At 71.9% G+C, this 89,574-nt stretch carries 82 protein-coding genes, 1 pseudogene and 2 riboswitches (1 of these 85 running past the window's edge); of the genes and pseudogenes, 49 read left to right on the top strand and 34 right to left on the bottom strand.

Translation table 11 applies throughout. The annotated features are described in order from the left end of the window. Positions 1 to 330: 330 nt before the first annotated feature. On the bottom strand, positions 331 to 1,107 hold the full coding sequence (locus tag ACFC0G_RS01955) for a class I SAM-dependent methyltransferase (RefSeq protein ID WP_376396148.1): 777 nt from the start codon (positions 1,105 to 1,107) through the stop codon (positions 331 to 333). A gap of 95 nt (positions 1,108 to 1,202) precedes the next feature. Further along, entirely contained in the window at positions 1,203 to 1,808 is a 606-nt protein-coding gene (locus ACFC0G_RS01950; RefSeq protein WP_376395612.1) for a DUF3043 domain-containing protein, read from the bottom strand. 279 nt (positions 1,809 to 2,087) lie between these two features. Here ACFC0G_RS01950 and ACFC0G_RS01945 point away from each other — a divergent pair, with 279 nt between their 5' ends. The 5 genes from ACFC0G_RS01945 to ACFC0G_RS01925 all read left to right on the top strand — a co-directional run bounded on the left by ACFC0G_RS01945 (position 2,088) and on the right by ACFC0G_RS01925 (position 8,568). After that, positions 2,088 to 2,888 (top strand): PspA/IM30 family protein, encoded by an 801-nt coding sequence (locus ACFC0G_RS01945; RefSeq protein ID WP_376395609.1) that lies wholly within the window; start codon positions 2,088 to 2,090, stop codon positions 2,886 to 2,888. A gap of 30 nt (positions 2,889 to 2,918) precedes the next feature. Next, a complete protein-coding gene (locus ACFC0G_RS01940; RefSeq protein WP_376395606.1) occupies positions 2,919 to 3,197 on the top strand; it encodes a hypothetical protein in 279 nt (92 codons plus the stop codon). A 130-nt stretch (positions 3,198 to 3,327) separates the two neighbouring features. Continuing rightward, positions 3,328 to 4,566 carry a sensor histidine kinase gene (locus ACFC0G_RS01935; protein WP_376395603.1) on the top strand — a complete coding sequence of 413 codons (1,239 nt, stop codon included), beginning with the start codon at positions 3,328 to 3,330 and terminating at the stop codon, positions 4,564 to 4,566. Beyond that, a complete protein-coding gene (locus tag ACFC0G_RS01930) occupies positions 4,563 to 5,252 on the top strand; it encodes a response regulator (protein WP_376395601.1) in 690 nt (229 codons plus the stop codon). Before ACFC0G_RS01935 ends, ACFC0G_RS01930 begins: the two co-directional genes overlap by 4 nt. Before the next feature lie 187 nt (positions 5,253 to 5,439). Then, entirely contained in the window at positions 5,440 to 8,568 is a 3,129-nt protein-coding gene (locus ACFC0G_RS01925) for an efflux RND transporter permease subunit (protein ID WP_376395598.1), read from the top strand. A gap of 70 nt (positions 8,569 to 8,638) precedes the next feature. On the opposite strand, the gene nadA is transcribed toward ACFC0G_RS01925, so the two are convergent. Next, positions 8,639 to 9,820, bottom strand: a complete 1,182-nt coding sequence (gene nadA / locus ACFC0G_RS01920) for a quinolinate synthase NadA (protein WP_376395595.1) — start codon at positions 9,818 to 9,820, stop codon at positions 8,639 to 8,641. A gap of 228 nt (positions 9,821 to 10,048) precedes the next feature. Between nadA and ACFC0G_RS01915 the strand changes: the two genes are divergently transcribed. Then, positions 10,049 to 10,405 (top strand): iron-sulfur cluster assembly accessory protein, encoded by a 357-nt coding sequence (locus ACFC0G_RS01915; protein ID WP_365777088.1) that lies wholly within the window; start codon positions 10,049 to 10,051, stop codon positions 10,403 to 10,405. Positions 10,406 to 10,544: 139 nt separating this feature from the next. Here the strand turns inward: ACFC0G_RS01915 and ACFC0G_RS01910 are convergent, their stop codons facing one another. After that, positions 10,545 to 12,176, bottom strand: coding sequence for a hypothetical protein (locus tag ACFC0G_RS01910; RefSeq protein ID WP_376395591.1), 1,632 nt, complete (start codon positions 12,174 to 12,176; stop codon positions 10,545 to 10,547). 79 nt (positions 12,177 to 12,255) lie between these two features. Then, positions 12,256 to 12,462: a hypothetical protein gene (locus tag ACFC0G_RS01905; protein WP_376395588.1), complete on the bottom strand. Its 207-nt coding sequence runs from the start codon at positions 12,460 to 12,462 to the stop codon at positions 12,256 to 12,258. Positions 12,463 to 12,592: 130 nt separating this feature from the next. On the opposite strand from ACFC0G_RS01905, the gene ACFC0G_RS01900 reads away from it, so the two are divergent. Next, positions 12,593 to 13,567: a carbohydrate kinase family protein gene (locus tag ACFC0G_RS01900; protein WP_376395585.1), complete on the top strand. Its 975-nt coding sequence runs from the start codon at positions 12,593 to 12,595 to the stop codon at positions 13,565 to 13,567. Between the two features lie 40 nt (positions 13,568 to 13,607). Here the strand turns inward: ACFC0G_RS01900 and ACFC0G_RS01895 are convergent, their stop codons facing one another. After that, complete coding sequence (locus ACFC0G_RS01895; RefSeq protein ID WP_376395582.1) at positions 13,608 to 14,996, bottom strand: cysteine desulfurase/sulfurtransferase TusA family protein; 1,389 nt, start codon at positions 14,994 to 14,996, stop codon at positions 13,608 to 13,610. A gap of 367 nt (positions 14,997 to 15,363) precedes the next feature. Here ACFC0G_RS01895 and coxB point away from each other — a divergent pair, with 367 nt between their 5' ends. The 4 genes from coxB (at position 15,364) to ACFC0G_RS01875 (ending at position 19,854) form a co-directional block, all read left to right on the top strand. Continuing rightward, positions 15,364 to 16,329 (top strand): cytochrome c oxidase subunit II, encoded by a 966-nt coding sequence (gene coxB / locus ACFC0G_RS01890; protein ID WP_376395579.1) that lies wholly within the window; start codon positions 15,364 to 15,366, stop codon positions 16,327 to 16,329. Next, a complete protein-coding gene (gene ctaD / locus ACFC0G_RS01885; protein WP_376395576.1) occupies positions 16,326 to 18,062 on the top strand; it encodes a cytochrome c oxidase subunit I in 1,737 nt (578 codons plus the stop codon). The genes coxB and ctaD overlap by 4 nt, the downstream gene beginning before the upstream one ends. Beyond that, positions 18,059 to 18,457 (top strand): cytochrome c oxidase subunit 4, encoded by a 399-nt coding sequence (locus tag ACFC0G_RS01880; protein WP_361669642.1) that lies wholly within the window; start codon positions 18,059 to 18,061, stop codon positions 18,455 to 18,457. Before ctaD ends, ACFC0G_RS01880 begins: the two co-directional genes overlap by 4 nt. A 137-nt stretch (positions 18,458 to 18,594) precedes the next feature. Beyond that, a complete protein-coding gene (locus tag ACFC0G_RS01875) occupies positions 18,595 to 19,854 on the top strand; it encodes an Ig-like domain-containing protein (RefSeq protein WP_376395572.1) in 1,260 nt (419 codons plus the stop codon). A gap of 133 nt (positions 19,855 to 19,987) precedes the next feature. Here the strand turns inward: ACFC0G_RS01875 and ACFC0G_RS01870 are convergent, their stop codons facing one another. Next, positions 19,988 to 20,389: a hypothetical protein gene (locus tag ACFC0G_RS01870; protein WP_376395569.1), complete on the bottom strand. Its 402-nt coding sequence runs from the start codon at positions 20,387 to 20,389 to the stop codon at positions 19,988 to 19,990. Positions 20,390 to 20,580: 191 nt separating this feature from the next. Here ACFC0G_RS01870 and ACFC0G_RS01865 point away from each other — a divergent pair, with 191 nt between their 5' ends. The 6 genes from ACFC0G_RS01865 (at position 20,581) to ACFC0G_RS01840 (ending at position 27,758) form a co-directional block, all read left to right on the top strand. After that, positions 20,581 to 21,201: a heme-copper oxidase subunit III gene (locus ACFC0G_RS01865; protein ID WP_376395566.1), complete on the top strand. Its 621-nt coding sequence runs from the start codon at positions 20,581 to 20,583 to the stop codon at positions 21,199 to 21,201. 74 nt (positions 21,202 to 21,275) lie between these two features. Next, a complete protein-coding gene (locus ACFC0G_RS01860) occupies positions 21,276 to 22,085 on the top strand; it encodes a c-type cytochrome (RefSeq protein ID WP_376395563.1) in 810 nt (269 codons plus the stop codon). Further along, positions 22,082 to 23,134 carry a Rieske 2Fe-2S domain-containing protein gene (locus ACFC0G_RS01855; protein WP_376395560.1) on the top strand — a complete coding sequence of 351 codons (1,053 nt, stop codon included), beginning with the start codon at positions 22,082 to 22,084 and terminating at the stop codon, positions 23,132 to 23,134. Before ACFC0G_RS01860 ends, ACFC0G_RS01855 begins: the two co-directional genes overlap by 4 nt. After that, complete coding sequence (locus tag ACFC0G_RS01850) at positions 23,131 to 24,756, top strand: cytochrome bc complex cytochrome b subunit (protein WP_376395557.1); 1,626 nt, start codon at positions 23,131 to 23,133, stop codon at positions 24,754 to 24,756. Before ACFC0G_RS01855 ends, ACFC0G_RS01850 begins: the two co-directional genes overlap by 4 nt. Before the next feature lie 130 nt (positions 24,757 to 24,886). Further along, positions 24,887 to 25,951 carry an anthranilate phosphoribosyltransferase gene (trpD, locus tag ACFC0G_RS01845; protein ID WP_376395554.1) on the top strand — a complete coding sequence of 355 codons (1,065 nt, stop codon included), beginning with the start codon at positions 24,887 to 24,889 and terminating at the stop codon, positions 25,949 to 25,951. 76 nt (positions 25,952 to 26,027) lie between these two features. Then, positions 26,028 to 26,144, top strand: a riboswitch (SAM riboswitch). 216 nt (positions 26,145 to 26,360) lie between these two features. Beyond that, a complete protein-coding gene (locus ACFC0G_RS01840; RefSeq protein WP_376395551.1) occupies positions 26,361 to 27,758 on the top strand; it encodes an aminotransferase class V-fold PLP-dependent enzyme in 1,398 nt (465 codons plus the stop codon). Between the two features lie 71 nt (positions 27,759 to 27,829). Here ACFC0G_RS01840 and ACFC0G_RS01835 read toward each other — a convergent pair whose 3' ends face one another. Together ACFC0G_RS01835 and ACFC0G_RS01830 are read right to left on the bottom strand one after the other, a co-directional pair. Continuing rightward, positions 27,830 to 28,111, bottom strand: coding sequence for an Lrp/AsnC family transcriptional regulator (locus ACFC0G_RS01835; protein WP_030205672.1), 282 nt, complete (start codon positions 28,109 to 28,111; stop codon positions 27,830 to 27,832). Then, the gene (locus ACFC0G_RS01830) at positions 28,108 to 28,842 is read right to left on the bottom strand and encodes a rhomboid family intramembrane serine protease (protein WP_376395548.1); all 735 of its coding nucleotides are present in this window, start codon (positions 28,840 to 28,842) and stop codon (positions 28,108 to 28,110) included. The genes ACFC0G_RS01835 and ACFC0G_RS01830 overlap by 4 nt, the downstream gene beginning before the upstream one ends. Before the next feature lie 158 nt (positions 28,843 to 29,000). Here ACFC0G_RS01830 and ACFC0G_RS01825 point away from each other — a divergent pair, with 158 nt between their 5' ends. The 5 genes from ACFC0G_RS01825 (at position 29,001) to ACFC0G_RS01805 (ending at position 34,470) form a co-directional block, all read left to right on the top strand. Next, positions 29,001 to 29,243: a hypothetical protein gene (locus ACFC0G_RS01825; protein ID WP_055644001.1), complete on the top strand. Its 243-nt coding sequence runs from the start codon at positions 29,001 to 29,003 to the stop codon at positions 29,241 to 29,243. A gap of 34 nt (positions 29,244 to 29,277) precedes the next feature. Then, positions 29,278 to 30,642, top strand: coding sequence for an NYN domain-containing protein (locus ACFC0G_RS01820; RefSeq protein ID WP_376395544.1), 1,365 nt, complete (start codon positions 29,278 to 29,280; stop codon positions 30,640 to 30,642). Between the two features lie 257 nt (positions 30,643 to 30,899). Beyond that, positions 30,900 to 31,946: an NlpC/P60 family protein gene (locus tag ACFC0G_RS01815; RefSeq protein ID WP_376395541.1), complete on the top strand. Its 1,047-nt coding sequence runs from the start codon at positions 30,900 to 30,902 to the stop codon at positions 31,944 to 31,946. A 190-nt stretch (positions 31,947 to 32,136) separates the two neighbouring features. Then, on the top strand, positions 32,137 to 33,159 hold the full coding sequence (locus ACFC0G_RS01810; protein ID WP_376395538.1) for an NlpC/P60 family protein: 1,023 nt from the start codon (positions 32,137 to 32,139) through the stop codon (positions 33,157 to 33,159). A 69-nt stretch (positions 33,160 to 33,228) separates the two neighbouring features. Then, complete coding sequence (locus ACFC0G_RS01805) at positions 33,229 to 34,470, top strand: hypothetical protein (protein ID WP_376395535.1); 1,242 nt, start codon at positions 33,229 to 33,231, stop codon at positions 34,468 to 34,470. On the opposite strand, the gene ACFC0G_RS01800 is transcribed toward ACFC0G_RS01805, so the two are convergent. Next, entirely contained in the window at positions 34,427 to 35,005 is a 579-nt protein-coding gene (locus ACFC0G_RS01800) for a PadR family transcriptional regulator (protein WP_376395532.1), read from the bottom strand. The two genes, ACFC0G_RS01805 and ACFC0G_RS01800, sit on opposite strands and share 44 nt — an antisense overlap. A 101-nt stretch (positions 35,006 to 35,106) precedes the next feature. Between ACFC0G_RS01800 and ACFC0G_RS01795 the strand changes: the two genes are divergently transcribed. Further along, positions 35,107 to 36,438, top strand: coding sequence for an MATE family efflux transporter (locus ACFC0G_RS01795; protein ID WP_376395529.1), 1,332 nt, complete (start codon positions 35,107 to 35,109; stop codon positions 36,436 to 36,438). Here ACFC0G_RS01795 and ACFC0G_RS01790 read toward each other — a convergent pair. Next, complete coding sequence (locus ACFC0G_RS01790; protein WP_376395526.1) at positions 36,396 to 37,676, bottom strand: glycosyltransferase 87 family protein; 1,281 nt, start codon at positions 37,674 to 37,676, stop codon at positions 36,396 to 36,398. The genes ACFC0G_RS01795 and ACFC0G_RS01790 overlap by 43 nt on opposite strands. Positions 37,677 to 37,759: 83 nt before the next feature. Here ACFC0G_RS01790 and ACFC0G_RS01785 point away from each other — a divergent pair, with 83 nt between their 5' ends. Then, positions 37,760 to 38,902, top strand: a complete 1,143-nt coding sequence (locus ACFC0G_RS01785) for a glycosyltransferase family 4 protein (RefSeq protein WP_376395523.1) — start codon at positions 37,760 to 37,762, stop codon at positions 38,900 to 38,902. An 81-nt stretch (positions 38,903 to 38,983) separates the two neighbouring features. On the opposite strand, the gene ACFC0G_RS01780 is transcribed toward ACFC0G_RS01785, so the two are convergent. Then, on the bottom strand, positions 38,984 to 40,780 hold the full coding sequence (locus ACFC0G_RS01780) for an AMP-dependent synthetase/ligase (RefSeq protein ID WP_376395520.1): 1,797 nt from the start codon (positions 40,778 to 40,780) through the stop codon (positions 38,984 to 38,986). Positions 40,781 to 41,034: 254 nt separating this feature from the next. Here ACFC0G_RS01780 and ACFC0G_RS01775 point away from each other — a divergent pair, with 254 nt between their 5' ends. The 6 genes from ACFC0G_RS01775 (at position 41,035) to ACFC0G_RS01750 (ending at position 45,965) form a co-directional block, all read left to right on the top strand. After that, a complete protein-coding gene (locus tag ACFC0G_RS01775; RefSeq protein ID WP_376395517.1) occupies positions 41,035 to 41,802 on the top strand; it encodes a metallophosphoesterase in 768 nt (255 codons plus the stop codon). 107 nt (positions 41,803 to 41,909) lie between these two features. Continuing rightward, the gene (locus tag ACFC0G_RS01770; protein WP_376395514.1) at positions 41,910 to 42,353 is read left to right on the top strand and encodes an SRPBCC family protein; all 444 of its coding nucleotides are present in this window, start codon (positions 41,910 to 41,912) and stop codon (positions 42,351 to 42,353) included. A gap of 31 nt (positions 42,354 to 42,384) precedes the next feature. Further along, positions 42,385 to 43,515 carry an ArsA-related P-loop ATPase gene (locus ACFC0G_RS01765; RefSeq protein WP_376395511.1) on the top strand — a complete coding sequence of 377 codons (1,131 nt, stop codon included), beginning with the start codon at positions 42,385 to 42,387 and terminating at the stop codon, positions 43,513 to 43,515. A 41-nt stretch (positions 43,516 to 43,556) separates the two neighbouring features. Then, a complete protein-coding gene (locus ACFC0G_RS01760) occupies positions 43,557 to 44,132 on the top strand; it encodes a DUF5304 domain-containing protein (protein ID WP_376395508.1) in 576 nt (191 codons plus the stop codon). 66 nt (positions 44,133 to 44,198) lie between these two features. Then, complete coding sequence (locus tag ACFC0G_RS01755) at positions 44,199 to 45,140, top strand: ROK family glucokinase (RefSeq protein ID WP_376395505.1); 942 nt, start codon at positions 44,199 to 44,201, stop codon at positions 45,138 to 45,140. A 78-nt stretch (positions 45,141 to 45,218) separates the two neighbouring features. Then, positions 45,219 to 45,965, top strand: coding sequence for an endonuclease/exonuclease/phosphatase family protein (locus tag ACFC0G_RS01750; RefSeq protein WP_376395502.1), 747 nt, complete (start codon positions 45,219 to 45,221; stop codon positions 45,963 to 45,965). A 122-nt stretch (positions 45,966 to 46,087) separates the two neighbouring features. On the opposite strand, the gene ACFC0G_RS01745 is transcribed toward ACFC0G_RS01750, so the two are convergent. Beyond that, positions 46,088 to 46,849, bottom strand: coding sequence for a hypothetical protein (locus ACFC0G_RS01745; protein WP_376395499.1), 762 nt, complete (start codon positions 46,847 to 46,849; stop codon positions 46,088 to 46,090). Next, positions 46,842 to 47,624 carry an alpha/beta hydrolase gene (locus ACFC0G_RS01740; protein WP_376395497.1) on the bottom strand — a complete coding sequence of 261 codons (783 nt, stop codon included), beginning with the start codon at positions 47,622 to 47,624 and terminating at the stop codon, positions 46,842 to 46,844. The genes ACFC0G_RS01745 and ACFC0G_RS01740 overlap by 8 nt, the downstream gene beginning before the upstream one ends. 178 nt (positions 47,625 to 47,802) lie before the next feature. On the opposite strand from ACFC0G_RS01740, the gene ACFC0G_RS01735 reads away from it, so the two are divergent. From ACFC0G_RS01735 to ACFC0G_RS01715, 5 genes are all read left to right on the top strand, one after another. Continuing rightward, positions 47,803 to 48,534: a lysophospholipid acyltransferase family protein gene (locus tag ACFC0G_RS01735; RefSeq protein WP_376395494.1), complete on the top strand. Its 732-nt coding sequence runs from the start codon at positions 47,803 to 47,805 to the stop codon at positions 48,532 to 48,534. A gap of 155 nt (positions 48,535 to 48,689) precedes the next feature. Beyond that, positions 48,690 to 49,910, top strand: coding sequence for a MacS family sensor histidine kinase (gene macS / locus ACFC0G_RS01730; protein ID WP_376395491.1), 1,221 nt, complete (start codon positions 48,690 to 48,692; stop codon positions 49,908 to 49,910). Continuing rightward, positions 49,907 to 50,593, top strand: coding sequence for a response regulator (locus tag ACFC0G_RS01725; RefSeq protein ID WP_376395488.1), 687 nt, complete (start codon positions 49,907 to 49,909; stop codon positions 50,591 to 50,593). Before macS ends, ACFC0G_RS01725 begins: the two co-directional genes overlap by 4 nt. 92 nt (positions 50,594 to 50,685) lie before the next feature. Further along, positions 50,686 to 51,699 (top strand): 2-hydroxyacid dehydrogenase, encoded by a 1,014-nt coding sequence (locus ACFC0G_RS01720; protein ID WP_376395485.1) that lies wholly within the window; start codon positions 50,686 to 50,688, stop codon positions 51,697 to 51,699. A 77-nt stretch (positions 51,700 to 51,776) separates the two neighbouring features. Then, positions 51,777 to 52,283, top strand: a complete 507-nt coding sequence (locus ACFC0G_RS01715; RefSeq protein WP_376395482.1) for a hypothetical protein — start codon at positions 51,777 to 51,779, stop codon at positions 52,281 to 52,283. Between the two features lie 45 nt (positions 52,284 to 52,328). On the opposite strand, the pseudogene ACFC0G_RS01710 reads toward ACFC0G_RS01715, so the two are convergent. From ACFC0G_RS01710 to ACFC0G_RS01695, 4 genes and pseudogenes are all read right to left on the bottom strand, one after another. Further along, a pseudogene (locus ACFC0G_RS01710) lies at positions 52,329 to 53,158 on the bottom strand (IS5 family transposase). Between the two features lie 103 nt (positions 53,159 to 53,261). Further along, complete coding sequence (locus tag ACFC0G_RS01705) at positions 53,262 to 55,136, bottom strand: anthranilate synthase family protein (RefSeq protein ID WP_376395479.1); 1,875 nt, start codon at positions 55,134 to 55,136, stop codon at positions 53,262 to 53,264. A 105-nt stretch (positions 55,137 to 55,241) separates the two neighbouring features. Further along, entirely contained in the window at positions 55,242 to 55,298 is a 57-nt protein-coding gene (locus ACFC0G_RS01700) for a trp operon leader peptide (RefSeq protein ID WP_071892416.1), read from the bottom strand. A gap of 118 nt (positions 55,299 to 55,416) precedes the next feature. After that, positions 55,417 to 58,242, bottom strand: coding sequence for an N-acetylmuramoyl-L-alanine amidase (locus ACFC0G_RS01695; protein WP_376395476.1), 2,826 nt, complete (start codon positions 58,240 to 58,242; stop codon positions 55,417 to 55,419). Between the two features lie 154 nt (positions 58,243 to 58,396). Between ACFC0G_RS01695 and ACFC0G_RS01690 the strand changes: the two genes are divergently transcribed. Both ACFC0G_RS01690 and ACFC0G_RS01685 read left to right on the top strand, forming a co-directional pair. Continuing rightward, positions 58,397 to 59,749, top strand: a complete 1,353-nt coding sequence (locus tag ACFC0G_RS01690; protein ID WP_376395473.1) for a class II 3-deoxy-7-phosphoheptulonate synthase — start codon at positions 58,397 to 58,399, stop codon at positions 59,747 to 59,749. Positions 59,750 to 59,884: 135 nt separating this feature from the next. After that, positions 59,885 to 60,139 carry a bacterioferritin-associated ferredoxin gene (locus ACFC0G_RS01685; protein ID WP_376395470.1) on the top strand — a complete coding sequence of 85 codons (255 nt, stop codon included), beginning with the start codon at positions 59,885 to 59,887 and terminating at the stop codon, positions 60,137 to 60,139. An 11-nt stretch (positions 60,140 to 60,150) separates the two neighbouring features. Here the strand turns inward: ACFC0G_RS01685 and bfr are convergent, their stop codons facing one another. Then, entirely contained in the window at positions 60,151 to 60,627 is a 477-nt protein-coding gene (bfr, locus tag ACFC0G_RS01680; protein ID WP_043223049.1) for a bacterioferritin, read from the bottom strand. 183 nt (positions 60,628 to 60,810) lie between these two features. Between bfr and ACFC0G_RS01675 the strand changes: the two genes are divergently transcribed. Further along, positions 60,811 to 61,461, top strand: coding sequence for a sulfite oxidase-like oxidoreductase (locus ACFC0G_RS01675; protein WP_376395466.1), 651 nt, complete (start codon positions 60,811 to 60,813; stop codon positions 61,459 to 61,461). Positions 61,462 to 61,500: 39 nt separating this feature from the next. On the opposite strand, the gene ACFC0G_RS01670 is transcribed toward ACFC0G_RS01675, so the two are convergent. The 6 genes from ACFC0G_RS01670 to thiO form a co-directional block, all read right to left on the bottom strand. Continuing rightward, complete coding sequence (locus tag ACFC0G_RS01670) at positions 61,501 to 62,058, bottom strand: DUF4396 domain-containing protein (protein WP_376395463.1); 558 nt, start codon at positions 62,056 to 62,058, stop codon at positions 61,501 to 61,503. Between the two features lie 92 nt (positions 62,059 to 62,150). Further along, positions 62,151 to 63,002, bottom strand: a complete 852-nt coding sequence (locus ACFC0G_RS01665; protein ID WP_376395460.1) for a deoxyribonuclease IV — start codon at positions 63,000 to 63,002, stop codon at positions 62,151 to 62,153. Between the two features lie 6 nt (positions 63,003 to 63,008). After that, positions 63,009 to 64,940 carry a Stk1 family PASTA domain-containing Ser/Thr kinase gene (gene pknB / locus ACFC0G_RS01660; protein WP_376395457.1) on the bottom strand — a complete coding sequence of 644 codons (1,932 nt, stop codon included), beginning with the start codon at positions 64,938 to 64,940 and terminating at the stop codon, positions 63,009 to 63,011. A gap of 88 nt (positions 64,941 to 65,028) precedes the next feature. Continuing rightward, on the bottom strand, positions 65,029 to 65,823 hold the full coding sequence (locus ACFC0G_RS01655; RefSeq protein ID WP_376395454.1) for a thiazole synthase: 795 nt from the start codon (positions 65,821 to 65,823) through the stop codon (positions 65,029 to 65,031). Between the two features lie 5 nt (positions 65,824 to 65,828). Next, positions 65,829 to 66,029: a sulfur carrier protein ThiS gene (gene thiS, locus ACFC0G_RS01650; RefSeq protein ID WP_376395451.1), complete on the bottom strand. Its 201-nt coding sequence runs from the start codon at positions 66,027 to 66,029 to the stop codon at positions 65,829 to 65,831. Further along, on the bottom strand, positions 66,026 to 67,180 hold the full coding sequence (thiO, locus tag ACFC0G_RS01645; protein WP_376395447.1) for a glycine oxidase ThiO: 1,155 nt from the start codon (positions 67,178 to 67,180) through the stop codon (positions 66,026 to 66,028). The genes thiS and thiO overlap by 4 nt, the downstream gene beginning before the upstream one ends. Then, a riboswitch (TPP riboswitch) is annotated at positions 67,178 to 67,290 on the bottom strand. It overlaps the preceding gene by 3 nt. 133 nt (positions 67,291 to 67,423) lie before the next feature. Between thiO and ACFC0G_RS01640 the strand changes: the two genes are divergently transcribed. The 5 genes from ACFC0G_RS01640 (at position 67,424) to ACFC0G_RS01620 (ending at position 71,757) form a co-directional block, all read left to right on the top strand. Further along, on the top strand, positions 67,424 to 68,587 hold the full coding sequence (locus ACFC0G_RS01640; protein ID WP_376396145.1) for an NAD(P)/FAD-dependent oxidoreductase: 1,164 nt from the start codon (positions 67,424 to 67,426) through the stop codon (positions 68,585 to 68,587). Between the two features lie 43 nt (positions 68,588 to 68,630). Further along, a complete protein-coding gene (locus ACFC0G_RS01635; RefSeq protein ID WP_376395444.1) occupies positions 68,631 to 68,996 on the top strand; it encodes an Rv2175c family DNA-binding protein in 366 nt (121 codons plus the stop codon). Between the two features lie 102 nt (positions 68,997 to 69,098). Next, complete coding sequence (gene thiE / locus ACFC0G_RS01630; RefSeq protein ID WP_376395441.1) at positions 69,099 to 69,758, top strand: thiamine phosphate synthase; 660 nt, start codon at positions 69,099 to 69,101, stop codon at positions 69,756 to 69,758. Positions 69,759 to 69,879: 121 nt separating this feature from the next. Further along, complete coding sequence (gene metF / locus ACFC0G_RS01625) at positions 69,880 to 70,797, top strand: methylenetetrahydrofolate reductase [NAD(P)H] (protein ID WP_376395438.1); 918 nt, start codon at positions 69,880 to 69,882, stop codon at positions 70,795 to 70,797. Between the two features lie 54 nt (positions 70,798 to 70,851). Continuing rightward, positions 70,852 to 71,757: a hypothetical protein gene (locus tag ACFC0G_RS01620; protein WP_376395435.1), complete on the top strand. Its 906-nt coding sequence runs from the start codon at positions 70,852 to 70,854 to the stop codon at positions 71,755 to 71,757. 32 nt (positions 71,758 to 71,789) lie between these two features. On the opposite strand, the gene ACFC0G_RS01615 is transcribed toward ACFC0G_RS01620, so the two are convergent. From ACFC0G_RS01615 to ACFC0G_RS01595, 5 genes are all read right to left on the bottom strand, one after another. Then, positions 71,790 to 73,268: a phytoene desaturase family protein gene (locus ACFC0G_RS01615; protein WP_376395432.1), complete on the bottom strand. Its 1,479-nt coding sequence runs from the start codon at positions 73,266 to 73,268 to the stop codon at positions 71,790 to 71,792. A gap of 33 nt (positions 73,269 to 73,301) precedes the next feature. Continuing rightward, positions 73,302 to 73,946: a DUF4126 domain-containing protein gene (locus tag ACFC0G_RS01610; protein WP_376395429.1), complete on the bottom strand. Its 645-nt coding sequence runs from the start codon at positions 73,944 to 73,946 to the stop codon at positions 73,302 to 73,304. Positions 73,947 to 74,271: 325 nt separating this feature from the next. Further along, positions 74,272 to 74,880, bottom strand: coding sequence for a TetR/AcrR family transcriptional regulator (locus ACFC0G_RS01605; RefSeq protein ID WP_189506061.1), 609 nt, complete (start codon positions 74,878 to 74,880; stop codon positions 74,272 to 74,274). Between the two features lie 43 nt (positions 74,881 to 74,923). After that, positions 74,924 to 77,011, bottom strand: a complete 2,088-nt coding sequence (locus tag ACFC0G_RS01600; protein ID WP_376395425.1) for a YhgE/Pip family protein — start codon at positions 77,009 to 77,011, stop codon at positions 74,924 to 74,926. Continuing rightward, positions 76,983 to 77,930, bottom strand: coding sequence for an ATP-binding cassette domain-containing protein (locus ACFC0G_RS01595; protein ID WP_376395422.1), 948 nt, complete (start codon positions 77,928 to 77,930; stop codon positions 76,983 to 76,985). The genes ACFC0G_RS01600 and ACFC0G_RS01595 overlap by 29 nt, the downstream gene beginning before the upstream one ends. 163 nt (positions 77,931 to 78,093) lie before the next feature. Between ACFC0G_RS01595 and ACFC0G_RS01590 the strand changes: the two genes are divergently transcribed. The 3 genes from ACFC0G_RS01590 to ACFC0G_RS01580 all read left to right on the top strand — a co-directional run bounded on the left by ACFC0G_RS01590 (position 78,094) and on the right by ACFC0G_RS01580 (position 80,157). Continuing rightward, entirely contained in the window at positions 78,094 to 78,624 is a 531-nt protein-coding gene (locus tag ACFC0G_RS01590) for an SAV_6107 family HEPN domain-containing protein (protein ID WP_376395419.1), read from the top strand. 67 nt (positions 78,625 to 78,691) lie between these two features. Then, positions 78,692 to 79,480, top strand: a complete 789-nt coding sequence (locus ACFC0G_RS01585; protein WP_376395416.1) for a methyltransferase — start codon at positions 78,692 to 78,694, stop codon at positions 79,478 to 79,480. A 272-nt stretch (positions 79,481 to 79,752) separates the two neighbouring features. After that, positions 79,753 to 80,157 (top strand): DUF3040 domain-containing protein, encoded by a 405-nt coding sequence (locus ACFC0G_RS01580; protein ID WP_056645593.1) that lies wholly within the window; start codon positions 79,753 to 79,755, stop codon positions 80,155 to 80,157. Positions 80,158 to 80,325: 168 nt separating this feature from the next. Here ACFC0G_RS01580 and ACFC0G_RS01575 read toward each other — a convergent pair whose 3' ends face one another. From ACFC0G_RS01575 to ACFC0G_RS01560, 4 genes are all read right to left on the bottom strand, one after another. Continuing rightward, positions 80,326 to 82,752: a DUF3488 and DUF4129 domain-containing transglutaminase family protein gene (locus tag ACFC0G_RS01575; RefSeq protein ID WP_376395412.1), complete on the bottom strand. Its 2,427-nt coding sequence runs from the start codon at positions 82,750 to 82,752 to the stop codon at positions 80,326 to 80,328. Further along, positions 82,749 to 84,098 carry a DUF58 domain-containing protein gene (locus ACFC0G_RS01570; protein WP_376395409.1) on the bottom strand — a complete coding sequence of 450 codons (1,350 nt, stop codon included), beginning with the start codon at positions 84,096 to 84,098 and terminating at the stop codon, positions 82,749 to 82,751. The genes ACFC0G_RS01575 and ACFC0G_RS01570 overlap by 4 nt, the downstream gene beginning before the upstream one ends. Next, complete coding sequence (locus ACFC0G_RS01565) at positions 84,098 to 85,117, bottom strand: AAA family ATPase (RefSeq protein ID WP_376395406.1); 1,020 nt, start codon at positions 85,115 to 85,117, stop codon at positions 84,098 to 84,100. Before ACFC0G_RS01565 ends, ACFC0G_RS01570 begins: the two co-directional genes overlap by 1 nt. 202 nt (positions 85,118 to 85,319) lie before the next feature. Beyond that, positions 85,320 to 85,859, bottom strand: coding sequence for a beta-class carbonic anhydrase (locus ACFC0G_RS01560; protein ID WP_376395404.1), 540 nt, complete (start codon positions 85,857 to 85,859; stop codon positions 85,320 to 85,322). Between the two features lie 373 nt (positions 85,860 to 86,232). Between ACFC0G_RS01560 and rsmH the strand changes: the two genes are divergently transcribed. The 3 genes in view from rsmH to ACFC0G_RS01545 are tightly spaced (at most 7 nt apart) and all read left to right on the top strand, a layout consistent with a single transcriptional unit that may run on beyond the window. Then, the gene (rsmH, locus tag ACFC0G_RS01555) at positions 86,233 to 87,189 is read left to right on the top strand and encodes a 16S rRNA (cytosine(1402)-N(4))-methyltransferase RsmH (RefSeq protein ID WP_376395402.1); all 957 of its coding nucleotides are present in this window, start codon (positions 86,233 to 86,235) and stop codon (positions 87,187 to 87,189) included. Continuing rightward, a complete protein-coding gene (locus ACFC0G_RS01550) occupies positions 87,186 to 87,782 on the top strand; it encodes a hypothetical protein (protein ID WP_376395399.1) in 597 nt (198 codons plus the stop codon). The genes rsmH and ACFC0G_RS01550 overlap by 4 nt, the downstream gene beginning before the upstream one ends. Before the next feature lie 7 nt (positions 87,783 to 87,789). Then, positions 87,790 to 89,574 carry the 5' portion of a peptidoglycan D,D-transpeptidase FtsI family protein gene (locus tag ACFC0G_RS01545; protein ID WP_376395397.1) on the top strand. 207 nt of this gene lie beyond the right edge of the window, so only the first 1,785 of its 1,992 coding nucleotides appear in the window; its start codon is at positions 87,790 to 87,792; the stop codon falls past the right edge of the window.

Here is an 89,574-nt window from a genome sequence, read left to right as displayed (position 1 = left end):
GTCTGCGCTGTGGGGCGGGGGGGGGGGGGGGGCGGCCCGCCCCCCCCCCGCACCCCCTCGGCCGTGACCTTGAAGGTCTTCTCCTGGCCGACCACGTGCGCGTTGGTGACGACGTGCCCCTTGCCGTCGTGGACGACCCCGGAGCCGAGGCTGCTCGCCGCGTCGATCCGGACGACCGCAGACCCCGGCGGTCAGCGGGAGGAGGAGCCGTCGGCCACGGGATACGTCCATGTCCGGAGTATCGGCGCGCCCCCGGCACCGGGCCCGGCGAGCGCATCCGATCAGGTACGGGCGCTCACCCGGGAGCCGGGATCCGGGATCCGGCGGGGCTCAGCCCCGTACGCCGCACAGGTGCAGAAGCGCCGCGATCCGCCGGTACGGCTCCGTGCGGCCCGCCCGGTCCTCGGCGGCGAGCAGCCGGTCCAGCTCCTCGGCGGCCGGCAGGCCCGTCTCGGCCGGGATGCCGTCCGTGAAGACCCGCACCCCGTACCAGGCGTGCAGCGGCGCCGCGATCCCCGCGAGCGTCGCCGTCAGCGCGTCCAGCCGGTCGGCCCGCACCTTCACGCCGTTGTCGTCGGTGTAGACATCGCTGTCGAAGCCCGCGAGGGCCCCGGACCAGTCACCGGCGAGCCCCGGGCGCATCGCGAGGGCCTCCCCGTTCCGTACGACCAGGGAGAGCAGGCCACCGGGGGCCAGCATCCGGGCCAGACCCGCGAGCAGGGCGTCCGGCTCGTCCGCGTACATGAGCACGCCGTGGCAGAGGACCACGTCGAAGCTGCCGGGCAGGAAGTGGACGCCGGTCTCGCGGCCGTCGCCCTCGATCATGCGGACCCGCTCGCGGATCCCGGCGGGCTCCGTCGCCAGCGACTCGCGCGCCGACTTCAGCAGCTCGGGGTCGGCCTCCAGGCCGGTCACGGTGTGCCCGGCGCGGGCCAGGCGCAGCGCCTGCGTGCCCTGCCCCATGCCCGCGTCGAGGATCCGCAGCCGCTGCCCCACGGGGTAGCGCGCGGATATCTGCTCGTCGAGCTGGCGCGCGATGACCTCCTGCCGGATGGTGTCGCGCAGCCCGCCGTGCCCGGCGGGCCAGTGCACGACGGCGGGCAGCACGGCGCCGCCCGTCGCCGACGCGTCCACGCCGAAGGCGCGATCATCGAGGGCCCGCTCGTCGAAAGCGTGCCCGCCGAGGCCCGAGCTGTCGGCGCTCAGGGCCGCTCTCCGCGCTTGACCTGCGGCTTCGGCAGCCGCAGTCGGCGCATCTGGAGCGTACGCATGAGGCCGTAGGCCACGGCGCCGCGCTTCGGCTCGTTCGGGAAGCGCTCGTTCAGCTGCTTCCGCAGGCGGAGCCAGATGCCGACCGAGTCGATCACGATCAGGATGATCACGCCGAGCCAGAGCAGCAGCGAGATGTTCTGCAGCGACCGGTTGGCGTTCCCGAAGAGCGACAGCACGAGGATCACCACGGCCATCGGCAGGAAGAACTCGGCGATCGCGAAGCGCGAGTCGACGAAGTCGCGCACGAACTTGCGCACCGGGCCCTTGTCGCGGGCCGGCAGATAACGCTCGTCACCGCTCGCCAGCGCCTCGCGCTGCCGGGCCAGGTCCGAGCGACGCGCCTCGCGCTGGCGCTTGGAAGCCTCCTTGCGGTCGGTCGGCACCGTCGCGGCGCGCCGACGCTGGGTCTGCGCTTCGCTCCGCTTCGGTGTCGGGCGGCCCTTCGGGGCCTCGGGGTCGCGGGGCTGAGTGGTGGAAGGGTCCGCCGTCACCTTGTCGGTGGGGGCCTTCTCGTCCTTCGAACGGCTACGGAACACAAAACCCAAGGGTACGGGGTGGTGGGCATGGACCCCAGCCCGGGCGGGAACGATCCGCTAACGGACTGCGTCTACGGCGGTAAGCACGGAGGACGCGCGGGTTTCCCGGGCCACCCCCTAGATCCATCTACACCCTGGGCGGGAGGAAGGCCGCGCACAGTCGTCCTTGGGGAGGAGCGCATCCCGCTCCGAACAGTGCGGTAATGGATGCAGGGCCCGTACTGTGGACCTGTTGGAGAGCTGGAGCCGTAGTCCGTCAGAAGGGGGCGCGCGAAGCCCATGAGCGGTGTCATGAAGCGTATGGGGATGATCTTCCGCGCGAAGGCGAACAAGGCCCTTGACCGGGCCGAGGATCCGCGCGAGACGCTCGATTACTCCTACCAGAAGCAGCTGGAGCTGCTGCAGAAGGTGCGGCGCGGCGTGGCCGACGTCGCCACCTCCCGCAAGCGGCTCGAACTCCAGCTGAACCAGTTGCAGGGCCAGTCCGCCAAGCTGGAGGACCAGGGCCGCAAGGCCCTCGCCCTCGGCCGCGAGGACCTGGCGCGCGAGGCGCTGTCCCGGCGGGCCGCGCTCCAGCAGCAGGTCAGCGACCTGGAGGTGCAGCACCAGACCTTGCAGGGCGAGGAGGAGAAGCTGACGCTCGCGTCGCAGCGCCTCCAGGCCAAGGTCGACGCCTTCCGTACGAAGAAGGAGACGATCAAGGCGACCTACACGGCCGCCCAGGCCCAGACCCGGATCGCCGAGTCGTTCTCCGGCATCTCGGAGGAGATGAGCGACGTCGGTCTCGCGATCCAGCGGGCCGAGGACAAGACCGCCCAGCTCCAGGCGCGCGCGGGCGCGATCGACGAGCTGCTCGCCTCGGGCGCCCTCGACGACCAGTCCGGGCTCGCCAAGGACGACATCCAGGCGGAGCTGGACCGGCTCTCGGGCGGTACGGACGTCGAGCTGGAGCTCCAGCGGATGAAGGCCGAGCTGGCCGGAGGTCCGTCGGCGCAGCAGCAGGCGCTCGAAGGCGGCGGCGAGGCCGCGCCGCAGGACCGTACCCAGCAGCAGCAGTCCCACCCGCGCTTCGAGAAGTAGGCGTAAGCCAGGCGACAGACAGGACGCGTCATGATCGTACGGATCATGGGGGAGGGCCAGTGGAAGCTGGCCGACAGCCACCTCGTGGAGCTGAACAGGCTCGACGACGAGCTGCTCGACGAGATGGAGTCGGGGGACACCGAGGGCTTCCGCCGCACACTGGGCGCCCTGCTCGACGCCGTCCGCCGGCTCGGCGAGCCACTCCCGGACGACGCCCTGGAGCCCTCCGAGCTGATCCTCCCAGCCCCGGACGCGGGCCTGGACGAGGTCCGCAAGATGCTCGCCGACGACGGCCTCATCCCAGGCTGACACCCACGAAGTACCACCGGTGTCCCCTCGCCCCCACCGGGGCGGGGGGACATCGCGCTTTCCCCCTCGTCCCGGCGGCGGAGCCCCGCGCTTTCCCCTCGTCGCCGCTTTCCCCGTACCGTTCCTCGACGTGACCCCCACCGGCCCCGCCACCGGCACCCTCTACGCCCGCCTCCGCGACTGGTTCCGCGCGCACCCGCTCGCCTTCGACGCGACGATTGCGTGCGGCACGCTGCTGTGCATGGTCGCCGGGTCCTTCACCAGCCCGCACGGCAGTCCCGAGGGGCCGACCTTCGGCGACCACCCGCCCGACGTGTGGAGCGTGCTGATCATGGTCGCGGGGGCCGCCGCGCTGGTGCTGCGCCGCCGCAGGCCCTTCGCCGTGCTCTGCTTCACGGTCACGATCTGCCTGTTCGAGCTGATCAACGACAACCGGCCCGCCCCCATCGCCATGAGCGCCGTCGTCGCGCTCTACACGGTCGCCTCCCGCACCGATCGCCCCACCACCTGGCGCGTCGGACTCGTCACGATGGCGATGCTCACCGCCGCCGCCATGATCTTCGGCCCGACCGACTGGTACGCGCAGGAGAACCTCGGCGTCTTCGCCTGGACCGGCATGGCGGCAGCCGCCGGGGACGCCGTCCGCAGCCGCCGGGCCTTCGTCGACGCCATACGGGAGCGCGCCGAGCGGGCCGAGCGCACCCGCGAGGAGGAGGCCGGCCGCCGGGTCGCCGAGGAGCGGCTGCGGATCGCCCGCGACCTCCACGACGTCGTGGCCCACCACATCGCCCTGGTGAACGTCCAGGCCGGCGTCGCCGCCCACGTCATGGACAAGCGCCCCGACCAGGCCAAGGAGGCCCTCGCGCACGTCCGCGAGGCCAGCCGCTCCGCCCTCGACGAGCTCCGCGCCACCGTCGGGCTCCTGCGCCAGTCCGGCGACCCCGAGGCGCCCACCGAGCCCGCTCCCGGTCTCGCCGTCCTCGACGGACTCCTCGACAGCTTCCGCAAGGCCGGCCTCCCCGTCGCCCTGGCCCGCACCGACGGCGACCGGCCCCTGCCCGGGACCGTCGACCTGGCCGCGTACCGGATCGTGCAGGAGGCCCTCACCAATGTGCGCAAGCACGCGGGACCGGACGCCGAGGCGGAGGTGAGCGTCGTCAGGGTGGGCCGTACGGTCGAGATCACCGTCCTCGACAACGGCGCCCCGCAGCCCGGGACCGCCATCGACTCCGGCGGCCACGGCCTCCTCGGCATGCGCGAGCGGGTCAGCGCCCTCGGCGGCAGCCTGACCGCCGCACCCCGCTACGGCGGCGGCTTCCGGGTGCAGGCGATACTGCCCGTGACGACCCGTACGGGGGAGGACGCATGACGATCCGGGTACTGCTCGCCGACGACCAGGCCCTGCTCCGCAGCGCCTTCAAGGTCCTGGTCGACTCCGAGGCGGACATGGAGGTGGTCGGCGAGGCCGCCGACGGCGCCCAGGCCGTCGAGCTGGCCCGCGCCGAGCGGCCGGACGTCGTCCTCATGGACATCCGGATGCCGGGCACGGACGGCCTCGCGGCGACCCGTGCGATCACCGCCGACCCCGAGCTCGCCGCCGTCCGCATCGTCATGCTCACCACCTTCGAGGTCGACGAGTACGTCGTGCAGTCGCTGCGCGCCGGGGCCTCCGGCTTCCTCGGCAAGGGCGCCGAACCGGAGGAGCTGCTCGGCGCGATCCGGATCGCCCACGGCGGCGAGGCCCTCCTCTCCCCGGCCGCCACCAAGGGCCTGATCGCCACCTTCCTCGCGCAGGGAGGCGGGCTCGAACCCCTGACGGCCGGCGACCGCACCTACTCCGAGCGGCTCGCCGCGCTCACCGCCCGCGAGCGCGAGGTCCTCGTCCTCGTCGGCGGCGGCCTCTCCAACGACGAGATCGCCGAGCGCCTCGACGTCAGCCCGCTCACCGTGAAGACGCATGTCAACCGGACCATGGCCAAGCTCGGCGCCCGCGACCGGGCCCAGCTGGTGGTCACCGCGTACGAATCGGGTCTGGTACGCCCGAGGGTGGAGTGACCGGGGGCTCCGGCGTACTCCAGGCGCGGTATGCGGGGCATAAGGATGTGGACCCGAGGGCCGAGGATTTCCCGGCGCCGATGGCGGATCGTGTAGGCGGGGGGCACCTCCGGCGGATCCAGCGGATCACGGCCGGGGTCTTGGCTGCTCCCGCCTGCCGACGAGTACGCCACAGAAGAGAGACCCCATGTCCTGGCTGTCCAGATTCAGCCTCGCGCAACGGGCCCTGATCGGGCTGATGTCCATCGTCGCGATCGTGTTCGGGGCGATCGCGATACCGCAGCTGAAGCAGCAGTTGTTCCCCTCGATCGAGCTGCCCATGGTCTCGATCCTCGCCCCGTATCAGGGGGCCTCTCCCGATGTGGTCGAGAAGCAGGTCGTCGAACCGCTGGAGAGCAACCTCAAGGCCGTCGACGGCCTGAAGGGCGTCACCTCCACCGCCTCCGAGGGCATGGCCGTCGTCATGGCCTCCTTCGACTACGGCGACGAGTCGACGAAGCAGCTCGTCGCGGACGTCCAGCAGGCCGTGAACCGGGCCCGCGCCCAGCTGCCCGACTCGGTCGACCCGCAGGTCGTGGCCGGCTCGACGGACGACATGCCGACCGTCGTCCTCGCCGCCGCGTCGGACAAGGACCCGCAGGCCCTCGCCGACCTCCTGGAGCGGACCGTCGTGCCCGCCCTCGAAGGCATCGAGGGCGTCGGCCAGGTCTCCGTCAGCGGCGTCCAGGACCTCCAGATCTCCGTCGTCCCGGACGAGCGGAAGCTCGCCGCGGCCGGACTCAGCTCCATGAAGCTCGCCGAGGCGCTCCGCTCCGGCGGCGCCACCATGCCGGCCGGCTCCTTCTCCGAGGCCGGCAAGAGCCGCACGATCCAGGTCGGCGGCGGCTTCACCTCCCTGCGGCAGATCGAGGACCTGCGCATCCCGTCGGCCACTCCCGGCACGGGCAAGGCGGTCCGCCTCGGCGACGTCGCCACCGTCCGCCAGGAGGAGTCGCCGAGCGTCTCCCTCACCCGCACCAACGGCAAGCCCAGCCTCGCCGTCATGGCCACCATGGACAAGGACGGCAGCGCCGTCGCCATCTCCGACGCCGTCGAGGAGAAGCTGCCCGACCTGCGCCGCGACCTCGGCGCGGGCGCCGAGCTGACCGTCGTCTCCGACCAGGGCCCGGCCGTCGCCAAGGCGATCTCCGGTCTGACCACGGAGGGCGCGCTCGGCCTCGTCATGGCCGTCCTGGTGATCCTGGTCTTCCTGACCTCGATCCGCTCGACCCTGGTGACCGCGGTCTCCATCCCGCTCTCGGTCGTCCTGGCCCTGATCGTGCTGTGGACCCGCGACCTCTCGCTCAACATGCTGACCCTGGGCGCGCTCACCATCGCCATCGGCCGGGTCGTCGACGACTCGATCGTGGTCCTGGAGAACATCAAGCGTCACCTGGGCTACGGCGAGGAGCGCCAGAGCGCGATCATCACCGCGGTCCGCGAGGTGGCCGGCGCGGTCACCTCGTCCACCCTCACCACCGTCGCCGTCTTCCTGCCGATCGGTCTGACCGGCGGCATGATCGGCGAGCTGTTCGGCTCGTTCTCGCTGACGGTCACGGCGGCCCTGCTGGCCTCCCTGCTCGTCTCCCTGACCGTGGTCCCGGTCCTCTCGTACTGGTTCCTCCGCGCCCCCAAGGGCACCTCGGAGGACCTGGCGGAGGCCCGTAGGCTGGCCGAGGAGAAGGAGGAGAAGAGCCGTCTCCAGCGCCTGTACGTGCCCGTCCTGCGGTTCGCGACCCGGCGCCGCATCATGAGCCTCGCCATCGCGCTCGTCGTCCTCGTCGTCACCTTCGGCATGGCCCCGCTCCTGAAGACGAACTTCTTCGACCAGGGCGAGCAGGAGGTGCTCAGCATCCAGCAGGAGCTGGCGCCCGGCACCAGCCTGAGCGCCTCCGACGAGGCCGCGAAGAAGATCGAGAAGGTCCTCGCGGAGACCGAGGGCGTCAAGGACTACCAGGTCACCGTCGGCTCCTCCGGCTTCATGGCGGCCTTCGGCGGCGGCACCGGCTCCAACCAGGCCTCGTACAAGATCAGCCTGGAGAACTCCGACGCGTACGAGAAGACCCGCGCCTCCATCGAGAAGGCCCTCGCGGGCCTCGACGGCATCGGCGACACCACCATCGCCGCCGGTGACGGCTTCGGCAGCCAGGACCTGAGCGTGGTCGTCAAGGCCGCCGACCCGAAGGTCCTGAAGGAGGCCGCCGAGGAGGTCCGTACGGCGATCGCCGGGATGGACGACGTCACCGACGTCCAGAGCGACCTGTCCCAGTCCGTCCCGCGCATCTCCGTCAAGGCCAACGCCAAGGCGGCCGACGCGGGCTTCGACACCGGCTCGCTCGGCGCGATCGTCGCCCAGGCCGTCCGGGGCACCCCGGCCGCCAAGGCGATCCTCGACGACAGCGAGCGGGACGTCCTCATCACCTCGGCGAAGCCCGCCACCACCCTCGCCGAGCTGAAGGCCCTGCCGCTCGGCCCGGTGAAGCTGGGCGACATCGCCACCGTCGAGCTCGTCCCCGGCCCGGTCTCCATGACCCGGATCGACGGCGCCCGCGCGGCGACGATCACGGCCAAGCCGACCGGTGACAACACCGGCGCGGTGAGCGCCTCGCTCCAGTCGAAGATCAACGCCCTCGACCTGCCCGCGGGCGCCACCGCCAGCATCGGCGGCGTCTCCGAGGACCAGAGCGAGGCCTTCACCAACCTGTTCCTGGCGATGCTCGCGGCCGTCGCGATCGTCTTCATGCTGCTGGTGGCGACCTTCCGGTCGCTGATCCAGCCGCTGATCCTGCTGGTCTCGATCCCGTTCGCGGCGACCGGCGCGATCGGTCTGCTGGTGGTCACGGACACGGCGATGGGCGTCCCGGCGATGATCGGCATGCTGATGCTCATCGGCATCGTCGTGACCAACGCGATCGTCCTGATCGACCTGATCAACCAGTACCGGGCCCAGGGCCTGGGCGTCGTCGAAGCGGTGATCGAGGGCGGCCGGCACCGGCTCCGCCCGATCCTGATGACCGCCCTGGCGACGATCTTCGCCCTGCTGCCGATGGCCCTCGGCGTCACCGGTGAGGGCGGCTTCATCGCCCAGCCGCTCGCCGTGGTCGTGATCGGCGGTCTGATCACCTCGACGCTGCTGACCCTGCTCCTCGTCCCGACGCTCTACGCGCTGGTGGAGCTCCGCAAGGAGCGCCGCGCGAAGAAGAAGGCGGCGAAGAAGGAGGCGAAGGCCGTCGACGTGACGGTCCCGCCGCAGGCGAAGGAGCCGGCTGCGGTCTGACCCGTACGGCATGACGAAGGGGCGCCCCGCGATCGCGCGGGGCGCCCCTTCTCCCGTATCCGGGGAATCGTTACGGCAGCGCCAGCATCCGCTCCAGGGCGAGCTTGGCGAAGCTCTCCGTCTCCTCGTCGACCTTGATCTGGTTGACGAGGTTGCCCTCGGCCAGGGACTCCAGGGTCCACACCAGGTGCGGCAGGTCGATGCGGTTCATCGTCGAGCAGAAGCAGACCGTCTTGTCGAGGAAGACGATCTCCTTGTCCGGGTGCGCGTTGGCCACGCGCCGGACCAGGTTCAGCTCGGTGCCGATCGCCCACTTCGAGCCGGCCGGGGCCGCGTCCAGGGTGTTGATGATGTACTCGGTCGAGCCCACGTAGTCCGCGGCGGCGACGACCTCGTGCTTGCACTCCGGGTGGACCAGGACGTTCACGCCCGGGATGCGCTCACGGACGTCGTTGACCGAGTCCAGCGAGAAGCGGCCGTGCACCGAGCAGTGACCCCGCCACAGGATCATCTTGGCGGCGCGCAGCTCCTCGACGGTGAGCCCGCCGTTGGGCTTGTGCGGGTTGTAGAGCACGCAGTCGTCGAGGGACAGGCCCATGTCGCGGACGGCGGTGTTGCGGCCCAGGTGCTGGTCCGGCAGGAACAGGACCTTTTCGCCCTGCTCGAAGGCCCAGTCGAGGGCCCGCTTGGCGTTCGACGAGGTGCAGATCGTGCCCCCGTGCTTGCCGGTGAAGGCCTTGATGTCGGCCGAGGAGTTCATGTACGAGACGGGCACGACCTGCTCGGCGACGCCGGCCTCGGTCAGCACGTCCCAGCACTCGGCGACCTGCTCGGCGGTGGCCATGTCGGCCATCGAGCAGCCGGCCGCCAGGTCCGGCAGGACGACCTTCTGGTCGTCGGTGGTGAGGATGTCGGCCGACTCGGCCATGAAGTGCACGCCGCAGAAGACGATGTACTCGGCCTCCGGCTTGGCGGCGGCGTCGCGCGCGAGCTTGAACGAGTCGCCGGTGACGTCGGCGAACTGGATGACCTCGTCGCGCTGGTAGTGGTGGCCGAGCACGAAGACCTTGTCCCCGAGCTTCTCCTTGGCCGCGCGGGCGCGCTCCACGAGGTCCGGGTCGGAGGGCGACGGGAGATCGCCCGGACACTCCACGCCGCGCTCGCTCTTCGGGTCGGCCTCGCGGCCGAGCAGGAGGAGGGCGAGCGGCGTCGGCTGAACATCCAGGGGCTGGGCGGTGGTCACGTCACGCACCCTTTCTTCGGAGAAACCTTTTCGTCGAAATGACGTTATCTATCATAACCGCTTCACGTCACGTTGACGATGTCCATAGTGTCGATGTGACGAATTCGCCGTCCGCGCTCCTGGACAGGGTGTGCGAGCATGAAAGAGGGAAGACCCCACGCGGCCCGGAATGAATCCGGGGCACCGATGGTTACCACCGTCGGCAAGCAGTCTCCGTACACACCGGGAGAGAAGCAGATGTCCGTATCGGACGAGAAGACCACTGTCAGCGACGGCATCCTCCTGTCCGACGCCGCCGCGGCCAAGGTCAAGGGCCTCCTCGACCAGGAAGGCCGCGAGGACCTGGCCCTGCGCGTCGCCGTTCAGCCCGGTGGCTGCTCCGGCCTGCGTTACCAGCTGTTCTTCGACGAGCGTTCGCTCGACGGCGATGTCGTGAAGGACTTCGACGGCGTCAAGGTCGTCACCGACCGCATGAGCGCCCCGTACCTCGGGGGTGCCTCGATCGACTTCGTCGACACCATCGAGAAGCAGGGCTTCACGATCGACAACCCGAACGCCACGGGCTCGTGCGCCTGCGGTGACTCGTTCAGCTAAGCAGCACCAGCACGAACGCGAGGGCGGCGGTCCGGGAACACCCGGGCCGCCGCACTCGCGCATGTGCCGACACCCCCTAGGGCCTGTCCGGCGGATCATGGCCGGGGTCGCGCCTGATCCGCCGGACAGCCCCGGGGGATCAGCGGCGCGGCACGGCCTCCCCGCTCGCCCCGTCCACGACGGGCCGGTCGCCCAGCGGCCGGTCGAGCGTCACCGTCTTCGTCACCTCGACCGCGATGGCGATGCACGCCTTGCCCGGGTCGGTGGGCGTCTCCTTCACCCGCACCGTGACCCGGTCCGCGCTCTCCCGCGCCGTGACCGTGTAGTCGCTGCACACCCCGCCCCAGAAGGTGACGGTCAGCTTCCGGCCGTCCCCCTCGGTCCGGAAGGACTCGACCTGCCGCGCCGGAGCCGTGCCCTCGTCGGGATCCGGCGTCGGCGAGGGCTTCGCCGGCGGCACCAGGAACTCGGGGGCCACCGCCGTCCGCGTCACCGTGTACGGCGCCGCGTCCGCGGGGTCCGCCGTGAACAGCCACGCCGGTACGAGCAGCCGCTCGCCGGCCACGTCCTGCGCGGCCAGACCGAACACCGCGCGCGTCACCGGCACCTGGTCCGGCGGCGCCATGTCCACGATCGTCTGGCAGGGCGCACCCGGAGAGCTCGACCCGGTGCCGGGCTCGCCCAGATCGGGCCTCCCGACGGTCGGCTTCTCCGACTCCGGCACCCCGGCGCCGGGCTTCAGGGCATCCGGCTTCCCCGTCTCCGGCTTGCCCGAGTCCGGCATCCCGGCGTCCGGCTTCCCGGCGTCCGGCTTCCCCGTCTCCGGTGCCCGGGCCGGCGGGTCGGTGGCGCAGCCGCCGATGCCGATCGGGCCGGTGCCCTTCGAGGCCTCGTTCAACTGGGCGAGCGCCTTCTCCGCCCCGATCACAGGGTACGTGTCGCCCTTCGCCGGCTCCTTGAGCATCCCGCTCCCGGCGACCGGCCGGCCGTCCGGCCCGATGTGCAACCCCGTCGACCAGCCGTAGGTCGGCAGCCCGCCCACCACGGGTTCGGCGTTGACCACCCGGACCGAGCCGTTCATCACCTGCGTCGCCGACACCTTGGCGTCGTCCTGGCCGATCGCCTTCAGTACGGGCGCGGCCGCCGCCTTCGCCGCCGCCTCGCTCACCGGCGAACCGCCCGCGGAGGGCTTCGTCTCGCCCGGCGGCGGGCACGCCTTGCCCTTGAGGCAGCTGTCGCCGGCCGGGCCGCCGTCGTACCAGGAGTACGTCCAGTTCCCCGGCGCCTTCCGCGCCACGTCGAGGCGCGCCCCGGAGCCGTCCTTCTCGGGCCGGATCGTCCAGACCTCGCCCACCAGGGCGGGGCTCCCGGCGATGCCGAGCGCTTCGGCCAGCCTGGTCACCTCCGCCGAGGTGACCAGGCCCTCGGGCCGGTGGACCGCGGCCGAGGAGGGCCCTTGGGGGAGTGGGCCCTTGGCTGTGTAGACGGTCCCGTTCGGGCCGCCTCCGGGGTCGGGCTCGCCGGGGGCGATACCGGGACCGTCACCCGTACCACCGCCGCCGTCCGTCCCCGCGCTTCCGCCCTCCAGGCGGAGCGGCGGGGGCGCGGCCGCCTTGTCGGCCCGGCTGCCGGCCCCGGCCGGCGTGGCCTCGCCGGGCGCCGTCGCGGCGACGGCGAGGTAGACCCCGCCGCCTCCGGCGAGCAGGACGCCCGCCGTCACCGAGGCCGCGAGCAGCCTCCGCCGACTCCGACCGTTCTCCGTACCGCTCACGGCATCGCTCCTTCGGACCCTGGCATCCCTGCGGGAAGACACCGGTGGGACGGAGCGGGCGGGCGGACGGTTCCGTCCGTCAGCCGCCGTACTCGGCGGTGGCGTCGATCAGCCGCGCCGAGGCGGCCGGGACGACGACGCCGTGGATCAGCGCGGGGGAGACCGGGGCGGGGGCCGGAGCGGCCGGGGTGACCCAGTGCGGGACCATGCGCGCGCTGTCTCCGCGCAGCTGGGCGAGGCTCAGCTCGGACACGTGACGCTCACGGGGAGCGGGGTGCAGGCTCATGGGCGCACCGTATGCATCCCGGGGCTCCGGGGAAAAGGCCTACTCTGGGGTAGTTTCCCCTGTTCGGCAGCGCGCTCCCCACCCGGTAGCGTGAACTGTCATTACCGCCTTCCCGCAGGAGCGCCCCGCCGTGCGTATCGCAGTCACCGGCTCCATCGCCACCGACCACCTCATGACCTTCCCCGGAAGGTTCGCCGACCAGCTCGTGGCCGACCAGCTCCACACGGTTTCCCTCTCGTTCCTCGTCGACAACCTCGACGTGCGCCGGGGAGGCGTCGCGGCCAACATCTGCTTCGGCATGGGCCAGCTCGGCAGCCGCCCGCTCCTCGTGGGCGCCGCCGGCTTCGACTTCGACGAGTACCGCGCCTGGCTCGACCGCCACGGCGTCGACACGTCCTCGGTGCGGATCTCCGAGGTCCTGCACACCGCCCGCTTCGTCTGCACCACGGACAAGGACCACAACCAGATCGGCTCCTTCTACACGGGCGCCATGAGCGAGGCCCGGCTGATCGAGCTCAAGGCCGTCGCCGACCGCGTGGGCGGCCTCGACCTGGTCCTGATCGGCGCCGACGACCCCGAGGCGATGCTCCGCCACACCGAGGAGTGCCGCTCCCGGTCGATCCCGTTCGCCGCCGACTTCTCGCAGCAGATCGCGCGCATGGACGGCGAGGAGATCCGCACCCTCCTCGACGGGGCCACCTACCTCTTCTCCAACGAGTACGAGAAGGGCCTCATCGAGTCGAAGACCGGCTGGACCGAGGCGGAGATCCTCTCCCGCGTCGGCCACCGGATCACCACCCTCGGCTCGCGCGGCGTCCGCATCGAGCGCGTCGGCGAGACCCCGATCGAGGTCGGCTGCCCCGAGGAGACGGCCAAGGTCGACCCGACCGGCGTCGGCGACGCCTTCCGCGCCGGCTTCCTGACCGGCCTGCACTGGGGCGCCGACCTGGAGCGCGCCGCCCAGATCGGCTGCATGCTCGCCACGCTCGTCATCGAGACCCTGGGCACGCAGGAGTACACCCTGCGCCGCGCCAACTTCATGGACCGCTTCACCAAGGCGTACGGCGAAGAGGCCGCCGCCGAGGTCCGGTCCTACCTGGGCTGACGCCCCTCGCAGCGGGTGCGGCGGGTGCGACGGGTGGCTCTCAGGCCACCCGCCGCACCACGTACGCGACGCCGCCCCGCTCGGACGGCTCCTCGCCCACGTACTCCTGGCCGCGCATCTCGCACCAGGCCGGGATGTCGAGGCGGGCCGCCGCGTCGTCGGCGAGGACGGTCACCGTCCCGCCGACCGGCACGTCGCCGATCACCTTCGCCAGCTCGATCACCGGGATCGGGCAGCGCCGGCCGAGCGCGTCCACCACGAGCGAGCCGGAGCCGGCCGCCGGGACCGCGGCCGCGGCCGCCGGGGCGCCGAGCCGCTCCCGTACCCCCGCGACCACCCCCGGCAGCACGTCGAGGAAGCGGTCCACGTCCTCCGCCGCGGTGCCGGCCGGCAGCGACACCCGGACGTTGCCCTCGCTCAGCACCCCCATCGCCCGCAGCACATGGCTGGGCGTCAGCGTCGAACTCGTGCACGACGAACCGGACGAAACGGAGAAACCCTCCCGGTCCAGCTCGTGCAGCAAGGTCTCTCCGTCGACATAGAGACAGGAGAACGTGACCAGATGGGGGAGCCGGTCCACCGGATCGCCCACCACCTCCACGTCCGGCACCAGCTCCGGCACCCGCGCCCGGATCCGGTCCACCAGCCCCCGCAGCCGCGCCGCCTCGGCCGCCGCCTCCGCCCGGACCGCCCGCAGCGAGGCCGCCGCCGCCACGATCGCCGGCAGGTTCTCGAAACCGGGCGCCCGCCCCGACTCCCGTTCGTCCGACGGGCCTTGAGGCGCGAACCGCACCCCCTTCCGTACGGCGAGGAGCCCCACGCCCGCCGGGCCGCCCCACTTGTGCGCGCTCGCCGCGAGCAGCGACCAGCCGCCCTCCACCGGCCCCCAGCCCAGCGACTGGGCCGCGTCCACGAGCAGCGGCACGCCCGCGGCCCGGCAGGCCTCGGCGACCTCCGCGACCGGCTGCGCCGTCCCCACCTCGTGATTGGCCGACTGGAGACACGCCAGGGCCGTCCCCGCGCCGAGCGCCGCCGCGAAGACGGCCGCGTCCACCGCGCCGGACCGGCCCACCGGCACCTCGGTGACCGAGCCGCCCGCCGCCCCGTGCAGCTCGGCCGCGTGGAGGACGGAGGAGTGCTCGACCGCGGAGACGACGAGACCGTTCCCGACACGCCGACGGCCCGCGAGGGCCCCGGAGATTCCCGCGTGAACCGCGCGCGTCCCCGAAGGAGTGAACACGAGCTCGTCCGGGCGGCACCCCACCGCCTCCGCCGCGGCCTCCCGCGCCGCGTCCAGCAGCAGCCGGGCCCGCCTCCCCTCCCGGTACAGCCGGGCCGGATCGGCCCAGCCCTCGTCCAGGGAGGCGAGCAGCGCCTGGCGGGCGACGGGGTGCAGGGGAGCGGCGGACGCGGCGTCGAAGTACGGCATCCGCCCACGGTAGGGCCTGCCCCCGCCCTCCGGCCGACACCCCCGCCCACCCCGCCGACACGCCCGGCCCGCACATCCGTCCGCATGTCCGTCCGCTGCCCGTGAGTCCTCGTCAGAAGGCCGCCCCGGTACGCCGTCAGACCGCCGAACGGGCGTGTGGGACCCCCCTCCGGAACCCCGGAGTCCACCCCTTCGGGGACTCGGACGGCGCGTTGGGCACCCTCCCCGCGCGACCCCAAATAGCGTCCAGTAGGGTTTGGTCCGCATAAACATCCAAACCCCTGCCCGCGGCCGGGGCGGCGACCGACCAGCGAGACGGACGGCCGTGGCCGACCAACGCGGGCCGAGACTCTCGGGAAGGCGCTACGTGAGTCCCAACGGCTCCGACCGCTCGTCGCGGCGCCCGATGCGGCGGAAGCTGCCGCAGGTGCTGACTGCGGGCCTGATCCTGGCGACAGCCACGGGCTGCTCGTACAACTGGGAAGACTTCCCCCGCCTTGGTATGCCCACTCCGGTCACGGAAGAGGCACCCACGATCCTCTCCCTCTGGCAGGGCTCGTGGGCGGCTGCGCTCATCACGGGCGTCCTGGTCTGGGGGCTGATCCTGTGGTCCGTCATCTTCCACCGGCGCAGCCGCACCAAGGTCGAGGTACCCCCGCAGACGCGGTACAACATGCCCATCGAGGCGCTGTACACGGTGACACCACTCATCATCGTGTCGGTCCTCTTCTACTTCACCGCGCGCGACGAGACGAAGCTCCTTTCGCTCGCCGACAAGCCGGCCCACACCATCAACGTGGTCGGCTACCAGTGGAGCTGGGGCTTCAACTACATCGAGAACGTGCCGGGTGTGACGGGTGACGCGCAGACGGCCCCGAACCTCGACGCCATCCCGGACAAGTTCCAGGACGACTTCCCGGCGAACGCCGGCGGTGTCTACGACGCCGGTATCCCCGGCGACCGGAACCCGCAGACCGGCAACCCGGGCCCGACCCTGTGGCTGCCCAAGGGCGAGAAGGTCCGGTTCGTCCTGACCTCCCGTGACGTCATCCACTCCTTCTGGGTCGTCCCCTTCCTCATGAAGCAGGACGTCATCCCGGGTCACACCAACGCCTTCGAGGTCACCCCGAACCAGGAAGGCACCTTCCTCGGCAAGTGCGCCGAGCTGTGCGGTGTCGACCACTCCCGGATGCTCTTCAACGTCAAGGTGGTCTCCCCGGAGCGCTACCAGCAGCACCTGAAGGAGCTGGCCGAGAAGGGGCAGACCGGCTACATCCCGTCTGGCATCGAGCAGACGGACCCGGCCAGGAATGCGGAGAAGAACCAACTGTGAGCATCCACAACGAAACCCAGGGTGCCGCCGCAGCTGAGGACTCGTACGAGAACGAGCTGCCCGTACGGCGCAAGCAGCCCGGCAACGTCGTGATCAAGTGGCTGACCACCACCGACCACAAGACGATCGGGACGATGTACCTGGTCACGTCGTTCGTCTTCTTCTGCATCGGCGGACTCATGGCGCTCTTCATGCGCGCCGAGCTGGCCCGTCCGGGTACGCAGATCATGTCGAACGAGCAGTTCAACCAGGCGTTCACGATGCACGGCACGATCATGCTGCTGATGTTCGCGACGCCGCTGTTCGCCGGCTTCGCGAACTGGATCATGCCGCTGCAGATCGGCGCGCCCGACGTGGCGTTCCCGCGGCTGAACATGTTCGCGTACTGGCTGTACCTCTTCGGCTCGCTCATGGCGGTGGGTGGCTTCCTCACCCCGCAGGGTGCGGCCGACTTCGGCTGGTTCGCCTACTCCCCGCTGTCGGACGCCGTCCGCTCGCCGGGTGTCGGCGCCGACCTCTGGATCATGGGTCTGGCCTTCTCCGGCTTCGGCACGATCCTCGGTTCGGTCAACTTCATCACCACGATCATCTGCATGCGCGCTCCGGGCATGACGATGTTCCGCATGCCGATCTTCGTCTGGAACGTGCTGCTGACCGGTGTCCTGGTCCTGCTTGCGTTCCCGGTCCTGGCTGCCGCGCTGTTCGCCCTGGAGGCGGACCGCAAGTTCGGTGCCCATGTCTTCGACGCGGCCAACGGCGGCGCCTTGCTGTGGCAACACCTCTTCTGGTTCTTCGGACACCCAGAGGTGTACATCATCGCCTTGCCGTTCTTCGGCATCGTCTCCGAGATCATCCCGGTCTTCAGCCGCAAGCCGATGTTCGGCTACATCGGTCTGGTGGCCGCGACCATCGCGATCGCCGGCCTGTCCGTGACCGTGTGGGCGCACCACATGTACGTCACAGGCGGTGTGCTGCTGCCGTTCTTCTCCTTCATGACGTTCCTCATCGCCGTACCGACCGGCGTGAAGTTCTTCAACTGGATCGGAACGATGTGGAAGGGCTCGTTGTCCTTCGAGACACCGATGCTCTGGACGATCGGCTTCCTGATCACCTTCACCTTCGGTGGTCTGACGGGCGTCATCCTGGCCTCGCCGCCGATGGACTTCCACGTCTCCGACTCGTACTTCGTCGTCGCGCACTTCCACTACGTCGTCTTCGGCACCGTGGTCTTCGCGATGTTCGCCGGGTTCCACTTCTGGTGGCCGAAGTTCACGGGCAAGATGCTGGACGAGCGGCTCGGCAAGATGACGTTCTGGACGCTGTTCATCGGCTTCCACGGCACCTTCCTGGTCCAGCACTGGCTCGGTGCCGAGGGCATGCCGCGTCGTTACGCGGACTACCTCGACGCCGACGGCTTCACCGCGCTGAACACGATCTCGACGATCTCCTCCTTCCTGCTCGGTCTGTCGATCCTGCCGTTCCTCTACAACGTCTGGAAGACCGCCAAGTACGGCAAGAAGATCGAGGTCGACGACCCGTGGGGCTACGGCCGCTCGCTCGAGTGGGCGACGTCCTGCCCGCCGCCGCGGCACAACTTCCTCACCCTGCCGCGGATCCGTTCCGAATCCCCGGCGTTCGACCTGCACCACCCTGAGATCGCGGCTGTCGACCAGCTGGAGAACAAGGGGCACGAGGCCGAGGCCCTCACGGGCGCGAAGGAGGCCGGCAAGTGAAGATCCAAGGCAAGATGTTCATCTGGCTGAGCGTCTTCATCCTCGCCATGGCCATCCTCTACGGCGTGTGGTCGAAGGAGCCGGTCGGTACGACGGCGCTGTTCCTCGCGTTCGGCCTGGCCATCATGATCGGCTACTACCTGGCCTTCACGGCCCGGCGTGTCGACGCGATGGCGCAGGACGACAAGGAGGCCGACGTCGCGGACGAGGCCGGTGAGGTGGGCTTCTTCGCCCCGCACAGCTGGCAGCCGCTCTCGCTGGCCGTCGGTGGCGCGCTCGCCTTCCTCGCCGTCGCGATGGGCTGGTGGATCCTGTACTTCTCCGCCCCGCTGATCCTGGTCGGCCTCTTCGGCTGGGTCTTCGAGTTCTACCGCGGCGAGAACCAGAACCAGTAGTACGCGGCAGCAGTAGCGGTACCCCGCTCCGTACCGGAGCACCCGAGGGGCCCGGACACTTCGTCACCGAAGTGCCCGGGCCCCTCTTTTGCAGCACTCGGCGCGCTCGCACGAGGGATAGTCCTTAGCGTGAAGTCATGAACGACACGCCGCGCATTCGGACTGTTCTGAGCTGCACTCTTCTGGCCGTCACCGTCACCGCAGCCGCCACGGCGTGCGCGGGCTCCGACGGCCACCCGCTGTCGGTGAGGCCCTACGACGCGGCGGACGAGCTCGCCATCAGTGCCGCGGCCGGCGGCGCCAAGGCGGACCCGGAGAAGCCCCTGGAGATCTCCGCCAAGGGCGAGGACGGCCGGATCACCGACGTCACCGCCACCGACGCCGCAGGACGCCATCTGGCGGGTGAACTCACCGCTGACGGGCAGCGCTGGCGCTCCACGGCCTCGCTGGCGGCCGGCACGAGCTACACCGTCCGGGTGGCCACCGAGGACGAGGACGGCGCCCCAGGCGCCCGTACGTACACGTTCGAGACGGCTCCGGCCAAACGGGCCCTGACCGTCACCTTCGGGCCGGAGACGGGCACGTACGGCGTCGGACAGCCCCTCACCGCCGAACTCAGCCTCCCCGTGAAGGACCGGGCGGCCCGCGCGGTCGTCGAACGGGCCCTCAAGGTCCGCTCCACCCCCGCCGTCGACGGCGGCTGGTACTGGGTGGACGACAAGCAACTCCACTTCCGCCCGAAGGAGTACTGGCCCGCGGGCGCCCGCGTGACGGCCACCGCCAACCTGGACGGCCTCAAGGTGGGGGACAAGCTCTACGGCGGCGCGTCCAAGTCGCTGAAGCTCTCCATCGGCGACCGGATAGAAGCCGTCGCCGACGCGGGATCGCACTACATGACCGTTCGGCGCAACGGAGAAGTGATCAACACCATTCCGGTGACCACCGGCAAGCCTGGCTTCTCCACCCGCAACGGCATCAAGGTCGTGCTCGGCAAGGAGTACTACGTCCGGATGCGGGGCACCAGCATCGGCATCTCGGAAGGCAGCTCCGAGTCCTACGACCTGCCGGTCTACTACGCCACCCGGGTGACATGGAGCGGCGAATACGTCCACGCCGCGCCGTGGTCCGTCGGCTCGCAGGGCGTGGCGAACGTCAGCCACGGCTGTGTCGGCATGTCGACGGGGAACGCGGCCTGGTTCTACGAGACCGTCCGCCCCGGCGACATCGTCAAGACCGTCAACAGCTACGGCGACACGATGGACACCTTCGGCAACGGCTTCGGCGACTGGAACATGCCGTGGGACAAGTGGCGCAAGGGCAGCGCCCTGGTGGAGGAGTCCGGAGACCCCACAGCCACCGAGGACGCCAAAGCCCGTCTGCGACCGCTCTCCTTTTGAGGCTCGGTTCGCCTCCGGGGCGCTTCAGCCGGGCTCACAACCCCGACCGTGCTCGCCTCCTTCGTTCCTCAGGAGGCTCCGCGCGCTCGGGGCTGTTCCCCCGGCGCGCCCCTTCGGCTCACTCGCCAGGGTGCTACGCGTCCAGGGACAGGCGGGAGCGCAGCAGGGCGGCCAGGGACGCCGCGAACTCCACCGGTTCCACCGGAAGGGTGATCGCGGCGTCCGCGCGGCTCCAGGTGGCCAGCCAGGCGTCCTGCGGGCGTCCGATGAGCAGCAGCACCGGCGGGCAGCGGAAGATCTCGTCCTTGATCTGCCGGCAGACGCCCATGCCGCCCGCGGGCACCGCCTCGCCGTCCAGGACGCAGACGTCGATACCGCCCTCGTCCAGGCGCTTCAGCACCGCCGGCAGCGTCGCGCACTCCACGAACTCGACCGGCGGGACGTCGGCCGCGGGCCTGCGACCGGCGGCGAGGCGCACCTGTGCGCGGGTGTTCGCGTCGTCGCTGTAGACCAGGACCGTGGCACTCGACTGCATCGTTCCTCCGTGGGGAAGTCCGTGGGAAGGTCGTCGATCGATGCGCGGGATGCTACTCCGGTCCACACCCCGTCAACACCCGTTCAGCACCTGTTCGAAGGGGCTTCCGATGGGCCGTTCGGGCTGGACACACCCCCCTGACACTCCGAACGGCACCCCCCGGAGTGAGGGCGGGATAAGCGACCGACATAATGTCGGTCGTGGCGACAGTAACGACAGTAGAAACAGGGCACGCGCACCCGTCGGTCAATCGACCGAACCTCACCAGCGTCGGAACCATCATCTGGTTGAGCTCCGAGCTGATGTTCTTCGCGGCCCTCTTCGCGATGTACTTCACCCTGCGATCGGTGACCGGTCCCGAATTCTGGGCGGAACAGGCCTCGGCCTTGAACTTCCCGTTCTCGGCGACCAACACCACGATCCTGGTGCTCTCCTCCCTCACCTGTCAGCTCGGCGTCTTCGCCGCCGAGCGGGGCGACGTGAAGAAGCTCCGGACGTGGTTCATCATCACGTTCGTGATGGGTTCGATCTTCATCGGCGGCCAGGTCTTCGAGTACACCGAGCTGGTCAAGCACGAGGGCCTCTCGCTCTCGTCGAACCCGTACGGCTCCGTGTTCTACCTGACCACCGGCTTCCACGGCCTGCACGTGACGGGCGGTCTCATCGCCTTCCTGCTGGTCCTCGGCCGGACGTACGCCGCCAAGAGGTTCACCCACGAGCAGGCAACCGCCGCCATCGTCGTGTCCTACTACTGGCACTTCGTCGATGTCGTCTGGATCGGCCTCTTCGCCACGATCTACATGATCAAGTAATCGGTCCCGCCGACACGGCGGACCGAGACATCCAGCAAGCATCGACGCAGAAGATCCTGACACCGGGGTAATCCGTGAAAAAGCTCTCCGCACGACGACGCCATCCGCTGGCGGCGGTCGTCGTCCTCCTACTCGCGCTGGCGGCCACTGGGGGGCTGTACGCCGCGTTCGCGCCCGCGGGCACGGCGAAGGCCGATGAAACCGCCCAGTCCCTCGCGATCGAGGAGGGCAAGAAGCTCTACTCCGTCGGCTGCGCCAGCTGCCACGGAACCGGCGGTCAGGGCACCTCTGACGGCCCGTCCCTCGTCGGCGTCGGCTCGGCCGCGGTCGACTTCCAGGTCGGCACGGGCCGTATGCCGGCCCAGCAGCCGGGCGCCCAGGTCCCGAAGAAGAAGGTCATCTACTCGCAGGCTGAGATCGATCAGCTCGCGGCGTACGTCGCCTCTCTCGGTGCCGGTCCGATCACGCCGACCGAGGCGCAGTACAGCCCTGCAGGTGCGGACGTCGCCAAGGGTGGCGAGCTGTTCCGCTCCAACTGTGCCCAGTGCCACAACTTCACCGGTGAGGGCGGCGCGCTGAGCAACGGCAAGTACGCCCCGAACCTCGAAGGCGTGAGCCCGAAGCACCTCTACGAGGCCATGCAGACCGGCCCGCAGAGCATGCCTTCCTTCCCGGACACGACCATGCCGGAGAAGGAGAAGAAGGACATCATCGCGTACGTCCAGGCCGTCAACAGCGACAAGGCCGACAACCCGGGCGGCTTCAAGCTCGGTGGCCTCGGCCCCGTCTCCGAGGGTCTGTTCGCCTGGGTCTTCGGTCTGGGTGCGCTCATCGCAGTTGCCGTCTGGGTCGCGGCCCACACCGCTAAGGCCAAGAAGTCATGAGTACCCAAGAGATTCCAGAAGAGAACCTGCCCGCGGGGCAGGACACCGCGCACGGCGCGGTGAAGGTCGCCGACGACCCGTTCGCCGACCCGGGCCTTCCGCCCCACAAGCCGCGCATCCAGGACATCGACGAGCGGGCCGCTCGCCGGTCCGAGCGTGCGGTCGCCTTCATGTTCGTGCTGTCGATGCTGGCGACGATCGCCTTCATCGCCTCGTACGTGATCTTCCCGGTCGATCAGATCGTGTACATCTGGCCCTTCGGCCGGGTGTCCTCGCTCAACTTCGCCCTGGGCTGGACCCTCGGCCTGGCTCTCTTCTTCATCGGCGCGGGTGCGGTCCACTGGGCCCGCACCCTGATGTCCGACGTCGAGGTCGCCGACGAGCGTCACCCGATGGCGGCGTCGCCCGAGGTCAAGGCGCAGGTCATGGCGGACTTCGCGGCCGGTGCCGCCGAGTCCGGCTTCGGCCGCCGCAAGCTGATCCGCAACACGCTGTTCGGTGCGCTGGCGCTCGTCCCGCTCTCCGGCGTCATGCTTCTGCGTGACATGGGTCCGCTGCCCGAGAAGAAGCTCCGGGTCACCAAGTGGGCCCGCGGCAAGCAGCTGATCAACATGAACACGCACGAGCCGCTGCGTCCCGAGGACGTCGCGGTCGGTTCGCTGACCTTCGCGATGCCCGAGGGCATGTCGGAGCACGACCACGACTTCCAGACCGAGATCGCCAAGGCCGCCCTGATGATCGTCCGGATCCAGCCGGACGACATCAAGGACAAGCGCGAGCTCGAGTGGTCGCACGAGGGCGTCGTCGCCTTCTCGAAGATCTGCACCCACGTGGGTTGCCCGATCTCCCTGTACGAGCAGCAGACGCATCACGTGCTCTGCCCGTGCCACCAGTCCACCTTCGACCTCTCCGACGGCGCCCGCGTCATCTTCGGCCCGGCCGGTCACGCCCTCCCGCAGCTGCGGATCGGTGTGAACGACAAGGGCTTCCTGGAGGCGCTCGGCGACTTCGACGAGCCCGTCGGTCCTGCCTTCTGGGAGCGCGGATGAGCACCGTGACCGATACGAACAAGAAGGCCCCCGCCGGTGAGCGGGTCGCCGACTGGGCCGACGGTCGCCTGGGGATCTACACGCTGGCCAAGGCCAACATGCGGAAGATCTTCCCGGACCACTGGTCCTTCATGCTGGGCGAGATCTGCCTCTACAGCTTCCTCATCATCATCCTGACGGGCGTCTATCTGACGATGTTCTTCCACCCGTCGATGAACGAGGTGGAGTACGTCGGACCGTACGTCCCGCTCCAGGGACAGCTGATGTCCGAGGCGTTCAACTCGACCATGCACATCTCGTTCGAGGTGCGCGGTGGTCTGCTGATCCGGCAGATCCACCACTGGGCGGCGCTGATCTTCCTCGCCGGCATGTTCGTGCACATGATGCGCGTGTTCTTCACCGGCGCGTTCCGCAAGCCGCGTGAGATCAACTGGCTGTTCGGCTTCCTGCTGTTCTTCCTGGGCATGTTCACCGGTTTCACCGGCTACTCGCTCCCGGACGACCTGCTCTCCGGCACCGGTGTCCGCTTCATGCAGGGCGCGATCCTGTCCGTGCCGGTCGTCGGCACGTACCTCTCGATGTTCCTGTTCGGCGGGGAGTTCCCCGGCGGCGACTTCGTGGCCCGGTTCTACTCGGCGCACGTGCTGCTGCTGCCCGGCATCATGCTGGGCCTGGTGGTCGCCCACCTCATCCTGGTGGTCGTCCACAAGCACACGCACTACGAGGGCCCCGGCCGCACGAACAAGAACGTCGTCGGCATGCCGCTGCTGCCCGTGTACATGGCGAAGGCCGGAGGCTTCTTCTTCCTGGTCTTCGGCGTCATCGCGATCATCGCGGCGATCGCCTCGATCAACCCGATCTGGGCCATCGGCCCGTACCGCCCGGACCAGGTGTCCACCGGCGCCCAGCCCGACTGGTACATGGGCTTCGCCGAGGGTCTGATCCGTGTCATGCCGGGCTGGGAGATCAACCTCTGGGGCCACACGCTCGTCCTGGGCGTGATGATCCCGCTGGCGATCTTCCCGGCGGTGCTCGCGGCGATCGCGGTCTACCCGTTCATCGAGTCCTGGATCACCGGCGACAAGCGCGAGCACCACATCTCGCAGCGCCCGCGCAACGCTCCGACGCGCACCGCCTTCGGTGTCGCCTGGATCACCGCGTACATGGTCATGCTCGTGGGTGGTGGAAACGACCTCTGGGCGACCCACTTCCACCTGTCGATCAACTCGATCACCTGGTTCGTGCGGATCTTCTTCTTCGTCGGCCCGGTCATCGCGTTCATCGCCACCAAGCGGATCTGCCTCGGCCTCCAGCGCCGGGACAAGGACAAGGTGCTGCACGGCCGCGAGTCGGGCATCATCAAGCGCCTGCCGCACGGTGAGTTCGTCGAGGTCCACGAGCCGCTCAGCCAGGGCGAGCTGCACCGCCTCACGGCGCACGAGCAGTACGAGGCCGCGGAGCTCCCGGCGGCGGTCGACGAGAACGGCGTCGAGCGCAAGATCGGCGCCATCGAGAAGCTCCGGGTCAAGCTCAACAAGGGCTACTACGGCGGCGACAGCCAGGTCGCCAAGCCCACCTCGGAGGAGTACAAGGAGATCCAGAGCGGCCACGGCCACCACTGATCCCCTGACCTCCCACTGATGTAGGTCGCCACGGTGAGAGCCCCGTCCATTCGATGGACGGGGCTCTTCGCCGTCCCCGGGGCTCGATAGGGTGGCCTTGTACTTCCCTACGTGACTGCCAGGAGCTGCCATGAGCGCTGCGACCCCCGCTGGAGGACCTACGTCGGCGGGCCGCTCCTGGCCCGTCCTCCTGAACGGCCTGCTCGACGGCCGCGACCTCGCCGCCGACGACACCGCCTGGGCGATGGACCTGATCATGCGCGGCGAGGCGACCGACGCCCAGATCGCCGGATTCATGGTGGCGCTGCGGGCCAAGGGCGAGACGGTCGCGGAGATCACCGGCCTCGTGCGGAGCATGTACGAGCACGCCAACGTGATCGAGGTGCCGGGCCCCGCCGTCGACATCGTCGGCACCGGCGGCGACGGCGCCAAGACGGTCAACATCTCCACGATGGCGTCGATCGTCGCCGCCGGAACGGGCGTGAAGGTGGTCAAGCACGGCAACCGCGCCGCGTCCTCCGCCTCCGGCTCCTCCGACGTCCTGGAGAAGCTCGGCATCAACCTGAACCTGACCCCGCAGCGGGTCGCCGAGGTCGCCGAGGAAGCCGGCATCACCATCTGCTTCGCGGTGAAGTTCCACCCGGCGCTGCGGCACGTCGCCGCCGCGCGCGGCCAGCTGGGCATCCGGACCACCTTCAACGTCCTCGGCCCGCTGACCAATCCGGCCAAGGTACGGGCCCAGGCCGTCGGCGTCGCCGACGCGCGCATGGCGCCGATCGTGGCCGGGGTCTTCGCCGAGCGCGGCAACTCCGCCCTGGTCTTCCGCGGCGACGACGGCCTGGACGAGCTGACGACCACCTCCACCTCCAGGGTCTGGGTGGTCCGCGACGGCGCCGTGACCGAGGAGCGCTTCGACCCGCGGGACGTGGGCATCGACCTCGTCCCCCTGGAGGCGCTGCGCGGCGCGGACGCCTCGTTCAACGCCGACGTCGCCCGCCGCCTGCTCGCGGGGGAGACCGGGCCCGTACGGGACGCGGTGCTCCTCAACACCGCGGCGGCGCTCACCGCCCTGGAGCCGGGCGAGGGCACTCTCGCGGACCGGCTGCGGGCCGGCATCGCGAAGGGCGCCGAGGCGATCGACTCCGGCGCGGCCCGCCAGGCCCTGGAGCGCTGGATCGCCGCCAGCAACGCCTAGTTCCCGGCCAAGACCCCGGTCCAGCATGCGGACCGGGGTCTTGCGCTTCCGCGATCATGTGGCAGGATGCATGCCAGGTCATGAGTGACAGCTGTGAAGCCCCGGCTTGCTGTCCGGCAACCCTCCGTCCGTGGCGGGGTGCCCCGGGTGAAGACCAGGCCGTAGGCAGCGAGGTCTACGGCAAGCGCGGACCCCTCGAACACCAGGGGTCCTGGTCTCTCGAGGAGCTTTTTCCGTGAGCAAGCGAATGCGATAGGGCGAATCCGCCCCAACTTCACCCTCGGAACAGGGTCACTTCCGCGTACCCACGCACCCGTCGTTCTCCGAGGCATCACCCGTACCCCGCCGCGTCCGGCCGCGTACGGATTCCACTGAAGCCATTCAGCACCGCCCGCCGGGAGATATCGCCATGTCCGCACGCCCGAACACCGCCGCCGCCACCGCCGTTTCCGCCGCCGAGTCCGCCGACCCCTGCTGCGCCGCCCCGCTGCCGGTCCTCGGCCGGGACGTCACCGTCCCGCTCGTCACCGGCGGCGAAGTGACCTACGCGGCGCTCGACTACGCCGCCAGCGCCCCGGCGCTCCAGCGGGTGTGGGACGACGTCGCCGCGTACGCCCCCTACTACGGCAGCGTCCACCGCGGCGCCGGCTACCTCTCCCAGCTCTCCACCGACCTCTTCGAGAACAGCCGCGTCACCGTCGCCGAGTTCCTCGACTGCCGCCCCGGCGACCAGGTCGTCTTCACCCGCTCCACCACCGACTCGCTCAACCTGCTCGCCGCCACCCTCCCGGCCGGCTGCGAGGTCTTCGTCTTCGAGACCGAGCACCACGCCTCGCTGCTGCCCTGGCGCGACGCCCGCGTCACCTACCTCAACGCGCCGCGCACCCCGGAGCAGGCCGTCGCCACCCTGGAGCGCGCGCTCGCCGACCGCGACCCCTACGGTCCCGCCCTGGTCTGCGTCACCGGCGCCTCGAACGTCACCGGTGAGCTGTGGCCGGTGAAGGAGCTCGCCGCCGCCGCGCACGCCCACGGCGCCCGGATCGTGCTCGACGCCGCCCAGCTCGCGCCCCACCACCCCGTCTCCGTACAGGAGTTGGACGTGGACTGGATCGCCTTCTCCGGGCACAAGCTGTACGCGCCCTTCGGCTCGGGCGTCCTCGCGGGCCGCTCCGACTGGCTCCAGGACTCCGAGCCTTACCTCGCCGGCGGCGGCGCCTCCCGCAAGGTGGCGCGCCGCGCCGACGGCGGCGTGGACGTGGAGTGGCACACCACCGCGGCCCGCCACGAGGCCGGCTCCCCGAACGTCATCGGCGTCTACTCCATCGCCTCCGCCTGCAAGGCGCTCACCGAGGCCGGCTTCGACCAGCTCGTCGCCCGCGAGCAGCACCTGATCGACACGGTCCGCGCGGGCCTCGCCGAGGTGCCCGAGGTCAAGGTGCTCTCGCTCTTCGGCGACGACGCCCCCCGTGTCGGCGTCATCTCCTTCGTCGTGGAGGGCTGGAACAGCTCCCACTTCGCCGCCGCGCTCTCCGCCGAGTACGGCATCGGCGTCCGCGACGGCCTGTTCTGCGCCCACCCGCTGGTCCGCACGCTGCTCGGCAGCGACCCGCAGGACCCGGGCGAGTGCGGCGCCCCCGAGGCCGCGCCCGGCGAGCGCTCGCTCAACGCCATCCGGGTGAGCTTCGGCGCCGGTACGCCGGACGAGCACGTCGAGCGGTTCGTCGGCGCCGTGAAGGAGCTCGTCCGGGACGGCGCGCAGTGGAAGTACCGCACCGAGGACGGCCGCTGCGTTCCGGACCGCGGCTGATCAGTCACTCGTACGGGTGAAGGGGGCCTCCCGACCGGGAGGCCCCCTTCACTCATGACGCGTGCGCGGCCTCAGGACTCCAGGCCGATGGCGAAGGCCGCCTCCAGGTCGTGCTGGGAGTACGTACGGAACGCCACGTGGGTGTCCGTGGCCTCGACGCCGGGGATCTTGCTGATGCTTCCGGGGATCACGTCCGCCAGGTCGTCGTGGCGCGGGACCCGGACCATGGCGATCAGGTCGTAGGTGCCGGTCACCGAGAAGACCTCGCTGACGCTGTCGAGCGCGGCGATCGACTCGGCGATCTCGGGGATGCGGTCCACGCTGGTCTTGATGAGCACGATCGCGGTGATCACGGCTGGCTTTCTCCCTCGGTCGCCGCGGCTGGAGCCTTCACTCTATCCCCACCCCGGTAGCGGCCCCAGGCGTAGAGGAAGCCGACGGAGAAGCCCACGACGTGGGCCAGATAGGCGACGCCGGGGCCGGGGCCCGCCGCCCGTGCCGCCAGCCACTGGAGCACGAACCAGAAGATCAGCACGATCCAGGCGGGGAAGCGCAGCGGCAGGAAGAAGAGGAAGGGGAAGAGGCTGGTCACCCGGGACCGCGGGAAGAGGAAGAGGAACGCCCCGAGCACCCCGGAGATCGCCCCGGACGCCCCGACGAGCGTCTGCTCGCTGTTCGCGTGTGCCACCGCGTACCCGAGGAGGGCGAGATAGCCGGTGCCCAGGTAGAAGAGGGCGAACGCGACCGGACCCATGCGCTCCTCGGCCATCGCGCCGAAGACGTAGAGGAAGAGCATGTTTCCCAGCAGGTGGAGCCAGCTGCCGTGGACGAAGAGCGCGGTGAGCGGGGTGAGCAGGGCGCGCGGGTCGCCGCCCATCAGCTCGGCGGGGACCACGCCCCAGCGGCGGAAGTACGTTCCCTGGGCCGCGAGCAGCGCGTCCCCCGTGCCGTACACCGGGTTGAGTCCGGAGACCGGGCTCAGCGCGAAGAGCAGACAGCAGGCGGCGATGAGGCCGTAGGTCACCGTGGGGCCGCCGCGGGTGCCCCGCCGGGCACCGAGGGTCGCCGCTCGCCAGTCGATCATGGACAGATCATGGCGTACCGGGGCCCAAGTGGACAGAGTGCCTCGCCGTGCTCCGGCGCACCGGCGAGGCCGTAGGGTAACGGGCAGTACAACCGCAGTTCGACGGCGCACCGCGGCTCCCGCACCTGGTACCACGCAACAGGAAGAAGGACGGCACGATGACGACGGTTCCCCTGCCGACCGACGAGACCCGCTGGCGCTGCACGCTGTGCGGCAATCTCACCCGCTTCGACGTGACCCGCTCCTCCAAGGTCGTGGAGTACGTCCATCTGGACCTCGCGGGCGACCCGACGGTCGAGGAGCGGCAGGTGGTCAGTGAGACCATCGAGTCGGTCCGCTGCCGCTGGTGCAACGCGGTGGACCAGATCGAACTGGTGGACAGGCCGGGCGCCGCTTCCTGAGGGACGGCGCGGACGACAGTAGGGGTGACGGATCGTGGAGCAGCCCGCGCACGGTGGAGAGCCGGCCGGCGCGGCAGGTGACGCTGCCGAGACGCTCGACCACCCACTGACGGAAGGCGTACGTCGGCGGGTCGTCGCGCTGGTCGCGGACGCCTTCGGCGGGCTGACCGTCGCGGAGCTGCCGGCCCCCCTGCGGCAGTACGCCCGGTTCACCGCGTCCCGGCGCGCCAAGTTCGCCGGGAACGCGATGGCGGCCGCCCTGGAGAGCGACCCGCTCTTCCGGCAGCGGATCGGCGAACGGTTCAAGCAGGCCCAGCCCGAGCTGGCCGGGGCCGTCGAGACCGGCACCCCGCCCGCCGCCGCCGACCCGGTCGACGTGGCCGCCGCCGCCTATGTGCTGCGGCCGGCCGGCTGGGTCAAGCTCGTGGCCGCCGCGGGCGAGGAGGCCCAGCGGGCGGACGCCGAGCGGGCCGACGAGGCCGGGCGGCGCGAACTGGAGCGGCTGCGCGAGGAACTCGCCGCCGCCCGGGACCGCTCCCGCGGCGAGACGGAGCAGCTGCGGCACGATCTGGAGGCCGCCCGGAAGGAAGCGGAATCGCTTCACCGCAAGCTGCGCAGCGCCCAGAGCGACGTGAAGCGCGGCGAGGCGGCGATGCGCCGCGCGCAGGGCGAGATCGACACCGCGCGGGCGGAGGCGGCGGCCCAGGTGTCGGCCGCCGAGAGCGAGAGCCGCCGGCTCAAGGCCCGGCTCGGCGAGGTCGAGGCGGCCCTGGAGGCGAGTCGCAGGACCGCCCGCGAGGGACGTTCGGTGGAGGACATGCGGCTGCGGCTGCTGCTCGACACGGTCCTGGACGCGGCCCAGGGGCTGCGCCGCGAACTGGCGCTGCCGCCCGTCTCCGTGCACCCGGCGGACACCGTGGACGCGGTGGAGCCGGGGCGGATGTCCCCGAAGGACATCGCGGCGCGGGCGCTCTCCGAGACCGATCCCGCGCTACTCGACCAACTGCTCGCGCTGCCGCAGGCGCATCTGGTCGTCGACGGCTACAACGTCACCAAGACCGGCTATCCGACGATGCCGTTGGAGAAGCAGCGGCTGCGGCTGCTCGGGAGCCTCTCGGCCCTCGCGGCCCGTTCGGGCGCCGAGGTCACGTGTGTCTTCGACGGGGCGGAGCTGGCGGCCCCGGTGCTGCTCGCGCCGCCGCGCGGGGTGCGGGTGCTCTTCTCCAAGCCGGGAGTCACGGCGGACGAGTTGATCCGGCAGCTGGTGCGGGCCGAGCCGCCGGGGCGTCCCGTGGTCGTGGTCTCCACGGACCGCGAGGTGGCCGACGGGGTGGCGAAGGCGGGGGCGAGGCCCGTGACGTCCGCCTTGTTGCTGAAGCGGCTTTCGCGGCTCTCGTAACACCTCGTAACTCCTGGGCGGTATGCCCGAATTCTGGATGGCACACCGTCAAGTGGCCATCACTGCCCGTACGGTGTGTGTGAACAAAGTGCTGCGTGAGCGATATTTTTGCCGGTGGGATTTGAACTGATCACAACTTGGTCACTAGGGTCAGGCTTCGAACCTTCGCGCGGTCGATCACCCATCCGGGGTGACGGCGGAGGAACCGCCTGCCCCTCACGGGTTGGGCGGCTCTGAGGAAGAAGGAGCTCGCCTTCGTGGCGTCCCACCGTCGACCCAAGCAGCCGAGCCGTGCCCGTGTGACCGTGCTCACCGCGGCCGCGGCCGCCGCCGTCGCCCTCTCCGCCCAGTCCGGAGCCCAGGCGGCCCCCAAGCCCAAGATCGACGAGGTCAAGTCGAAGGTCGACGAGCTCCACCACGAGGCCGAAGAGGCCACGGAGCAGTACAACCAGGCCGAAGAGCGCCGCGGCAAGCTGCAGTCGGAGATCGGCAACCTCCAGGACAAGGTGGCCCGCGGTCAGCAGGAGCTCAACACCCTGCGCGACCAGATCGGTTCGGTCGCCAGCGCCCAGTACCGCTCCGGCGGCATCGACCCGGCGCTCCAGCTCTTCCTCTCCGCCGACCCGGACACCTATCTCGACAAGGCGTCCGCGATCGACCAGCTGAGCGCCCAGCAGGCCGACGTCCTCACGTCGATCCAGGCCAAGCAGCGGACCCTCGCCCAGCAGCGCGCCGAGGCGACCACGAAGCTGACCGACCTCGAGGACGTCCGCAAGACGCTCGGCGCCAAGAAGAAGAAGTTCCAGAACAAGCTCGCCGAGGCGCAGAAGCTCCTCAACACGCTCACGGCGGCCGAGAAGGCCAAGCTGGAGCAGGAGGAGCGGGCGAAGGAGCAGCGGGCCAGCCGCGCCGCCGGCGAGCGGATCGACCTCGGCAACGAGGCCCCCGCGAGCGGCCTCGGCGCCGCCGCGCTCAGCGCCGCGGCCACCCAGATCGGCAAGCCGTACGCCTCCGGCCAGGAGGGCCCGAACTCGTACGACTGCTCCGGGCTGACCCAGTGGGCCTACGGCCAGGCCGGCGCCCGGCTCAGCCGCGTCACCTACACCCAGCAGAACGACGGCACGAAGATCGGCCGCAGCCAGCTCAAGCCGGGCGACCTGGTCTTCTTCAACGGCCTGTCGCACGTGGGTCTGTACGCGGGCAACAACACGATCCTGCACGCCCCGAAGCCGGGCGCCAACGTCCGCTACGAGTCGATGAACTACATGGGCACGTTCCAGTTCGGTGTCCGCATCGGAGGCTGACACGCCCCGCCCCGGCATGCCGCCCAAACGGGTGGTTCGCCCGGACCCGAGCTGACCTGACGCCCCGCCGGTGACCTGTGATCTCCGGCGGGGCGTCACTTTGTGTGTCCGACGGCTTCGTTGGACGCGGAGTGATCAGCGGCTACTGTCTGCCGCGCCAGTCTGCGTCGAGCCGAACGGAGCGCGATTAGTGGCGTCCCACCGCCGACCCGCGAGGGTCACCGTCCTGACCGCAGCCGCCGCGGCCACCGCGGCGGCGTCCCTCGGGGCCGTCCCCGCGAGCGCCGACCCGGGGGCTACCCCCGCGGCCACCCGGGCCACGGTCGACCGCCTCTTCGAGGAGGCCGAGAAGGCCACCGAGGGCTTCAACAAGGCGGACGAGAAGGCGGACGCGTTCCGCCGGACGGTCTCCCAGGCGCAGGACGGACTCGCCCGCGGCCAGGAGCGCATCAACCACATGCGGGGCGCCCTCGGCTCGGTCGCCGGCGCCCAGTACCGCTCCGGCGGCATCGACCCCGCCCTCGCGCTGCTGCTCTCCTCCGACCCGGACAGCTACCTGGAGCGCGCCTCCGCCCTCGACCGCGCCACCGCCCGGCAGAGCGCCGCGCTCGGCGAACTCCGGCGGGAGCAGCACCGGCTGAACCAGAAGCGGGACGAGGCGCGCACCGCCCTCGCCGAGCTCGAACGCAGCCGGGCCGACGTCGCCCGCCACAAGCGCACCGTCGAGCGCAAGCTCGCCGAGGCCCGCCGGGTCCTCGCCGCCCTCACCGTCGAGGAGCGCGCCGACTACGACCGCTCCTCCCGCTCCGGCGGACGCGCGGACGCCGCCGGGGAGCTGCCGCCCCTCGCGGACCTCGGCCCCGGCTCCTCGCGGGCCTCCGCCGCGGTGATCGCGGCCCGCAGCGCGATCGGCAAGCCGTACGTGTGGGGGGCGACCGGGCCCTCCGGCTTCGACTGCTCGGGCCTGATGGTCTGGTCGTACCGGCAGGCCGGGATCAGCCTGCCGCGCACCTCCTCGGCGCAGCGGCACGCGGGCCGACAGGTGCCGCTCTCCCAGGCGCAGCCCGGCGACCTGGTCACGTACCGCGGCGACGCCAGCCATGTGGGGATCTACGCGGGCAACGGTCAGGTCATCCACGCCCCCTACCCGGGTGCGCGGGTCCGCTACGACCCGGTGAACATGATGTCGAACGTGACGGTGACGCGGGTCTGAGTCCGGGGCGGCCGCCGATCCCGCCGTACCGGAAGCGGTACCGGCGGGTCCGCCCGTACGATCGGAGGCGTGGCAGGTCAGGGGTGTGGAGCGCGGCGGCCGGCCGTGGCCTGCCTGCTCGCCCTGCTGCTCGCGCTCGCGGGCCTCGCCGGCTGCACGGCGGGGCGGACCACCGACTCGGCCACGGGCTCGGCCGCGGCGTCCCGGGAGATACAGACGCTCCTCGACGGGCACGCCAGGGCGCTCCTCGACCGCGACGAGCCCGGCTTCCGGGCCGCCCTCGACCCGGCCTACGCGCCGACCGCCCTGACCGAGTTCCGGCGGCTCGCGACGGTGCCGCTCGACGACTGGACGTACCGGGTCACCGGGATCGACCGCACAGGCGACGGCCGCGTCACCGCCCGCGCCGAGCTCGGCTACCGCATCCAGGGCCACGACAGGGGGCCCGTCACCAGCGGCCGGGTCCTGGACCTGGCCGATCGGGACGGGCGCTGGTACGTGACCGGTGACCGGCCCGCGGAGGGCGCGCCGCGCCAGCTCTGGGAGCAGGGGGACGTACGGACCGTCCGGGGCGCCCGCTCGCTCGTCCTCGGCGTCGGCCAGACCCCGGAGCGGCTGCGGGAGATCGCCGCGGCCGCCGACCGGGCCGTCCCCGCCGTGAGCGCCGCCTGGCCCTCCGAGTGGGCCCGCGAGGTCGTCGTCCTCGTCCCCGGCTCCCTGGACGCCATGGGCGGACTCCTCGGGGCGCCGGGCGCCTCCTACCGGGGCATCGCCGCCGTCACCACGGGGGAGACCGAGGGCGGGGTGGACGCGCCCGCGGACCGGGTCATCGTCAACCCCGAGGCGTACGGGATCCTCGGCGCCTTCGGCCGGCAGCTCGTCCTCACCCACGAGACGGTCCACGTCGCCACCCGGTCCCACACCTCCCCGGCCACCCCGGTCTGGCTCTCCGAGGGCTTCGCCGACTGGGTCGCCTACCGGGGCACCGGCCGGACCCCCGCCCAGGCGGCCCCCGAGCTGCGCCGCGCCGTCCGCGCGGGCGAGCCGCCCGCCCGGCTCCCGGAGGACGCCGACTTCGGCTTCGGCGGCGACGCGGAGGCGCTCGCCCGGGCCTACGAGGGCGGCTGGCTCGCCTGCGCGCTGATCGCGGAGCGCTGGGGCGAGACGGAGCTGACGGCCTTCTACCGGGCGGTGGGGGACCACCCCGGCCGGGAGGGCGCGGTGGAGAAGGCGCTCCAGGAGGTCCTGGACACCACGCCGGAGGAGTTCACGGCCGCGTGGCGGACGTACCTGGGGGAGCGGCTGGGCTGACGCGCGCCGCCCGCGCGTCCAGTTCGGCGAGGGCCTCGGTCAGCCAGGCCTTCTCCTCCGTGCCCGTCGCACGGGCGATCCGCAGCATGCCCTGCCGGAAGAGGTCGGGCTCGTCCTCGGCGCGCACCGGGGTCCCGCCCTCGTAGAAGAAGCTGGCCGGGGCGGAGAGGAACTCCTGGCGGCGGCGGAGCACGGCCGCCTGGTCCGCCGGGTCGGGGAGGTGGCCGAGGAAGGAGAGCACGGTGAAGAAGCGCTGCCCGTCGGTGATCTCGGCGTCCTTGGGGGTCCGCAGCCGGGCGAGCAGCTCCCGGCGGCCGTCCGGGGTGAGCGAGTGCGTGCGGCGCGGGGCGGCGCCGGTGCCGGGCTCCGTGCGGCTGTCGACGAGGCCGCTCTTCACCAGGCGGGCGATGGCCGGGTAGAGGGCGCCGTCGCTGACCGGGCGGACGTGGCCGCTGAGGCCGTGGATGCGTTCCTTCAGCTCGTAGCCGTGCAGTGGCTTCTCGTACAGGAAGCCCAGGATCGACAGTTCCAGCACCGGCCGGCCTCCTTCGCGCTTGTCGTGGCACCGGCCGCCATGCTACCTCTTTTCGAGATACCTCTTTTCGAGGTATCTCGAAAAGAGGGGGATCTCTTCGCATGTCCGCACACCGCCGCACACTCGTCCGGCTCGCCCGCCCCGTCTACGGCGAACTCCTCGCCGGGGTCGCCGCGGGCATCATCAACATGGTCTGGGTCGCCCGGCTCGGCGGGGACGCGGTCGCCGCCGTCGCGGTCGCCACCAACGTCGAGAACCTCCTCCTCGGCGTCGTCCTCATGGCCGGCTCCGGCACCACCGTGCTCGTCGCCCGCGCCCGCGGCGCCGCCGATCCCGCCGCCGTCCGCGCCGCCGTCCGGGGCGGCACCGCCCTCTGCGCCCTGCTCGTGCCGCCCGTGGCCATCGGCGGGTACCTGCTGCGCGAACCGCTCGCCGCCGTGCTGCTCGGCGGCGCGGGCCACCCCGCCCACGCCCTGGCCACCGCCTACTTCGCGGTCTCGCTCCCCGGCACGGCCGTCTTCTTCGCCACGAACGTCCTCGACGGCGTCCTCAAGGGCGCCGGGGACACCCGCACCCCCATGCGGCTCGCCTTCCTCGCCAACGGGCTGATCCTCGTCCTCGACCCGCTGCTCATCCACGCGTACGGGGTCCAGGGCGCCGCGCTCGCCACCGTCACCGGCCGGACCGTCGCCCTCGCCGCGGGTCTGCTCGTCCTGCGCCGGACCCCCCTGCTGAAGGCGGCGCGCACGGCCCGTACCGCCGTGTCGACCGCCGCCGCCCTGCGCCGTACCGCCGCGACCGGCCTGCCCATGTCCGTCGACTTCACCGTCCGGATGGCCGGGGCGCTCGCGCTCGTCTCCGTCGTCGCCCGGCTCGGCGTCACCGAGATCGCCGCCTACGGCATCGCCACCAAGGCCATGTACGTCGCGACCATGGCCTTCTACGCCGTCCGCCAGGCCGCCGCGATCCACACCGCCCACCTCCTCGGCGGCGGCACGGACGAGCGGCGGGCGGTCGGACGGCAGGCCCTCCTCCTCGCCGGCGCCCTCGGCACGGCGGCGGCCGGGCTGCTGCTCCTGGGCGCCGGACCCGTGATGCGCGCCTTCGGCGCCGAGCCCGCGGTGGCGGAGGCGGGCGCGCTCTTCCTGCGCTGCCTCGGCCCCTACCTGGTGCTCATGGCCTGCTTCATCGGGGTCGCCGGGGTCTTCGAGGGCAGCGGGGCCGGACCGTACCTCGCCCGGATCACCGTCGCCGGTGTCCTCGTGCAGCTGCCGCTCGCGTACGCGCTGTCAGGGCTCGGACTCGCCGGGATCTGCCTGGCCATGGCCCTCGCCATGGCCGTCCAGTGCGCGGCCCTGGGCCTGCTGCACCGGCGTACCCTCGGCGCCCCTCAGACGGAGGAGCCGGTGAGGGCCTTCTCGCGCTCCGGCTGAACCGCCTGGGCCGGGATGGCGGCCTCGACGAGACGCGGCTCCGTCACCGTCTGGCGCCACAGGATCCGGCAGGCGAGGATCGCGGCGGCGATCAGCAGGCCGTTCCGGGTGAACAGCACCGCGATGCCCAGCGGGTCGCTCCGCGTCACGTGCGAGAACCACACCGGGAACTCGAACTGCGTCACCGCCGTCGCCCAGATCACCAGGTGCACGGGCCGCCGCATCCGGCTCGACCGGTAGGCGAGGCAGGCCGCGCCCAGGCCGACCAGCCACAGCATGTACTGCGGGGAGAGCACCCGGCTCGTCACCGTGAACAGCAGCACGGCCACGAAGGCCGCGTCCGCCACCGTCGACGAGGTGAAGCCGCGGGCGCGGACCCGCCACAGCAGGAGCCAGCCGAAGGCGGCGATGGTGAGGGCCAGCGCGAGGTTCGAGACCGTGGAGACGTGCGGGCCGAGGAACTCGATCGAGCCGTAGTTCATCCGCGCCTCGCCGTCCCAGCCGAAGTGCCGGATCACGTGGAAGACCATCGAGCCCAGCGACTCGACCTCGGTGCCCCGCTCGCGCTGGAAGGAGAGGAAGGCCAGCGCGCCCGGCATCCACAGCACGCACAGCAGCAGGACGGCGGCCGCCGCGCCCGCCGCCGTCGACCAGGCGCGGAAGGTCGCGCGGCCCTTCGCGGTGCCCGCGAGGATCAGCGCCGGCCACACCTTCAGGACCGCGCCGAAGCCGGCGAGGGCACCGAGCACGCGCGGGCTCCGGCCGGCGGCGAGCACCCCCGCCACCGCGACGGCGGTCACCATCACGTCGTACCGGGCGTACGCGGTCGGGCCCAGCAGCGGGACGCCCGCGATCCACATCCAGGCGCCGTTGAGCGTCCGGCCCGCGCGGCGGCCCGTGTGCACGAGAAGCCCGAAGACGAACGCGTCACAGAGGAAGGCGAGGACGAAGAACGCGGACGTGTAGGAGAGGAACGGCAGCAGCCCGGGCGAGAGGATCGCGAGCGCCGCGGCCGGCGGGTACTGCCACGTGACGTCGTCCAGCGGGTACGTGCCCGTCCGCAGGACCTCGTACCAGCCCTGGTAGATGTGCGAGACGTCGAAGGTGATGTCCGGCCCGGGGACGACCACGACCTTGAAGACGCAGAGCAGCAGGACGACCCTGGTGAGAGCCCAGAGGCCGAGCGGAAGCCGCAGACCCGTGCGTGAACCGTTCTTCACTGCCCCGCCCGTCGTCACTGAATCGTCCTTGTCCTGTCGGTCCGCTCGCGCGGAGAGTGGTGGTGCCGGGCGGTGAGTGCCATCGCGTACTGTCGGCCACGATGGACAAGACCCTGATCGTAACCAACGACTTCCCGCCGCGACCCGGCGGAATCCAGGCGTTCCTGCACAACATGGCGCTGCGCCTGGACCCCGAACAGATCGTGGTCTACGCCTCCACCTGGAAGCGAAGCCGCGAAGGGGTCGAGGCGACCGCTCTGTTTGACGCCGAACAGCCTTTCACGGTTGTCCGCGATCGCACCACCATGCTGTTGCCCACACCCCGGGTCACCGCCCGCGCCACCGCGCTGCTGCGCGAGCACGGCTGCCGCTCCGTCTGGTTCGGCGCCGCGGCGCCGCTCGGACTGATGGCCCCCGCGCTGCGCAGGGCGGGCGCGAAGCGGCTCGTCGCCACCACCCACGGGCACGAGGCAGGCTGGGCCCAGCTGCCCGCCGCCCGGCAGCTGCTGCGGCGGATCGGCGAGGGCACGGACACCATCACGTACCTCGGCGAGTACACCCGCTCCCGGATCGCGGAGGCCCTCACGCCCGCCGCCGCCGGGCGGATGGTCCAGCTCCCGCCCGGGGTGGACGAGAAGACGTTCCACCCCGACTCGGGCGGCGCCGAGGTCCGCGCCCGCCTCGGGCTCAGCGACCGCCCCGTCGTCGTCTGCGTCTCCCGGCTCGTCCCCCGCAAGGGCCAGGACACCCTGATCCGGGCCCTGCCCGCGATCCTGCGCCGGGTCCCGGACGCGGTCCTCCTGATCGTCGGCGGCGGCCCGTACGAGAAGGACCTGCGCCGCCTCGCCGACGAGACCGGCGTGGCCGGATCCGTACGCTTCACCGGCGCCGTCCCCTGGGCCGAGCTGCCCGCCCACTACGGCGCCGGCGACGTCTTCGCCATGCCCTGCCGCACCCGCCGCGGCGGCCTCGACGTCGAGGGCCTCGGCATCGTCTACCTGGAGGCCTCGGCCACCGGACTCCCGGTCGTCGCCGGTGACTCCGGCGGCGCCCCCGACGCCGTCCTCGACGGCGAGACCGGCTGGGTCGTCCGCGGCGACTCCGCCGAGGAGACCGCCGACCGCGTCGCCACCCTCCTCCTCGACCCCGAACTCCGCGCCCGCATGGGCGAGCGCGGCCGTGCCTGGGTCGAGGAGAAGTGGCGCTGGGACCTCCTCGCGGAACGACTGCGCGAGCTGCTCTGAGCCGCATGCGCGCCGAGACGTACGGAAGGGGCCCGGGGTGACATCACCCCGGGCCCCTTCCGTCTGTGCCGTGCGGCGGGCTCAGCCGCGGTAGATCGCCTCGATCTCGTCCGCGAACTCCCGCGCCACCACATTGCGCTTCAGCTTCAGGGACGGGGTGATGTGCCCCGCCTCCTCAGTGAACTGGGCGGGAAGGACACGGAACTTGCGGACCGACTCGGCCTTGGAGACCGCGGCGTTGCCGTCGTCGATCGCGCGCTGGACCTCCGCCAGGAGGTCGGCGTCGTCGCGGAGGGAGGCCGCCGTCGAGTCCGCCGGCTTGCCGTGGTCGGTCGCCCAGCGGCCGAGGAACTCCTCGTCCAGGGTGACGAGCGCGCCCACGAACGGGCGCCCGTCGCCGACCACCATGCACTCCGCGACCAGCGCGTGCGCCCGGATGCGGTCCTCGATGACCGCCGGGGCGACGTTCTTGCCGCCCGCCGTCACCAGGATCTCCTTCTTGCGGCCCGTGATCGCGAGGTAGCCGTCCTCGTCGAGCGTGCCGATGTCGCCCGTGTGGAACCAGCCGTCCGCCAGCGCCTCGGCCGTCGCCGCCTCGTTGTTCCAGTACCGCGAGAAGATGTGCTCGCCGTGCAGCAGCACCTCGCCGTCGTCGGCGATCCGCACCACCGAGCCCGGCAGCGGCTGCCCGACCGTGCCGATCTTCTGCCGGTCCCACGGGTTGAACGCGGTCGCCGCGCACGACTCCGTCAGGCCGTACCCCTCCAGGACCGTGAAGCCGATGCCCCGGAAGAAGTGGCCGAGCCGCTCGCCCAGCGGCGCGCCGCCCGAGATCGCGTACTCGCCGCGCCCGCCGAGGACCGCCCGCAGCTTGCTGAAGACCAGCTTGTCGAAGACCTTGTGCTTGAGCTTGAGGCCGAAGGACGGGCCCTCGGGGGTCCCGATCGCCCGGCTGTACGCGATCGCCGTGTGCGCGGCCTTGTCGAAGATCTTGCCCTTGCCGTCGGCCTGCGCCTTGGCCCGCGCCGAGTTGTAGACCTTCTCGAAGACCCGCGGCACGCCCAGGATCAGCGTCGGCCGGAACGAGGCCAGCTCGTCGGTGAGGTTCTTGATGTCCGGCACGCAGCCCAGCCGGATCGGCGCCATCACGGACGCGACCTCGACGAGCCGCCCGAAGACGTGCGCGGCCGGCAGGAACAGCAGGACCGAGCACTCGCCGGTACGGAAGAGGGGCTTCAGCCGCTCCACGATGTTGCCGCACTCGGCGAAGAACGCCCGGTGGGACAGGACGCAGCCCTTGGGGCGGCCGGTCGTGCCCGAGGTGTAGACGATCGTGGCCGGGTCGTCCGCGTTCGCCGCCGACATGCGCGCGTCGAGCAGCTCGTCGGAGACGTCCGCCCCGTCGGCGGTGAGCCGGGCGATCGCGCCGTCCTCGATCTGCCGGACGGCCTTGAGCTCCGGGAGCTCCGCCCGGACGGACTCCACCGACGCCTCGTGCGCCGGGCTCTCCACGAGCGCCAGCGAGGCGCCCGAGTCGCCGAGGATCCACTGGATCTGCTCCGCGGAGCTCGTCTCGTAGACCGGCACGGTCACGCCGCCGGCGCTCCAGATCGCGAAGTCGAGCAGCACCCACTCGTAGCGGGTACGGGACAGCAGCGCGACCCGGTCGCCCGGCTCGACGCCCGCGGCGATCAGCCCCTTGGCGACCCCCCGGACCTCCGCCAGGAACTGCGTCGCGGTCACGTCCGTCCACGCCCCGTCGACCTTGCGCCCCATCACGGCGACGTCTGGGTGCCGGGAGGCGTTGCGGCGGATGAGATCCGTCAGGTTGCCGTCCGTGGGGACCTCGTACAGGGCCGGAAGGCTGAACTCGCGCAAGACTGCTGCTCCTCATCGGGCGCCGGCGCCACGGCTCTGTGTGATGCGCCGGTGTGGTCCATGATCGGGCAGGTGCTCAGTGGGGGTGAGCACGACTGGACTGCCCGGACGTTACCCATCAGTAGATGGTTCCGATAGGGGGTCCCGGCCAGATGTTCCGTGCGTCACACATGCATGACGGTGCTGTGCGCACAGTAATCCACAGGTTTCCCGACTCGGAAGTAACCGCAGGTGACACCCCCTAAGGTGAGCTCATGCGAGTCCATGTGGTCAGTGACGTGCACGGCAACGCCGAAGACCTCGCCAGGGCGGGGGAGGGCGCCGACGCCCTCATATGCCTGGGGGACCTGGTCCTCTTCCTCGACTACGCCGACCACGGCCGCGGGATCTTCCCCGACCTCTTCGGCGTCGAGAACGCCGACCGGCTCGTGGAGCTGCGCACCGCCCGCCGCTTCGACGAGGCCCGTGACCTGGGCCGCCGCCTCTGGGCCGAGCTGGACGTCGACCGCGACACCGCCATCGAGGCCGCCGTGCGCCGCCAGTACGCCGAGCTCTTCGCCGCCTTCCCCACCCCCACCTACGCCACCTTCGGGAACGTCGACATCCCCCGGCTCTGGCCCGAGTTCGCCGGACCCGGCACGACCGTCCTCGACGGGCAGCGCGTCGAGATCGGCGGCCTCACCGTCGGATTCGTCGGCGGCGGCCTGCGCACCCCCATGCGCACCCCGTACGAGATCTCGGACGAGGAGTACGCGGCCAAGGTCGAGGCCCTCGGCGACGTCGACGTCCTCTGCTCCCACATCCCGCCGGACGTGCCGGAGCTGACGTACGACACCGTCGCCCGCCGCTTCGAGCGCGGCAGCCGCGCCCTGCTCGACGCGATCCGGCGCACCCGGCCCCGCTACGCCCTCTTCGGCCACGTCCACCAGCCGCTCGCGCGGCGGATGCGGATCGCCGCGACCGAGTGCGTCAACGTCGGCCATTTCGCCTCGACGGGCAGGCCCTTCGCCCTGGAGTGGTGACGGGCGCGGGGTCACGGCGCGATAGCCTTCCGTCGGCACATCTGTACGTCTGTGCCTTTTGTTTCCTTCGAGTTCTCGCCGGACCGCACAGTGGAGGAGCCACCGCGATGGCCGAACACACCAGCTCGAGCATCACCATCGAGGCGGCGCCGGCCGACGTCATGGGTGTGATCGCCGACTTCGCCCGCTACCCGGAATGGACGGGCGAAGTGAAGGAGGCCGAGGTCCTGGAGACGGACGCCGCCGGTCGCGCGGAGAAGGTCCGGCTGCTCCTCGACGCCGGCGCCATCAAGGACGACCACACCCTGGCGTACACCTGGACCGGCGCCGACGAGGTCAGCTGGACCCTGGTCAAGTCCCAGATGCTCCGCTCCCTCGACGGCTCCTACCGGCTCGCCGCGCTCGGCGGCGGCGACCGCACCGAGGTCACGTACCAGCTGACCGTCGACGTCAAGATCCCCATGCTCGGCATGATCAAGCGCAAGGCCGAGAAGGTCATCATCGACCGCGCCCTGGCCGGCCTGAAGAAGCGCGTCGAATCCGGCGAGTGACCCCGCGGAGGGCGACGGTAACGTCCTCCGCATGCGGATCATCCTTGTCACCGGCCTCGGCGGCGCCGGCCGTACCACCGTCGCCGCCGCGACCGCCCTCGCCGAGGCGCGGGCCGGGCGCCGGGTCCTGCTCGTCTCGGAGGACACGGCCCCGCTGCCGGACGACGGGAACCTCCGGGTGCTGCGCCCCGACCCCGCCGCGGACTTCCGCCGCGAGTTCCTCGCCCTCCAGGCCCGCTCCGGCACCGCCCTCGACCTCCTCGGCGCCACGCCCTTCGAGGACGCCGAACTCACCGAGCTCCCCGGCAGCCGCCAGTTCGCCCTGCTGAGGGCCCTGCGCGACGCCGCCCAGGGCGACCACGAGCTCGCCGTCGTCGACCTGCCCCCGCTCCCCGAGGCCCTCGCCCTCCTCGCCCTGCCCGAGCAGCTCCGCCGCTACCTGCGCCGCCTCCTGCCCCCCGAACGGCAGGCCGCCCGCGCCCTGCGCCCGATGCTCGCCCAGCTCGCCGGGGTCCCCATGCCCGCGCAGTGGCTGTACGAGACCACCGCCCGCTGGGAGGCCGAGCTCGCCGCCGCCCAGTCCGTCGCCGACGCCCCCACCACCAGCGTCCGCCTCGTCCTCGAACCCGGACCCGCCGCCACCCGCGCCCTGCGCGCCGCCCGGCTCGGCCTCGCCCTCCAGGGCCTCGCCCTCGACGCCGTCGTCGCCAACCGGCTGCTGCCCGCCGACTCCGAGGACCCCTGGCTCGCCGGCCTCACCACCCAGCAGCACCGGCACCTGGCGGAGCTCCGTACCGCCGCGGGCGTCGTGCACGAGCTGCCGCACCTCGGCCGCGACCCGCGCGGAGCCGAGGACCTCGCCCTCCTGGCGCCCGGCCGGCCCGCCGCCCCCCTCGATCCCGTACCCGGACGCGAGGTCGAGGACCGGCGGGAGGAGGACGGCGTACTCGTCTGGCACATCCCGCTGCCCGGCGCCGTCAAGGAGGAGCTCGCCCTCGTCCGGCGCGGCGACGAACTGCTCCTGACCGTCGGCCCGTTCCGCCGCCACCTGCCCCTGCCGGCCGCCCTGCGCCGCTGCACCGTCACCGGTGCCGGGCTCGTCGACGGGGACCTCAGGGTGCGCTTCACCCCGGACCCGGGACTCTGGCCGCGGACCCCCTGAGGGCGTGTACCGTCGAAGTACCTGCCACTGAGGAGTACGCCATGAGCGATTCGGACGCGTGGGCCAAGGCGTGCGCCGAGGACCTGGAGGCGGAGAAGGCCCGCCGCCGTGCGGAACGCGGGACCGAGCCCGGCTCGGCCGCCGAGGAGTTCCGCAAGCTCTTCGACGCCGTCGCCGACAAGGTCGCCGGGGGACTCGGCGGCCCGCTGCTCGGCGGACTGGGCGGCATCAGCGGCGAGACCGTCAAGCAGGTCGTCAGCCAGGCGAAGGCCGTCGTCGAGCCCGTCATCGAGCGCAACCCGCAGGTCTTCGACCACCTCGCCGCCGCCGGGAACGAACTGCTCGCCGCCTACCGCTCCGCGGTCGAGGGCCACGAGACGCGCTGGACCCGCGGCGGGACCGTCGCCGAGGACGACCCGCGCCGCGAGGCCGACGTCGTCGGCGGCGACCGCGACGGCACGAGCGACGCCAAGCGTGACGGCACGAGCGACGCCAAGCGTGACGGCACGAGCGACGGCACGAGCGACGGCACGAGCGACGGCAAGCGTGACGGCAAGGACGGGCCGCCTCGCGACGACGAAGGACCCGCGACGGGCCAGCACATCGACCTGGACTGATCAGGACGGCCGTCCCCCTCGGGTACGGTGGGCCGTAGCGGGGCTCGACCGAAAACTGAGGGACACATGGGACTCACCATCGGCGTCGACATCGGCGGCACGAAGATCGCGGCCGGCGTGGTCGACGAGGAGGGCAACATCCTCGACACGCACAAGGTGCCCACCCCGCCGACCCCCGAGGGCATCGTCGACGCGATCAGCGCCGCGGTCTCCGAGGCGGGCAAGGGTCACTCGATCGAGGCCGTGGGCATCGGTGCCGCGGGCTACGTCGACGACAAGCGCGCCACCGTCCTCTTCGCGCCGAACATCGACTGGCGGCACGAGCCGCTGAAGGACAAGGTCGAACAGCGCGTCGGCCTCCCCGTCGTCGTCGAGAACGACGCCAACGCGGCGGCCTGGGGCGAGTACAAGTTCGGCGCGGGCCAGGGCCACGAGGACGTCATCTGCATCACCCTCGGCACCGGCCTCGGCGGCGGCATCATCATCGGCAACAAGCTGCGCCGCGGACGCTTCGGCGTGGCCGCCGAGTTCGGCCACATCCGGGTCGTCCCCGACGGCCTGCTGTGCGGCTGCGGCAGCCAGGGCTGCTGGGAGCAGTACGCCTCCGGGCGGGCGCTCGTCCGGTACGCCAGGCAGCGCGCCAACGCCACCCCGGAGCGCGCGGCGGTCCTGCTGGGCCTCGGCGACGGCACGCCCGAGGGCATCGAGGGCAAGCACGTCAGCCAGGCCGCCCGCGCGGGCGACCCGGTCGCCGTGGACTCCTTCCGCGAGCTGGCCCGCTGGGCGGGTGCCGGTCTCGCCGACCTGGCCTCGCTCTTCGACCCCTCGGCGTTCATCGTCGGCGGCGGCGTCTCGGACGAGGGCGACCTCGTCCTCGACCCGATCCGGAAGTCCTTCCGGCGCTGGCTGATCGGCGGCCAGTGGCGGCCGCACGCGCAGGTCCTCGCGGCCCGCCTCGGCAACAAGGCCGGCCTGGTCGGCGCGGCGGACCTGGCCCGCCAGGGCTGACCACCCGTACGAAGGCATACGACGACCGCCCGCCGCGTCCTCTCGGACACGGCGGGCGGTCGTCGTATGTTGGCTGGCATGGCCAACAGCGAGCTGCCCAACTCCCGCACCGAGGCGGACGGTTCGGCCGTCCTCCGGGTTCTGAGCTACAACGTCCGCTCGATGCGCGACGACGAGGACGCCCTCGCCCGGGTGATCCGCGCCTGCGCCCCGGACCTCGTCTTCGTCCAGGAGGCCCCGCGCTTCTTCCGCTGGCGCAAGCACGCGGCCCGGCTCGCGGCGAAGAGCGAGCTCGTCATGCTGAGCGGCGGCGCCACGGCGGCCGGGCCGATGCTCCTCTGCTCGCTGCGGGCCACCGTGGAACGCACCGAGGACGTGCTGCTGCCGCTCACCCCGGGCCTGCACCGCCGCGGCCTCGCGACCGCCGTCGTCCGCTTCGCCGGGGCCAGGGTCGGGCTGATCAGCTGCCACCTGAGCCTGCGGAAGGACGAGCGGTACGCCCAGGCAGGGCTGGTCCTCGACCGGGTCGCCGCCCTGGGCACCCCGCACGCCCTCGTGGCCGGCGACCTCAACGAACGGCCCGACGGCCCCGCCTTCACCCGGCTCGCGACGGAGCTCCGGGACGGCTGGACGGTGCGCCCCTGGGGCGGCGAGCACACCTCGACCCCGGCCGACCCGCACCAGCGCATCGACGCGATCCTGGCCACCCCGGGCGTCGAGTTCCTCGGCTGCGGCGTCCCGCCCCACCTCGACCCCACGGACCTGAGAACGGCGACGGACCACCTGCCCGTGTTGGCGGCGGTGCGTGTGCCGGCGACGGCCTGACGGCGAAGCGCCTTCGTCCGGGCCCCGGCCGCGCGGTCGGCGGACGGAGTCCGGCGCAGCCGTCCGAAGCCCGGGAGGCGCCCTCGGCGCCGAACGGCGCGAGGGCGGCGTCGAGAGGGGAGTTACACGACCGCTCCGCGGCCCGGGTCGCCGAAGCCGTCGTCATCGTCGTCATCGTGCTTCATGCGGGCGACGAGGGTCGCGAAGCCGCCCAGGAAGCCGCCGACGCAGACCGTCGTCAGCCACCAGGTCATGTCCCACTGGAGCAGGACGGCCACCAGCATCAGCACCGGACCGCCGACCACGCCCAGCCAGGCGAACTTGGTCGTCGCGTCCGCCTCCGGCAGCGGCGGGGGCTCCGGCGGGACGAAGTGGCCCTCCTCGGCGCCGTCCGGGCCGTCCTCCGGCTCGGCGGGGGAGTAGTCCCGGGGGCCGCTCACCCGCACCCCGGGCGCGAAGACGACGGAGCTGCCCAGCGCGGGCTTCTCCGCTCCGGCCTCCGGCTTCCGGTCGGCCTCGGCCGAGGCCTCGGCGTCCGGGCCGCTACGGGTACCCGTCCCGGCATCGGGCCCGGACGCACCGCCGGGCTCCGGCGCGGACTCGGACGCAGACTCGGACTCGGACTCCGACGCGGTCCCGGAGGCCGTGCCCGCCCCCGTACCCGCATCGGCCTTGGAGCCGGCAGGGGTCCCCGCGCCCGGCTTCGTGTCCGCGGGCTCGTCCTCCTCCGGCTCGGGCAGCGCGAGGTTCTCGATCGGCCGGTACGGCCTCGCCCCCGGCGGATCCGCGGGCTCCTCCCCGTACCCGGCGACGATCGCGGCCCAGGCCGCTTCCTCGTCGATGGGCTGCGGCTCCCGCTCGCCGCCGTCCTGCTGATCAGCCACCGCTGCTGCTCCTCTTCCCGTCGACCGGACTCGGGGCGAGACGCTCGACGAACGCCCAGCTCTCCTCGAAGATCCGCTCCGCGTCATGGTCCAACGTCGCGACGTGGTAGCTCTGTTCCAGCAGGATCTCCCGGACGTCCGTCGAGGAGACGCGGCTCAGGACCCGGGCCGAGTCGGCCGGCGGCACCACGTGGTCCTGCGGGCTGTGCAGCAGCACCAGCGGCTGCGTGACCTGCGGGAGCTCCGCGTCCACCGTACGGAAGAACTGCCGCAGCGAGTGCGCGGCGTGCAGCGGGACCCGGTCGTACCCGACCTCCGTCACGCCCTCCTTGGCGATGTCGCTCGCGATGCCGCTGGTCGAGCGGACCAGGTGCCGGGCCACCGGCAGCGCGTGCGCCGCCAGGCCGTGCACCTTGTTGCCCGGGTTGACGAGGACGATGCCGCGCACCGCGTCACCGTGCTGCGCGGCCAGCCGCAGCGTGAGCGCCCCGCCCATGGAGAGACCCATGACGAAGACGGTCTCGCACCGCTCCAGAAGCTCGCGCAGCGCCCGGTCCACCTCCGCGTACCAGTCGTGCCAGGTGGTGAGCTGCATGTCCTCCCAGCGGGTGCCGTGGCCCGGCAGCAGCGGCAGCGACACGGTGAGCCCGCGGTCGGCCAGATACTCGGCCCACGGGCGCATCGACTGCGGGGAACCGGTGAATCCGTGACAGAGAAGGACGCCGACCTCTCCGCCTTCGTGGCGGTACGGCTCGGCTCCGGGAAGGACCGGCACCGGGGTCTCCTGTTCGTTCGACTTCGGGTGCGCCGAAGCGACGGAAAATCGGGGAAGGACCTTCACGGTACGCGACCGGACCGACACCGACCAGGGCCGTAGCGGGGGCCGTGGGCCGGTACGGGATAAAGTCGTCGCGACGGCACACGGAAGGCATGGCGAGTTGATCTACGGCGCAATGAAGTTCTCCATCGGAGGGTCCCTGAAGCTTGCCTTCCGGCCCTGGGTCGAGGGTTTGGAGAACATTCCGGCCGAGGGTCCCGCGATCCTGGCGAGCAATCACCTCTCCTTCTCCGACTCCTTCTTCCTCCCCGCCGTCCTGGACCGCAAGGTCACCTTCATCGCCAAGGCGGAGTACTTCACCTCCCCGGGCGTGAAGGGCAAGCTCACCGCCGCCTTCTTCAAGGGCGTCGGCCAGCTGCCGGTCGACCGTTCGGGGGCCCGCGGCGCCGGCGAGGCGGCGATCAAGGCCGGCATCGAGGTCATCGAGAGCGGCGGGCTCTTCGGGATCTACCCCGAGGGCACCCGTTCGCCCGACGGCCGTCTCTACCGGGGCAAGCCCGGCGGTCTCGCGCGCGTGGCCCTGGCCACCGGCGCGCCGGTGATCCCGGTCGCCATGATCGACACGGAGAAGATCCAGCCGCCCGGCAAGGTCGTCCCCAAGCTGATGCGCCCGGGGATCAAGATCGGCAAGCCGCTGGACTTCACCCGCTACCAGGGCATGGAGGGGGACCGCTTCATCCTCCGCTCGGTGACCGACGAGGTCATGTACGAGATCATGAAGCTGTCCGGCCAGGAGTACGTCGACATCTACGCGACCGCCGCCAAGCGGCAGATCGCGGACGCGGAGAAGGCGGCCAAGGAGGCCGTCAAGGCCGAGATCGCCGCGCGGGAAGAGTCCGGCGCCTGAGCGGACAGGGCGCCTAGCGGACAAGGCGCCTCAGCGGACAAGGCGTCTCAGCGGGCAGGGTGCCTAGCGGACAGGACGCCTGAGCGGGCAGGGTGCCTGAGCGGACAAGCAGAGCGGCACGGCACCCCCAGGGGTGTCCGGGGGTGGTGGGGGAGATGGCCAAGCGCGAGCGTGTCGTGCGCATGTCGGTCGAGCAGCCGCTGTGGCGGGCGCTGACCGGCTACCGCGTCCTGACGATGATGTACGCCGTCCTGATCTTCGCCTTCGGGCGGGAGCGGTACGAGCGGCCCTGGATCGCCGTCGCCTATCTGGCGGTGATGTGCGTCTGGACCCTCGCGACCCTCCCCAGGGTGGCGAACGCGGCCAGCTGCACCAAACGCTTCCTCGGCGCCGACCTCACCGTCGCCCTCGCCGGCATCCTGCTCACCCCGCTCGCCGACGTCCACGCCCAGTCCGTCGACGGCCCCACCCTGCCGTCGATATGGACCGCCGGCTCCGTCCTCGCGTACGCGATCAAGGGCGGCTGGCGCTGGGCCGGAGTCGCCTCCTCCCTGGTCGCCGTCGCCAACATCGTCGAGCGCGGCCACCCCAGCCGGGACACCTTCCACAACGTCCTGCTCGTCTGGGTGGCCTCCATCGCCATTGGATACGTCGTCGAGGTGGCCCGCGCCTCCGAGCGCACCCTCGCCCGCGCCCTGGAGATCGAGGCCGCGACCCGGGAGCGGGAGCGGCTCGCCCGCGACATCCACGACAGCGTCCTCCAGGTTCTCGCGATGGTGCAGCGGCGCGGTACGGCCCTGGGCGGCGAGGCCGCCGAGCTCGGCCGGATGGCGGGGGAGCAGGAGGTGGCGCTCCGTACGCTCGTTGCGGGCGGTCTCGCCCGGCCCAGCCTGGTCTCGGAGGACGAGTCCGAGGGGGCGGTCGTGCGGGTCGTCGAGGTGGACGAACCCCCCTTCGGCGCGGGTGACACGCCCGTCGACCTGCGGCTGCTGCTCGCCCCGCGTGCCGGGTCCCGGGTCACCCTCTCCGAGCCGGGCGCGCCGGTCATGCTGCCGCCGCCCGCCGCCCGTGAGCTGACCGCCGCCGTCGGCGCCGCCCTGGACAACGTCCGGGTGCACGCGGGGGAGGCGGCGCAGGCCTGGATCCTGGTCGAGGACTGGCCGGACGAGGTGATCGTCACCGTCCGGGACGACGGCCCCGGCATCCCGGAGGGCCGCCTCGCGCAGGCCGAGGGCGAGGGCCGGATGGGCGTCGCCCTCTCCATCCGGGGCAGACTGCGGGACCTGGGCGGTTCGGCCGAGCTGATCTCGGTCCCGGGGCAGGGCACGGAAGTCGAGTTGAAGGTTCCACGGGGGAAGGCAGGACAGGGAAGATGAGCGAGCAGCAGGCCGGCGGGCAGCCGATCAGGGTGATGGTCGTCGACGACCATCCGATGTGGCGGGACGCGGTCGCCCGCGACCTCGCGGAGGCGGGCCTCGACGTGGTCGCCACGGCGGGCGACGGCGAGCAGGCCGTGCGCCGGGCCACGGCGGCGGGACCCGACGTCCTCGTCCTGGACCTGAACCTGCCGCTCAAGCCGGGCGTCCAGGTCTGCAAGGAGCTCGTCGGCGCGCAGCCCGCGCTGCGGGTCCTCGTCCTCTCGGCGAGCGGCGAGCACGCCGACGTCCTGGAAGCGGTCAAGTCCGGTGCCACCGGCTATCTCCTCAAGTCCGCCAGTACGGAGGAGCTGATCGACGCCGTGCGGCGGACGGCCGTCGGCGACCCCGTCTTCACCCCCGGCCTCGCCGGCCTCGTCCTCGGCGAGTACCGCCGGCTGGCCTCCGAGCCCGTCCCGGCGGCCGGCGGGGACGAGCCGAAGGCCCCGCAGCTGACCGAGCGCGAGACCGAGGTCCTGCGGCTCGTCGCCAAGGGGCTCAGCTACAAGCAGATCGCCGAGCGCCTGGTGATCTCGCACCGCACCGTCCAGAACCACGTGCAGAACACGCTCGGCAAGCTCCAGCTGCACAACCGGGTGGAGCTCGTCCGGTACGCCATCGAGCGCGGGCTCGACGACGCCTGAGGAGCGCTGCGCACCGGGCGCGGGGACGTGAGGGGCCGTATATTCGCGAGGACCGCGCATATACGGCCCATCACCGCTTCTAGGGGAAATCCGTGGAAATCCTGGCATTCGGCGTGCAGGCGGACGAGCAGCCCCTGATCGAGAAGGCCTTCGAGGGGCATCACGAGGTCCGCTGCCTGGAGGTGTTCCTCACCCCGGACACCGCGCCCATCGCGGCCGGCTACGAGATCGTCTCCACCAGCGTCAACGCCATCCTCGACCACAAGGTCCTGCAGACCCTCGCCGCCGGCGGCACCCAGATGATCGCCCAGCGCTCCACGGGCTTCAACAACATCGACCTGGAGGTCGCCGAGCGCCTCGGCCTCACCGTCGCCCGGGTCTCGTACTACTCCCCGTACTCCGTCGCCGAGTTCGCCTGGACGCTCGCGATGGCGGTCAACCGCCGGATCGTCCGCGCCTCCAACCGGACCCGCGACTTCGACTTCCGCCTCGACGGACTGATGGGCCGCGACCTGCGGGGCCGTACCGTCGGCGTCCTCGGCACCGGCAAGATCGGCGAGGCCTTCACCCGGATCGCCGACGGCTTCGGCATGAAGCTGCTCGGCTGGGACGTCGCCGAGAACCCGGTCTGCGTCGCGCTGGGCATGGAGTACGTGGACAAGGAACGGCTCTTCGCCGAGGCCGACCTCATCAGCCTCCACGTCCCGCTGCTCCCGTCCACCCACCACCTCATCGACGTCGACGCCCTCCGGGCCATGAAGGACGACGCGATCCTGGTGAACTCCAGCCGCGGCGGGCTCATCGACACCGAGGCCCTGGTCGCCGAGCTCAGGACCGGCCGCTTCACCGGGGTCGGCCTGGACGTGTACGAGGCGGAGGCCGGGCTCTTCTTCCTCGACAAGTCCCTGGAGGTCGTCGAGGACGACACCCTGGCCCGCCTGGTCACCTTCCCGAACGTGGTGGTCACCTCCCACCAGGCCTACTACACCGTCGACGCGGTCGGCCAGATCATCGACACCACGGTCCGGAACGTCCTCGACTACACCGCGGGACGGCGCAGCGAGAACGTCCTGGTACCGAGGCCCGCCCAGGGGGTGTCCCCCTAGGCCGTGTCGTCAAAACGGACCGTGAGGTTGGGGTTGAACGGTGTGGAGGACGGGGCGGCCTGGTAAGCGAAACCCACGTGCCAGCGCTGCTGCGCATGGGCGATGATTCACCGATGTTGAACGTCACCGGCGCGGACGATGCCGAAAGCACGGCTCTCTTGCTGACCACGATGCATCGGCTGCACAAGCAGCTGGACGATTTCACCACTCAGCTCTACATCGCCTACGACTTCGGGGATGAGTCTGGGCTGGTGCCTGCCATCTTGATCGAAAAGCACGCTGCGGGACCTGAACTGAGGATCCACCACCGCTTCGGCTTCTTCGCGGAGGGCGACTCGGATGTCAGTGAGCTGCGGTTCTCGGCAGGTGTGACCATCACCTCGGCCGGGTGCATCATTGAAGCCATGGTGGATGTCGACCTTGAACGACCCCTGGGAGAGTTCGGCGCCGATGTCCACCCCCTCTATTTTGAGCGGATCGATCAACTTTCCCTCACGGACGCCCTGAGCCGTCTGGAGGAGCAGGTCACGGCGCTCTGCGCAATGGGCGATGTCCCGAATCATCTGGGTTTCGATACGCGTTGATCGCGGTCGTCTCCTCGGCGGCACCACAGGAGACGGGCATGAGGTTCACGCCCACATGAGGAGTGCAGCCAGGGTGACGGCTGCTTCGTAGGACTCGGCAGTTTTGTCGTAGCGGGTGGCGATGCCTCGCCACTGTTTGAGGCGGTTGAAGCATCGTTCCACCACGTTGCGCTGCTTGTAGACGTCGCGGTCGAAGGCCGGCGGCCGGCCGCCACGGCTGCCGCGCCTGAGCCGGTTGCGGGCCTGGTCGGCCCGCTCGGGGATGGTGTGGGCGATGCCGCGCCGCCTGAGCCAGGTGCGGATCGCCCTCGAGCTGTAGCCCTTGTCGCCCAGGACGTGGGCGGGTCGAACCCGCGGCCGTCCCAGTCCGATGCGGGGCACCCGGATCGCTTCCATCACCGTGGTGAACTGAGTGCAGTCGTTGGTGTTCCCGCCTGTGACGACGAAGGCCAGCGGGCGGCCCAGAGCATCGCAGGCCAGGTGAATCTTGCTGGTCAGGCCGCCTCGGGACCGTCCGAGCGCCGGGTCGCGGAGCCCCTTTTTTGAGCCCCGGCGGCATGCTGGTGGGCTCGGACGATCGTGGAGTCGACCGACACCAGCCAATTGATGTCGCCCGCCGCGTCTGCCTTGGCCTGGGCAGTCCGAAGCATCCGCTCGAACGTGCCGTCCGCCGCCCACCTGCGGAAACGGGTATGAAGCGTGGCCCACGGCCCGTACCGGTCAGGAACATCCCGCCAGGCGGTCCCGGTGCGGAACTTCCACACGATCCCGTTGAGGACCCTGCGGTCGTCCAGTCGCTTCCGCCCCCGCAACGATGAGGGCAGCAGCGGCTGGACGAACTCCCACTCGCGATCGGACAGTTCATGGCGACGTATCACGACTCCATGATCCACCACCCAAGATCATTTGAAGACGCTGCCTAGGGGGTGTCTTGTCGATCAGGCCGGGCTCGTCCGGCGGATCAGGGCCGGACAGGCCCTAGACCAGTACGCCCGCGAGGAGCGAAGCCGTCAGCGCGGCCCCCTCCCTCGTCAGCACCGACTCCGGGTGGAACTGGACGCCCGCGAAGCCCGGTCCGCGCAGCGCGTGGACCTCGCCGGTCTCCGGGTCCCGGCTGACCTCGATCCGGTGCAGGGCGAGTTCGGTCGCCGCCCGGTCGTCGCAGCGGGCCGTGAAGCTGTTGTAGAAGCCGACGGTCTGCTCCTGACCGAAGAGGTCGATCCGCAGCTGGGCCCCCTGGAACGGGGTCCGCTTGCGGACGATCTCCAGGCCCAGCTCGGCGGCGATCAGCTCGTGCCCCAGGCACACCCCCAGCAGACCGTGCCGGTGGTCCCGCACCAGCTCGGCCGTCAGGCCGCGCAGGAACCGCATCTTCGGGTCGCCGGCGTCCGCCGGATCGCCCGGCCCGGGACCGAGCACGACCGGCCCCTCGTGGGCGAGGGCCAGCTCCCGCAGCCCCGGCTCGTCGTAACGGAGCACCGACACCTCAAGGCCCGAGGAGCGCAGCACGTGCGCGAGCATCGCCGTGAACGTGTCCTCGGCGTCGATCACCAGGGCGTGCCCGGACAGCTCCGCCGACCGCGCCTGCATCTTCAGCCAGAACGGCGCCAGGTCGGCCCGCCGGGCGTCCAGCGCCGCCCGTACGCGCGGATCGTCGGCCAGGCGCGCGGGCGCCGCGGCCGCCGGGTCCGCCGCCGGCCGGCCCTCCCGCACCCCGAGCGCGGTGAGCACCCCGGCCGCCTTGGCGTGGGTCTCGGCGACCTCGCCGGCGGGGTCCGAGTGCCGGACGAGGGTCGCGCCGACGGGCACTCGCACCTTCCCGTCCGAGGAGATGTCCGCGGTCCGGATCAGAATGGGCGAGTCGAGCGTCTGCGCCCCGCTCTCGTCCGTACCGAGCAGGGCGAGCGCCCCCGCGTAGTAGCCGCGCCCACCGGCCTCGTGACGCTCGATCACCCGGCAGGCGTTCTGCACCGGCGAGCCGGTGACGGTCGCCGCGAACATCGTCTCCCGCAGCACCTCCCGCACGTCCAGCGTGGAACGGCCTCGCAACTCGTACTCGGTGTGCGCGAGATGGGCCATCTCCTTCAGTCGCGGCCCGATCACGACCCCGCCCATGTCGCCCACCGTGCACATCATCTTGAGCTCCTCGTCCACCACCATGGAGAGCTCCTCGGTCTCCTTGCGGTCGGCGAGGAAGGCCAGCAGGTCCTCGGGGGTCGGGGCGGCCCCGGCCGGGTAGCGGTACGTGCCGCTGATCGGGTTCATCACGACCGTGCCGCCCGTCATCCGCACATGCACCTCCGGGCTCGCCCCGACGAGCGTCCGGTCGCCGGTGTGCACGACGAACGTCCAGTACGCGCCCCGCTCGCCCGCGAGGAGCCGCCGGAACAGGGCGAGGGCGTCGGCCCGCCCGAAGCCCGGGATCTCCCCGGTGTAGGTGCGCCGGATGACGAAGTTCGCGCCCTCGCCCGAGCCGATCTCCTCGTCGATGACCCGCCGCACGGTCCCGGCGTAGTCCTCGTCGGAGACGTCGAACCCGCCGCCCTCGACGGCCACGTCGTGCGCGGGCAGCTGCCGCAGCGCCTCCGCGAGCGACAGCTCGTACGTCTCCTCCGCGACGAGCACGGAGAGCGGGGTGCCGTCGTCCCGCACGTCGAAGCCGCGCTCCCGGATCTGCCGGAAGGGCACGAGGGCGAGCGTCGGCAGCGGGCCCACGGGCAGCTCGGCGAGGAGCCCGGCCTCGTGGACCCGGCCGATCAGCACCTCGACGGTGTCGTGGTCACGGCCGGGAGTGCGCCTGCGCAGCAGGGCGAAGGGCGGGCAGGAGTCGTCCAGGAGACGGGAGAGGTCCATGGGGTGGGTGGGTTCCTTCCGAGGAGAGTACGGAGAGGAACGGCCCGGGTACGAGAAAAGGCCGCCCCTCGGGCGGCCTTCGCGTGTCAGTCGGTGTACGCGCGATCAGTGGGCCGCCGGATGAGCGGTCCACCACCAGTTCTGGATCTGCGGCGCGAACATGCGAGCACTGTAGCCCAGCGGGACCCCGGCGGGCCACGGAAACGGGGCCCGGTCCGCACCGTGGACGGTGCGAGCCGGGCCCCGAGGCCTTGCCGGTACTACGTGCCGAACTGCCCGATCAGAAGATCAGGTTGTAGATCTGCCAGCCGGGGCCGACGTTGACGCGGGAGGCGAACGGCGCGGTGAGGCTGCCCGTGCCCTTGTACGACCAGAGCGTTCCGGCGGCGTCGCGGCCGATGAGGTCGCCCTTGCCGTCGGCGCTCAGGTCGCTCGGACCCACGATGGTGTTGTACGTCTGCCAGCCCGGGCCGACCTTGGCGCGGGTGGCGAACGGCGTGGTGGAGCTGCCCGTGCCCTTGTACGACCAGAGGACACCGGCGGCGTCGCGGCCGATCAGGTCGGCCTTGCCGTCGCCGGACAGGTCGCCGGTGCTGACGATCGCGTTGTAGGTCTGCCAGCCGCCGCCGACCCGGATCCGGGTCGCGAACGGGGTGGCCGGGGTGCCGGTGCCCTTGTACAGCCACAGGACCCCCGACTTCTCGCGGGCGATCAGGTCGGGCCTGCCGTCGTTGGTCACGTCGCGGACGGCGATGATCCGGTCGTAGACCCCCCAGCCGCCGCCGGTGCGCAGCCGCGCCTTGAACGGGGAGGACGGGTTGCCGCTGCCCTGGTAGTACCAGAGGACACCGGAGGCGTCCCGGGCCACGGCGTCACCGGTGCCGTCGGCACGGAGGGCCGTCATCGGCGTGATGGCGTTGTAGACACCCCAACCGGGCCCGACCCGGTACCGGCTCAGGAACGGCGCGGAGGCGTTGCCGGTGCCCTGGTACTGCCAGAGGACACCGGAGGCGTCCCGGGCGAGGACGTTGTAGCGGTTGGTGGCGCTGACCGGGGCCTTGGTCGCGACCTCCTTGACGTCTGCGGCCTTCACCCATGCCAGGCGGTGGTTGTAGCGGATCGGGATGAAGACGTTGGTCTTGCCGGCGACCCGGGTGCCGTCGACGTTGAACGCGCTGGAGTAGTAGTCGCCCACCACGGCGTCCCCGGCCTTGGTGTACAGCTGGCCGGCCGGGAGGCTGTACCGCGTCAGCGACGCGTTGTTGCTGCTCTGGATCGGGACACCGGTTCCGGCGTACGCGGCGTCCTCGGGGTAGGCGCGGCCGTAGATCGGGATCGAGGCGGCGCCGTCCTTGGCGGTGATCGCCGTCTTCGCAGCCACGGGGGCCGTGTACTGGCCGCCGGGGTTGTAGAACCAGGCCTTCTTGCCGCCGTACCAGATGGCGGTCCAGTCGGTCCGCGACTCGGCGACGACGTGGCTGCTGCCGGCCGTCACCTTGTTCGCCCAGTTGGAACCCCACTGCCAGCCCGCCGTGAAGTACGGGTCGGTCAGCGCCTTGGTCTGGTCGGCCACGGGCTCCGAGTAGAGGTAGCCGAAGTTGACCGGCAGCGCGACGGTGGTCTTGGTGACGTCCTGGTCACCAACCCTCTCCGTGTACTTCATCTGCTGCTGGTTGGCCGAGGTGAACGGCGGGACGATCTTGACGAGCTGCCCGGCCTGGAGGAGGCCGCCCGCGCCACCGGCGCCGGTGGGGGCGCCGAGCAGCTTCATGAAGTGGTTCCAGTCCCAGAACGGGCCCGCGTCCCAATGGTCCTGGATCTTGTCGTCCAGGATGCTCGGCACCTCGTCGTGGCCGATGATGTGCTCGCGGTCCAGCGGGATGGAGAACTTGGCGGCCAGGTACTTCACGAGGGCCGCGGAGGACTCGTACTCCGGCTCCGTATACCAGCCGGCGTCGCCCTTGATGGCGTAGCCCTCGTGCTCGACGCCGATCGAGTGCATGTTCAGCGTCTTGTTGCCCGCGTGGAACGCCTCGTTCTTGGTCTCGACCATCTGGGTCACGCGACCGTCGGCACGCACGATGTAGTGCGCGCTCGCCCACTTGCCCGGGGTCTGGAAGACGTTCACGGCAGCGTCGTGGCTGCCCTCGATGTCATGGATGACGATCTGGCGGATGTCGAAGCCACCGGTGCCGTTCGCGGTGCGGCTCGCGATGTTGTAGTTGCCGTCGTTCTCGGAGTACAAGGCGGGGGTGAAGGTACAGGCCACGGTGGTCGGGCACTCGGCCGTCGGGGTCGCGGTCGTGCTCGCGAAGCCCGCCGCCAGCGGTACGTTCGCCGGCTTGACCGGCTCCACCGACGGGTTCGCCGGCAGGACGACCTGCTCGCCGTCGGCCGTGAGCTCCTGCTCACCCGTCTTGATCGACTCGAAGACGCGCTGGGCGAAGAGGTCGGCGCCCTTGCGGTCCGACTGGCTGTAGCGGGCCACGGCCGGGTACCAGGCGCCCGCGTCGTCGGACAGCTCGGCACCGGCCTGCTTCTGGTACTCGGCGAGAAGTGCCGCACCGGCCCGGATCGAAGCGGCCGAGTCCTTCTGGACGGAGTCCGTCGAGCCGTCGATCAGCTCGGCGGCCTTGTCCAGGGTGTGCAGCTTCGGGTCGTCGGTGTCGACCGTCGTCTCGGGGACGGGCGCGAGCGCCTTCTTCTTGTCGATCTTCTTGTCGATCGACGGGTCGCCGGTGCCGTTCACGAGGTGATGGAGGAGGTCCTCGCTCGCGTCGGCCTCGATGTCCTCCGGGTCGACCTTCGTCAGCCCCATGACGTTGTACGCGCCGGTCGTGCTCGGCTGCCCGTCGTGCGACTCCCACCGTGTCTGGCGGTACGACACCGCCATCAGCACGCTCTGCGGCACGTCGAACTCGCGCGCCGCGTTTGCGAACTGCGACTGGAGGGAAGAGTCCCCAGCGGCCGGCTTCGCGTCCGTCGCGCCGAGGAGGCCCGGCGAGGCGACCGCGAGGGTGCCGATCGTGGCCGTGGCGGCGACCGCGGCCGCCGCTCCGTACATGAGTCGTTTCTTCTTGCGGTCCCTGCGGTGCCTCTGGGTCACGCCCACCCCTGTGAATCGACTGTCTACTTGTTAAACGGGCCAGAGGGTAACACCACCCGAAGGCGTGAAGATCGTCGACCGACATTTCGGGCGCGCGTCTCAGCCATTGGGCAGGGGGACGAGATCGGGCGAAGGACCCCGTAGTGTTGTGCGCGTGACCGTGAACGCTGATACCCACGCCGTCGCCAAGGCGACCTGGCGAGACCTGCCCGCGGCGCAGCAGCCGGAGTACCCCGATGCCGAGGCCCTGCGCGATGTGATCGCGGACCTCGAGTCGTATCCTCCGCTCGTTTTCGCCGGCGAGTGTGACCAGCTGCGTGCCCGGATGGGAGCCGTCGCCCGTGGCGAGGCGTTCCTGCTCCAGGGCGGCGACTGTGCCGAGGCGTTCGACGCCGTGTCCGCCGACCACATCCGGGCCAAGCTCAAGACGCTGCTCCAGATGAGCGCCGTCCTCACCTACGCCGCCTCCGTTCCCGTGGTGAAGGTCGGCCGCATCGCCGGCCAGTACTCGAAGCCCCGCTCCAAGGGGACCGAGACCCGTGACGGCGTGACCCTGCCGACGTACCGCGGCGACTCGGTCAACGGCTTCGGCTTCGACGAGAAGTCCCGCATCCCGGACCCCGAGCGCCTGAAGCGGATGTACAACGCCTCCGCCTCCACGCTCAACCTGGTGCGTGCCTTCACCACCGGTGGCTACGCCGACCTGCGCCAGGTGCACGCCTGGAACCAGGACTTCGTGAAGTCGTCCCCCTCGGGTCAGCGCTACGAGCAGCTGGCGCGGGAGATCGACAACGCGCTGAACTTCATGAAGGCCTGTGGCACCGACCCGGCCGAGTTCAAGGCCGTCGAGTTCTACGCCTCCCACGAGGCGCTGCTGCTCGACTACGAGGGCGCCCTGACCCGTACGGACTCGCGCACCGGCAAGCTGTACGACACCTCCGGCCACATGGTCTGGGTCGGCGAGCGCACCCGCCAGCTCGACCACGCCCACATCGAGTTCGCGGCGCGGATCGCGAACCCGATCGGCATCAAGCTGGGCCCGACCACCTCGGTGGACGAGGCGCTGACGTACATCGACCGGCTCGACCCGGACCGCGAGGCCGGCCGCCTGACCTTCATCGTCCGCATGGGCGCCGACAAGGTCCGCGACAAGCTCCCCGAGCTCGTCGAGAAGGTCACCGCCTCGGGCGCGGTCGTCGCCTGGGTCACCGACCCGATGCACGGCAACACCTTCGAGGCCGCCTCCGGCCACAAGACGCGCCGTTTCGACGACGTGCTCGACGAGGTCAAGGGCTTCTTCGAGGTCCACAAGGCGCTGGGCACCCACCCGGGCGGCATCCACGTCGAGCTCACCGGTGACGACGTCACCGAGTGCGTGGGCGGCGGCGACGAGATCTTCGTCGACGACCTGCACCAGCGCTACGAGACGGCCTGCGACCCGCGCCTCAACCGCAGCCAGTCGCTCGACCTGGCGTTCCTCGTCGCGGAGATGTACCGGGACCAGTGAGCGTGATCAGTACGTAGGTACCTACGACGATGGGGCGCGGATCCATGTGATCCGCGCCCCATCGTCGTATCCAGGGCTTTTGAGGCTCGGGACCGCCGGGTAAGGTTAGGTTAGCCTTATCGATCTCGGCGGGAGGTGAACCGCGTGTACGTCTGCTCATGCTTCGGTGTCACGGAGAAGCAGGTCAAGGACCACGCCGACGCGGGCGCCTGCACGCCCCGCCAGATCGCCTCGGCCTGCAAGGCCGGAACGGACTGCGGTTCCTGCGTCCGCCGCATCCAGGCCATCCTCGGGCGCGGCAACTGCCCGAGGCGCGAGCTCCTGAACCAGGGCATGCCCGCCCTGGCCTCTGACGCGGTCGAGCCCGAGGGGCTCTCCGAGGCCGCCTGAGCCGCCCGTACCTAGCTGGGCTGTTCGATCAGCGTCGAGATGTAGAGCGCCTCGCCCAGGGACTCGATCAGCTCCAGCTGCGTGTCCAGGTAGTCGATGTGGTGCTCCTCGTCGGCGAGGATCTCCTCGAAGAGGTTGGCGGACGTGACGTCCCCCTTGGCGCGCATGACCTCGATCCCGCGCTTGAGGCGGTCGATGGCCTCCACCTCGACCTGGCGGTCCGCCTGGAACATCTCGGTGATCGTCTGGCCGACCCGTACATGGAAGAGACGCTGGTAGTTGGGCAGGCCGTCGAGCATCAGAATGCGCTCGGTCAGCTTGTCCGCGTGCTTCATCTCGTCGATGGACTCTTCACGGGTGTACTTGGCGAGCTTCGTCCACCCCTTGTTGTCCTGGATGCGGTAGTGCAGCCAGTACTGGTTGATGGCCGTCAGTTCGCCGGTCAGCTGCTCGTTGAGGAACTCGAGGACCTCGGGGTCGCCCTGCATCGCAGAGGCTCCTTCCACTTCCACGTTGCGTGTCCGTACCGTCACTGGGCAGGATGGCCGCATCCTCGCACCCCGAATGGGGGGCGTCCAGTAAGTGCAGGCTTAGTGGGAGTTGCCCGAATCTCGGACGGGGGGAGGTTGGCTGGTCATGACCACCCCTCGCCGTCTGTCACCATGGATGACATGGGTCAGCCGGAGAGCGGAGAACGCCGGGAAGGGGAAGCGGGGGAGCCGGATCGTTCGCCGGACCTCCCGCCGGGTCAGCGGCTGCAGCGCGGCTGGCCGGTCACCCACTACGGCCCCGTCCCCAAGTTCAAGCCGGAGCGCTGGGAGTTCCGCGTCTTCGGTGCGACGGCGGACGGTGACAAGCGGTGCTGGAACCACGAGGAGTTCTCGGCCCTGCCGTTCTCCACGGTCGTGTCCGATCTGCATTGCGTGACGAAATTCAGCATGCTCGGGGCCGAATGGGGTGGGGTGCGCGCCCGGACCATCCTCGAACTGGCTCCGCCGGCGCCGCAGGTCACGCACGTGATGGTGTGGGCCGAGTACGGCTACAGCGCCAACATGCGGCTCTCCGACTTCGCCGCGGACCGCACGATCTTCGCCACGCACAAGGGCGGCGAGCTGCTCACCGCCGAGCACGGCTTCCCGCTGCGGCTCGTCGTCCCGCACCTGTACGCCTGGAAGGGGCCCAAGTGGGTCCGGGGCGTGGAGTACATGGCCGCCGACCGCCGCGGCTTCTGGGAGGAGCGCGGCTACCACAACCTCGGTGACCCGTGGACGGAGCAGCGCTACTCGTACCAGGAGGAACCGGGCGACGGCCCGGAGCTGTAGCGCTCCGGACCGTCCTGGGGCGTCTCTCGGTCCGTTCGGTCAGTGGTGGTACTGGTGGACCACCGCGTGGCCCTTGCCGCGGCCGATCATCCACTTGTTCACCGGCGTGGTGATCACGAACGCGGCGGCGAGCGCGATGGCGAGCACGATCCAGAAGAACGGCTCGTCGAGGTGCGCGTCCATGGCGCCCGGCCAGAGGGCGATGATGCCGTTGTCGATGATCTCCATGACCAGGATGGAGAGGGTGTCGGCGGCGAGCGCGACCTTGAAGGCCGTCTTGAAGTCGACGCCGGCGGACAGGATGCCGCGCAGGGTGAGCGCGTAGCCGAAGAAGAACGCCAGGATGATCGCGAGGATCATCGTCTGGACGTTGCCCCAGCCGAGCGCCGTGCCGATGACCATGCCGAGGATCTCGCCGATGGCGCAGCCGGTGAGGCAGTGCAGCGTGGCCTTGGCGGCCATGGCCCAGGAGACCTCGCCGTCCGCGCGGTGGTGACCGTGGTGCTCGTGGTGGCCCTGGTGCTCGGCGTGGTCCTGGTGTGCAGCGTGGCTCTGGTGCTCGCTGTGGTCGTGATGCGTGTGCGCGTCGTGCTGCATGAGTGCCCCCCAAGGTCGGGTAGCGGTTCCTGCCGTTGCAAGAACCGTATACCCCCCTGGGGTATTCCTCAACAGGAAACCCGTGCCCCCGCTCAGCCGCGCAGCTTCTTCAGGAGTTCCACGTCGGCCACGTGTCCCTCCGTGCCGCCCGGGGTCTCGATGATCAGCGGCACCCCGTCCGTCGCCGGGTGGCGCAGCAGCGCGCGGAAGGCGTCCTCGCCAATGTGACCGGCGCCGATGTTGGCGTGGCGGTCCTTGTGGGCGCCCACGACGTCCTTCGAGTCGTTGGCGTGGATCAGCTTTAGCCGGCCCTCGCCGACGGTCGCCACCAGCTCGTCGAGCGTCCGTACCGCGCCGCCCGGCTCCGTCAGGTCGTGGCCCGCCGCGAAGATGTGGCAGGTGTCGAGGCAGATGCCGAGCCTGGGGTGGCGGTCGAGGGCGTCGAAGTACGGGCCGAAGTCCTCCGCGCGCGAGCAGAGCGAGAAGCCCTGGCCGGCCGTCGACTCCAGGAGGAGGTACGGGTCGTCCTCGTGCGTCAGCTCGTCGAGGAGCGGCAGCATCCGCTCCCGCACCTGCGCGAGGGCCACCTCGCGGGGGCGGCCCGCGGTCGCCGAGCCGGTGTGCACCACGACGCCCTTCGCGCCGATCTCGCGGCCCCGGCGCAGCGAGTGCCGCAGCGACTCGACCGACTTCTCCACGGTGGCCTCGGTGTGCGAGCCGAAGTTGATCAGGTACGGGGCGTGGACCCAGGCCGAGATCGACCCGGCCTCGCACTCGGCCCGGAACCGCTCGTCCTGGGCCGGATTGCCGACCGGGGTGGCCCAGCCGCGCGGGTTGGCGACGAAGACCTGCACGGTCTCGGCGCCGAGCACGCGGGCATAGGCGAGGCCGGTCGTGGCGAGGCCACCGGCCACGGGGACGTGACCGCCGACGGGGTTGCGCATGAGTCTCTAGAGTCCCTTGATCGTGATGGTGACGGTGGAGCCCTCGGGGGCGGTGGAGCCGCCCTCCACGGACTGGCTCGCGACCGTGTTGCCGAGGAAGGGGAAGGACTTCTTGACCTCCACCTCGAAGCCCGCGTCCTCCAGCGCCGTACGGGCGTCGTCCGTGGACTCGCCCGTGACGTCCGGGACCTCGACCAGCTTCGGCCCCTTGGAGACGGTGAGGGTGATCGTGTCGCCCTCGGCGGCCCGGCTGCCCTCGGCGAGGGACTGGGCGGCGACCGTGCCGGCGTCCTCCGGGGAGTTGATCCGCTCCGGTGCGACCCGCACGGTGAGGCCGGCCTCCTGGAGCGTGGCCGTGGCGTCGGCGACGGTCTCGCCGGTGGCGTCGGGCACGTCGATCGGCGAGCCCTTGCTGACCACCAGGGCGACGGCCGAGTCGGGGCGGCGCTCGGTGCCGGGCTCGGGGTCGGAGCCGATTACGGCGCCCTGGGCGACGGAGTCGCTGAACTCCCTGGTGATCACCCCGGGGGCCAGGCCCTCCTCCTTGAGGAGGCGCTTGGCCTCGGGGAGCGGCTTGTTCCTGAGGTTGGGCACCTTCACGATCTCGGGGCCGCGGGAGAGCGTCAGGACGACCGTGGCGTTGCCCCGGACGCGTTCGCCGGGGGCGGGGTCGACGGCCATGACCGCGCCGCGCTCGTACACGTCGCTGAAGGCACGTTTCGTCGTGCCGACGTCCAGGCCTGCGTCCTTGATCCGCTGTGTCGCGTTGGCCTCGGTCTGGCCGAGGACGGCCGGTACGCGGGTGAACTGGCCGGAATTGATGTACCAGACACCGGTGCCGAGGCCGAGCGCGAGCAGGACCCCGAGGACGATGAGGAGAGGGCCGCGGGGCGCGCGGAGACCACGCGCAGCGCGCCGGCGGGGGCCCGCCGGGGGAGCCTCCGGGGCGGGCAGCCGGTTCGTGTGCTCCACCTGCTGGACCTGCGGGAGGTCCGCCTCGGCCGGTACGGCGCGGGCGATCACGCTGGTCCGGTCGTCGGCGGTGTCCCGGGCCGCGGAGCGCGCCTGCGGCGGCACGGCGTCCAGCTGCTCGTCGGTGAGGACGGCGCGGGCCTCCCGGAGCAGGGCGAGCAGCGCGACGGCGTCGTACGGGCGGACCTCGGGGGTGCGGGCCGTGGCGGCCGCGACCAGCTCGTCCAGCTCCAGGGCGAGCCCGGGGACGGTGGCGGACGGAGCGGGCACGTCCGTGTGGAGGTGCTGGTAGAGGACCTGCGCGGGGGTGTCGCCCGCGTGGGGCTTGCCGCCGGTCAGCATCTCGTACAGCACGACGCCGCAGGCGTACACGTCGGCGCGGGTGTCGGCCGTGCCGTGCTCGATCTGCTCCGGTGCGAGGTACGAGACCGTGCCGAGGACCGAGCCGGTGGTGGCGGTCGCCGAGCCCACGGCCCGTACGAGACCGAAATCGGCCACCTTCACCCGGCCGTCGTCCCCTATCAGGACGTTCTCCGGCTTCATGTCGCGGTGCACGAATCCGGCCCGGTGCGCGGCGCCCAGCGCGGCGAGGACGGGCTCCAGGATGTCGAGCGCGGCGCGGGGCGCGAGGGCGCCGCGCTCGCGCAGGACGTCACGGAGGGTGCAGCCGGCGACGTACTCCATCGCCAGATAGACGTACGCGCCCTCGGCGCCCTGGTCGAAGACGCCGACCACGTTCGGGTGGTCGAGCCGGGCGACGGACTTCGCCTCGCGGATGAAGCGCTCGACGAAGGCGGCGTCCGTCGCGAGGGCGGGGTGCATCACCTTGAGCGCGAGGACGCGGTCGAGGCGGGTGTCGACGGCCCGGTAGACCGTGGCCATCCCGCCGACGGCGATGCGCGCGTCGACGCGGTAGCGGCCGTCGAGCAGCCGCCCGACGAGGGGGTCCTGAAGGGTCGTGTCCACGGCGTCGAGTCTACGAGCCGTGGACACGGCCCCCGCGCGGCTGCCCCGGTACTGCAGCGCAGCTGTGACGAGCGCCCCAGCAGGCCGTCTAGAACGCGGGGCGCTCCGGGTCCAGGTGCGGGCGGCCCTCCACGGGGGAGGACGCCTCCGCGAAGTGGCGGCGGGGAATGCGGCCCGCCCGGTGCGCGAGCCGGCCCGCCTCCACCGCGTGCCGCATCGCCGAGGCCATGAGCACCGGCTCCTGCGCCCGCGTCACCGCCGAGGCCAGCATCACCGCCGCGCACCCCAGCTCCATCGCGAGTGCCGCGTCCGATGCCGTGCCCGCCCCGGCGTCGAGGATCACCGGCACCCCCGCCCGTTCCGCGATCAGCTGGAAGTTGTGCGGGTTGCGGATGCCGAGCCCCGAGCCGATCGGGGAGCCGAGCGGCATGATCGCCGCGCACCCCACGTCCTCCAGCTTCCGCGCGAGGACCGGGTCGTCGTTCGTGTACGGCAGGACGGTGAAGCCCTCGTCGACCAGCGTCTCGGCCGCGTCGAGGAGCTCCACCCCGTCCGGCAGCAGCGTCCGCTCGTCGGCGACGACCTCCAGCTTGATCCAGTCGGTGCCGAGCGCCTCCCGGGCGAGCCGGGCGGTGAGGACCGCCTCGCCCGCCGTGAAACAGCCCGCCGTGTTGGGCAGGACCCGGATGCCGAGCCGCTCCAGGACGGAGAGGACCGAGCCCTGGACCGTCGGGTCGAGCCGCCGCATCGCGACGGTGGTCAGCTCGGTGCCGCTGGCGATCAGCGAGCGCTCCAGGACGTCGAGGCTCGGCGCGCCGCCGGTGCCCATGATCAGGCGCGAGGAGAACTCCGTACCGCCGAGGACGAACAGGTCGTCGGACATCGCGCTCAGCCTCCCTGCACCGCGGTCAGGACCTCCACCCGGTCGCCCTCGCCGAGCAGCGTCGCCGCCCACTCGCCGCGCGGGACGACCGTCTCGTTGACGGCCGCGGCCACCCCGGTCGGGGCCGTGCTCAGGGTCGAGACGAGGGCGTCGAGGGAGACGGGGCCGGTGAGCTCGCGGGGTTCTCCGTTCACGGACACGTTCATGCGGGAAGCTCCAGACGTACTGGGGAGAAACGGCGGGGGGTGAAGGCACGGGCCTCGTCGGGGAGGACGCCCGTGGTGAGCACCTCCGCCATGACGTCGCCGGTGACGGGGGTGAGCAGCACCCCGTTGCGGTAGTGGCCGGTGGCCAGGTGCAGGCCGGGCAGGATGCTGGGGCCGAGCAGCGGAGCGTTGTCCGGCGACGCGGGGCGCAGTCCGGCCAGCGTCTCGGTGAGCGGCAGCTCGGTGATGCCGGGGACGAGCTCGTGGGCGTCGCGCAGCAGCTCGTACACCCCGCCCGCCGTCACCGTGGTGTCCCAGCCGAGCTCCTCGCTGGTGGCGCCGACGACGAGCTCGCCGTTCTCGCGCGGCACGAGGTAGACGTGGCTGCCGCGGACGACGGCGCGGACGGTACGGGAGAGGAAGGGGGCGTACGGGGCGGGCACGCGCAGCCGCAGGACCTGGCCCTTCACGGGGCGGACCGGCGGCAGCACCTCGTCGGGCACGCCCGCGAGCCGTCCGCTCAGACTGCCCGCGGCGAGAACGACCTGGTCGGCCGTCAGCTCCTCGCCGCCGGCGAGGACGACCCCGCGCGCCCGGTCGCCCGCGACCGTCAGACGCTCCGCGAGGACGCGGTGGAAGACCACCCCGGCCCGCTCGCAGGCGACGAGGAGCGCGGCGGCCAGCCGGCGCGGGTCGACCTGGTGGTCGCCGTCCACGCGCAGCCCGCCGCGCACCCCGGGGGCGAGCATCGGTTCGAGGCGGCGGCACTCGCGCCCGCTGAGCCACTCCGAGGTGAGGCCGCAGCGGGTCTGGAGGGCGTGGAGTTCGCGCAGGTGGGCCCGGTCGTCGGCGTCGAGGGCGACGGCGAGGGTGCCGCAGGCACGGTGGCCGACGTCGTGGCCGGTGGACTCCTCCAGCTCGGCGACGAAGGCGGGATAGCGGGCGGCGGAGGCGAGATTGAGCCCGAGCAGGGTCTCCTCGCCGTAGTGGAGTTCGGTGACGGCGGCGAGCATCCCGGCCGCGACCCGCGCGGCGCCGCCGCCCGGTTCCGGGTCGACCACGGTGGTGCGCAGCCCGCGCTGCGCGGCCCGCCAGGCCGTGACCAGGCCGATGATGCCGCCCCCGACCACGAGGACATCGGAAGAACGCATGGGCGTCCAGCCCCTCCCTTCGCCGGCATGACCCGGATCAGGTTCGTACGGTCGGAGGCCGCCCAGCCTCCCTCTCAGCCCGGTGCGTCCGGGCTCCCGCGAGTGCTTTACGCCCGCCAGACTAGCCGCAGCCCCGGTGCGGTCCCAGGCCCCTCCCTTCCTGACGATCCGTCAGATGCGTAAGGTGGTCGGGTGAGCGAGCAGAAGCAGGCCCAGCAGCAGGTCGTGATCGTCGGAGCCGGGATGGCGGGCGTGCAGACCGCCGTCGCCCTGCGCGAACAGGGCTTCACCGGCCCCGTGACCCTCATCGGGGCCGAGCCCCACCAGCCCTACGACCGGCCCCCGCTCTCCAAGGCGATCCTGCTCGGCAAGGCCGAGGACTCCGCCTTCGACGTCGACTTCGAGGCCCTCGACATCGAACTCCGCCTCGGCCTCGACGTCACCGGGCTCCGCGCCGCCGACCACGAGATCGACACCGAGGCCGGGCCCGTCCCGTACGGCGTCCTGGTCGTCGCCACCGGCGCCCACCCGATCACCCTGCCCGGCGCCGAGGGCGTCCCCGGCGTCCACCTCCTGCGCACCCTCGACGACGCCGTGCGCCTCGGCCCCGTCCTGGAGCGCCGCCACACCGTCGTGGTCGTCGGCGCGGGCTGGATCGGCGCCGAGTTCGCCACCGCCGCGCGCGAGGCGGGCTGCGCCGTCACCGTCGTCGAGGCGGCCGACCGCCCCCTCGCCGGGGCCCTGCCCGCCGAGGTCGCCGCCCCCATGGCCGGCTGGTACGGGGCGAGCGGCGCCGAACTCCTCACCCACGCGCGCGTGGACACCGTCCTGCCCGGCCGGGTCGTCCTCGCCGACGGCCGCGAGCTGCCCGCCGACGCCGTCGTCGTCGGCATCGGCGCCCGCCCCGCCACCGGCTGGCTCGCCGGCTCCGGCATCGCCCTCGACCCGAGCGGCGCCGTCACGGCCGACGAGCGGCTGCGCACCTCCCTGCCCGACGTGTACGCCGTCGGCGACTGCGCCTCCTACCCCTCCGCCCGCTACGGCGAGCGCCTCCTCGTCCACCACTGGGACAACGCGCTCCAGGGCCCGCGCACGGTCGCCGCGACGATCACCGGCGCCGCCACCGGACCGTACGACCCGGTGCCGTACTTCTGGTCCGAGCAGTTCGGCCGGTTCGTCCAGTACGCCGGGCACCACGCGGACGCCGACGAGCTCCTGTGGCGCGGCGACCCGGCGGACGCCACCTGGTCCGTGCTCTGGCTGCGCGCCGGGGTCCCGGTGGCCCTCCTCGCCGTCGGCCGCCCCCGCGACCTGGCCCAGGGCCGCAAGCTCATCGAGGCGGCCACCCCGGTCGACCCGGAGCGCGCCGCCGACCCGTCCGTCCCCCTGAAGGCGGCAGTCCGGTAGGGCCCGGGTACCGACTGTCGGTCCGGGATGGCAGGCTTGTCCCGTGACCGAGATTGACGTAAAGATCGATGCGCTCGTCCCCGCCTGGCTCTACGTGCCCGACATCGCGGAGATGCTCGATGTCGAGGTGACACGCGTGCGGCAGCTGATCAAGGAAGGTCAGCTCCTCGCCGTGCGCCGTGGAGAGAACAACGCCCTGCAGATCCCCGCCGCCTTCATCCAGGGCGACGCGATCGTCAAGGGCCTCGTCGGGCTCCTGACCGTCCTGCGGGACGACGGCTTCACCGACGAAGAGATGCTGGAGTGGCTCTTCACTCCGGACGAGAGCCTGCCGGGCACGCCCGCGCAGGCGCTCAACGAGAATCGCGGCACGGAGGTGAAGCGCCGCGCCCAGGCGCTCGCCCTCTGACGCCCGCACGTACCGAGGACACCACCAGCGGGTGTCGCGGCGACCGGCCCCTCGCGGGCCGGCCGCCGCGGCGCCGGCGACACCGACGGGGGGAACCCACCCATGCCCACGCCTCGTGAGCGGCTTGCCGACGCCCGGCTCTACCTGTGCACCGACGCCCGGAAGCGCCAGGGCGACCTGCCCGCCTTCCTCGACGCCGTGCTCTCCTCCGGCGTCGACATCGTGCAGCTCCGCGACAAGGGCATGGAGGCCGGCGAGGAGCTGGAGCACCTCGCCGTCTTCGCCGAGGCCGCCCGCCGGCACGGCAAGCTCCTCGCGGTGAACGACCGGGCCGACGTCGCCCACGCCATCGGCTCCGACGTGCTCCACCTCGGCCAGGGCGACCTGCCCGTGCCCGCTGCCCGCGCGATCCTCGGCGGCGGTGACGACGTGCTGATCGGCCGCTCCTGCCACGCCGAGTCCGAGGCGGCCGCGGCCGCCGTCGAACCGGGCGTGGACTACTTCTGCACCGGGCCCTGCTGGCCCACCCCCACCAAGCCCGGGCGGTACGCGCCGGGGCTCGACCTCGTGCGGTACGCGGCCGGTCTGGCGCAGAACCGCCCCTGGTTCGCCATCGGCGGCATCGACGAGACCAACCTCGACGAGGTCCTGGACGCGGGCGCCCGCCGGATCGTCGTCGTCCGCGCGATCACCGAGGCAGAGGACCCGGCGGCCGCGACCGCCGCCCTCGCCAAGCGGGTCCGGGAGCGCGCGGGAGCCTGAGCGGATCCCGGGCCGTGGGCCGCGGGGCGCCCAGGACGGCGTCCCGCGAGAATGTCCGAAAAATTGTCCACAACGCGGACGCCGTCTACGCGGGTCCTCGTCCCCCGTCTAACCTGCCCGTATGGCCCTAGGTACCGCTTCCGTCCGATCGGACCGCGCACGCACGGTCCGCGAGATCCTCGCCGCCGGCGACACGTCGTACTCCTTCGAGTTCTACGCGCCGCGGACCGCGAAGGGCGAGCAGGTCCTCTGGAACGCGATGCGCCGCGTCGAGGCGGTCGGCCCCAGCTTCGTCTCCGTGACCTACGGCGCCGGCGGCACCACCCGGGGCGGCACGGTCAAGGCCACCCAGAAGATCGCCTCCGACAGCACGCTGACCCCCGTCGCGCACCTCACCGCGGTCGACCACTCCGTCGCCGAACTGCGCAACATCCTCGGCCAGTACGCCGACGCCGGCATCCGCAACATGCTCGCCGTCCGCGGCGACCCGCCGGGCGACCCGCTGGGCGAGTGGGTCGAGCACCCCGAGGGAGTCCGGTACGCCGCCGACCTCGTCCGGCTCATCAAGGAGTCGGGCGACTTCTGCGTCGGCGTCGCGGCCTTCCCCGAGATGCACCCCCGCTCCACCGACTGGGACACGGACATCCGGCACTTCGTGGACAAGTGCCGGGCCGGCGCCGACTACGCGATCACCCAGATGTTCTTCGACCCGGAGAACTATCTGCGGCTGCGCGACAGCGTGGCGAAGGCGGGCTGCGAGACCCCGATCATCCCCGAGGTCATGCCCGTCGTGAACGTGAAGACCCTCGACCGGCTGCCCCAGCTGAGCAACGCCGCCTTCCCGGCGGATGTGAAAGACCGCATCCTCGCCGTCAAGGACGATCCCGCCGCTGTACGCTCCATTGGCATCGAGTTCGCGACGGAGTTCTGCGCGCGTCTGCTCTCCGAGGGTGTCCCCGGACTGCACTTCATCACGCTGAACAGCTCCACCGCGACGCTCGAGATCTACGAGAATCTCGGACTGCACCAGCAGTCGTGACCGGTCGTACCCGCCCCGACCCGCGGCGGTGACCGTGGAGAGGGGCGGCGGGGCATGGGGTGGACGGTCCTCTACATCGCATTCGGCGTGGTGGCGTTGTGGCTGCTGGGGGAGGTGCTCCTCCAGTACAAAGCGCGGCTGCGATGGCGATTGCTGGCCTTCACCGGCTTCCTCGGCGTGGTCCTGGGCGTCCTGCTGCCCTCGGTGGTGGTGATCATCGCGGGCGCGGTCGCCTTCGCCGTCGGCCAGACCTATGTGACGCTCTCCTTCCGCCGCGGCTTCTCCACCGGCTGGGCGATCGGCGGGAACCCGGGCGCGAGCCGCCGCCGCAAGGCGGGCAGCCAGGAGCAGGCCGGGCCCACGCTGGAGGTCACCGAGGTCTCGTACGACGCCGTCGACGCCTACGCCACGGCGGACGGCCACGGCCACACCTATGACGACTCCGCCCCCGTCACCGCCGCCGAGACGACCGCGGTCTACGAGCCCCAGCCGCTGCCGGACGAGACCGGCCAGTACGGGGTCTACGACGCGGGTCACCAGAGCACCGGCCACCACGGCACCGGCCACCAGGAGACCGGCCACCACGGCACCGGCCACCAGGACGGCGGCCAGGACGCGGGGTACGGCACGGGGTACGCGCCGCAGCAGCCCGCCTACGACCCGTACGCCCCGGCGTACGAGCAGCAGCAGCCGGCCTACGACTACGGTGCGCCCGCCGGGCAGCAGCAGTACGCCGCCTACTCCGACCCGTACATCGGCCCCGGCACGGACGGCCAGCAGTACGGCTCGTACTACGGCGACTCCTACGCCCCCTCGTACACCTACGACACCCCGCCCGGCGGCGTCTGGGTCCCGCAGCAGCGCGACACCGAACAGCCCCCGCAGCAGGCGGCGCCGCAGCCGCAGAGCCCGTACGGCTACGAGCAGTACCCGGACGAGCAGCAGCAGTACCGCTACTGAGCGGGGACGGGCGCGGACGGCCCGCGGGGCCGCTACTGCGAGCCGCGGAAGTCCGCGCCCTCCACGATCAGCCCCGCCACCAGCGCGCCGGACATGCCCGCGTGGGCGAGCCCGCCGCCCGGGTGGGACCAGCCGCCCGCGAACCAGAGCCCCGGCAGCGGGGAGCGGTTCGCGGCCGGGAGCAGCCGGCCGCGCCCGCCGGCGAGCGCGGGCCCCGGAACCTCCGCGGACCCGGTGTCCCGTCGTACGTCCTCCGGGGTGCGGACGTGCCGCCACAGCAGCCGCTCCCGCAGCCCCGGCACCGCCTCGGCGGCCGCCTCGACCATCCGGTCGGCGAAGGCCTCCCAGTCCTGACCGTCGTGCCCGTCCTGACCGTCGTGCGCGTCCTGCCCGTCCCGCTCCGGGGACGTGCGGACGGTCGCCGTGACCGTCACCGACTCGTGCTCCGCGTCGGGCCGCAGCGCCGGGTCGTCCGGCCGCAGCACCGTCACGGTCGGCCGCTCGCCGGCCGCGTGCACGACCGTGCGGTGGACCGCCGCCGGCTCACGGGGCCCGCGCAGGGCCAGACAGACCGTCACCCGGCTCGTCCAGGTCGTCTGGTAGTGCGGCCAGTCGTCGCCGTCGCCCCACTCCACGACGTGCTCGTGGTAGAGCGCGGGCACCGGGGCCCCGGAGACCACGTGGTCCGCCTCGACCGTCTCGCCCCCGGCCAGCCGGACGCCGACCGCCCGGCCGTCCTTCTCCAGGACGTCCTCGACGGGCGTGTCGAAGACGAACTCCACGCGCCGCTTCCGGCACCGCTCGTGGACCGCGTCGGCGAGCGCCCGCAGGCCCCCGCCCACGTACCAACTGCCGAAGGTCTGCTCCATGTACGGCAGGACGGCGGCCGCGGCCGGGGCGGTCGCCGGGTCGAAGCCGTACGACCACGCGTACGCGTCGAGGAGGGCGGCGAGCCGGGGATCGCCCAGCTCCCGCGCCCCGACCTGGGCGAGCGTCGTCGTCGGGCGCCGCAGCAGACCGGCCTTGAGCGCCGGGTACGGCTCCCGGGCCAGCGGCGCCGGATCGGCCGGCTGAGGCTCCTCCAGGAGCGGGCGCCGGGTCCGGTCCCAGGCCTCGCGGGCCCGCACCAGGAAGTCGCCCCAGCGTGCCCCCGCGCCCGCGCCGAGCGCCGCGTCCAGGGCGGCGACCGTGCCGGCCCGGGAGGCGTTCGGCAGGTCGACGCGCGTGCCGTCTGCGAAGACGTGACGGCTCGCCGGATCGACCTGGCTCAGCGCGACGCACTCCTCCAGGGGCTCCTTGCCCGTCTTCACGAACAGGTCGCGGTAGACGGCGGGCAGATGCAGCAGCCCCGGGCCGGTGTCGAAGGCGAAGCCCTCGCGCGCGAAGCGGCCGACCGCCCCGCCGTACGTCGCCGTCCGCTCGTACACCGTCACCCGGTGGCCCGCCACGGCCAGTCGGGCCGCCGTCGCCATGGCGCCGAGTCCCGCGCCGATCACCACAATCCGTGCCATGTCAGCGACCCTATCCGGCGGGTCGGACACCGCTCAGAAGTGGTCGGACTCGTCCGGTGGCGGCAGGGTCCTGGCCCGTCTCTCCGCGGTCGCGAGGTGGTTCTCCTCGCGGCGCTGGGACCTGCGGCGCAGGAAGCGGCGGATCCGCTGGGCGAGGAAGAACAGTATGGCCAGGCCGAGGGCGAGCAGCACGGCCGCGATGGTCGCCGCCGCTATGGGGTGGAAGACCGCGAAGGTGACGATCGCGGCCACCCCGAGGTCCTCCGCCAGGCTCAGCGCGACGTTGGAGAACGGTTCCGGCGTGGTGTTGACCGCCATCCTCGTCCCGGCCTTGACGAAGTGGCTCAGGAGGGCCGTCGTGCCGCCGACCGCGCCCGCCGCGAGTTCCGGGATCGAACCGTTCTGACCGGCCAGCAGGGCGCCGACCACGGCCCCCGCGATCGGCCGGATCACGGTGTGGACGGAGTCCCAGGCCGAGTCGACGTACGGAATCTTGTCCGCCACCGCCTCGCACAGGAACAGCACGCCCGCGACGACGAGGACATCGGTGCGCTGCAAGGACTCGGGCACCTCGTCGGTCAGCCCGGTCGCGCCGAAGATGCCGAACAGCAGGACCACCGCGTACGCGTTGATCCCGCTCGCCCAGCCGCTGGTGAACACCAGGGGAAGTACCGACACGCCCGCGATCGTAACCAGGACTGAGTATCCGTACCTAGAGGTCGAGATGAGTAGGTACGCGGATGGGATCCGACCCGCGCGGAAGGGAGAGTGGTGACCACGGAAGGGGCGCGGCTCCGGCACCGCCGGCACGGGGCTGCGGAACGGGGCCGCGCGCCTGCCGACTCCGGGGCACGGGGGATGTGCCACGGGGGTGCACGGGGGTGCACGCGAAGAGGAAGGCCGGTGCGGCGGGGCTCGGGGGGATCGAGCCTTGCCGCACCGGCCTTTTCGCGTGGTGGGGGAGAGCGGTTCGGGTGTGTCGCGGGGCCGGGATCGTCCCGCGCTACCGGCCGCCGACCCGGCCGTGCAGCAGGCGCGAGAGCGCCGCGTGCACGTCGTCGAGCGAACGCTCGCTCTGGAAGGCCTGCCAGTCGAGTGCCGCCACGAGCACCATCCCGACCAGCGCCGCCGCCGTCAGCTGGACGTCGATGTCCTCGCTCAGCTCACCGGCTGCGACGCCCTCCCGCAGGACCCCCTCGACCACCGCGACGGCCTCCTGGCGGACCACCAGGAGCGTCGAGTTCCAGGCCCGGTTGGTGCGCCAGAGCTCGGCCACGTACAGCTGCGTGAAGGCCGGGTAGCGGTCGATGAAGACGAGCCCCGCCCGGATCATCGCGTCCAGCGCGTCGACCCGGCTCCCGCCGCGCTCGTCGGTCTCCTCCGCCGCCGCCCGCAGCGAGGCGGTGAGCAGGGAGACCCCGTGGCGCAGCAGCTCCTCGAAGAGCTCGGTCTTGCTCTTGAAGTTGTAGTAGACCGTGCCCTTGGCCACCCCGGCCCGCTCGGCGATCTCGTCCACCGTCGTCGCGGAGAAGCCCTGCTCCGCGATGAGGGTGACGGCCGCCTCGTAGAGCTTCGCGCGCGTGGCCTGGCGTCGGGTGCTGCTGCTGTCCATGGGGTCGATTCTCACAGGTGTCGCGGGTGTCACCGGCCCTGTCTCACAGGGTCAGCTCGGGGTGGAGCCGGTCGAGCGTCCAGACCTGCCGCTTGCGGGCGGAGACGGCGGTCAGGGCCAGGGCGCCCAGGGTGAACGCGGTCAGCACCGCGCAGGCCTGCCACACCGGTTCGATCCCGCCGCCCGTGATCAGCCGGCGCAGCGCCTCGACCACGTAGGTCATCGGCAGGAAGGGGTGGATCGCGTTGAAGAAGCCCGGGCTGGTCTGGACGGGATACGTGCCGCCCGCCGAGGTCAGCTGGAGCATCAGCACCGCGAGCACGAGGATCCGGCCCGCCGCGCCGAAGCGGGCGTTGAGCCACTGGATGATCGCGGCGAAGCAGCACGTGACCAGGGCGAGGAAGCCGACCGTGCCGGCGGCCCTGGTCATCTGGAGGCCGAGGCCCCAGTGCAGGACCGACATGAGGGCGCCGACCTGGAGGATGCCGATCGCCGCCACCGGCAGCCAGCCCGCCAGCGCGATCCGCCAGGCGGAGCCGCCGGCGGCGAGGGCGCGGCGGTTCAGCGGCTGGATGATCATGTACGCGACCATGGCGCCGACCCAGAGGGAGAGCGGGATGAAGTACGGGGCGAAGCCGGTGCCGTAGTTGGGCGCCTTGTGCAGCGACTGCGAGGCCAGCTGCACCGGGTCGGCCATGACCTCCGTACGCCGGTCGCGGTCCTTCTCGTCGTAGTCGGGGATCTGCTTGACGCCGTCGTGCAGACCGACCGCCAGCGTGCCGGAGCCGTCGGCCAGCTTGAACAGACCGCCGTCGAGCTCGCCCGCGCCCTTCTTGAGCTTGCCCACGCCGGTGTCGAGGTCGGCCGACCCGGTCTTGGCGCCGCTGATGCCGGTGTGCAGCCGGTCCGCGCCCTCGGCGACCTTCTTGGCGCCCGCGTTGAGATCGTTGATCTTCTTGATGGCGCCCTCGACGTCCTCGTCGAGGTGCGGGGCGCGGACGGCCAGCTCGTCGGCCTGCGTCTTGAGCTTCGCGAGCCGCGCGTCCAGGGTCTTGAGGTCGCCGGTGCTGTCCTTGGTCAGGGTGTGCACGTCGTCGGCGATGGTGGCCACGTCGTTCGCGGAGACCGTGGCCTTCTTGAGCACCCCGCACACCCGGGCGTCGGGCTCCGGGTTCTTCTCGCACTCGTCACGGTGGAGGGCGGCGAGCCCGTCGTCGGCCGCGTGCGCGGCGGCCCGGACGACCGGGGCGCGCTTGACGAGGTCGTCGAGGTTGTTGCGGACGGCCACGATGGAGTCCGAGGCGAGGCGGGCGCTGTCGCGGATCGACCGGCCGTTGTTCGCCAGGTACGGGCGGACCTTGTCGGCGGTGCCGTTCACCTTGTCGGCGAGCTCCTGCGTGCCCTTCGCGACCTTGCGGGAGCCGCTCTCCAGGTCCTTGGCGCCCTTGTCGAGCTTCTTCAGGCCGGCGGCCAGGTCGCCGCTGCCCTCCTTGGCGTCCTTGAGCCCGTTGGCCAGGTCCTTGGAGCCCTTCTTCGCCTTGTCCACACCGTCCTTCAGGTCGTCCGCGCCCTTGGCGGCCTTCGCGGTCGCCTCGTGGATGTCGGAGAAGGAGATGAAGATCTTGTCGAGGAAGGTGCGCGAGGACTTGGTCGAGGCCGCCGTGCGGACCTCGGAGAAGACCGTGCGGGAGATCTGGCCGACGATGTAGTTGTTGGCGTCGTTCGTCCGGACCCGGAGGGCGCCGGTCGCGGGGGAGTCGCCCGAGCTGGAGGCGATCCGCGAGCTGAAGTCGCCGGGCATCGTCAGGGACAGGTAGTACGTCCCGTCCTCGACGCCCTTGCGCGCCTCGGCGTCGCTCACCCGGTGCCACGCGAAGGTGTTGCTCTCCAGGAGCCCCTCGGTGATGTCGTCGCCGGCGTTGATCGTCTTGCCGTCGGCGGTGGCGCCCCGGTCCTCGTTGACGAGGGCGACGGGGATCTTGTCGAGCCTGCTGTACGGGTCCCAGAACGAGTACAGGTACAGGGCGCCGTAGAGCAGGGGCAGCAGCAGGATCGCGACGAGCGCGGCGCGCGGCAGCTTGCCCCTGCCGAAGCGCTTCAGCTCAAGCGCGGCGAGTTTCGGCGAGCGCATCGGTCGCCCCCTCCTCGATGTCGTCCTGGGTGTCGCCGACGGCGACGGCGTCTTCGGTGGCGGGCTCGGCCGCCCCGGGCTCGGGCTCCGGCTCGGACCTGGACTCGGGGTCCGGCTCCGGCTTGGGCTCGGACTCGGGGGCCGGCTCCGGCTCGGGATTCGGCTCGGCGGTCTCGTCCGGCTCCGCGGTCTCGTCCCGCGTCGCGTCCCCGGAGACCGTCGTGATCCGCTGGGCGTCGGCCGGGGCCTCGGCACAGACGGCGAGGACGGTCGTCCCGGCCTCGGCCACCGAGCGCAGCAGCGCCCAGGCCTCGGCCCGGTCGGCGTCCGAGAGCTTGAGGTCCGTGTCGTCCAGGGCGAGCAGCCGGGGCCGACCGATCAGGGCCAGGGCGACCGAGAGCCGCAGCGCTTCGAGCCGCTCCAGATCCCGTACGGAGGTCCGCTCGCCCTTCGGCAGGGCGGCGAGGTCGAGACCGGAGGCGGCGACGGCCTCGTCGATCCGGGCCCGGGCCTCGGCGGCCCGCTCGGCGGGGCGCCGCAGGAACGCCCGGACGGAACCGTCGAAGCGGCGCTGGAGCAGGGCCCGCTCGCGCAGGTGCTCGGCGACCGTGAAGGCCGGGTCCAGTTCGCTCACGCCGGGCACGTGGCCGAGCGCGCTGAACCGGCGCACCGCGCCCAGCTTGCGGGGGAGTCCCACCCCGCCGACCTCGGCGTGCCCCTCCGTGGCCTTCATGCGGCCGGTGAGGGCGAGCAGGAGGCACGTACGGCCGGAGCCGGACGGACCCTCGATCGCCACCAGCGCGCCCGGCTCGGCCCGGAAGGAGACCTCCCGGAAGGCCCAGCCGCGCGGCCCCTTCAGTCCGAAGCCGTCCGCGACGACGGCGGCGCCGTGCGGCTGCTCCTCTGCCTCCGCTCCCACGGGCCCACCCCCCACTTCCCCATTTTGAACTGACTGGTCAGTGCAAAAGTTACCCCTGGGTAGTGGATCAGGCAAAACCCCAGGTCAGACGCATTGTCAGTGGGGCCCTTCACGATGGACACATACGGCCACAGCGCCGTCACGCGACGACAGGAGGCACGTCATGGCCAGCCCTTCCGCAGCAGCCGCGCCCCGCCCCCGCCCCGGTGGCCCCGCCACCCCCGTGCAGTCCGGACCCGCTTCCGACGTCCACCCCGTCCCGCGCCGAGCCACCGCCCCGCCCGCCGCCCTCGACCTGCTCGCCAAGGCCCGCACCGGACTCGTCGAGGCCGCCGCGCTCGACCGGCCCCACGAGCGGTACGCCACGGCCCACCTCGCCGCCCTGCGGGCCGCCGCCGCCGTGCTCGCCGCCCGGGCCAGGCCCGAGACCGCCCCCCGCCACCGGCAGCGGATAAGGAGCGCCTGGGAGCTGCTCCCCCAGCTCGCGCCCGAGCTGACCGAGTGGAGCGCCCTCTTCGCCTCCGGCGCCCCGCGCCGGGCCCGCGCCGAGGCCGGCATCACGAGCGCGGCGAGCCGGCGCGAGGCCGACGACCTGCTCAGGGACGCCGCCCTCTTCCTGCGCCTGGTCGAGCGGCTGCTCGCCCTCCCGCCGGTGCTGCCCCGCCAGCCGGGGGCCGGACAGACCGACGGATGATCCGAAACGCAGGCCCGAGGCCATAGGGTGGGGAGCGTCCGTACCCGTCACCGAGGAGTCAACAGCCGTGCCGGACCCTTCCCCTGTCTTCGGTCGAGAGGCGTCGTCGCGACCGTCGCGCGCCTCCCTGCGTACCGCCGTCGTCTGGGATGTCCTCAAGGACGCCCTCGACCGCCGGGCCAAGGCCACCGGGAAGGACAGCCTCGATGTCCTCGACACGGGCGGCGGCTCCGGGAACTTCGCCGTACCGGTGGCCCGCCTCGGCCACCGCGTCACCGTCGTCGACCCCAGCCCCAACGCGCTCTTCGCGCTGGAGCGCCGGGCCGCCGAGGCCGGCGTCGCCGACCGGGTCACCGGTGTCCAGGGGGACGTCCGCGGCCTCTTCGACGTGGTCGAGCGCGAGGGGTACGACGTCGTGCTCTGCCACGGCGTCCTGGAGTACGTCGACGACCCCGCCGAAGGCGTGCGGAACGCGGTCGCCGCGCTCCGCCCCGGCGGCAGCCTCAGCCTGCTCGCCGCCGGGCTCGGCGGCGCCGTCCTGGCCCGCGCGCTCGCCGGCCACTTCACCGAGGCGCGGCACGCGCTCACCGACCCGGCCGGGCGCTGGGGCGCGGGCGACCCCGTGCCCCGGCGCTTCACCGCCGAGCAGCTCGCCGAGCTGACCTCGGAGGCCGGACTCGAGATCGGCGCCGTGCACGGCGTCCGGGTCTTCGCCGACCTGGTTCCGGGCGTCCTCGTGGACACCGAGCCGGGCGCCGCGGAGGCTCTGCTCAAGCTGGAGGCCGCGGCCGCGGAGCTGCCCTCCTTCCACGCCATCGCCACCCAGCTGCACGTTCTCGGCGAGAAGCGCGCCTGACGGCCACCGGCACCCGTTCGGCGGAGCGGGCAGCGGGCGCCGATGGAGTACGCCCCAGCCCGCCCGATGTGGGGTTCCGCCCCGTATGATCGGGGGACACCATCCGGCATGACGGAGATGGCACTGGGGAATCAACGCCTCAGCAACCGATCCGCATGGCGGCCCGGATTGGCTATTCGGCATTGTGGGCGGGTTTCACGGGGGCGATTCCCTGCCTATCCTGAAAGGGCCGCAAACCGGTCGCCCCCGCGACCGACGACTAGGAGGACTCCGTGCCGCTCTCGGAGCACGAGCAGCGAATGCTCGAGCAGATGGAGCGAGCGCTGTACGCCGAAGATCCCAAGTTCGCGACAGCGCTCGAGGGAAGCGGACTGCGTACGTACACCCGGCGACGGGTTTACCAGGCAGTCGCCGGCTTCCTTGTGGGTATCGCGCTCCTCATGGCCGGAATGGTCGCACAGCAGATCTGGATCAGCGTGGTGGGATTCCTCGTCATGCTGGGCTGCGCGGTCCTGGCGGTCACCGGATGGCGCAAGGCGCCCAAGCCGGGCGAGCAGCAGGCCAGGGGTGGGACGGCGGCCGGCGGCCGCCAGACCCGGCAGCGACGCTCCACCATGAATCGGATCGAAGAGCGGTGGCAGCGCCGCCGCGACGAACAGCAGGGCGGCGGCCACTGACGGCCCCCTGAGCGGCAGCCCCGCACCCTTACACGACCGAGCCCCGCAGGGGCCCGCGCCTCACAGCGCGACGCCCTGCGGGGCTCGGTCGTGTCCGTGTCCCCAACCCGTGTCGGGGGATACGGGCGGGGCGGGGCGGGGCCGCGGGTGGCGGCCCCGCCCCGCCCGTCAGCCCGCCTCGCGCGGGGTGCGGCGGAAGAGGGACGCCGTCCGGGAGACCAGCGCCTGCCGCCGGAGCGACCACGCCGTCGCCACGGCCGACCAGCGCGCCGAGGCCTCCCAGCGGAGGCGGACGGCCGAGCGCGGGGCCAGCAGGGCCCGCAGGCGCGCCCAGCGGTCGGCGTTCGCGTGGAAACCGGCCCTGATCCGGGTGGCCTCCTCGGCGAGACCCGCGGCCGGCGCGGGCCGGGGCGCGTAGAGCACTTCCTCCACCGCACGGGCCGCGCGGTGCACCGCGTCCGCGGGTTCGCCCGTCAGCTCACCCAGTCGGACCATGCGCGCCGCCGTCTTCCGCGGCGTCATCGACTCGTCCGGCTCGACCCCGTAGTCCCAGGCCGTGTCGGTGATCTCCTGCCAGACCGCGAGCGTCCGCGCCGCGAGCTCCTCCGGACCGCGACCGGCACCCGCACCGAGCCGCCGGGCCCGCACGCGGTTCCGCCAGAGCATCGGGCCGAACGGCAGGGCGAGCACCACGAGCGCTCCGAGGGACAGCAGCACCACCGTCAGCGGATCCGACCCGGAACCGTCCGAGACGTCGCCGCCCACGGCCGCGTCAGGACCGCAGTCGCCGAGCTTCTTCATCTGCGGCGTGCAGCTCTCCGAGGCGCTCGGCGCGGCCGACGGCTGCGCCGAGGAGCTCTGCTCGGGCTGCGCGGGACCCGTGGCCGCGCCCGAAGGCGAGTCCTGCCGGGTGTACGCCGGGGTGGAGCCCCGCGACGGAGTCGGCTCGAACCGCGTCCAGCCCGCCCCGTCGAAGTACAGCTCGGGCCAGGCGTGCGCGTCCCGGATGCCCACCGAGACGGAGCCGTCCGTCTGGGTCGTGCCCGGCATGAAGCCGACCGCCACCCGCGCGGGAATGCCGAGCGAGCGGGCCATCGCCGCCATGGAGAAGGAGAAGTGGACGCAGAAGCCCTCCTTGTCCTTCAGGAAGCGGGAGATCGCCTGCACCCCGGTGCCGGAGCTCACGTCGACGTCGTAGCGGAAGCCCCCCTTCTCGGCGAACCAGTCCTGGAGCTTCACCGCCTTCTCGTAGTCGTTGCGCGCGCCCTTGGTGACCTCCAGGGCCGTCGCCTTCACGTCGGCGGGCAGGGACGCGGGGACCTTCGTGTACTCGGCGCGCAGCTTCTCCGGGGCGGTCCCGGCCGCGGCCAGCTGCCCGGCCGTGGGCTGCACGTCCAGGCTGGAGACCTGGTAGCGGACGCCGCCGGTGGTCTGCTTCTCGTCGCCGACGAGCATCCGGCCGGCGGGTTCGAAGCGCCACTTCCCGCTGATGTCGACCCGGCCGGCCGGGTACGGCATGGGCAGCCACCGCTGCTCGTACGCCTCGGAGGCGACGAAGTTGGTGGTCACCTCGGTGACCTTGACGTCCTGGCCGAGCCCCTCGGGCCACGGCAGCTGCTTCGGTACGTCCTCGATGGGGCGGACCGAGGACTTCCAGGAGGCGCCGTCGAACTGGTCGAGGGCGACGAGCCGCAGGTACAGGCCGCTCGTGTCGCGGGCGTTGGTCCGGTAGCGGAGGACCTCCCGGTCCTCGGGCTGGCGCAGGTTGTTCTGGAGGGAGACCAGCGGGTTCACGGCGGTGATGGTGCCGCCCTTGCCGGTGCCCGGGCCGCCCTCACCGCTGCCGCCGCCGAACAGGCCGCCGGAGAGACCCGGCAGCGCGAGCGGCACCACCATGGCGACGCCCATCGCGACGACGCCGATCCGGCGGCCGGTACGCGCCGGGGCGAAGGCGGGACCGCCGCTCGCGACCGACGAACCCGGCCGGCCGGAACGCTGGGCGCCGCCGAAGACCCGGCCCCACTGGGAGAGCCGGTCGCGGCCCTCCGCGAGGAGCAGCAGCAGATAGCCGGAGGCCGCCAGGAGGAACCAGAGCCAGCCCGCGCCGCCCCCGGAGAGCCCGGCGGCCACCGAGTACAGGGCGAGCAGCGGAAGACCGGCCGGGGCCGCCCTGCGGAAGGTGACCGCGAGGGCGTCCACGAGGAGCCCGATCGCGACGACCCCGCCGACGAGCATCAGCCGGATGCCCTCGGTGTCCGGCGCCGGGATCGCGTACCGGCCGACGTCCTCGGCGCCCGCCGAGAACAGGTCGGCGGCGTGCGTGAGGGCCTGCGGGCCGGGGATCAGCCAGAGGACCGCCTGCTCCCGGGCGAAGAACAGGGTCAGCGCGAGGACGCCGGCCGCCACCTGCGCGAGCAGGGTCAGCGGCCGGGCCAGCGGCACCCGCCGGGCCAGCGTGCCCACGCCGCTCACCAGGGCGAGGACGAAGGCCGCCGTGAAGATCCAGGTCGCCGGCTTCACCAGCGGGAGCAGCGCCCCGGCCGCCATCAGGGTGGCGCCCCAGGAGGCGAGGGTCAGCCGTGCGCGGCCGCTCATGACCAGCCTCCGTAGGTGTCGGACGCGGATTCCGTACGGGCGCCGGCCGCCTGCTGCCACAGGTCGGCGATCCGTGCCCCGGGCGGCACGGCCAGCGCCGTCCAGCCCGCCTCCCGCAGCTGCCGTACGCGGTTCTCGACCGCCCCGCCGATCGCGCCGCCGGTCAGCCAGGTGCCCGAGTCCAGGACGAAGGCGACGGCCGCGCCGGTCCGCCCGCGCATCCGGGCGGTGAGGGCGGCCTGCTCCTCGTCGAGGTCGCCGAGGAAGGCGATGAGGAGTCCTTCGTTGCCGCCGCGCAGCACGTCGGAGGCGCGGGAGAGCCCGCCGCCTTCGGAGTGGTCGACGATCGCGAGGGTGTCCATCAGCAGGCCGGCCGTGTCGGCCGAGTCCTGCGCCGAGCCGGCGAAGCCGTCGGAGCCCTCGCCGGGCACCGCGCTGCCGGTGTCGGTGAGCAGTCGGACCGCGTAGCCGCGCTCCAGCATGTGCGTCAGGGAGGAAGCGGCGCCGGAGACCGCCCACTCGAAGGCCGAGTCGGGGCCGGTGCCCTGGTAGGCGACCCGGCGGGTGTCGAGGAGCACCGTGCAGCGGGCCCGCTGCGGCTGCTCCTCGCGGCGGACCATCAGCTCGCCGTAGCGGGCGGTGGAGCGCCAGTGCACCCGGCGCAGGTCGTCGCCGTGCCGGTACGTGCGCGGGATGACGTCGTCGTCGCCGGCGAGCGCGAGGGAGCGCTGCTGCCCGTCGCCGTACCCCGCGGACTCGCCGGCGAGCTTCACCGGGGGCAGCGCCTCCGTGCGCGGGATGACGGTGAGGGTGTCGTACGCGCTGAAGGAGCGGGTCAGCTCGCACATCCCGAAGGGGTCGTTGAGCCGGAGCTGGAGCGGGCCGAGCGGGAAGCGTCCGCGCAGGTCGGAGCGGACCCGGTAGGACACCTCGCGCCGCCCGCCCGCCTCGACCCGGTCGAGGACGAAGCGCGGGCGGGGGCCCAGCATGTACGGCACGTGGTCCTGGAGCATGAGCAGCCCGGTGGGGAGCTTGGAGACGTTCTCCATCCGGAGCTGGACCCGGGCCTCGGAGCCCGCCTCCACCCGCTGCGGGGTGAGGCGGCGGGAGGCGGCGACCCGGTAGCGCGTGCGGTGCAGCACGAGGACGCAGATCAGCGGCAGGGCGGCGAGGAGCAGCCCGACGCGCAGCAGATCGGCCTGGCCGAGGACGTACGCGCAGACGGCGGCGGCCACCCCGGCGGCGAGGAAGGACCGGCCGCGGGTGGTGAGACCGCCGAAGGCGGCCCGCAGTCCGCCCCGGTCGTCGTCGCCCCGCTGCCCGTCCGGTACGGCAGCGGCTCCCATCACAGCCGCCGGGCGCCGGGCTGCTGCTGGCCGTAGAGCGGTCCGGCGGGCGGGGCCGTGGCCGGGACGGGGGTGCGCTGCAGGATGTCCTGGACGACCTGCTCGGCGGTACGCCGGTTCAGCTGGGCCTGCGCCGTCGGCAGCAGCCGGTGGGCGAGGACGGGGGCGGCGAGCGCCTGGAGGTCGTCCGGCAGGACGTACTCGCGGCCGCTGAGCGCCGCGGAGGCCTTGGCGGCCCGCAGCAGGTGGAGCGTGGCCCGCGGGGAGGCGCCGAGCCGCAGGTCGGCGTGGGTGCGGGTGGCGGCGACGATGTCGACCGCGTACCGGCGGACGGCGTCGGCGACGTGGACCGCGCGCACCGCGTCGATCAGCTTCACGATGTCGTGGGCGTGGGCGACCGGCTGGAGGTCGTCCAGCGGGGACGCCGCACCGTGCACGTCGAGCATCTGGAGCTCGGCCTCGGCGCTCGGGTAGCCGATGGAGACGCGGGCCATGAAGCGGTCGCGCTGGGCCTCGGGCAGCGGGTAGGTGCCCTCCATCTCCACCGGGTTCTGGGTGGCGACGACCATGAACGGGCTGGGCAGCTCGTAGGTCTGGCCGTCGACGGTGACCTGCCGCTCCTCCATGGACTCCAGGAGCGCGGACTGGGTCTTCGGCGAGGCGCGGTTGATCTCGTCGCCGATCACGATCTGCGCGAAGATCGCGCCCGGCTTGAACTCGAACTCCCGGCGCTGCTGGTCGAAGATCGACACGCCCGTGATGTCCGAGGGCAGCAGGTCGGGGGTGAACTGGATGCGGCGCACCGAGCAGTCGATGGACCGCGCCAGCGTCTTGGCGAGCATGGTCTTGCCGACGCCGGGGACATCCTCGATGAGGAGGTGCCCCTCGGCGAGCAGCACGGTCAGAGAAAGCCGTACGACCTCGGGCTTGCCCTCGATCACACTCTCCACCGACCTGCGGACACGCTCCGCGGTCGTGGTCAGATCAGTGAGGCTCGCTCGATCGTCATAGGTCGTCACCCGGCCCTCCTCGGCCTTCCGGAACACGGACACCTGCCCCCGGGAAGATGTTTCGGGGGGTGTCACCCGAGCATTCTTGTTGGCGTGGCCGGGTCGTGTCACTCGCCGGTGGACAAGTGCGGAGGAAGTGCCGGGCTTTGACCCGGTATGCCGGGGCGTCGTCGGCCCGGCGCCCGGGCCGACCCGGCCCGTACGGAGCCGGCTAGGCCGGGTCGATCTCGCGCAGCAGGCCGGTCGTCACGTCGAAGACGAAGCCCCGGATGTCGTCGGAGTGCAGCAGGAAGGGGGAGGTCCGCACCCGCTGCATCGACTGCCGGACGTCCTGGTCGACGTCGCGGAAGGCCTCGACGGCCCAGGCCGGACGCTGTCCGACCTCGTCCTCCAGCTCGTGCCGGAAGTCCTCGGTGAGCGACTCGAGACCGCAGTTCGTGTGGTGGACCAGCATGACGCTGCGCGTGCCGAGGGCGCGCTGGCTGATCGTGAGGGACCGGATCACGTCGTCGGTGACCACACCGCCCGCGTTGCGGATGGTGTGACAGTCGCCGAGTTCGAGACCCAGGGCGGCGTGCAGGTCGAGACGGGCGTCCATACAGGCGACGACGGCGACGCGCAGCACGGGCCGCGCGTCCATTCCCGGGTCGGTGAAGTCGGAGGCGTAGCGCTCGTTCGCCTCGACGAGACGGTCGGTGACCGTGCCGGCGGTGCGTATGGCGTCGGCAGAGGGGTGCGCGGATGTCGACATGGTTCCGACGTTAACGGGCACAGGGCCGCCGGTCCTGCTGTGAGAGCGGACAAAGAACGTCAATGAGCCTTGTTGTGAGCTAACCCACAGGTGGGGGAAGCGCGGCCCCGAACGGGTGAGCCGTCCGGAATGTCCCCCGGGTCCGCCGGCTCCGTGCGACGCGCCAGCCGGTTGATTGACCGGCGGGTCCCGTGGACTAAAGTGACGCGAAGTTCACGGAGACATCGAGCGATTTCCGCGGTTTCTCCCCCGTGTGTGCGGCGGTACCTACGGATCGACTCCCTCCCGCTCGCGCTCCTCCCGCTCGCGCGGCAGCCGGTGCGGAGCGAGAGCCCGGCGGTACGTACCACCGCGCCGGATCTGAGAGGGCGCATTGAGCAACGACCGACACGTCCCGGTGATGCTCCAGCGGTGCCTGGACATGTTGGCCCCCGCACTGGAACGCCCCGGCGCGGTCGTCGTCGACTGCACCCTGGGCCTCGGCGGCCACAGCGAGGCCCTGCTCCGGCGTTTCCCCGAGGTGCGGCTCGTCGCCCTCGACCGGGACAAGGAGGCCCTGCGCCTCTCCGGCGAGCGACTCGCCCCCTTCGGAGAGCGCGCCACGCTCGTCCACGCCGTGTACGACGAGCTGCCCGAGGTCCTCGACCGGCTCGGCATCCCCAAGGTGGACGGCGTCCTCTTCGACCTGGGCGTCTCCTCCATGCAGCTGGACGAGGCCGACCGCGGCTTCGCCTACGCGCAGGACGCCCCGCTCGACATGCGCATGGACCAGACGACCGGCATCAGTGCGGCCGAGGTCCTCAACACCTACCCGCCCGGCGAGCTGGTCCGCATCCTGCGCGCCTACGGCGAGGAGAAGCAGGCCAAGCGGATCGTCTCCGCGGTCGTGCGCGAACGCGAGAAGGAACCCTTCTCCAACAGCGCCCGGCTCGTCGAACTCATCCGCGACGCCCTGCCCCAGGCGGCCAAGCGCACCGGCGGCAACCCGGCCAAGCGGACCTTCCAGGCCCTGCGCATCGAGGTCAACCGGGAGCTCGACAGCGTCGAGAAGGCGATCCCGGCGGCCGTGAAGGCCCTCGCCGTCGGCGGCCGCGTCGCCGTCCTCTCGTACCAGTCGCTGGAAGACCGCATCGTCAAGCAGGTCTTCGCCGCCGGCGCCACGACCACCGCGCCCCCCGGACTCCCCGTGGTCCCGGAGAAGTACCAGCCGCGCCTCCAGCTGCTCACCCGGGGCGCCGAGCTCCCCACCGAGGAAGAGGTCGCCGAGAACCGGCGCGCCGCGCCCGCCCGGCTCCGCGGCGCGCAGCGCATCCGGGAGGACGTGCTGTGAGCACGGCGAAGGGGCCCCTCAAAGGGCGGGCCGCGCGACTCGGACGGCTCATGCCGTCCGGGCCCAGCTCGGCCGCCCGCACCCCCTTCGTCCTGCTCGTCTTCGTGCTCCTCGGCGGCGGGCTCATCGCCCTCCTCCTGCTGAACTCGGCCCTCAACCAGGGCTCCTTCAAGCTGCGCGAGCTCAAGGACAGGACCACCGAGCTCACCGACGAGGAACAGGCGCTCCAGCGGGACGTGGACGACTACGCGGCCCCCGACGCCCTGGAGCGGCGGGCCCGCGAGCTCGGCATGGTCCCGGGCGGCAGCCCCGCCTTCCTCGGCCCGGACGGCAAGGTGCTCGGCGAGCCCACCGCCGCGGCCTCCCCGACGCCGACGCCCACCCCGAAGGCCCGGGCGAAGACCGCGCCGCCCGCCTCCGCCGACTCCCCGAAGCCACCGGCGAACACCAGCACGAACGCGACCGGCACCAGCCCCACCGGCGCGGGTGCCACCGGTCCGGGCCCCACCGGCGGCGACCGGGCACGGACAGCGCCCGGACCCACGCCCTCGGCAACCGCAGCCACCCCCGTACAACCGACCTCCGGCAGGTGACCGAGCAGTGCCCTCCCAGGAGCCCCCCCGCCGCCGCGTGCCCGGACCCGCCAGGCCCGCCCGCCCCCGGCCCGCCTCCGCCGGAGCCCGCCCGTCCCGGCCCGCCTCGCGGCCCGCGCCGCGCCCCGCCGCGAAGCGCTCCGGCCCCCGGCCCCCGGCCCGGAAGCCCCGCGTCATCCGGCTCGGCAGCCCCCGGCCCCGGCTCCGGCTGATCTCCCTCGGCCTGACCCTCGTCATGCTGGTCTTCGTGGTCCGGCTGCTCCAGGTCCAGGCCGTCGACGCCAGCGCATACGCAGCCAAGGCCGACAAGTACCGCTTCCAGGACTACACGCTCTCCGCCGAGCGGGGCGAGATCACCGACCGCAACGGCGTCGCGCTCGCCGCCAGCGTCGACGCGTACGACATCACCGCCGACCCCAAGCTCTTCACGCCCGAGGAGTCCAAGGTCCCCGACGCGCCCGAGCAGGCCGCGGCCCTCCTCGCCCCGATCCTGGACAAGGAGCCCGCCGAGCTCGCGAAGAAGCTCCGTACCCCCAAGTCCCGCTACACCCTGCTCGCCCGCAAGCAGACCCCGCAGGTCTGGAACCAGCTCAAGGACCTCAAGAAGGTCTACGGGGAGAAGTCGCGCGCCACCGGCGGCACCGGCGTCAATCTGCTCGGCGGCATCCTCAGCGAGCCCAGCACCAAGCGCGTGTATCCGAACGGCGAGCTCGCCGCCGGGATACTGGGGTACGTCAACGCCGAGGGCCGGGGCGCCGGCGGCGTGGAGTCCATGCTCGACCCGGAGCTCGCCGGCAAGGACGGCAAGATCCGCTTCACCGAGTCCGGCGGCCGCCAGGTGCCCACCGCCGGCTCCCAGGGCACCCCCGCCGTCCCCGGCTCCGACATCGAGCTCACCATCGACCGGGACATCCAGTGGGCCGCCCAGCAGGCCATCACCGAGCAGGTGAAGAAGTCCAAGGCCGACCGCGGGTACGTCGTCGTGCAGAACACGAGGACGGGCGAGGTCCTCGCCATGGCCAACGCCCCCGGCTTCGACCCCAACGACCTGTCCGCCGCCAACGCGGCCTCCATGGGCAACGCCGCCCTCCAGGACGCCTACGAGCCCGGCTCCACCAGCAAGGTCATGTCCATGGCCGCCGTCCTGGAGGAGGGCAAGGCGACCCCCGACACCCATGTCACCGTCCCCAACCGGCTCCACCGCGGCGACCGGCTCTTCCAGGACGACATCGACCACAAGACCTGGCACCTGACCCTCAACGGCGTCCTCGCCAAGTCCAGCAACATCGGCACGATCCTCGCCACCGGCCGGCTCGGCGACACCCAGGCCGAGTCCAACCGGGTCCTTCACACCTATCTGCGCAAGTTCGGGATGGGCAGCCCCACCGGTCTGGACTTCCCGGGCGAGACCCCCGGCATCCTCGCCAAGCCCGAGGACTGGTCCACCTCGCAGCAGTACACGATCCCCTTCGGCCAGGGCCTCTCCGTCAGCGCCATGCAGGCCGCCTCCGTGTACTCGACCATCGCCAACGGAGGCGTACGGATCGAACCGACCCTCGTACGCGGCACCAAGGGGCCCGACGGGCGCTTCGCCGCGGCCCCCGCGCCCCAGGAGTCCCGGGTCGTCAGCGAGAAGACCGCCAAGACCCTCGCCCAGATGCTGGAGTCCGTCGTCGACGACCGGGAGGGCACCGGCACCAGGGCCGCGATCCCCGGCTACCGCGTCGCGGGCAAGACCGGCACCGCCAACCGCGTCGACCCCGAACTCGGCCGCTACAAGGGGTACACCGCC

Origin of the sequence: Streptomyces sp. NPDC056169 (assembly GCF_042268445.1) — a bacterium.
GTDB lineage: Bacteria > Actinomycetota > Actinomycetes > Streptomycetales > Streptomycetaceae > Streptomyces.
This window is presented reverse-complemented; position numbering and strand designations above follow the sequence as displayed.

Excerpts from the sequence above, each read along its gene's own strand:
- ACFC0G_RS01665 (WP_376395460.1), bottom strand. The coding sequence starts at position 63,002 with ATGCGCAACCCCGTCGGCGGTCACGTCCCCGTGGCCGGTGGCCTCGCC.
- ACFC0G_RS01735 (WP_376395494.1), top strand. The coding sequence starts at position 47,803 with ATGAAGTTCTCCATCGGAGGGTCCCTGAAGCTTGCCTTCCGGCCCTGG.
- ACFC0G_RS01925 (WP_376395598.1), top strand. The coding sequence starts at position 5,440 with ATGTCCTGGCTGTCCAGATTCAGCCTCGCGCAACGGGCCCTGATCGGG.
- trpD (WP_376395554.1), top strand. The coding sequence starts at position 24,887 with ATGAGCGCTGCGACCCCCGCTGGAGGACCTACGTCGGCGGGCCGCTCC.
- bfr (WP_043223049.1), bottom strand. The coding sequence starts at position 60,627 with ATGCAGGGCGACCCCGAGGTCCTCGAGTTCCTCAACGAGCAGCTGACC.
- macS (WP_376395491.1), top strand. The coding sequence starts at position 48,690 with ATGGCCAAGCGCGAGCGTGTCGTGCGCATGTCGGTCGAGCAGCCGCTG.
- ACFC0G_RS01670 (WP_376395463.1), bottom strand. The coding sequence starts at position 62,058 with ATGCAGCACGACGCGCACACGCATCACGACCACAGCGAGCACCAGAGC.
- ACFC0G_RS01575 (WP_376395412.1), bottom strand. The coding sequence starts at position 82,752 with ATGAGCGGCCGCGCACGGCTGACCCTCGCCTCCTGGGGCGCCACCCTG.
- ACFC0G_RS01620 (WP_376395435.1), top strand. The coding sequence starts at position 70,852 with ATGGGGTGGACGGTCCTCTACATCGCATTCGGCGTGGTGGCGTTGTGG.
- ACFC0G_RS01850 (WP_376395557.1), top strand. The coding sequence starts at position 23,131 with ATGAGCACCGTGACCGATACGAACAAGAAGGCCCCCGCCGGTGAGCGG.
- ACFC0G_RS01600 (WP_376395425.1), bottom strand. The coding sequence starts at position 77,011 with ATGCGCTCGCCGAAACTCGCCGCGCTTGAGCTGAAGCGCTTCGGCAGG.
- ACFC0G_RS01875 (WP_376395572.1), top strand. The coding sequence starts at position 18,595 with ATGAACGACACGCCGCGCATTCGGACTGTTCTGAGCTGCACTCTTCTG.
- ACFC0G_RS01605 (WP_189506061.1), bottom strand. The coding sequence starts at position 74,880 with ATGGACAGCAGCAGCACCCGACGCCAGGCCACGCGCGCGAAGCTCTAC.
- ACFC0G_RS01855 (WP_376395560.1), top strand. The coding sequence starts at position 22,082 with ATGAGTACCCAAGAGATTCCAGAAGAGAACCTGCCCGCGGGGCAGGAC.
- ACFC0G_RS01785 (WP_376395523.1), top strand. The coding sequence starts at position 37,760 with ATGGACAAGACCCTGATCGTAACCAACGACTTCCCGCCGCGACCCGGC.
- ACFC0G_RS01915 (WP_365777088.1), top strand. The coding sequence starts at position 10,049 with ATGTCCGTATCGGACGAGAAGACCACTGTCAGCGACGGCATCCTCCTG.
- ACFC0G_RS01725 (WP_376395488.1), top strand. The coding sequence starts at position 49,907 with ATGAGCGAGCAGCAGGCCGGCGGGCAGCCGATCAGGGTGATGGTCGTC.
- ACFC0G_RS01865 (WP_376395566.1), top strand. The coding sequence starts at position 20,581 with ATGTCGGTCGTGGCGACAGTAACGACAGTAGAAACAGGGCACGCGCAC.
- ACFC0G_RS01870 (WP_376395569.1), bottom strand. The coding sequence starts at position 20,389 with ATGCAGTCGAGTGCCACGGTCCTGGTCTACAGCGACGACGCGAACACC.
- ACFC0G_RS01570 (WP_376395409.1), bottom strand. The coding sequence starts at position 84,098 with ATGGGAGCCGCTGCCGTACCGGACGGGCAGCGGGGCGACGACGACCGG.
- ACFC0G_RS01940 (WP_376395606.1), top strand. The coding sequence starts at position 2,919 with ATGATCGTACGGATCATGGGGGAGGGCCAGTGGAAGCTGGCCGACAGC.
- ACFC0G_RS01830 (WP_376395548.1), bottom strand. The coding sequence starts at position 28,842 with ATGATCGACTGGCGAGCGGCGACCCTCGGTGCCCGGCGGGGCACCCGC.
- ACFC0G_RS01840 (WP_376395551.1), top strand. The coding sequence starts at position 26,361 with ATGTCCGCACGCCCGAACACCGCCGCCGCCACCGCCGTTTCCGCCGCC.
- ACFC0G_RS01640 (WP_376396145.1), top strand. The coding sequence starts at position 67,424 with ATGGCGGGCGTGCAGACCGCCGTCGCCCTGCGCGAACAGGGCTTCACC.
- thiS (WP_376395451.1), bottom strand. The coding sequence starts at position 66,029 with ATGAACGTGTCCGTGAACGGAGAACCCCGCGAGCTCACCGGCCCCGTC.
- ACFC0G_RS01705 (WP_376395479.1), bottom strand. The coding sequence starts at position 55,136 with ATGGACCTCTCCCGTCTCCTGGACGACTCCTGCCCGCCCTTCGCCCTG.
- ACFC0G_RS01655 (WP_376395454.1), bottom strand. The coding sequence starts at position 65,823 with ATGTCCGACGACCTGTTCGTCCTCGGCGGTACGGAGTTCTCCTCGCGC.
- ACFC0G_RS01615 (WP_376395432.1), bottom strand. The coding sequence starts at position 73,268 with ATGGCACGGATTGTGGTGATCGGCGCGGGACTCGGCGCCATGGCGACG.
- ACFC0G_RS01755 (WP_376395505.1), top strand. The coding sequence starts at position 44,199 with ATGGGACTCACCATCGGCGTCGACATCGGCGGCACGAAGATCGCGGCC.
- ACFC0G_RS01590 (WP_376395419.1), top strand. The coding sequence starts at position 78,094 with ATGGCCAGCCCTTCCGCAGCAGCCGCGCCCCGCCCCCGCCCCGGTGGC.
- ACFC0G_RS01945 (WP_376395609.1), top strand. The coding sequence starts at position 2,088 with ATGAGCGGTGTCATGAAGCGTATGGGGATGATCTTCCGCGCGAAGGCG.
- ACFC0G_RS01560 (WP_376395404.1), bottom strand. The coding sequence starts at position 85,859 with ATGTCGACATCCGCGCACCCCTCTGCCGACGCCATACGCACCGCCGGC.
- ACFC0G_RS01760 (WP_376395508.1), top strand. The coding sequence starts at position 43,557 with ATGAGCGATTCGGACGCGTGGGCCAAGGCGTGCGCCGAGGACCTGGAG.
- ACFC0G_RS01770 (WP_376395514.1), top strand. The coding sequence starts at position 41,910 with ATGGCCGAACACACCAGCTCGAGCATCACCATCGAGGCGGCGCCGGCC.
- ACFC0G_RS01825 (WP_055644001.1), top strand. The coding sequence starts at position 29,001 with ATGACGACGGTTCCCCTGCCGACCGACGAGACCCGCTGGCGCTGCACG.
- ACFC0G_RS01675 (WP_376395466.1), top strand. The coding sequence starts at position 60,811 with ATGGGTCAGCCGGAGAGCGGAGAACGCCGGGAAGGGGAAGCGGGGGAG.
- ACFC0G_RS01795 (WP_376395529.1), top strand. The coding sequence starts at position 35,107 with ATGTCCGCACACCGCCGCACACTCGTCCGGCTCGCCCGCCCCGTCTAC.
- thiO (WP_376395447.1), bottom strand. The coding sequence starts at position 67,180 with ATGCGTTCTTCCGATGTCCTCGTGGTCGGGGGCGGCATCATCGGCCTG.
- ACFC0G_RS01765 (WP_376395511.1), top strand. The coding sequence starts at position 42,385 with ATGCGGATCATCCTTGTCACCGGCCTCGGCGGCGCCGGCCGTACCACC.
- thiE (WP_376395441.1), top strand. The coding sequence starts at position 69,099 with ATGCCCACGCCTCGTGAGCGGCTTGCCGACGCCCGGCTCTACCTGTGC.
- ACFC0G_RS01905 (WP_376395588.1), bottom strand. The coding sequence starts at position 12,462 with ATGAGCCTGCACCCCGCTCCCCGTGAGCGTCACGTGTCCGAGCTGAGC.
- metF (WP_376395438.1), top strand. The coding sequence starts at position 69,880 with ATGGCCCTAGGTACCGCTTCCGTCCGATCGGACCGCGCACGCACGGTC.
- ACFC0G_RS01895 (WP_376395582.1), bottom strand. The coding sequence starts at position 14,996 with ATGCCGTACTTCGACGCCGCGTCCGCCGCTCCCCTGCACCCCGTCGCC.
- ACFC0G_RS01775 (WP_376395517.1), top strand. The coding sequence starts at position 41,035 with ATGCGAGTCCATGTGGTCAGTGACGTGCACGGCAACGCCGAAGACCTC.
- ACFC0G_RS01750 (WP_376395502.1), top strand. The coding sequence starts at position 45,219 with ATGGCCAACAGCGAGCTGCCCAACTCCCGCACCGAGGCGGACGGTTCG.
- ACFC0G_RS01930 (WP_376395601.1), top strand. The coding sequence starts at position 4,563 with ATGACGATCCGGGTACTGCTCGCCGACGACCAGGCCCTGCTCCGCAGC.